Genomic DNA, 115343 nt, shown 5'->3' with positions numbered 1-115343 from the left:
CCAATCAACAGGGCGATCAGCGCAAGCCGGTTGGCCGATGACGAGGCCGGTTTCGATGGTGAGGGAAGTACGGTCTCTGACACGGGCGCTGTCCATAGGTCTGGCACGGCGCAATCCGCCGGCGCGATAACGCTCTGCAGGTATCAGAACGCCCCGCCGGGAAACAGCGACTTCTCCTGATGGGATGATGAGAGTTCGTGAACCAATGCCCGCAAGCACGTGCCTGCGGGCATATCACCCACCCGTCATCTTCGCCCTTCACACACCCCGTCATCCTCGCCCTTGAGGCGAGGATCCAGCCACCCGATGTCTGTCGGGTCAGAAAGTCTCTCAACCCAGAAACTTGGGGCCAGCTCGGTTTTCATGACAAGCACGGAGATGACTGACATCTGGGTCAGTTTTCTCTTGCTCGGTTCAGTGTCCGACTCTGGATCCTCGCCTCGAGGGCGAGGATGACGGTAAATGGGGTCGCAGCAAAAGTTAACTCAGCCAATCATCAGGCGGCGTCAGGCCGGTGAACAGTCTTCACTTCGAGGAAATCCTCGAGCCCGAAACGGCCGCCTTCGCGGCCATTGCCGGATTGCTTGTAGCCGCCAAACGGGCTGCCATAGCGATGCGGCCCGCCGTTGATATGGACCATGCCGGCGCGAAGCCGTGCGGCAACGCGTTCGGCGCGCTTGGGATCACCGGTCTGGACGTAGGCCGCAAGGCCATAATTGGTGTCGTTGGCGATCTCGATCGCTTCCTCTTCGGTATCGAACGGCATGATGGCAAGCACCGGACCGAACACCTCTTCGCGGGCAATGCGCATGGTATTGTTGACATCGGCAAAGATCGTCGGCTTGACGAAATAGCCGGTCTCAAAACCGTCCGGCTTGCCGGCACCGCCGACGAGAACACGCGCACCTTCGGCAATGCCAGCCTCGATCAGGGCCTGCACCCGGCCGAACTGGACATCGCTGACCAGCGGCCCGATATGGCTGCCTTCCTCGGCGGGATTGCCGACTTTCGCCTCGCGTCCCACCCGCGTGGCGATCTCGACGGCCTTGTCATAGACCGACTTCTGCACCAGGAGACGCGTTGGCGCATCGCAGGACTGGCCGGAATTGTTGAAGCATTCCAGCACGCTGCCGGAAACCCGGTCTTCAAGATCGGCATCTTCGAAGACGATGTTGGGCGACTTGCCGCCAAGCTCCAGCGTCACGCGCTTGACCGTTTCGGCAGCGTCCTTGCTGACGGCGATGCCTGCGCGGGTCGAGCCCGTGAACGACATCATATCGACGTCCTTGTGTTTGGAGAGTGCGGCCCCGACATTCGGGCCATCGCCGTTGACGAGGTTGAACGTGCCGGCCGGAAAGCCGGCCTCATGCACCATTTCGGCATAGAGCAACGCGTTCAGCGGCGTGAATTCCGATGGCTTCAGCACGCAGGTCGAGCCCGTCGCAAGGGCGGGCACCACCTTCAGCGCGATCTGGTTGATCGGCCAGTTCCAGGGCGTGATCAGACCGCACACGCCGATCGGCTCGCGCAGCATGACATCGCCATTGGGCAGCACTTCGCGGCTGTGCAGGCGCTTCAGCGCATCGATAAAGCCCTGGAGATGGCCAACGCCGACATCGGCCTGCTGTTCGCGGCTCATGGACAGCGGCGCGCCAAGCTCCAGCGTGATGGTCTGGGCCATCTCTTCGTAGCGGCGCTTGTAGATGGAAAGCAGCTTTTCCAGAAGGGCCAGCCGCTCTTCCGTCGTCGTGCGGCTGTAGGTCGCAAAAGCCGTCTTGGCAGCGGCGACGGCGCGGTCGATATCCGCAGCACTTCCCATGGAAATCACCGCAACCGGCTTTTCGGTCGCCGGGTTCAAAACCTCAAGATCGTTGGCCACAAGGGGAGCGACCCATTCGCCGTTGATGTAGAATTTGCGCTTGTCGAGCATGTTTCTTGTCCTTCCCGTCAGATCGTCTTCTGTTTTTCAGTGCGCCAACCGGGATCGATTGGCGATAGCGTTCGCCGCTGAAAACTCGCTTGAGCCGCCGCAGCGGTTGCTGCAGGCGCCGTAAAAACCCCCTCCCCTCCTGGGCAGGGTTGCGGAAGGACCCACCTTTGAAACAACAGGCATCCCTTCCCACCGCTTCGCTCTGACACTCCCCACACGAAGGAGGATCGGATCTCAGACGGCAAGGCTACGATATCCGCAAGACTGACGGCAAGGGGGATGATGTGGCCGTCCGCAACCGCCGTCGATTGCGGCATCTGCGCCACGGGGTCAAATCAGCTGGAACGGATGGGTTTTTAGAGGAAGAGCACGCATGATCGCAGTGCAGGAAATCTTCTCGTGTACCCCGAAAACGCAAGGCCCCTACATCCGGAGGGACGCAAGGGCCTGAAAATGTTAGTTTTTGACTGGACGGCTCAAATCGCGCCAAAAACCAGCGCTGTCACGAACAGGAAGGCGGCGGCAAGGGCTGTGGCCTGCGCGGCCATTGTCCAGGAAAACTGCGGTGCCGGGTGAACGCTGTAGCTCACCGGACTTTTCTGCATGACTGGTTTCGAACCTTGCATAATGTCCTCCACTTGAGTTGTTGCAGATTATCAGAAGCCTTAGGGCGACTGTTTCTGGTACTTTTCTCCGCTATTTTATACCAAGTTTATAGAGATTATTTTCTACCTTTTGCGCGGTTAAGGAAAAAACCAACCTGAAGCATGATTTTCACCGGGCGAAAAACCCGGTCACTCTCAATGCCCCCGCTCAAGTTCCCTTTGCTGCACGAGCTTGGACCAGCGTTCGCTGAACCACGGCGTCAAAAGCGACACATCCGCCCGGCTATGCCTCTTGGTCAGCGCACTGTCCGTTTCCTTTGAGGTCCACACTTTGAACGTCGTCAATTCATGCTTGCCGAATGTCTGGATCAGCGGAATGTCGGCAGCATCGCGGCCTCGCGCAACCGCAACCCGGCCGATGCGCGGGGCATTGTGGCGGGCATCGAACGTATACCAGCGATCATCGAGATAGACTTCGAACCAGGCGTTGAAATCCATGGGGGCTGGATTATCGGTTTCGCTGAAATCGCCCATATAGCCGTTGACGTAACGCGCCGGCATATTCATCGCACGGCAGAGCGTCACGGCAAGATGCGCATAATCGCGGCATACGCCAGACCGCTCATCATGCGCTTCCATCGCGGTGCGCAACGTTGCCGTGTAGCCATAGCTGAAGGTCAGGCGCTGATGCACATAATCGCAGATTGCCTGGACACGGGCCCAGCCCGGTTCGACTTCGCCGAACAGACGCCAAGCAAGTGCGCCGAAACGGTCGGTCTCGCAATAGCGGCTCGCGGAAAGATATGGAAGGCATTCGGCGGGCAGGTTTTCGACCGGCACCGCCTGTGCGGCGCGGTTGACCGGGTCCGGCCGGCCACTGTCCTTGATTACCGCATCATAGCTGAGACGCAGCCCGCCGGCTGGAACGACCATGCGCATGCAGACATTGCCGAAAGGATCGGTCACCTCACCCATCTTGACGACAGGATCGGAAATCGGTCCGCGCTCGCTGACGATATCGTGCCGCCTGGCGCGATCCACCGACAGAAACGTCATCATCGGGGTCGGCTGATCGCAGCTGATGCCTATTTCGTAACCCAACCGAATGAACATAAATGCTACCTCCACCACATCGCAGGAACGGACAAAAGGTGAATTTGTTCCGGTGTGATGCCTCGAAAAAGAGCCGGACGGGCAGCCAGAGAAGGACGCCGGCTGAACGTTCTGACCCGTCCGGACCGGGCGAATATTCGCTCCTCCTTGGTAAGTGCCGATGAAGAAAAACCGTGTGCAAAGGATGACTTCCGGCAAACCCTCTCTATATGCCGGGTTCTCGCTAAGGCCCGATGAGGGCTGCCCGTCAGAGCATTTGAGAGCGCATGGATAGTCAGTCGTCTTTGTTTTCCCGATCAGGGGGAAAGATCCCAGCCAAACTTGCCGCCAGCGAGATGCTGCGCCGGTTCAATGGCTTGAATTGGGCGACGACAAGTCTTGGGGCCCTCGACGGCTGGCCTGACGCACTGAAGGCTGCCTGCCGGATGCTGCTGGCATCGCCGATCCCCATGGCGCTGCTGGCCGGGCGCGACGGCATCATGCTCTACAATGACGGCTATATCGCCATCGCCGGCGGCCGCCACCCGGATTGTTTCGGCGCATCGGTCCTTTCCGCATGGCCGGAGGTGGCGGACTTCAACGCCGATATTATCGGTCGCGTGTTTGCCGGCGAGAGCCTGTCCTTTGAGGACCAGGAGTTTACGTTCCATCGCAACGGCATGGCGGAAAACGTCTGGCTCGATCTCGACTATAGCCCGATCCTGAATGATGACGGCACCACCGTTGCAGTCCTCGCCCTGGTCATCGAGACGACCAAGCGTGTGACTGCCGAACAGGAACTGGCCCACAGCCGCGAACAGCTTTCGCTGGCGCTTGGCAGCTCCGCCGTTGTCGGTACCTGGGACTGGCATGTTCCGGAAGATCGTGTCTATTCCGACGAAAAGTTCGCGCAACTCTACCGCGTCGATCCCAAGGTCGCGCGCCATGGCGCCCCGATTGCGGACTTCATCCGCACGATCCATCCCGACGATGTCCAACAGGTCGGCAGAGCCATGCAAAACGCCATGCAAACCGGCGGGCGCTTTTCAAAGGAATACCGCCTCGTTCAAGAGGACGGCAGCATCAAATGGGTGCTTGCCGAAGGCCAGCCGCTGATCGACGAACACGGTACATGCATCCGGTTTCCCGGCGTCTCCGTCGATATCACCGCCCAAAAGGAAGCGCTTGAGGCGCATGCCCGCTCTGAAATCGGCTTTCGCACCCTTGCCGATGCCATGCCGCAGATGGTCTGGTCGACGCTTCCGGATGGTTTTCACGACTATTACAATGCCCGCTGGTACGAATTCACCGGCGTTCCGGAGGGATCGACCGATGGCGAGGGCTGGAATGGCATGTTCCACGAGGAGGACCGCGAACGCGCCTGGGCCACCTGGCGCCAGTCGTTGCAGACGGGAGAGGCATATCAGGTGGAATACCGCCTGCGCCATCACAGCGGCGTCTACCGCTGGGTGCTCGGACGCGCATTGCCCATTCGCGATGACAGCGGCGAGATCATCCGCTGGTACGGCACCTGCACGGATATTCACGACACCAAGATGGTTCAGGCCGAACGCGAGATCGTCGCGCACGAACTCAGCCACCGCATCAAGAACATCTTTTCGGTTTTGAGCGGTATCATCAGCCTGTCCGCCCGCTCAGCGCCTGAATCGCGCGGCTTTGCCGACCTCCTGCGCAAGCGCATCGAGGCGATGGGCCGCGCCCATGATTTCGTCCGCCCGCACAGCCGGACGTCGAGACCGGTGGATCTGGAAACCAGCATCTTCGGCCTGACACAGCGGCTGCTTGAGCCCTATGGGCTGGAGGATATGGAGAGCCGGATCACCTTTGCAGGCGACGACACCGTCATCGGCGACAGCGCCGCCACGCCGCTGGCGCTGCTTCTGCATGAACTCGCGACCAATTCCGCCAAATATGGCGCCTTGTCCCATGCCGGCGGACGCCTGGCCATTGCGGGCCGCCACGACGGTGAAAACTACGTGCTGGAATGGAAGGAAAGCGGCAATGAAATTGCCGTGCGCCGGCCGGACCAGGAAGGGTTCGGGTCGCGCCTGATGCGGATCAGCGTCGAAGGGCAGCTCGGGGGACAATTTCATCGTCAATGGGACGCTGACGGCGTGCGCGTCCACGTGACGGTGCCGCTGGCCTCGATCGCGCGCAGCAGCAAGCTTGCGGCGCGGCCATGATGCCGCGCTGAATAAGATTTACTGGAAGACCCGCAAACGCGGCGGCACGTCGGCTGCAACCGAATTCCGCTTGGCGACCGCATAGCTGACCACCTGGCGCAGGTCGTCTTCACCAACCGGCTTGGAAATCACCCCAACCGTTCCCGGAACGCCATCGGCAAGCTGTGACGGATTGGCAGTCATGAACAACACCGTGACCCCGTGCTGTTCGGCCAGCATGCGGCCGATCTCGGTTCCTGTCGGCCCATCGCGCAGATTGAGATCGACCAGAGCGATCTCGGCGAACGGCGCAAGGTTGAAAGCCGATACCCGGTCCGCAGCGATGCCGATCGGGTTATGCCCAAGTTCTGCGACCAGATACTCAATTTCGGTGGCAACGAATATTTCGTCTTCGACCACCAGGATTTTGCAACTCATTTTCAAACTTCCGTACATACATCATGTGCGTTCTGCGGAGCGCGGCATAGGGGAACGATATTGGTTTGAGAAGCCCCCTTCATCGTTCACGTCCATTCATCGTCTCCGAAGGAACGAAGTTCACGACTGGCGGCAACTCCCGCAGTGCGGAATCTCGAACCTTCGATGGCGGGCAACGCATGCCTCCCGGAATTGTTCCAGCCCATATGCGCAATATCTACAATATCCACAGTTACCCGCTTTGCAGCGGCTGGATGGCCGCGCATGCCGGGTTTTGGCCGCTGTCTTAAGCAATCAGCATAGCCCTGAGGTCGTTGACATTGGTGCCGGTCGGGCCAGGCGAAAAGAGATCACCGCTCGCATGAAATGCGCTCCAGGCATCGTGGCGGGCGAGATGCTCGCGCGGATCGGCGCCCGCAGCGCGCATGCGGGCCGTGGTCGCGCCATCGGCAAAAGCCCCGGCATTGTCCTCGGACCCGTCAATGCCATCGGTATCGGCGGCCAGCGCATGCACGCCGTCAAGGCCGTCGATATCCAGCGCAAGCGACAGTAGGAATTCGCTGTTGCGGCCGCCCTTGCCATAGGCATCGCCCGAAATCGTCACCGTTGTTTCGCCGCCGGACAGGATCACCACCGGCTTTGAAAACGGCCGGTTGCGCAGCGCCGTCTCGCGCGCGATCGCCGCATGCATCCGGCCGATATCGCGGGCCTCGCCCTCGATCGCATCCGACAGGATGACGGCCTCGACGCCAAGCGCCCGCGCCTGCGATGCCGCAGCTTCGAGCGAGACGCTGGCAGAGGCAATAATATGATGCTCATGGCCGGCGAATGCGGGATGATCCGGCCCGTGCGCTGCCGCCTGCTCCGATTGCAGATGCCGCATCACACTGTCAGGCAGCGTCATTCCGTAACGGCTGATGACGGCAAGCGCATCGGCGGGCGTGGAGACATCGGGAATGGTCGGCCCGGAGGCGACGAAGGCGGGATTGTCGCCGGGCACATCCGATACGATCAGGCTGACCACCCGCGCCGGGGCGCAGGCAAAGGCCAGCCGTCCACCCTTGATGCGGGAGACATGCTTGCGCACCACGTTCATTGCCGAGATCGGCGCGCCGGAAGCAAGCAGCGCCCGGTTGACGGCGATTTCGTCGGTAAGGGTCAAGCCTTCCGGCGGCGCGGGCAAAAGCGAGGACCCGCCGCCCGAAATCAGAGCCACCACCAGATCGTCCGGCGTCAGCCCCTCAACCAGCGCCAGCAACGCCGCCGATCCTGCAAGTCCGGCCTCGTCCGGGACCGGATGGGCCGATTGCAGCACCCGGATGCGCTTGCAAGGGGCGACCGGGCCATGGCGGGCAACGACTGCGCCTTCCAGAGGTCCATCCCACAGGCTTTCGAACGCCGCCGCCATCTGGCTTGCCGCTTTTCCGGCACCGACAACGATCGTGCGCCCCTTGGGCTTTTCCGGCAGATGGGCGCGGATGGCCGCCAGGGGATCGGCGGCTTTGACGGCAGCCTCAAACAGGCTCGTCAGGAAGGCGCGGGGTTCAACGATCATCAAAACTCAGCCTGCAATCTCGAAATCATAGACGAAGACGCCATCGATACCGCCCTCCGCCGCCGCCACGATGCGGCCCCCGGCCTTTTCATGGGCGGGATGGACGAGATAGGCGTCACGCGCCGCAACATCGGCGAAATCGATGATGAAGCCGCTATTGTATCCCTTGCCCAGCCCCTCCGGGCTGGCATTCCCCCCCGCCGTAAATGCCAGATAGCCCGGAACCAGCCGCTGCAGCGCGGCAATATCGGCAAGGATCGACTGACGCTCGGCATCGGCGATGGTGGACTGGAAGCGGATGAAGACACAATGGCGGATCATTTCAGGTTCCTATCGAATATCGGCGCGCGCCCGCGGCCGCTGGTCGTTGCGCTCATGGCTGAAGATGGTGGCCGGCAAGGGTTGCCGCCCGCGGATGATGTCGGACCCCTTTTCACCCATCATGATCGTCGGCCCGTTGGTATTGCAAGAGGGAACGCGCGGCATAACCGAACTATCGCAGACGCGAAGGCCCTGCAGCCCATGCACCTTCAGGTCCAGCCCGACGACCGCATCGGCGCCGGTGCCCATCTTGCAGGTCCCCACCGGATGGTGATCGGTCTTGGCATTGGCGCAGCCGTAGTCGAACAGTTCGTCATCGGTCATCACCTTCGGCCCCGGCAGCCGCTCGGCCATGATGAAGGGTTTCAGCGCCTGCTGCTGGAAGATTTCACGGGCGATCTTCAGGCCTTCGAGCGACATCTTGCGATCATGCGGGTCGCTCCAGTAATTCGGATCGATCAGCGGGGCTGCGGCGGGATCGGCCGACGAGAGCCGCACGGTGCCGCGCGAGCGCGGATGCAGGTAAGCCGAGTTCAGCGTCACGCCGGCATTCTTCAGTTTCTCGACACCTGCCTCGATGCCCGACCCGAGCCCGAGATGAAACTGGATATCGGGCGAGCGCGCATTCGGATCGGCATACCAGAAGCCGCCTGTCTCAAACAGCGACGAGGCAACCGGCCCGGAGCGGAACAACACATATTGCAGCCCGGCCCAGACGGTGCGGTGCAGCTTTGCGACGCCGTCATAGGTGTGGTCGCCGGTGCATTCGGAAATCACGAACAGGTCGAGATGGTCCTGCAGATTGCTGCCGACACCCGGCAGGTCATGTTTCACCTCAACGCCGGCGGCACGCAGATGATCGGCCGGGCCGATGCCCGACTGCTGCAGAAGCTTCGGCGATCCGATGGCGCCGGAGGAGACCAGAACCTCGCGCTCCGCGCGGATGATTTCGAGCCCCTTTGCGGTCGCGACCTCGACGCCGACGGCGCGTGTCCCTTCCAGCACGATCCGCGTGACGCGGGCGCCGAGCCGCACCGTCAGGTTCTTGCGGGTCCGGATCGGATTGAGATAGGCGAGCGAGGCCGAGGAACGGCGTCGGTTGCGCTGGGTGAGCTGGTAGAAACCGACGCCCGCCTGCTGCCTGCCGTTGAAATCGTGATTGTAGGGAATGCCGAGCTCCTGGCCCGCGCGGATATAGGCATCGCAGATCGGCAGGCCGGAGACCGGCATGGAGACCCCGAGCGGCCCGCCATAGGAATGATAGTCGTCGGCGAAACGCTGGTTGTCCTCGGACCGTTTGAAATAGGGCAGCACGTTGCGGTAATCCCAGCCGGTGCAGCCGTCCTCGCTCGCCCAAAGATCATAATCGGCCGCATTGCCGCGCGTATAGAGCTGCGCGTTGATCGACGAGCCGCCACCGATCACCTTGGCCTGCGTATAGCGCAGCACCCGGTTCTTCATATGCTTCTGCGGCACTGTCTCCCAGCCCCAGCTGGCGACGCCCTTGGTCATCTTGGCAAATCCGGCCGGCATGTGAAACAGCGGATTCCAATCGCTCCCCCCGGCCTCCAAAAGCAGCACCTTGACATCGGCATCTTCAGTCAGCCGATTGGCAAGCACGCAACCGGCCGGTCCGGCACCTGTGATGATGTAATCGTAGCTCATGTCGTCGTCCTTAAAAAACAATCGCTGTTCAGCGATCTCAAACGGAGCAAGCCGCAGGCTCCCTCTTCTCCCCAGCGGGGAGAAGTGCTGAGCGCAGCGAAGCGATGAGGGGGTCTCGCCGCAAATTCGCGTGTGCTTGGCTCCCCCTCATCCGACCCTTCGGGCCACCTTCTCCCCGCTGGGGAGAAGAGGGTGCGCCCCGCCCCTTCCCAGTCAAAACTCACTACAACCGCCCGATCGACAGCCCACCATCCGCGTTCACAACCGTCCCGGTCGCAAACCCGAAACTGCCGTTTGCCAGCGCCGCCACCATGCGGCCGATATCGTCCGCCTCGCCCCAGCGCTTCATCGGCACCAGACCGCCATCGATCAGCGCGTCGTATTTCGCAGACACGCCCGCCGTCATGTCGGAGCGGATAATGCCGGGCCGCACCTCGAAAACGGATATACCGGTCTCTGCCAGACGCAGCGCCAAGCCTTGCGAAAAAACGGCAAGCCCGGCCTTGCTCATGCAGTAATCCAGCCGTTCCGGAGATGTCATCGCCGCAGAAACCGAGGTGATGTTGACCACAGAGCGCGGCCCGTTGGCACCGGCGGAAAGCATGGCTCTCACCACCGCCTGCGTGAAAAACACCGTGCCGCGCAGATTGGTGCCCATGATCACGTCGAAATTTTCCGGCACAAGATCGAGAAAATCCCCGCGCAGCACCGATGCCATGCCGGCATTGTTGACGAGGCAATCGATCCCGCCAAACTCAGCCAGAACCGCATCGACCGTCGCCTGATGGCCCGAAAGGTCGGATATATCCGCCTTCAGGAAGATTGCCCGGGCGCCCAGAGCCTCCAGGTTTTGCAGCACGCCGGACACCTGATCGGCATCGCCGATACCGGTGATGGCAATATCGAACCCGTCCTTGGCGAGCGCCGTAGCGATACCGAGACCAATGCCGCGGCGGCCGCCGGTGACGATGGCAACGGGGCGTTTGTGCTCGCTCATGCCGCCAGATCCTTCGCAACGATATGAGCGGCAACCCGCAACGCCTGTGCCGCGACCGTCAAGGCCGGGTTGACCGCAGCCGAGGTCGGCAGGCAGCTGGCATCGACGACAAAGAGGTTCTGGTGATCGAAGGCCCGGCAGAGCGGGTCGAGCGGTGCCGTGGCCGGGTCGTTGCCCATCCGCACCGTGCCGCACTGGTGCGAGGGCGTGCGCTTGTCAAACGGTTGGGACAGCACGATCGGATAGCCCGCCGCCTTGAAATGCGCGCGCATTTTCACTTCGAGCGCAGACAGCGCTTCCATGTTCGAGCGCCGCCACTGCATGATGATGCCCTTGCCATCGACCATGATGCGGCTTTCGGGATGCGGCAGATCCTCTGTCATCATGTACCAGTCGATGGCGTGGCCCGCCATGAAGTCGAGCGCAAAGCGCGGCGCGTAACGCGGCGCATTGGCCTTGAGAATGTCGCCGTTGATCTTGCCGAGCAGTTGCACATTGCCGAGCGGCAGGCCGTCGCGACCACCCGTCAGGTAATAATCATTCACCATAAGCGTCTTCTGGTAGACACTGTCGTTGCGCCGGAACGGGTTGATTGCCAGCATTGCGCTGCAATTGTGATTCATGAAATTGCGGCCGACCTGATCGGAGCGGTTGGCGAGCCCCTTCCCGTCACCGGACCGCAGCAGGATCGCGGCCGAATTGATCGCACCCGCCGACAGGATCACCAGCTTCGGGGAAAGCCGTTTCCTCTCGCCGTGATGGGTGTAATGCACGGCCTCGATCCGGCCGCCCGGCCCCGCTTCCAGCGTTTCGACATGGGCGGAGGTGATCAGCTCGATATTCGGGTCCTTCAGCGCGGCGGCGAGCGGCGCGGTTTCGGCATCCCTCTTGCCCTGGCCGGTATTGGGGAAACCATCCCAGGGCGTGCGGCCGCCGGCAAGCCAGGCGTCGATATCAACGCCGAGCGGCAATGTCGCCGGATGAAGCCCCTGCGCCGTCAGCTCGGCGCGGGCGCGTGCGATCGACGGCTCGTCGGGGACGGGACCGTGGGGATAGGGCGTCGAGTGAGAAGGCTCGGTCGGATCCTGTCCAAGCTCGCCGCGCACATCGAACAGCCGCTCCGCCTTGCCGTACCATGGCTCCAATTCTTCATAGGGAAAGGGCCAGGCCGGCGAGACGCCGCCAAGATGCTGCATCTCGGTAAAATCCTCGGCGCGATAGCGCAGTAGGACCGCGCCAAAGAGCTTGGAATTGCCGCCGACGAAGTAAAAGTTTCCCGGATTGAACGCTGTGCCGTCCGGTTCGCGCCACATCTCCTTTGGCCGGAAATGCCCATCAACGAAGATGGAGCGGTAGCTGCGCGTTTCCGGTGTGTCCGCAAGGCGCTCGCCGCGCTCGAGGATGGCGACGCGTGCGCCCGAGCCGGCCAGCGCGGAAGCGACGGTTGCTCCACCGATGCCAGAGCCGATGATGACGATGTCGGGCTGCGTGATCATGGTAAGGCTCAGCCGATGCGCTGCTGGCTTTGCGGATCGAAATACACCGCCTTGTCCAGGTTGAAGGCCAGTCTGGTATTCTGGCCGGGGGCGATGCGGGCGTCGGCGCGCAGACGCGCCACGACTTCCTTGCCGCCGAGCTTGGTGACCGCGAACGTATCCGACCCTGCCGGTTCCACCACCTCGATCAGGCAGTCGCCTTCCACCAGCAGGCGGGCATTGCGATCGGCGCCGTCGGGATCGGTGAGCGCTTCCGGCCTGATCCCGAAGACGACCTGCTTGCCGCTATAGGCGGCAAGGCCAGAGACCTGGGCGACCGGCAGATGCAGCGGTTCGGCATCCGGGCGCACCAGCGAAACGCGCAGATCGTTGCCACCGCCTTCGACCGTGGCGGTCAGGAGGTTCATCGCCGGCGAGCCCATGAAGTCGGCCACGAACAGATTGGCGGGATTGTTGTAGATTTCGGCCGGCGTGCCGAACTGCTGCAGGATGCCATCCTTCAGGACGGCGATCTTGGTCGCCAGCGTCATCGCCTCGATCTGGTCATGCGTCACGTAGACGATCGTCGTCTTCATGCGCTGGTGCAGGCGCTTGATCTCGGTGCGCATATCGACGCGCAGTTTCGCATCGAGATTGGACAGCGGCTCGTCGAACAGAAAGACCTGCGGATTGCGCACCAGCGCCCGGCCCATGGCCACACGCTGGCGCTGGCCGCCGGACAGCTGGCTCGGCTTGCGGTCGAGCAGATGGCCGATCTGCAGCATGTCGGCGACCTGTTTGATCGCCTTGTCGCGCTCGTCCTTCGGCACGCCGCGAATTTCCATGCCAAACGCGATATTTCCGGCCACCGTCATGTTCGGATAGAGCGCGTAGGACTGGAAGACCATGGCAATGTCGCGCTTGGACGGATGCAGGCCCGCCACCGACTTGCCGTTGATCGAGATTTCGCCAGAGGTGATCGGCTCGAGCCCGGCAATGGTGTTGAGCAAGGTCGACTTGCCGCAGCCGGACGGGCCGACCAGCACCAGGAAGCCGCCCTCGTCGATTTCCAGGTTGATGTTTTTCAGGATTTCCAGCGAGCCGTAGGACTTGCGCAGATCGGTAATTTTCAGAAAGGACATGGCTTTAACCCTTCACGGCGCCGGACATCAGGCCGCGGACGAAATAGCGGCCGGAAACGATGTAGACGACAAGCGTTGGCAGGGCGGCAAGGATCGCGCCTGCGAAATGGACATTGTATTCCTTCACCCCGGTGGAGGAGGAAACGAGATTGTTGAGCGCCACCGTCATCGGCGTCGAATTGGCGCCCGAGAACGAAGCCCCGAACAGGAAGTCGTTCCAGATATTGGTGAACTGCCAGATCACGGAAACGACGATGATCGGACCGGATGACGGCAACAGGATGCGCCGGAAGATCTGGAAGAAGCTGGCGCCATCGATCTGCGCGGCCCGCACCAGTTCGGTCGGAAACGCCTCATAGTAATTGCGGAAATACAGCGTGGTGAAGCCGAGGCCATAGACGATGTGTACGAAGACCAGCCCGGTTGTCGTTCCGGCAAGCCCGAAGATACCGAGCATGCGCGCCATCGGGATCAGCACGATCTGGAACGGGATGAAGCAGGACAAAAGCAGCATGCCGAAGAAGATGCCGGAGCCCGGAAAGCGCCATTTGGTGAGCACGTACCCGTTGAGCGCGCCGATGATCGTGGAGATCGCAACGGCGGGAACGACCATCAGGATCGAGTTGATAAAGAAGGGCTTGAGGCCTGTCGGCTGCACGCCGATCTGCGCTGTGGACCAGGCCGAGCGCCAGGGATCCAGCGTCCAGGTCTGCGGAATGTTCAGCATGCCGCCTTGGCGGATTTCATCCAACGGCTTGAAGGAATTGACCAGCATGACGTAGAGCGGCAGGAGCGAATAGGCCGCAAACAGGATCAGCACGGTATAGATGAGCGCGCGTGTCAGGCGGCCGGACGAAATGGCGTTGTCAGGGCTCTGGACGCTCATACGCGCTTCTCCCCTTTGATTTCGGAATAGAGGTAGGGGATGATGATCGAGAAGATCATCGCCAGCATGATGATCGCCGACGAGGCGCCGATGCCCATGGAGTTGCGGGTGAACGTGTAGGAATACATGAAGGTCGCCGGCAGCTCGGTCGCCTGCCCTGGCCCGCCGCCCGTCAGCGCAACGACCAGGTCATAGGCCTTGATGGCGAGATGGGCGAGCACGACGAAAGCCGACAGGAAGACCGGGCGCATCAGCGGAATGATGATCCGCCGGTAGATCATCGTGGAGGACGCCCCGTCGATCTGTGCCGCCTTGATGATCTCGTTATCGACGCCGCGAAGGCCAGCCAGAAACATCGCCATGATGAAGCCGGTGGATTGCCAGACGGCGGCGATGACGACGCAATAGATCGCGTAGTTGCGGTCCTTGATCCAGGCGAACTGAAAGCTCTCCCAGCCCCACAGATGCATGGTATTTTCAAGCCCGATGCCCGGATCGAGAAACCATTTCCAGGCCGTGCCCGTGACGATGAAGGACAGCGCCATCGGATAGAGATAGATCGGCCGCAGCAAACCTTCCGCGCGGATCTTCTGGTCGAGCAGAATGGCAAGACCAAGACCCAGCACCGAGCAGATGACGATGTAGAGGGTTGCAAAGATCGCCAGGTTGGAAATTGCCCGCCACCAGTGCGGCAGGGCCCAGAGCTTGGAATAGTTGCTCAAGCCCACGAAATTGTAGGAGGGCAGCATCTTGCTGTCGGTGACCGACAGATAGCCGGTATAGGCGATGAAGCCATACACGAAGACAATGACGATCAGAAAGCTGGGGGCGAGTACCAGTTTTGGCACAAGGTCCTGCAGCCGGCTTCGGCTATCCATAGCGAATACCACCGTTCTATATGAATTGAATAAAGCAAGATGCCCCTCACCCTAGCCCTCTCCCCGCAAGCGGGGAGAGGGGATTACAGAGGTTCCCGCCTGGTCCTTCTCCCCGTCATGACGGGGAAAAGGTGCCCGAAGGGCGGATGAGGGGCATTGTTCGCAGAATGATTACTGCGCGGCAGCCACAGCGGCCGGCAGCTCCTTGACGGCTTCTTCAGCGGTGAGTTCTCCGTTGAATTCGCGCGTCACCACGTCGTAGATCGCATTCTTGACAGCCGCCGGATTGGCATGGCCATGCGCCATGGAACCGAACAGCTTGCCGTTCTTGTCGGCATCGGCGAGATCGGCGATGGCCTTCTTGCCGCAGGCGTCAAACGCTTCGTTCGACACGTCGGTGCGGGCCGGAGCCGAGCCCTTGACCACGTTGAAGGCCGACTGGAAGGTCGGGCTTTCGATCGCGGCAGCCATTTCCATCTGCGCCGGCACCTTGTCGGCGGCAACCTTGAACATCGCGAACTGGTCGGAGTTGAAGGTTACGGCACCTTGGGTTTCCGGATAGCGCATGCAGACGAAGTCGGTGCCGGGCACCTTCTTGGCCTTGACGAATTCGCCCTTTGCCCAGTCGCCCATGAACTGCACGCCGGCCTTGCCTTCGATGACCATGGCGGAGGCCAGGTTCCAGTCGCGGCCGGAGAAGTTGTCGTCCACATAGGACCGCAGCTTGGTCATGCGCTCGAACGCCGTCTTCATCTTGTCGCCGCCGAGAGCCGCCGGATCGAGATCGATGAAAGCCTGCTTGTAGAAATCGGTGCCGAGCGAAAGAACGACGGCGTCGAACAGGGTCGCATCCTGCCATGGCTGGCCGCCGGCTGCGATCGGGGTGATGCCCTGCGCCTTGAAGTTATCGAGCAGAGCAACCAGCTCGTCCCAGTTCTGCGGCTCCTTGCCACCGGCCTTGTCAAGCGCTGCCTTGTTGATCCACATCCAGTTGGTGGAGTGGACATTGACCGGTGCGGCGATCCAGTGACCGTCATACTTGGAAAACTTCTGCAGGGCAGCCGGGATGACCTTGTCCCAGTTTTCCTTGGCAGCGATTTCGTCGAGATTGCCGAGCGAGCCTTCCTTGGCCCAATCGAGAATGTCGAAGCCGAGCATCTGAACCGCCGTCGGGGCATTGCCCGAGGTGACGCGGGCGCGCAGCACAGTCATGGCTTCCGTGCCGCCACCGCCGGCAACCGGCATGTCGGTCCATGAGATGTTCTTGGTTTCCAGATCCTTCTTCAGAACGTCCAGAGCAGCCGCTTCGCCGCCGGATGTCCACCAATGCAGAACCTCGACATTTTCAGCCGCATGCACGGCAGTGCCGCCCATGACCGCGCCGCCCGTCATCATCAATGCTGCAATGGCTGTCGTCGTCATAAACTTGCGCATCGTAATCCTCCCGTTTGCAAGTCGTAGAGCGGGAAACTCCTCCCCCGCCGTTGAATGCCATCCCCGCCAAACGGGGAAGCAATTGGTTTGCGGTCTTCGCCGCTGGCTCATTTAAAACGTTATAAATCCCAGCAAGTCAAGCGCTCCACATCCTGTGCCGCACAATAGGCTTAACCCGCTGAATTGTAGTATTTATAAGCTTGAATTTCGATACCGCACCGCAACAAATTCCCACGGTTTTGCAGCATTTAAAACGTTTGCATAAACATATTGCCTCTGCCCGCGTCTGACGCTACAAAAACGGCTTGTCATTGCTGCAAGGGAGTATTTCATTGGCTGACACTCCCAAATCCTCTGTCCCCGGCACGCGGCTGAAAAGCGCCAAGCCGACCCTGCGCACCATCGCGGATCTGACGGGCTTTGCCGTTACGACCGTGTCGCGCGCGCTGAGCAACGCTCCGCAGATATCGGTGGAAACCCGCAGGCGCGTCCACGAGGTTGCCGCCGATATCGGGTACCTGCCGGATCGCGCCGCCCAGCGGCTGAAGACCGGCCGCACCAATGTCATCTGCGTCCTGCTTGATCCGCACGAGGAAATCCTCGGCTATGGCATTTCGCTGATGCACGGGCTGGCCCAGGCGCTCCAGGACACACCCTATCATCTGATCGTCATGCCGAATTTCATCGACGGCGCCAATATCGATGCCATCAGCCATATCGTGCGCAACGGCATGGCCGACGGGCTGATCTTTTCGCGCACCGAACCGTTCGATCCGCGCGTGCGGCTGCTGCTCGAAAACGGCTTCCCGTTCGTTACCCACGGCCGCACCGAGTTCACCACACCGCACCCTTACGTCGATTACGACAATTTCGCCTTCGCCTACGAGGCCACCAAACGCTTGATCACCCGTGGCCGACGCAAGCCGATGATCATCCTGCCGCCCAAGCGCATGACCTTCTCGCAGCATCTGCTGCACGGTTTCATGACCGCGGTGCGCGAAGCCGGCGTCGCCTACGAAATTCCCGACGAGATCGACCTCGACTGTCCCGTCGAACAGATCCGCGACTATATGAGCCGGCGCGCCGGCGAGCCCGGCGCCCCCGACGGCTTTGCCTGCGGCGGCGAGGTCTCCGCACTCGCAACCATCACCGGCATGAGCGACCACGGCCTGACGCTGGGGCTCGAATACGACATCGTCGCCAAGCGAACCTCCAAGCTGCTCAGCCAGATCCAGCCGAAGGTCGAGACCATCTACGAAGACCTGACCGACACCGGCACACGGATGGGCCAGGTCCTCCTCGCCCGCATCGCCGGCGACGAGACCACGGACATGCAGGTTCTGCTGCAGCCGCAGATTGATTTTGCGGGGGTTTGAGGTGTAACGCACATCATCCATTGTCCCGATGAGGCTTACCCCCCTCTGTCGGCTACACCGACATCTCCCCCTCAAGGGGGGAGATTGGCCGCTGGCTTTTTCGGCGTAAGGGAAAAGGATGATCCCCCCCCTTGAGGGGGAGATGTCACGCAGTGACAGAGGGGGGTAAGTGTCCCCGATCTCCATGGAATTGACGGGGAAGCAAGACGCAACGCCCTGCTCCACAAACTTCAACATCCGCATCACGCCCTCCTTTCCCCTCATCGCCGCAATCCCCCTCAGCCGCGCGGCATCCACCAGCCGGTGCGGCCGCCGATATGCATGTTGAGCGTCTTGGTTTCGGTGTAATCCTCCACCGCATGACGGCCGAGTTCGCGGCCAAGGCCGGACTGCCGGTAGCCGCCGAAGGGCAATTCCGAAGCGCCGTCCATGAAGGTGTTCATCCAAACCGTTCCGGCCCTGACCTTGCGTCCAACCGTCAGGCAGGTATCGAAATCGCGGCTCCAGACGCCGGCCGACAGGCCGTAATCGATGGAATTGGCAATCCGGATCGCCTCGTCCGCCGTCTCGAACGTCAGGACGGACAGGACAGGACCAAAGACCTCTTCGCGGGCCACAGCCATGTCAGGAGTGACCGCAGACAGAATCGTCGGCGACATGAACTGGCCGGAGCCGAGATCGAGTGCCGAACCGCCATGCGACACGGTGGCGCCATTGCCGGACGCGGCCGTGACGTAGCCGACGATCTTTTCCAGATGCTGCGGCGTGATGATCGCGCCGACCTGCGTTTCGGGATCAAGCGGATCGCCGACCTTGACCTTTTGAGAAAGTGCAGCGACGCGGGCAATCACATCCTCAGCAATAGCCTTGTGGACGATCAGCCGCGAACCGGCATTGCAGCATTCGCCGGCATTGAAATAGGCGCCGAAAACAGCCGCATCGATGAAATCGTCGAGATTGGCATCCGGAAAGACAATCTGCGGGTTCTTGCCGCCGAGTTCCAGCGACACTTTCTTCAAAGTCTGCGCCGCATTGGTCATGGTCAGCTTGCCGATCCCGGTCGAACCTGTGAAGGAGACCATATCGACATCCGGGTGCGAGGTCATGATCGCGCCGACATCCGGGCCGGTACCGGTGATGATATTGACGACCCCCGCCGGAACGCCTGCAGCCTCGAGAATCTCGCCCAGCACGAGCGTCGAGCCGGAGGTGAGCTCAGACGGCTTGACCACCGTTGTGCAACCGGCCGCCAGCGCAAAAGGCAGCTTCTGGCTAACGATGAGAAACGGAAAATTCCAGGGCGTGATGATCGAGACGACGCCGATCGCTTCGCGCAGCACGACGCCGAGCGTGCCGTCACCCAGCGTATTGTAGCTTTCGCCATGCAGGTCGCGGGCGAGCGCTGCGGCATAGCGCCAGATATCGGCAGCGCCACTGAGTTCGGCCTTGGCCTGGCTGATCGGCTTGCCGCTCTCGATGCAATCGAGATAGGCCAGTTCATCGGCCCGCGCCGCGATCATATCGGCAGCCTTCAAGAGAACAAGCGAGCGCTCCGAGGCCGTCATGCGCGGCCATGAGCCATCGTCAAACGCCTTGCGTGCCGCCGCGATCGCCCGCTCGGCATCGGGTTTCGTCGCGGCCGGGTAACGGCTGACGGTGACACCATGGCCGGGCGCGACGCGCTCCAGCGTCCTGCCCTCGGCCGCGTGTTGCCATTTGCCGTCAATCAGCATCTGGAAATCGCGCACTGTCACATCGGCCAAAGCCTTGGGCTTCACCAGAACCGTCATTACCATTCTCCCTTGAATTGCGCGGGGCGCTTGCTGGCAAAAGCCGCAACGCCCTCTTTCATGTCGCCGGTCTTGGCCGCCAGGATCGATCCCAGCGCTTCGACGGCGGTACCGTTGTCTTCGCCATTGGCAGACGCAATCATCAGCTTGCAGATTTCCAGCGCCGCCGGACCGCGCTTGGCGATACGCCCGGCATAATCGCGGGCTGCGTCCAGCACCGTTCCGGTCGCCACAACGGCATCGACCAGTCCCAATGCGCTTGCCTCGTCAGCTGTAAACACCTCGCCGCCCAGAACCATCCGGCGCACCGTCTGCGCACCAAAACGCTTGACGAGACGCTGCGTACCCGACCAGCCGGGCACCATGCCAAGGCTGGTTTCCGGCAGGCCAATCTTCACCTGGGTTTCGGCGATGCGGATGTCCGCCGCCGCCGCCAGCTCCAGCCCGCCGCCGAGTGTGTGGCCGTTGATCGCGGCAATCACCGGCATGCGCAAAGTCGCCAGCCGCTCGAACACGCGGTGTCCGAAGCGCACCCATTGATGACCGAATTCGTTGGGGGTCATCGCCCCCCAGGCCTTGATGTCGCCGCCGGCGGAAAAGGCCTTGCCCTCCCCCGTCAGGATCACGACGCGGATATCGCCATCCGCTTCCACCGTATCGCAGGCAGAAGACAGTGCCTTCAGCATGTCGATATCGAAGGCATTCAGCTTGTCCGGCCGCGCAACCGTGAGCGTGGCGATCGCGCCAGCGACATCTATCTTGATCCGCTCATCAGCCATGCGACGCTCCCTTCAGCGTGCGGACCGGCTTTTGCGGCAGCGTCAGACCGATCGGGGCCTCATGGAACAGCGCTGCATCCATGACCTTGAGCGTATCGGAAACGATCAGCGGGAATTCCGACTGGTCGAGAATATGCGTCTGCAAATCGACGCCCGGCGCGATCTCCGTCAGCACGATGCCATCTGCGGTCAGCTTCATGACGCAGCGCTCGGTGACATAGGTGATGTCCTGCCCCTGTTCGACCGCGCGGCGGCCGGAGAAAGTGACGTGCTCGACCTCGTTGACCAGCTTCTTCAGCTTGCCTTCCTTTTCGATCACCAGCTTGCTATCCGCCATCGAGAGCTTGGCCCCGGCATTGAACATGCCGGAAAACACGATCTTCTTGGCCCGCGCGGTAATATCGACGAACCCGCCCGCCCCGGCCGTCACATGCGGCCGGAAGGAGAGTTTCGAGACGTTGACCGAACCGGACCTGTCGATCTCGAGGAAGGACAGGAGCGAAGCGTCGAAACCGGCGCCCTGGAAATAGGTGAACTGATAGGGCGACGGCATGAAGGCATCGGCATTCGAGGCGCAGCCGAAGGCGAAATCGAGCAGCGGTACGCCCCCGACAGCGCCCTGTTCGATCACCCAGGTGACCGAGCCATGCAGGCCTTCCTCCAACAGGATACGCGGCACATTGGCCGAGATGCCGAAGCCGAGATTGACGCAAGAACCACCCTGAAGCTCCTGCGCGACCCGCCGCGCGATGACCTTCTGGATATTGAACTCCGGCACGCGAAAGCTGTCGAGCGGCCGGAAGATTTCGCCTGAAATCGCAGGATCGTAATCCGTCAGCGTTGTCTGCTTCTGGTCGGGATCGACGATGACATAATCGACCAGCATACCGGGCACGCGCACCTCATGCGGCTTCATCGAGCCGGATTTGGTGATGCGCTTGACCTGCGCAATGACGATGCCGCCATTATTGCGGGCCGCCAGCGCCTGGTCGAGGCCGCCGAGAGTGGCGCCCTCATGCTCATAGGTCAGGTTGCCGCGCTCATCGGCCGTCGTCGCCCGGATGATTGCCACCTGCGGCACGATGGCCTTGAAATAGAGCCAGTCCTCGCCCTCGAATTCCATCCTCTTGACGACCGGCTCGGCCGCAGCCGACGCGTTCATGGCGCAGCCCTGGCGCGCGGGATCGACGAACGTGTCGAGGCCGATCTTGGTCAGCACGCCCGGACGCTTGGCCGCAGCTTCGCGATGCATGTCGAAGAGAACGCCGGAGGGAATATTGTAGGCGGCAACCTCATCATTGCCGATCATCTGCCAGATCAGCGGCGGCTCGGATGTGGACGGGCCCGACGGGTAGGACCCGCCGATGATCTTTTTCAAAAGACCCTTCTTGGCGATGTAATCCACGCCCTTGATGCCGCTCATGTCGCCGGCGGCAATCGGATGCAGCGTCGTCAGATCGCGCGGATGGCCGGTGGCATCGAAATGCTCGCCGATCGCCTTCAGCATCAGATCCGGGCATCCAAGCCCGCTTGACGACGACACGGAAACGATCGCCCCATCGGGGATCAGGGCCGCGGCCTCGGCCGGGGTGATATGCTTGCTCATGGGCGAAACTCTGTCGAATTCATCGTGGTTGTCAGGGGCAGCTCGCTGCCTCTTCTCCCCAGCGGGGAGAAGGTGGCCCGCAGGGCCGGATGAGGGGGACCGAAGGCAGTTTTTCTGGCTCCAGCTTCGCTGGAGGCCCCCTCATCGCCTCGCCTGCGCTCGGCACTTCTCCCCGCAGGGGAGAAGGGGAAAATCACCACCTCCGCCTCAGGATAGAAATGCGTTCGCTCGGCTGGGTCCCGTACCATCACAGTCAAAGTCCCGGTTCGATCGCGACGGCATTGCCGCTGGCCGCCGCCTGCATGACCGCAAGCCCTGTCGCCAGCGACCAGACGCCGTCTTCGCCGCCGCAAAGCGGCTGGCCTTTGCCGGTGATGGCCGCATCGAAGGCGATCAGCGTGTTCTCATAGAGATTGCGGTGGTCGAGCGTCAGCTCCGTCTCGCCCTCGGCATTGCGCAGGGTGACGGTACCGATCGGCTTCTGCGTCATGCAGTTGCGCGCGATCAACGATCCCTCGGAACCGTGAACCTCAAAGCCGGTCACCGCATATTTTGTGGTGAACCCATCATGGAACTGGGCAATCAAACCCGACTTGAAGCGCAGGACGCCCATGGCCGCATCTTCCAGACCGGCCTTGGCCATGCCGCCATACTGGCCGAGCGCCACGGCTTCGACCGGATCGTCGCCAAGTACGAAGCGCAGCGTGTCGGTGTCGTGCACGGTGATATCCAGAATGACGCCGCCGCCCGCTTCCGGCCTGTCGAGACGCCAGCCTTGCAGGTGCGCCGGAAGGTAACCGGCATGGCAGACGCGGGCCGCCAGCGGCTTGCCGATCCGGCCTTGCGCAATCGCCTCGCGCATCGCGCGGTGCGTGGCAGCCCCCCGCAGGTGATGGTTGGTCGCCATGACCACACCGGCATTACGCGCGGCCTTGACCATGACGCGGGCATCCTCAAGCGAGGTCGCCAGCGGCTTTTCGCACAGAATATGCTTTCCGGCCTTGGCCGCCGCGATCAGCTGGTCGCGGTGCAATTCATTGGTGGTAGAGATGTAGACGGCCTCGACATCGGGATCGCCGACAAGCTCGGCAAGGCTGGTCACCGATTTGGCAATGCCATGGTCTGCGGCATAGGTGGCGCCCCGTTCCGCACTGGTGCTCATCACCGAAACGATCTCGCCGCCAACGGCACGGATCGCATCGATCACCCATTCATGGGCAATCGTACTTGCCCCGATCAAACCCCAACGTGTCATAACAAGGATAGCCTTTCCCGCTTGTCGATGGCGGCGCCGCAACTCTGGCGCACCACCAGCCGCACAGAGCTGACGATCGCTTCCGCGTCCGCCCGTCCGGCATTGATCTGTTTCAAAAGAAGCTGCGCTGCCCGCCGCCCCATGCCCTGCGGATCGACCGAGATCGTCGTCAGCGCCGGCACCGCCGTCTGCGCCTCGATGACATCGTCGAACCCGATCACGGCAAAATCCTCGCCCGGGTCAAGCCGGTGCGCCCGCAGGCCATCGCAGACACCGAAGGCGACAGCATCGTTGAAGCACACGGCCGCCGTCGGCCGCTCGCGCAACAGCAGCGCCCGCTGAATGGCGGCAACGCCCCCTGCCCGTGACGGCGCCGAACTGACAACAAGCTCGTCATGCACGGCGAGATCCATATCCGACAGCGCATCGCGATAGCCCTGCATCCGCTCATTAAATACGGCCGTATCGGGAAAACCGCCAAGAAAGGCGATGCGGTGATGGCCAAGCCCGGCGAGATGACGGACCGCGTCGCGCATGCCGGCATGATTGTCCGATACCAGCGACGACACTTTGGCGCCGGCGACCTGCCGCACGACATTGACGACGGGGATACCGCTCGCCACCAGCGGCTTCAGATCCGAAGCATCGGTGCCGCGCGCCGGCGAGAGGATCAGGCCGGAAATGCCATGTTCGCGCATCGAGGCAATGACCTCGCGCTGGCGATCGACGCTTTCGGCGGTGTTGGCGAGGAACTGCACATAACCGGCCGACTGCACGACCATATCGACGCCGACGGCAAGCTCGGCAAAGAAGCTGTTGGTCAGATCGTTGACGACGATGCCAATGATCTTCGACTTGGAATTCGATTGGCGCAGGTTGGCCGCACCGCGATTATAGACATAGCCGAGATCGCGGATGACGGCATTGACCTTGGCGCGGGTCGCCTCGTTGACGAGCGGGCTTGCCTGCAGCACGAGCGACACGGTCGATTTCGACACGCCGGCGGCATGCGCAATATCGATGACTGTCACCCGTTCCTTACCCACATCGTCCTCCCGGCGAGGTCTTCTTGCCTCAGCACTTCCGGCAAAATAATTGGAACGTTCCAATTTTGTCAAGCGGATTTCGAAAAAGAAGTTTTGCCGCGCGCATCCTGACTGGAAATCAACGCATCAAGGCAACGCCAAACGGAAAAAAACCATTTATAAACAATATTTTTTACCAGAAAGCATCAATGAAAAGCGTTGTGAACTGGATCAAAACAACGCATGAGCGTGTCCAGTTATCGGCGTCCTCACCTCGTTTATCCACCAAATTATCTCTTGAAGTTTGGAACGATCTAAATTATTCGGCTTTCACTAGCCTTAGGAGGAGCCCCGCATGTCCGCCACCCTGCCGCTGCCGCGCGCCGACGGTTCGCTTGAGATCTACCGCTTGACGGGAACCCCGATCGCGCGGCCGCAGACGGTCCCCGTCTTCAACCGCATCGCCTATGCGGCCGCCCATGTCGTCTCCGATCCGCTGCGCGATCTCGACCCCTGGGGCCGGCCTGCGATCGACTGGGAGCGGACCATGGCGTTTCGCCATCACCTCTGGGCGCTCGGCTTCAAGATCGCAGAAGCGATGGACACTTCGCAACGCGGCATGGGTCTGAACTGGGCGGGTGCGCAGGAACTCATCCGCCGGTCGCTCACGGAGGCCCGCAGCGTGCCGGGCGCCGATCTCGCCTGCGGCGCGGGCACCGATCATCTTTCCCCCGCCGATACCCGCTCGCTCGACGACGTCATCCGCGCCTATGAAACCCAGGTCGGCTTTGTCGAATTGGAAGGCGGCCGGTCGATCATGATGGCAAGCCGTGCGCTTGCGCGCATCGCCGCATCGCCGGACGATTACCGCAAGGTCTACGGCCGCATCCTGTCGCAGACCAAGGACAAGGTGGTGCTGCACTGGCTCGGCGATATGTTCGATCCGCAGCTGAAAGGTTATTGGGGCTCGGAAAATTTTGAAACCGCGCTCGATACCGTGCTTTCGATCATCGAGGACAACAAGTCCAAGGTCGAAGGCATCAAGATCTCGCTGCTCGATAACGCCTGCGAAGTCGCCCTGCGCAACCGCCTGCCCGGCGATATCCTCTGCTTTACCGGCGACGATTTCAATTATGCCGAACTGATCGAAGGCGACGGGCAGAAATACAGCCATGCCCTGCTCGGCATCTTCGACGCCGTCGCGCCATCCGCCTCAAAGGCGCTGGCTGCACTGGCATCGGGCGATACCGGTACGTTCCGCGCGGTGATCGAGCCGACCGTGCCGCTGTCGCGGAAGATCTTCGAGGCGCCGACGCAATATTACAAGGCGGGCGTCGTCTTCCTCGCCTGGCTGAACGGCCATCAACGGCATTTCACCATGCCCGCCGGCATGCAATCCGCCCGTGGCGTCCTGCACTATGCCGACATTTTCCGCCTGGCCGACAAGGCCAATGTCCTGGATATGCCGGATATGGCGGCGGAGCGGATGAAGGCGTTTCTGGTTACGCAAGGGTTTTGAGCGCAGCGAACGGCAGTGCTAGCGCCCGGACCAGGTGAAAGCCGGCAGGATGAAGTCGGGCATGGCGCCATGCTCGGCAAACAGCGCCTGGCGCTGCGCGTCCGATGCGGTTTCCAGAATGCCCGTCGTCACCAGGATCGATTTCAGCCCGGCGCCTGCCGCACCGGCAATGTCATGCTCGATACTGTCGCCGATGCAGCAGATTTTCTGAGGTGGAAGGTCCCCGAGGAATTCGCGTGCCGTCGCATAGATGTCGGCAAACGGCTTGCCGATCCAGCGGACCTGCCCGCCCAGTTCCTCGTAAAGCTCGGCGATCCGCCCCGCTCCGAAGGCCGTGCCCTCCTTCGTCAGCATGATCTTGTCCGGATTGGTGCACAGGCACGGCACGCCACGCCTGGCCGCCGGCGCCAGCAGCGTCTCGTAAAACGACAGCGGATGGAGATCCCCTTCGCTGGCCGCAAGCATGATGAAATCCGCATCTTTGCCGCTTTCGGTCCGCTCAAGACCCAGCCCGTCAAGCGGCGAGGTATCGCCGTCGCGGCTGACCAGCAGGCATTTGCGCGCCACACCGCCTGCGCCCTGCCCGCTTTCCCTCTGCAGGATACGCCAGGCGACCTCGCCGGAGGTCAAGAACCAGTCCCAGCTCGTGCGATCGAAACCAAGGGCTGCAAGCCGCCGGTCATTCTCCGCCGAACGCTTGCCGGAATTGGACAGGATGATGATGGTCTTTCCGGCCTGTTTCAGCCGGATCAGCGTGTCCACCGCCCCCGGATATGGCCCCTTGCCATCCCGCAGCACGCCGAACTGATCGATCAGAAACGCGTCGAAACGCTCGGCGGCCTCATCAAGGCCGGCGATTTCCAGTGGTCCGCCGCTCATATCACACCCGCCAATTTGGCGCCCGTCAGCGCAAGCCGCGCCGTGCCGGCCGCTGCCTCTTCCGAGGCCACAGGCAGAAACGATACCGGTATTTTGCGGTTGCGTATCTCAGCCCAGACCGCATTCTTTGCCCCGCCGCCGACCGTTCGGATGGAGCGCAGCGGCGGACTGCCGAGCGAAACCAGCCGCTCATAGGCGAGAGCCTCGACACCGGCGATCCCCTCGAAGATCGCCTTCAGGAACAGGGCATCGCTATCCGGCCGCGGTGTCATGCGCGGCTTCATCGCCGGATCGTTGACCGGAAACCGCTCGCCATCCCTGACCAGCGGATAATAGTGAAGACCGGTATCGTCAGCCGGATCGATGTCCGCAGACAGGGCGGCAATCTGCGCATTGTCGAAATGCGCCGCTAGGACCACGCCGCCGGTATTGGAAGCCCCACCCGCCAGCCACATGTCGCCGATCCGGTGGCTGTAGAGACCGTATTCCGGCGCAAACAGCGGCTGCCCGGACAGCATCTTCACCGTCAGCGTCGTCCCGAGCGCCGAGACGGCATCGCCGGGCTGATCGGCGCCCGTTGCCAGAAACGATGCGCAGCCATCCGTGGTGCCCGCGACAATCACGACGTCATCACTAAGGCCGAATGCGTCCGCTGCCTCAGCGGAAATTCCGGCAACCGGCGATCCTGCCGGCAGAACGTTCGGCAGCAGATCGGGCCGCATGCCCGTTGCGGCAATCCAGTCCGGCCAAGTGCGCGATACCGGGTCATAGCCGGTCTTCAAGGCATTGTTCTCATCGGACACATCGTAGAGCCCGGTGAAATGCCCGGCAAGCCAATCGGCCTGATGGATGATCCGGAAGACCCCCGGCACGGCCTGAAATGCCAGAGCCTTCGCCAGACCGGACGTCGCCCCATGCGCCGCACTTTCTTTCGGCGCATGCGCCTTGATCAGCGCCAGGATATCCGCGTCTTCGACCGGATCATTGTACATCATCGGCACCGCCAGCGGCGCACCGTCGGCGCTGACCGGCAGCATCGTGCCGGAGGTGCCGTCGATCGCGATCGCCCGGACCTGCCTGCGGTTAATCGCATCCAGCACCTGCCCCAAGGCCGTCTGCACCGCCTGCCACCAGACGGCCGGATCCCGGTGATCAGCGGAAAAATCCGCAAGTTTCGACGAGCCGGCGGCGACGACGTTGAAGGCAGCATCCATCGCCACCGCGCGCGCACCGGATGTGCCGATATCGATGCCGATCACCAGCGGCTTTTTTGCGTCACCCGTCATTGCAGCGTCTTTCCGGCCCGGTTCAGTTCCTGCCGGTATTTTTCCGCATCCCAACCGAGAAGCTCGCCGTTTTCGGCATCCGTCAGATAGCGCAGCCGCGCACCCTCACTGACCCGGCCGAGCACATCCGAGAGGCAGCGCGCCATGGCCAGCGCACCGGCCGTGACGTCCTTGGCGACCAGCACGCCCTTGCCCGGAAACAGCAATGCCGGTGGAACGGCCTGCCCCTCGGCGCGATGCCGCTCCTCGATCGAGGCTGCCGTATCGCCGGGGGCTGCAACAAACGAGCCGCGCCCGAGAAAGATCACATGGTCCGGATAGAGGCTGCCCCCGGCCGCGATGCGGCAGCTTGCCAGATCGGTGGCGGCATCATGGATCAGGCTTTCCTGCGGCAAGGTGAACTGACTGCCCACCGCCAGCCGCGACAGGGCCGCGATATCCGCATCCGGCGCCGTGCGGCGCGGCAGGGCGAGCCTTTGGGAGACCTCGGCGAGAAGACGCTCCGCCTGCGCCACCGTTTCGCCGGCCACCGCAAGACCGTGATTGCCGAGGATGAGCACGCTGGTATCCGGCCGGATCCGCGCCGCAATTGCCTTGGCGAGCGGCAGGCCCGGCCGCGCATAGGGCACGAACACATGCGGGATATCCGGCAGTTTCGAGGCGGCGATGGTTTCGCCGTTGACCTGGACAGCAGTTGCGATGGTCTCGACGCAATGAACGTGGATCACCACCTTCTGCGGCATCAGCGCATGCACTGTCGTTTCGATCGAGGGCCGCAAGCCGGACGGATTGCGATCCCGGATGACGAAATCCTGCGCCTTCTCCGTGGAAGGATCATCGCGCTCCAGCGCATCGAGCAGAGCATCGAGCGCCACCGGCACCATCACGTCGCGCTCGCGGGCATGGGCAAGCCAAAGCCCCGATGCCTTGATCCACAGCGTGCCGCCTTCCTTGATCGAGGTATTGCCGCCGGCCGCCTGCACCAGCGACGGATCGGCACCGACCCGGGCCGACACGTCCAGAAGGGCTTCGAATTCAAAACTTTTCACCATTGTCTCCGATATGTCTCAAGCCGCCTGCGGCTGTTGCAGACACCAGGAAGCGAACGCCTCGCGCTCGGCCGGTGTCATGTGCAAACCGTGTTTCGTACGGCGTTCCAGAATGTCCTGCGGCGTTTGCGCCCATTCGGTCTTGATCAGGAACCGCGCCTCGCGCTCGCGCAGCAACGGGCCGAAAGCAGCACCGAGATCGTCGAGCGAGGCGGCGCCGGAAAGCAGATCATGCGCACGCGTGCCGTAAAGCCGGGCGTAATGCTTGGCAAGACCGGCGGGAAGCCACCGGTACCGGGCGCTGAGATCTGCGAGGAACTGCTCGAAATCTGCGTCTTGCATATCGCCGCCGGGCAGAATGCCGCCTGCGGTCCAGCCCGGCTTCATCGCCGGGAAGAACGGCCTGATCTTTTCCAGCGCATGTTCGGACAACTTGCGGAATGTGGTGATCTTGCCGCCGAAGACGGACAGCAGCGGCGCGTTGCCGCCGTCCGCATCGACCTCGAAAATATAATCGCGCGTCACGGCGGACGGGTTTTCGGCATTGTCGTCATAGAGCGGCCGCACGCCTGAGAAGCTGTGGACGATATCGCCGGGCGTCAGCTGCTGTTTGAAATAGCGGTTCACGGATTTGATCAAATAGTCGATCTCGTTTGCATCCGCCTTCACGTCTTCCGGGCGCCCCTCATAGGGAATATCGGTCGTCCCGATCAGCGCCAGGTCGTTTTCATAGGGGTTGATGAAGATCACCCGCTTGTCCGGGTTCTGCACGAGATAGGCCTGCCGCCCCTCCCAGAATTTCGGCACGATGATATGGCTGCCCTTGACCAGGCGGACATTGCGGCGGGAATTCAGCCCGGCAACCCGGCCGATGACATCGTTCACCCAGGGACCCGCCGTGTTCACCACGCAGCGTGCCTTGAGCGCTGTCTTTCGGCCCGTGCCGGTTCCGGTCATCTCGATATCCCAGAGATCGCCATTGCGGCGCACCGAGGTGCAGGCGGTCCGGGTGTGGATTTTCGCGCCGCGCTGCTGCGCATCGAGCGCGTTGAGCAGCACCAGGCGGGCATCATCCACCCAGCAGTCGGAGTATTCGAACGCCTTGCGATACTCCGTCTTGACCGGCGCGCCCTCCGGCGCTGTCCGCAGGTTGAGCGTGCGCGTGCCCGGCAGGCGTTTGCGGCCGCCGAGATGATCGTAGAGAAACAGCCCGAGCCGCACGAGCCAGGCCGGCCGGTCGGACGCGCTGTGCGGCAACACGAACCGCATCGGCCAGATGATATGCGGCGCGGATTGAAGCAGCACCTCGCGCTCGATCAGCGCCTCGCGCACCAGCCGGAATTCATAATATTCGAGATAACGCAGGCCGCCATGCACAAGCTTGCCGGAGCGCGAACTGGTCCCCTGAGCCAGATCGTCCTTTTCGCAGAGCACGACCGACATGCCGCGCCCGGCCGCATCGCGGGCAATGCCGGCGCCGTTGACGCCGCCGCCGATGATGAACAGGTCGATGATCCCTTCAGCACTCACGCTCGTCTCTCCTGTATAACGTGCATTGGACCAAGCATGACCCGCCGGCACCTTCGCTCGCCTGCGTCATCCATTCGCGGCCTTCTTTGCGCCATCCTGCAATCCGTAGCTGGCAAAGCCCTTGCGGACGCCGGCAATCTCTTCCGCTGGCAACACGACCGGGCCGCCGATCAGCAGCGCGTGGTAATATTGCTTGGCAATGGTCTCCAGTTCGACGGCTGCCCACATCGCCTTTTCGAGGCTGGCACCGGTGGCGAGCATGCCGTGATTGGCCATCAGGCAGGCGGTGCGGCCCTCCATTGCCTTGAGGATATTGTCCGACAGTTCCTTGGTGCCGTAGCGCGCATAGTCGCAGACCTTCACATCGTCACCACCGAAGGCGGCGATCATGTAGTGGCAGGCGGGGATCGGCCTATGCGCAATGGCGAGAATGGTCGAATAGATCGCATGCGTATGGATGACCGCGTTCACCTCGGGCCGGCTGCGCAGGATATCGAGATGGAAGCGCCATTCCGTCGACGGTTTGCGCGGCCCGTCCCAGGCGCCGTATTCGCCCTCCAGCGGCAGCGAGGCTATCATGTCCGGCGTCATCTCGTCATAGGGTGCCGCCGACGGCGTGATCAGCATGCGGTCTTCATAGCGGGCGCTGATATTGCCGGATGTGCCCTGGTTGATCCCGAGCGCATTCATCTTGCGGCAATGATCGATGATCGACTGGCGAACGTAATTCTCTGTCATTGCGGCGCCCTCAGCACGGATTGACCGGCGGCAGGCCGGCGATGTAGCGGCGCACCTCTTCGGCCGCCATCTCTGCGGCATAGGTGACCGTGCGCACGGATGCCCCGGCAATATGCGGCGTCAGCGTCACGTTCGGCAATTGCAACAGCGGCCAGTCGGCAGGCACCGGTTCGACGGCAAAGGTTTCCAGCATGGCGGACGAAAGCGGGCCGTTCACTAAGGCCTCATACAGCGCATCATAGTCGCAGAGCGGTCCGCGCGCCGTGTTTACGAAGATCGCACCCGGCTTCATTTTGGCAAAGCTTTCGGCGTTCATCATATTCCGCGTCTCGTCCGACACCCGCGCATGCAGCGTCACGAGATCCGAGCGCGACAGGAGATCATCGAAGCTCACATGCTCGACACCGGCATTGCGGTCATCGGCAGACAGCTGGACATAGGGATCGTAGACCAGCACCTTGGTTCCGAATGCCCGCAGCAGCCGCACCACCTTGGTGCCGATATTGCCATAGCCGACGATGCCGACGGTCATTTCCGAAAGCTCGCGGCCGGTCTTGTCGGCACGGTAGAGTTCGCCGCGCCATTCGCCCTTGCGCAGGGATTCGTGGCCGGACCGGATCAGCCGGGTTTCGGCAAGGATCGCGCCAAGGGTAAATTCGGCAACTGCACTCGCATTGCGGCCGGGCGTGTTGACCACCAGAACACCGGCATCGCGCGCGGCATTCATATCGATATTCACCGGCCCACCACGCGAAACCGCGACGAATTTCAGGTCCGGCAACTTGGAAAACATGCCGCGGGAAAACGGCGCCAGCTGTGTAATCACCATCTCCGCATCCGCAACGAACGCGATGATGTCGTCGGCCTTGCCCATATATTCCTTCAGGCCGTCCATGCCCTCCACCGCATAGCCATGCTCCATCGGCTCATCCGGCCAGGGCTGTTCGAGAAGACGGATATCATGCCCCTCGCCACAGGCTTCCACGACCTTGTCGCGAAAGACCGTCGGCAGCATGAACCGGTCTCCGATGATGGCAATTTTCTTCATTTCAGTCTTCCTATTCAGATGCCGGGGCGGCGCCGTGGGACAGGGCGTGCCAGACCGGACGAAGGGACAGGCGCGATTGCCTGTAGAGTGGAAACGCCGCGTCAAAACGCGCCGCCATGGCTTTGTCGGCCGGTTCCGCCGGCCGCTGGTAGGGGGTGACCCATTCCTTGACGCACTCTTCCATCGAGCCGTAGATGCCGAGCGAGACGGCGGCGATCATCGCCGTACCGGCAGCCCCCGCCTCCTCGCGCTCGCTGGTCTGCACCGATGAACCGAGCGCGCCGCCAAGAATGCGCCGCAAGGATGCGCTGCGCGCCGCACCGCCCGTCAGCCGCACCCGCGATGGCAGCGGCCCCATCTCGACGTAGCAATCGCGCGATGCCATGGCGAGACCGTTGAAGACGGCGCGGACCATGTCGGCAAAGCCGTGGTTGAGATCAAGCCCGATGAAGGATGCCCGCGCAGACGCATCGACGAACGGCCCGCGCTCGCCGGCCTCGGAAATATAGGGATGGAAGAGAAGCGAGGTTTCCTTGGCCTGCGACAGCCAGTCCTCGACATGGCCGAGCAGCTCGGTCTTGCTCTTCTCGATCCCCATGCCCTTCAGCACGCTGCCGGCCAGGGACAGGATCCAGTCTATATTGAGCGTTGCCGCCATGTTCGACTGCATCTGCGCATAATGGCCTGATATCGGCATGCACATGGTGTAGCCGGTGAGGTCCTTGTTGAGCTGCACGTCGTCAGGGCTTTTCGCCAGCCGCATATGCATGCCGGTCGAGCCGATGATCGAGCAGCCGGTATCGGTGCCCGGCTCGTAAAGCCCGGCGCCGAGCGAGGTGCAGACGACATCGACATAACCGAGCACAACAGGGGTTCCCGCCAGAAGCCCTGTCAGGGTGGCTGCCGCATCGCTCAACGCATGCCGGGTAACAGCGCCATCGACGATTTCAGGCAGGAGGTAGCGCTGCTGGCGCAGGTCGAGAAAGTCGATGACATCCTCGCAATATTGCCGGGTGCGAAAATCCCCGAAGGTGAAATTGGCCTCGGAGGGATCGGTCGCCCGCTGGCCGGTCAGCTTGAAATAGAGCCAATCCTTGCAGTGAAATCCGGTCGTAGCGCCTTCGATCATCTCGGGCGCATTTTCAAGGATCCACCTGAGCTGCGAGCCCATCTGGCAGGCGGCAAGGCCGGAGCCGGTATGGGAAAAGCGCGTGGCATCGCCACTGTCGCGGCGCAGGCGCTCGACGGTATCGCCGGCGCGGGCATCGAGCCAGAGCCAGCCCTTGCCCACGGGATCACCGTTTTTGTCGATCAGCCAGGTGCCGTCGCCCTGGCCGGTCACCGAGATCGCCGCAACCCGGCTGGCAAGGTTCTCCACCTTGCCGGCGAGATCGGCCAGCGTCTTTGCGGTATCGGCCCAGGTGCGGTCAAGATCCTGAACGACACCCCGGCCGCCCTCGCTTTCATAACTGTTAGGAATGGCTGAAAACGCGATCTGCTTGCCGCCCAGGTCAAAGGCGACCGACTTGATGACGGAGGTTCCCGCATCGATCCCGATCAGGATATCGCGCATCAGGCCAGCTCCTGCCCATGGCTGATGGCCCGGCCGCTCTCGCCGTCGAACACGTGCAGGCTCGAGGGATCAAGCCGGATACCGACATTCTCGCCGATGGCCAGATTGGTGCGGTCATGTTCGACCAGCACCATCGTGCCGCCGGCAAAATCGGTGGCGATATGGGTCTGGTCGCCCAGCCACTGGTTGACAGCCACTTTCGCACCAACGCCGCCTTCGCTGCGGCGCACGGCATAGGGCCGGATGCCAAGCACGACCTTGCTGCGCTTCATCAGTTCGGCACGCACTTCATGCGAAAAATCCGACGCCTTGTAGTCAAGCTTCACGCCCTCGTTCAGACCGAAAGAGACGGTATCGCCGGTGCCGGAAATCCCCGCCGAAAACACGTTCATTGGCGGCTCGCCGACAAAGGTGCCGGTAAACAGATTGGCCGGACGCTCCTTGATCATCTGCGGCGTATCGAACTGCTGCAGCACGCCGCCCTCCATGACGGCGATCCGGTCGGCCAGCGCATTGGCCTCCGTCTGGTCGTGGGTGACGAGAATGGCGGTCAGGCCGCGCTCCTTGATAAAATGCTTGATGCGGCCGCGCAAAAGCGCGCGCAACTGCGGCTCCAGCTGCCCCATCGGCTCGTCGAGCAGATGCAGGTCGGCATCGCGGATCAGCGCCCGGCCCAGCGACGCCCGCTGCTGCTGGCCGCCCGAGATCGAACTCGGATAGCGGCCCATGATATCTTCGATCTCGAGCAGCTTGGCGATATTGGCGACCTTTTCGTCCACCACGCTCTGGGAAAGCTTCGAGGCCTTCAGCGCAAAGGCGATGTTTTCGCGCACCGTCAAAGGCGGATAGAGCGAGTATCCCTCGAACGCCATGGCGACATTGCGCTTGACCGGCGCAAAGGTCTGGACCTCGCGCCCCTTCATCGCGATCGTACCGCGCGACACGGCCTCGAAGCCGGCGACCATGCGCAATGTCGAGGTCTTGCCGCAGCCGGAAGAGCCGAGAAGCGCGATGATCTCGCCCTTCTTCACGTCCATGTTCAGCTGCTTGACGGCGTGGACGCCATGATCGATCGGGCCATAGAACTTGTCGACGCCCTTGATGAACAGTGCGGTCTCGCTCATGCCGCTTCTCCATTGCGTGTCACCTGGGTTGCGGCAGACCGGATCAGCCCGCCACTCTCCTTGTCGAACAGGAAGGCCGCCTGACCATTGACGGCGATATGGGCAGGGCCAGATACGGGACCCGGCGTCCCCGCCGGCCGCGATACCAGAATTTCCCGGCCGCGTGCGGTCAGAACCAGCGTGACGGTCTTTTCGTTCAGCGGCGTTTCGGCTTCCACCGTCACCGGAATGGCGCCAGCCGCGTCCGCATCGGTAAAGGCGATTGTCTCCGGCCTCAGACCGATGACGCAGGTTTTTCCAACCACATCCGACGGCATGCCGGGCAAAGCCACCTTGACGTTCGAAAGCTCGACATAGACCCCGTCCGGTCCGGATTTCGGCGTGACATCGAGAAGATTGATGGTCGGATCGCCGAACAGACGGGCGATCTCGATATCGGCGGGGGCATTGTAGATATTCTCGGGCGTGCCGATCTGGCGGATGCGGCCCTGTGACATCACGGCGATCCGGTCTCCCAGCGCCATCGCTTCCTTGTAGTCTTGCGTCACATAGACGACTGTTGCCCCTTGCGCGGCGAGCAGGCGCGGCAATTCCAGCCGCATCTCGAAACGCAGCTTGGCGTCCACATTGCGCAAGGGATCGTCAAGCAAAAGCAGCGGCGGCGAGCCGGCAAGCGCCCGGGCGAGCGCGGTCCGCTGCTTCTGGCCGTTCGACAGCGCCTTTGGGTGGTGCGACAGGACATGATCAATCTTCAGGAGCTTGGCCACCTTGTGCACGCCCGCCGAGATCGCATCCTTCGTCGCATTGGTCGCCGTCAGCGGGCTGGCAATGTTGTCGAAGGCGCTCATATGCGGAAACAGCGCGAAGTTCTGGAAAGCCATGCCGATGCCGCGATGTTCGGCGTCGATATCGGCGACATCCTCGCCGCCGATCAGGATCTGCCCTTCCTCCGGATCGATCACACCGGCCACCAGCCGCAGCAGCACGGTCTTTCCCGCCCCAGAAGGACCGAACAGGACCAGCGTTTCGCCATCGGCCACATCCAGCGACAGATTGTCGAGAACCGTGTTGGTCTTGTAGCGCTTGACGATGTTTTTAAGCTGAAGTGTCGTCATGATTTATCCCTTCACCGCGCCGAGCGACAGGCCTTCGACGAGGTAGCGCTGGGCGTAGAGTGCAAGTGCAAGCGTCGGCGTGACCGACAGCACGATGGCCGAGGCGATCTGGCCGTACTGGATGCCCGACGAGGTGACGAAGGCAAGCGCGCCGACGGTCACCGGCTGCTTGTCGGCCGAGGCCAGCACCAGCGCGAACACGAAGTTGTTCCAGGCGAAGATGAAGGCCAGCAGGCCGGCTGCCGCAATCCCCGGACCTGCCAACGGCAGCGCGATCTTGCGGAAGGTGGCAAACCAGGAGTGACCGGCGATGCGATAGGCATATTCCACATCGGCCGAAATATCCTCGAAATAGCCGCGCACGATCCACAGGATGAGCGGCAGGCAGATCAGCTGGTAGACCCAGATCAGCCCGAAATAGGTGTCGGACAGTCCAAGCCACTGGAAATACTGGGTGAGCGGCAAGAGCACGAGCAAGGGCGGCGCAAAGCGGAAGGACAGGAGCGTGAACGCGATATCCTCCGAGCCCTTGAACTTGTGGCGGGCAAAGGCATAGGCCGCGGGAACGCCGAGAACCAGCGCGATGGCAACCGATGTCACAGACAGGAAGATCGAGTTCATCAGGTTGCGCATGAAGGCGATGTCGAGCGTGCCGGCCGCCGTCGTCAGCTTGCCGGTGATGAGTGCCGCATAGTTGGACAAGGTGGGCGTGAAGATGATCGATGGCGGGATCGCCAGAATTGTCTCGTTGGTCTGGAACGACATCAGGAAGATCCAGAAGATCGGGAACATGAAGAAGATGACGACGAGCGTCAGCGCGATCAGCCGCAGCGTTTTTTCAAGCGTGGATGTGGTTTCCATGGTTTTCCCCTCACGCTTCGCCACGGGCGCGTTCGCGCAGCCGCAGCCAGTTCTTGATGAAGATATTGGAGAGCAGGTACGTGATCGCCCACAGGATGACCATCAGCGCGGCGGAGCGTCCGACATTGGTCGACTGGAAGAAGTTGAGATAGGCTTCCACCTGGAAAACGGTCAGCGTGTTGCCCGGTCCGCCTTGCGTCATCGCATAGATGATGTCGAACTGCTGGATGCTGTCGAGCAGCCGGAACAGCGTTGCCGTCAGGATATAGGGCGTCAGCATCGGCAGGGTGATGCGGAAGAACACGAAGGTTCTCGGCACCCCATCGAGCGCCGCAGCCTCGAACGGCTGGGTCGGCAGCGAGCGCAGGCCGGCCAGCAAAAGGATCATGATGAATGGCGTATAGACCCAGATATCGACGAGAACGACGGTGAGCAGCGCCGTGCTCGGCGACGAGGCCCAGCGGAAATCATGCAGTCCGATGAGGCTGGCAAGATAGCTCAGAATACCGAAACTGGGATTGGTCATCAGCTTCCACATCAGCGCAGCGAGCGCCGGCGCGATCATCAGCGGCAAAAGCAGCATGATCGAAATGAAATTGTTGACCGTCGAACGGCGCTGCAACAGGAGCGCGATGCCGAGCCCGAGCAGGAGTTCCAGCGTCACGGTAATGCCGGCATAAAGCAGCGACACTTTCAGCGTGTTCCAGAAGGCCGGGTCGGTGAAGAAGTTGAGATAGTTTTCACCCCAGTTGAACTGCCGCGCCCAGGGCTGGCTCAGGCGGTAGCGCTGGAAGGAATAGATCACCGCGGTGAAAAAGGGGATCAGGATGCCGATGCACACAAGCAGCGCCGGCAGGCTCAGCACATAGGGCAGCATCTTCCGGCTGATGCGGAAACCTGAAGCGGGCTTGCGGAGGGTTGCTGTTGAAGCCATGTCGAGCTCCGTTCTTTGTCTGTGAAGAAAGCGCGCGGCACGCGGATCGTCCCCGCGTCAGTCCATCGGCATTTCAGGTTGTCTCAAGGTGGCGGTCAGCCGGTGTGCGGGTGCCCGGCGCTCTTTCAAGCGCCGGGCTTCTGCTTGGGAGGCAGATCAGCCGAGACCGGCTTCCTTCAGCTGGCGATCGATGCTCTCGACCAGCTGGTCGAGACCTTCGTCGACAGGCACTTCCTTGGCGACCATCTTCTGCAACGTCGCCGCCCATTCGGTGGTGACGTCGAAGAACAACGGCTGCGGCGTGAACTTGATCGATGCGCCGGCGGCAGACGCGTCGAACATATCGACATAGCCCGGATATTTGTCGAGCTTGGTGCGGAAGGCCTCATCCTTCCAGACCGACTGGCGGACCGGATCGACGAAGTCCATCTTGGTGGCGCCGAAGATCGCGTGTTCCGGACCGGTTGCCCATTGCAGGAAGTACCAGGTGGCGTCCTTGTCCTTGGAAAAGTTGGACATGGCGAGCGACCAGATCCAGATGTTCGGCGTCGAGGCCGTTGCATCCGGGTTGGCGGTGAAGGCGGCATAGGACAGCTGTCCGGCCATCTTGTTGTCGCCGCCATTCATGAAATAGCCCAGGCAATCGGCGTCGAAGATCATCGCCGACGCGCCGGCGCCCAGATCGGTACCGACCTGATACCAGGTATAGGTCGACCAATCCTTCGGGCCGCTTTCCTGGATCATCTGCACCCATTTGGCGTGGAACGCCTTGGAACCGGCCGTGCCCATCGCCGCCGACAGCTTGCCATCGGTGACGTTCAGGTCCTTTTCGTTGAAGTTCGAATAGGCCGACAGGAAGCCCGGATGGATCGTCGCCCAGGAACGCGAGCCGCGAACGCCGATACCGTAGATCCCGCCGACATCCTTCTGCAGCTTGGCGGCCACGGCGATCATGTCGTCGAGGTTCTTGGGAACCGAAACGCCGGCCTTGTCGAACATCGCCTTGTTATAGGTGATGTTGTTCTGCTCGAACGCCCACGGAATGCACCACTGCTTGGCATCGTCGGAACCGAGCGCGCCGCCGGGCTGGCCGTTCCAGGCGCAGGAATTTTTCACGCCGGGCAGGAAATCGTCCCAGGCATAGCTCGGATTGGTCTTTTCCGGATCGTTGATCCATTCCTTGAGGTCGGTGATCCAGCCGGCCGGACCGTAGGTCCAGGTCATGTAGGCACCGGTCATAAACGCATCATATTCGGTGGAACCGGACGACAAAGCCGCCGTCACCTTGTCGAAATAGACGTCTTCGGGAAACACGTCATACTTGACGTCCATGCCCGTCAGGTCCTTGAAGGCCTGCAGGTTGGCGATCATGGCGTCGGCATAGGGATGCTTGTTGAGCAAAAGCTTTACGGTCTTGCCGGAATGTTTCTTCCAGTCAAAATCGGCAGCCATTGCCCTGCTCGACATCATGTTGAGCAACGTGCCGCCGGCACCGGCCGTAACGCCCATGGCGCCCAGGCCCTTCAGCATTCCGCGGCGGTCCACCTCTCCCCGCAGGAATGCACTGATCAGGTCTTTCTCTTTCTCATGCATTGGTCTTCTCCTCCTTCACGGGCAAAAAATGCTCAATTGATTGAGCCCTACCGGCTTACCCGACCGGTATGTCCTCCTGATCGCAACGCAGGCCCCGCAGCCAGCGGCCGGACGGGATGCTTTGCATTGCGAAAGACTTGTACCGGACCACTCCCAGGACCGGTCTTCAGCCTTTATTCCCGATGCCTGGAAGGCGCCGTGTCAGGCAACCTCCTCCATCAATGTCTGCGCCGTTCTCTCGTCGGTGATCAGACCGCTCAGAAACCGGCTTTCCAGCACGGCGCGAATGGCGCGAGCCTTGACCTTGCCGCCGGCAACGGCGACCGTGCGGCGGTTTTTCAGCGCCTCGCGGCTCAGCGTAAACGTGCGGTTGGACAAAGAGGTCTCGATCGGCTGGCCCTTGTCATCGAAGAAATGGCCGAGCAATTCGCCCGCACCGCCGCCCTTCTTGATTTCCTCCAGTTCGCCCTTTTCGATCATCCCGGTTGCCACCAGCGATGCTTCCCGCTCGACCGTGCCGATGCCGACGAGGAGCAGATCGGCGCTGCTGGCGAGATCGAAGATTTCCCGCACGCCGCGCTGGTTGAACAGAACGTCCCGGTCTTCGACCGTGTTGGCGAAAAACGGCACCGGCATCACATAGGCTTCCGCGCCGGTCCGTTCGGCCAACCGGTGGATCACGTCATGCGGATTGGCAGAGAACCGCCGCGTCAGGCCCCCGAGCAGCGAGACGAAGCGGACGTCCCTGTTGGTGGTGCGCGGCAGATATTCGACGCAGGCCGCCAGTGTGCGCCCATGGCCCATGCCGATCAGCAGGGAGCCGTCCTTCTCAATCTCGCGCTTGAGAAACTGCGCGCCGGAAATGCCGAGCGCCTTCAGCGGCAGTTCCTCCGGATCGAAATCCGGCACCACTTCGCAATAGTCGAGGCCGTAGCGGGCGGAAAGCTTCTGTTCCAGCTCGACGCATTCGGAGACTTCGCCATCGATATAGACCTTCACCAGGCCTTCCTGATTGGCCCGGGTGATGAGGCGGTGCGCCTTGAGGGATGTCAGGCCCAGGCGCTTGGCAACTTCGGCCTGGGTCAGGCCGCCGGCATAGTGCAGCCAGGCCGCACGCGTCGCCATGCTCGACTCGTCATCCCGGATGGACCCTGCGCCCGCAACCATCTCCGCCCTCGCCTCTGCCATATTTTTCATGGCATGATATTTTTATCTCTTGCTGAAAGAATTTTCATGACCTGAAAAATTTGTCAAGCGGCTTCGATGCGGCGGCGCACCAATTCGATATGCGCTTGCAACAGGAGGGGCTCGCGTGTGGACAAGCGCAAAACGCGCCCGGTTACCCGGACGCGCTTGGAATTACGGCGGCGATTTTAGGAGGTCTAGGCCTCGGTCTTCTTCATCAACCGGGCCTGCAGCACCACGACGACCAGAAGGAAGGCGCCGCGGATGACGGATTGCCAATAGGCCGACAGCGAGATCCACCCGAGGCCGTTTTCGAAATTGAGGATGTTGAAGACCATCGCAAGCAGCAGCGCGCCCGCCAGCGTCGCACCGACCGAGCCAGAGCCGCCGGTCAAAAGCGTGCCGCCGACCACGACGGAGGCAATCGCAAACAGCTCCCAGCCCACGCCCTCGGTCGGCTGCCCCGCCCCGAACTGGGAAGCCAAGATGACGCCGGCCAGACCGGCAAGCAGCCCCGACAGCGCGTAGACAGCAAACAGCGTCTTTTCGACCTTCAACCCCATCAGGTTGGCCGTTGCCTCGCCGTCGCCGATTGCCAGAACATGGCGTCCGGCCGGATGCCGCTCCAGAAAGATCCAGCCGAGCACATAGGCCAGTGCCGCAATCCAGGCCGGGATCGGGAAGCCGAGAAAATCGTCCTGACCGATGGTGGTAAAGCCGGTATCATAGGACACCGAGACCGACTGGTTGTTGGCCAGAAGCAGCGCTGTTCCATAGGCTGCAAGCATCATAGCCAGCGTCGCGATAAACGGCTGTATGCGCATCCGCGTGATGATCAGTCCATTGATCGAACCGGCGATCAATCCGGCGGCCATGCCGCCGGCTAGTCCCGGAACCCAGCCATAGGGCGACAGATAAGCGGCCACCACGCTTGCCATCGCCGCCACGCCGCCGACAGAAAGATCAATGCCGCCGGTGATGATGACGAAGGCCATGCCGAGGGCAATCAGCGCGAACATGGAATTATAGCGCAGGAAGCTGAGAATATTGAACGGCGAGATGAAATTGTCGTAGCGCAGCGCGCCGAACAGGATCAGCCCGGCCAGCGCAAGCAGCACGCCGAGACGGGCGAAATCGCCGGAGGATTTGGCAATGAAGGGCCGCAGGAGGGTTTTGAGCATGATCCGTTACCCCTTGGCACGCTGCTGGATGAACACGGCGATGACGATCAGCCCGGCCTTGACGATCAGCGCCGCCGCATCGGGCACGCCATTGGCAAGAAGCGTATAGCGCACCAGCTGGATGACGAAGGCGCCAAGCACCGTGCCGATAATATTGGCCCGGCCGCCGGTGAGAAGCGAACCGCCGACCGCGACGGCTGCGATCGCGTCGAGCTCCATGCCGAGCCCGACCAGATTGGCGTCGCTTGCCGAATTGCGCGCAACGACAATCAGCCCGGCAATACCCGCGAGGGCACCGCTGACGATATAGACGAAGGTCTTGACGCGGCGCACGGGAATGCCGGTCAGCCGCGCCGCCTTCTCATTGCCGCCCACCGCGATAATCTGGCGGCCGATGACGGTGTAACGGATCAGGCAATGGGCCAGCACCGCAACGATGATCATGATGATCACCTGCGCCGGAATACCGGCAATGCGGCCCATGGCGATGAACTGGAAATCCGGGTTCTTGAACACCTGCAGATTGCCGTTGGTGGCTACTTGGGCAATGCCGCGGCCGGCAATGAACAGCACCAGCGTCGCGATGATCGGCTGGATCGAAAACCGCGTCACCAGCACGCCGTTGAACCAGCCGAACGCCATGACCAGAAGCACCGGCAGAATGAAGGAGAGGATGACGAGAACACCCATGTTCTCGATCGGCAGCAGCGTGCCCATGAAGATCATCGGCGCCGCAGTGCCGGCAATCGCCATCAGCGACCCGACAGACAGATCGATGCCCCCCGTTGCAATCACCAATGTCATGCCCACGGCAACGATGACGATGGTCGCCACCTGGGTCAGATTGACGTTGAGCGTCTGCCAGGAGAGGAAATTCGGCGTGACGATCAGGTTGAACAGCACGAGCAGAATGAAGGCCGCAAACGTGCCGTAGCGGCTGAGAAACTGCGCCATGTTGGGGCGGACGGGCCGCTCGCCCGGGGCGGATGTGTCGATCGTCGTCATGTCAATTCACCTGATGGGCCATGGCGGAAAGAAGCGCCGTCTCGCTGAGTTCGTCGCGCTTGAGGACGGCAACCGAACGCCCGTCGCTGAGCACCGTAACGCGGTCTGCAGCCGCCAGAAGTTCCTCCAGTTCCGACGAGATCATCAGGACGCTGAGGCCCTCGTCCGCCAGGCTGCGCAAAAGCTTGAGGATTTCCGCCTTGGCGCCGATATCGATGCCGCGCGTCGGTTCGTCGATGATCAGGATGCGCGGATCGGTGCAGAGCCAGCGGGCCAAAAGCACCTTCTGCTGGTTGCCGCCGGAAAGCTCCTTGATCGGCTGGTCCGGCGACGCGCATTTGACGCCGAGCGCCTTGATATAGCGCGTGACGATTTCCTGCTGGCGGGCGCGATCGACAATGCCGGCCTTCTTCAGCTTTGGCAAAAGCGCCAGCGTCATGTTCTCGCGGATGCTCATATCCGGAATGATGCCGTCGATCTTGCGGTCCTCGGAGACGAGCCCGATGCCATCGGCGATCGCATCGGCCGGTTCTGAATAGGTCCGCGCCTTGCCGTCGATGCGGATCGAGCCCTTTTGCAATTTATCGACCCCGAAGATGATCCGCGCGGTTTCCGTGCGGCCGGAGCCCAAAAGGCCGGCCAGGCCGGAAATCTCGCCTTCGCGCACGCTCATGCTGACATCGCGCACGCGCACACCAGACCCGGCATTGTCAACGGAAAGCCGCACCGGCTTTGCCTCGTCATCGCCGCGGTCGCGGGCAATCGCCTGGAAGGCAGCCAGTTCCTTGCCGAGCATGTGGCGGACAAGCTCCATCTTCGGCATGTCGGCCATGGTGCTCTGCGCCACCGTCTGGCCGTCGCGCATGATGGTGACGCGGTCGCAGATTTCGTAGAGTTCATCCAGCCTATGGCCGATGAAAAGCACGGCAACACCATTCTTCTTCAGCGTGCGGATCGTCTCGAACAGGATGGCGACCTCGCGCTCGTCCAGCGACGATGTCGGCTCGTCCATGATCACCAGCCGCGCCTTTTGCGTCACCGCACGGGCAATCGCGATCATCTGGCGGGTTGCGGCGCTGAAATGTCCGACGGGCATGTCCACGTCGATATCCAGATTGAAGGTCTTGAGGACGCCGGCTGCTCCTGCGCGCATCGCCCGCCGGTCCAGCAGCCCCAGCGCTGTTTTCGGCTCGCGCGACAAGTAGATGTTCTCGGCGACCGAGCGCTGCGGCGCCAGGTTGATTTCCTGATAGATCGTGGCGATGCCTTTGGCCTGGCTGGCACCGGGCGTTGCAAAGGCAACGTCCTCGTCCTCGAACCGGATCGTTCCGCTATCGCGCTGGTAAGCGCCGGTCAGGATCTTGATCAGCGTCGACTTTCCCGCACCGTTCTGGCCGACCAGCGCCATGACCTCGCCTGCGGCAATGTCGAGCGATGCTGATCGCAGCGCCGAAACCCCGGAAAACGCCTTGGAAATTTCCTGCATGGACAGCAGCATGTCCCATCCATCCTCAATAAGCACACATGAAAAGCCGGCCGGAATGGCAATGCCACCCCGGCCGGAAGCGACAGTCTTGGGAGATCAGTAGGCGCTGGACAGTTCGGCCGATGCATTGGATGCATCGTAGAACTTGTCTGTGTTGATGACCCATGCCTCGATCTTATCACCGGCGGCATAGCGCGTCATCGTCTCGAAAGCTTTCGGCCCGAAGCGCGGATTGCACTCGACGACGGCATTGATCTTGCCATCGACCACGGCCTGCACGGCTTCCTTGCCGCCATCGATCGACAGCACCAGGATATCCTTGCCCGGCACCTTGCCGGCCGCTTCGATGGCCGCAATGGCGCCGATCGCCATTTCGTCATTATGAGCGTAGATCACGTCCGCATCCGGATGCGCCTGCAACAGCGCCTCGGCAACCTGACGGCCCTTATCGCGGGCAAAATCGCCGGTCTGCGATGCGACGATCTCGAAACCGCCGGCAGCCTTGATCGCGTCGTCAAAACCCTTCTTGCGGTCATTGGCCGGCGACGAACCGGTCGTGCCTTCCAGCTCGATGATCTTCGACTTGCCATTGGCATTCTTGGCCAGCCATTCGGCGACGCGCTTGCCTTCCTCGATGAAATCGGAACCGATGAAGGTCAGATAGTCTTCACCGGCCTTGGCCAGCGACTGATCGACATTGCGGTCGAGCAGGATGACCGGAATGCCGGCCTTCTTGGCGGCCATGACGGCCGGGATCAGCGGCTTTTCTTCGCGCGGCGCAAGGAAGATGACATCGACACCCTGGGCGATCATCGAATTGACGTCGGCCACCTGCTTTGCAGCCGAACCGGCAGCATCCGTATAGACCAGCTGATAGCCGAGCTTCTGGGCTTCCGCCTTCATGCTTTCGGTCTGGGCGATGCGCCAGGGATTGTTGGATTCGGTCTGCGCGAAGCCGACCTTGTAGGTGTCTTTCTTGGCCAAAGCCGGCATTTCCGCAAAGGCAGCCGTGCCGGCCAGCGCGATGGCTCCCATGGCCGTTGCGGCGGCCAGGAACATGCGACGTGAAATCGTGGACATCGGTATTTTCTCCTCCGAAATTTACCGGTACTCCTCTACCGGGCAGTGAGCATTTTCCGCTTCACATCCGTAAATCTTGCGCTAATAATATTATCAGTCAAGCGCTAATTTATTAGCAAGCGCACAAAAAATAATTCTGCATCGCAGCAGAAACCGGGATGGAAGCGAGACGGGACGATGGCAAGAGGAAACGGGCGCAACGGCGCCTCCGAAAAACAGGGGGATTCGGGCCGGCCAACCATGACGGACGTGGCACGCATTGCCGGTGTCTCCCAATCCAGCGTCTCGCTCGTCCTCAATGAAATGTCCGGCGCCCGCATTTCCGCCGAGACCCAGATGCGGGTCCGCGAGGCTGCTCATAAAATCGGTTATCAATTACCAACCACCCGCAACGAGGTGGACACGACCCCGCATGTGGACAAGGACACGATCGCCTTCATCGTCGATGAGATCTCCACCAGCCCGCATCCCGTCGTCAGCCTCGACGGCATCCGCGACTATGCGTTCGAACAGGGGCTCTTGGTATCAGCGCACGCCACCCGCTCCAACCCGGACCTGCAGGACGCGGTGCTGCGCTCGATCCTGCGCGACCGCTCCATCGCCGGTGTGATCTATGCGACGATCTTCACCCGCAAGGTCACCGTACCGCCGCAGCTGAAGAACATCCCGACGGTGCTGCTCAACTGCTATTCCGAGCCGCGCCAGCACATGGCGATCGTCCCCGGCGAAGTGGCTGGTGGCTTCACCGCAACGGCGCATCTGACCAGTCTTGGCCACAAGCGCATCGGCTTCATCAACGGCGAACCCTGGATGGATGCGGCAATGGACCGCCTCAAGGGCTACAAGCAGGCGCTTGCCACCGCCGATATCGCCTTTGACGAAACGCTGGTGCGCGACGGCGACTGGCTGCCGCTGCGCGGTTACGAGGCCGGGCTTGATCTGCTCTCGATGGCCAATCCGCCATCGGCGATTCTCTGCGGCAACGACCTGATGGCGATCGGCGTCATGGAGGCGGCTGCCGAAAAGGGCCTGCGCGTTCCGCAAGACCTCTCCGTCATGGGCTATGACGACCAGGAACTGGCCCGCTACACCCACCCGCCCCTCTCCACCCTCGTCCTGCCCAATTACGAGATGGGCCAGAAAGCCGCCGAAATTCTCATCGACATGGCCATTCACGGCAAGCAGCCGCGCCCGATGACCATCAAGGTCGATGGCCCGCTGGTGCGGCGCGGCACCACCGGCAAACCGGCCTAAACGCGGCCTGATCGCAGAAACGACTTCATTTCCCGCTCAATCTCGTGTTGAAGAGACGAGGATACGATGGAGACGGGCAAGGCATGCAAGCGATGAAATCCTGGAAGCGCCGGCTGCGCAAATGGCGCAATCGAATGGCGAAGCGATTTCTCGCCACCCGCATGGGCCGCGACATGCTCGTCAGCGCCGTCAGCCCGAAAATCCTGTCAATGACCGCCGATTGCGGCGATCACCTGATGACCTTCTCCCCGCATGACTACATCGGCCGGAAAATCTACCGCAAGGGCCATTTCCAGCGCGAAAATGTCGAGCGCTTGCTTTCCGTTCTGCGCCAGCGGAATTTGCTGGCCAAGGACAAGGTCCTGCTCGAACTCGGCGGCAATATCGGCACGCAGACCATCTATTTCGCGCTGAGCAAGGCCTTCCGCCACATCGTCACGGTGGAGCCGGACCCGCGCAACTTCAAGCTGCTCAGAACCAATATCGACCAAAACAACCTCAACGAAGAGATCACCGCGATCAACATCGCCGCCGGCGAATGCGAAGGCACGCTCGATTTCTTCATGCACCGGGACAATCACGGCAAGAGCAGCGCGCTGCGCCAGAGCGACCGCGATATTCAGATCAAGGTTCCGGTTGAACGGGTGACCGCCATGCTGACCGAAGCGGGCGTACCGCCGCAGGATATCGGGCTGGTCTGGATGGATATCGAAGGCTATGAGCCGGTCGCAAGCCGCTCGATGCAGCCTTTGCTGGAGCGGCGGGTGCCGCTCTACATGGAATTTTCCCCGGTCTTCTACGGACCGGCGGGATCGCGCGACTTCGTCGCTTATCTCGCCGGCTTCTATGAGGATTGCATCCTCTTTTACGAAGACAGCCAGGCCGCCATGAAGGTCACCGCCCTGCCCATCGGGCAGGACCAGTTCGACGTGCTGCTCCTGCCGTAATACCTTTAGCGCTTGCGGTAGAAATAGGTGCGGCCCGGATCGGCGCCAGTGGGCAGCGGCAAAGGCTCGAGTTCGGGATGGTCGAGAGGCAGACCGCTGGCGGCAATCCCGCCGCTCTTCAGCGCCGCAACGATCGACTGCGGCAGCCAGGTCAGGGTCTTTGCATCCTTTTCCGGATAGGCCGTGCCGATATCGGCATGCGCAAATGCGATGTCCCTTCCGGCAAACTGAGCAATCGTTTCCATGATATCGCCGAGGATCAGGTCGGATTCCGGCGGCGTCGAATGCGGATGCGAACCGACGGCGCGGTCGAAAGCGATGATCCGGTTTTCAGGAAACAGCTCGCGCATATGATCGTAGGTCCGCCCGTTTCCAAGCCCGATTTCCAGGATCACGCCATCCGGCGCAACCATGGACGCCGCCTTGATATGGTTGAGAACAGCGCGCTGCGAATGCATGCGGGAGATAAAACCATCAAGGCGACTCATCAATATCTATCCATTCGTTCAAATCGTGCTGGCCGCGCTTACCACGAGAAACAGCGATGGGTCGACCGTGACGGCTGGAATTTTGCACCAGGCGCCGCTCTTTGACCGCAACGCGATCATCCGTCCTTTGTTTCAACCCGGCGTCAAACCAGTTCGCCTGCCCCGGCGAATATGTTAGCCTTGGCCGCATGAGCAAGCTTTCCAGCGAAACATTTTTCAGTGCGCTTCCCGTTTTCGTCGAGTTCGAAGGCGTTGCCGACAGTGGAAACTATCGGGCATTGCCGGCCGATTGGGCGCTGGCCACGGCCGATATCGTCGATTCCACCGGCGCGATCGAGGCAGGCCGCTACAAGGCCGTCAACATGGCCGGCGCCAGCGTCATCTCGGCCATCCTGAATGCGCTCGGCAATAACGACCTGCCCTTCGTCTTCGGCGGTGATGGCGCGATGGTTGCGGTTCCGCCCTCAGGCGTAGACAAGGCACGCGACGCGCTCTCGGCCGTGCAGGCCTGGGTCGGCGAGGAGTTGCAGCTGACGTTGCGCGCAGCATTGGTGCCCGTGGCCGATGTCATTGCGGCCGGCCTTTCGGTTGGCGTTGCTAGGTTTCAGGTCAATCCGGAGGTCTCCTACGCGATGTTTGCCGGCGGCGGCTCCAGCTGGGCCGAGGCCCGCATGAAGGAGGGCCAGTTTGCCGTTCCGCCCGCGCCATCGGGCACCCGGCCGGATCTGACCGGCCTGTCCTGCCGCTGGAACCCCATACAATCGCGCCATGGCGACATCGTCTCGATTATCGCCGTGCCCGTCGGCGCGGAAAATCTCGCCGCATTCCAGGCGCTGGTTACCGATATCGTGGCTCTCGTCGCAGGCGAGGACCGGGATGGGCATCCGGTGGCAGCCGAAGGTCCGCAGATCGGCCTGTCGATGGCAGGGCTTTCGGCAGAAACCCGGACGGCACCGAAGAGCAAGCAGTTCGGACACCGGCTTTTCATTCTGGCGCAATATCTGCTGACCGTCGGGCTTTTCCGCCTCGGGCTGACGCTTGGGCGTTTCGATCCCAAGGCATACCGGCAGGATGTCGCCAGCAACACCGATTTCCGCAAATTCGACGATGGCCTGAAAATGACCATCGACGTGGACAAGGACAGGTTCCGTCAGATCGAGGCCCGGCTGCAGCAGGCCGCAAGCGCCGGCATTTGCCGCTTTGGCCTGCACCGCCAGGATTCGGCGCTGATGACCTGCATCGTGCCGACCCCGCTCAGCCGCGATCACATGCATTTCATCGATGGCGCCGCCGGCGGCTACGCCATGGCCGCCAGCCGGATGAAGAGGCATAGCGCGCCTGCCCTGTCAGCAACGCCGTAAGACCTGTCAGGAAGACCGGTCAGGCCTTCAGGATCGTGCCGCTCTCGATGCCGCGCCGTGCAAAGGCATTGCGCGTATCGACGATCAGCGGCGCCCAGCGGGCGAGTGCTGCATAATCCACCGCATCATGGTCGGTTGCGATCAAAACCGCGTCGAAAGCCCCAACCGATTGCTCGTCCAGCTTCACGGAGGTGCGGCCTTTGAGCGCCATATATTCGCGCGTCCTTGGAATTTCAGCGACATGCGGATCGTGATAGGCAGCGCTGCCGCCCCGCTCCTCGATCAGCTCGATCAGCTTCAGCGACGGGCTTTCGCGGATATCCGGCACGTTCTTCTTGTAGGCAAGACCGATGACCAGCACTTTCGAGCGGCTGAGCGCCTTGCCTGAGCGGATATCCAAGGCTTCGGCAAGCCGTCCCACCACATGGCGCGGCATGGCCGAATTGATCTCGCCGGCAAGCTCGATGAAGCGGGTCGGCAATTCGTATTCGCGCGATTTCCAGGTGAGATAGAACGGATCGATCGGGATGCAGTGCCCGCCAAGACCCGGTCCGGGATAGAACGGCATATAGCCGAACGGCTTGGTCTTGGCGGCATCGATGACTTCCCAGATATCGATCCCCATCGCCTCGTAGACGACCTTCAGCTCGTTGACGAGGGCGATATTGACGGCGCGGAAAATATTCTCGGTCAGCTTCACCGCCTCGGCCGTCGCCGGTGACGATACCGGTACGACCGTGTGGACGACAGCGCCGTAAAAAGCCTTCATCAGGTCCGCAGCCGCCTCACCGTCACCGGCCACCACCTTCGGGATGCTCGACGTGTGGAAATCGAGATTGCCCGGATCCTCGCGCTCCGGCGAAAAACCGAGGAAGAAATCCTGCGCGGATTTGAGCCCGGTCTTTTCCAGGATCGGCCGGACGACCTCATCGGTCGTGCCGGGATAGGTGGTGGATTCCAGGACGATCAACTGGCCGGGCTTCAGCGTTTCGGCAATGCGGTCGCAGGTGCGGGTGATGAACGACAGATCCGGATCGCGATGTTTCGTCAAAGGTGTTGGAACACAGATGACGATGATATCGCACGCAGCAAGCTGGCTGAAATCGGTGGTGGCGCAAAAGCGGCCCTGCGCCGTCTCTGCGCTCAAAACAGCGTCCGGCACGGCCGCGATATAGGATTGCCCGGCATCGATGGCGACGATCTTTTGCGGATCGATATCGAAACCTGTGACGGAAAAGCCGTTGCGCGCTGCGGTGATCGCCAGCGGCAGGCCGACATAGCCGAGCCCGATCACACCGGCACGGGCACTGCGGTCTGCGATCTTTGCAAGGAGAGCCTGGCTCACGGAAGAATGGACGGTCAAATGCGTGTTCTCGACTGATCGTGACGCGCTGAAGCGCCTTTTGCGGATGCAGGTCAGTTGAGGATAAAATGTCGTGAAGTCAAGGACTGCACCCGCGACGCCTTCGACCACAGCCGGAACTCTGAAAAGACGCAGTTCCGGCCAAGACCGGACACCGGGGGAGATCACCGGATCAAGAATAGACCATCCCGCTTAAATGATTGATCTTTCCGCTTTCCGCCGGCTGGCCGCCACAGCAGGTATATCCCTGCGCACTTTACCAGCCCAAGGTCATGGACACAGGAATTTCCGTGGGATAGTCTCTTTTTCGAGCCACCGGCATTCAATCCGGAAACGCGTCCCGCATGCGCGCGGACCGTTATGAAACAAGGACACCTGCTGGCATGAAATCAGGCACGGACCTGCTGCGGATCGAGAATTTGAGTATCTCGTTCGCGATGCTCGGCGGTCAACTGGACGCTGTCCGCAATGCCAGCCTGCGCGTCCTGCCGGGCAAGGTGACGGCGCTGGTGGGAGAGTCCGGTTCGGGCAAATCCGTCATCAGCCAGTCGGTGATGGGCATCCTGCCGAAAACCGCGTCCTGCAGCGGCCGTATCCTCTTTTGCGATCCGGCCCATAACGAGCAGCCGGTCGATCTTCTGGCCATGCCGCGCGACGGCCGGGAAATCCGCAATCTGCGTGGCAACCGGATCGGCAAGATCTTTCAGGAGCCGATGACATCGCTGTCGCCGCTGCACACGATCGGCAACCAGATCAGCGAATCCCTGAAAATCCACACCCCCATGTCCACCCGCGAACGGCGCGAACGCACCGAGGAAATGCTCGGTCTCGTCGGCTTTCACAAACCGGCGCGCGCCTTCGACATGTACCCGTTCGAACTGTCCGGCGGCATGCGCCAGCGCGCCATGATCGCCATGGCGCTGATCTGCAATCCGTCGCTCCTGATTGCCGACGAGCCGACGACGGCCCTCGACGTGACCATCCAGGCGCAGATCCTGCAATTGCTGCGCGGGCTGCAGACCAAGCTGAACATGGCGATGCTCCTGATCACCCATGATCTTGGCGTCGTCGCCAATGTCGCAGACGAGGTCGTGGTCATCTATCACGGCGAGATCATGGAGGCCGGCCCGGTCGAAACGATCTTCCGCAATCCCTCGCATCCCTATCTCAAGGGGCTGATGGCCGCCGTTCCCCATTTCGACATGAAGCCCGGCGAACGCCTGAAGGCGCTGCGCGAGGTTCCGGTCGATACCAGCAGCCTGTTGGGAAAAAAGAAGATCATCGCACCGCACACAGCGCTGAAGCCGGAAGTCCTGTTGTCGGTGCGCGATATCAGCAAGACCTTCACCACCCGCAAATCGAGCTGGCTGAACAAGGACACCTCCCCCGCAACCAAGGCTGTCGATGGCGTCAGCTTCGATATCATGCGCGGCGAATGTCTTGGGCTGGTTGGCGAAAGCGGCTGCGGCAAAACCACGCTCAGCAAGATTTTGATGCGCGCGGTGACGCCGGACACGGGCGCGGTGATGCTCAACAGCAGCGATGGCCCGATCGACGTTTTGAATGCACAAGGGTCCGGATTGCAGGAGCTGCGTACCAAGGTCCAGATGGTGTTCCAGGACCCGGTCTCCTCGCTGTCGCCGCGCATGACGGTGCAGAATATTCTGAGCGAACCGCTGGAAATCCATGGCCGTGGCAGCGGCAAATCGCGCATCGAGACGGTGACCGCGCTGCTGAAAGCCATCGGCCTTAACGAACGCCACCTCAACCGCTATCCGCACAGTTTTTCCGGCGGCCAGCGCCAGCGTATCGGAATTGCCAGAGCACTGGCGCTCGGGCCGGACCTGTTGATCTGCGACGAACCCGTCTCAGCGCTCGATGTCTCGGTTCAGGCGCAGATCCTCAACCTGCTCAAGGATCTGCAAAAGGAGCTGGGGCTCACCTATCTCTTCATCTCGCACAATCTGGCCGTCGTCGATTACATGGCCGACCGGATCGCCGTCATGTGCGGCGGCCGGATCGTCGAGATCGCACCGCGCGAGGCGTTGATGGAAACGCCCGTTCATCCCTACACGAAATCGCTGCTCGCTGCCGTGCCCTTTCCCGATCTCGACCGGCCGCTCGATTTCTCGATGCTCAACCCGAGCGGCGCTGCCGACAAGCGCAGCTGGGGCAAGCATTTTTCCGATGATGGCGACGCAACCGTGCTGGGGACGGCGGACCTTGGCAACGGCCATCTTGTTTTGGCGCGAAAGACCGCCGATGTCGGGGAGCTCGTACCATGATCACACGGCGCACCACCCTTGGCCTGCTTGCCAGCGTTCTGATACCGGGCGTCGCCCGGGCCGTTCCGGAACCGCCCTTTCTGCGGCCCAATCTGCGGGCCCAATCCCTGCCCAATCTGCGGGACCGCCTTCCAAAGAACCCGAGGCGGATCAATCTTGCCGCCATGGGCCGGCAGCCGGGCCAATATGGCGGCACCGTGCGCATGCTGATCGGCAGCCAGAAAGACATCCGGATGATGACGATCAACGGCTATGCCCGTCTGGTCGGCTACACCGAGGACCTCGAATTCCAGGCCGATATCCTGGAAAGCTTCGACGTGCAGGAAGGCCGTATTTTCACCTTCAAGATCCGCGACGGCCACCGCTGGTCGAACGGCAGCTACCTGACATCAGAGGATTTCCGCTATACCTGGGAAGACGTCATCCTCAACAAGGACCTGCGCAAGGGCGGCATCCAGCGCGAGCTTCTGGCCAATGGCGAAGGACCGGTTTTCGAGGTCATCGACGACCTGACCGTGCGCTATACCTGGAAGGCACCCAATCCGGATTTCCTGCCCGGCCTTGCCGCCGCAAGCCCCGTCGTCATCCTTCTGCCATCCGCCTATATGCGGCACTTCCACGAGAAATATCAGGACGTTTTCCGCCTCTCGGCCCTGATGAAACAGTACCGGGTCAAGAAATGGGCCGATCTGCACATCAAGATGTCGCGGCAATACCGGCCGGAAAATCCAGACCTGCCGTCGCTGGATCCGTGGGTTGCACGCACTACCCCTCCGGCCGAACAATTCGTGTTCGAGCGCAATCCCTTCTTCCACCGGGTCGACGAAAACGGCCTGCAGCTGCCCTATATCGACCGCTGGCTGCTCAATATCAGCTCGTCGGAAATCATCGCGGCCAAGACCGGTGCGGGCGAAACCGACCTGCAGACCACCGGCGTCGATTTTGCCGATTACGCCTTCTTCAAGGATGCGGAGAAACGCTATCCGGTGAAGGTCAATCTCTGGAAGAGAACGCAAGGTTCCAAGCTTGCCCTTCTGCCGAACCTCAATTGCGGCGACACGGTCTGGCGCGATCTGTTCTGGGATGTGCGCGTCCGCCGCGCCCTGTCTCTGGCGATCGACCGGCACGAGATCAACATGGTGAGCTTCTACGGGCTCGCCACCGAGAGCGCCGATACAATTTTGCCCGATAGCCCGCTGTTCAAGCCGGAATATGCCGCCGCCTGGGCCAGCCACGATCCCGATCAGGCCAACCGGCTGCTCGACGAGGTCGGCCTCACGCAACGCAACAGCGACGGCATACGGCTCCTGCCCGACGGGCGCGAAGCCCGGATCGTCGTCGAGACCGCCGGCGAAAGCACGCTCGAGACCGACGTGCTGGAACTCGTCAAGGACCATTGGGCGAAGATCGGCTTCTCGCTGTTCATCAAGACCTCGCAGCGCGACGTCTTCCGCAGCCGCACCATGGGCGGCGAAATCATGATGTCCATGTGGTCGGGCATCGAAAATGGTGTGCCGACTGAGGAGATGAACCCCGGCGAGCTGGCCCCCACGCGCGACGACCAGATGCAATGGCCGGTCTGGGGCATGTACTACCTGTCGATCGAACAGAACGGCAAGCCCCCGGAATTGCCGGAAGCGACCCAGCTGGTCAATCTCGTGAAGGAGTGGAAGAGGAGCGTCGAGACCGACGACAAGACGCGTATCTGGCACGAAATGCTGGATATCTATACCCAGAATGTCTTCTCGATCGGCATCGTCAATGCCACGCTGCAGCCGGTGATGCATTCGGCCCATCTGCGCAACATTCCCGAAAAAGCCCTCTACGGCTTCGACCCGACCTGTTATCTCGGGGTCTATATGCCAGACACGTTCTGGTACAGCGAAGAGGTTAGCTGACCATGTTGCGTTATATTTTCTGGCGTATCCTGGCGATGATCCCGACGCTGGTGATTGTCTCGGCGCTGGTCTTCACCATCATTGAGCTGCCGCCGGGCGATTATTTCGAAAGCTATATTTCTGAGCTTCGAGCCCAAGGCGAGGCCGTGGACATGGCCGAAATCGAGGAATTGCGCGCGCAATACGGTTTCGACAAGCCGCCGGTGCTGCGTTATTTCTATTGGGTCGCGGGTCTCGTCCAGGGCGATTACGGCTATTCGTTCGAGTATCAGCTGCCGGTCAACGAAGTGGTTGGAGACCGGCTCTGGCTGACGGTGCTGGTGTCCTTCGTCACCATCATCTTCACCTGGCTGATCGCCTTCCCGATCGGCATCTATTCCGCCACCCATCAATATAGCTGGGGCGATTATGGCCTGACCTTCATGGGCCTGATCGGCATTGCCATTCCCAACTTCATGTTCGCGCTGATCCTGATGTATTTCGCCAATATCTGGTTCGGCACCTCGATCGGCCATCTGATGGACCAGAAATACCTGTCCGAGCCGATGAGCTGGGAAAAGGCGAAATCCATTCTCGAACATCTGTGGATACCGGTCCTGATCGTCGGCACGGCCGGCACGGCCGGCATGATCCGCCGTCTGCGCGCCAATCTTCTCGACGAACTGCAGAAACAATATGTCGTGACCGCGCGCGCCAAGGGCTTGCACCCCTTCCGCACCCTGATCAAATATCCGCTGCGCATGGCACTCAACTTCTTCATTTCCGATATCGGATCGATCCTGCCGGCCATCATTTCCGGCGCCGAAATCACCGCCATCGTGCTGTCGCTCGAGACGACGGGACCGATGCTGATAAAAGCGTTGCAAAGTCAGGATATGTATCTGGCCGGCTCGTTCCTGATGTTCCTGGCATTCCTGACCGTGATCGGTGTGCTGATCTCAGATATCGCGCTTGCCTTTCTCGACCCGCGTATCAGACTGCAAGGCGGTAGCACCAAGTGACGGTATCCCTTCCCAAATCCGGCGAACCGCTGTCGCATTACGTCTCGACGGCGCCGTTTGATCCGCATTCCGTCGATGTGATGAGCGCGGAACAGTCACAGATCCATCAGGCATCGCAACTGCGCCTGATGTGGTGGAAATTCAAGAAACACCGGCTTGCGCTGTTTTCGATGTATTTCCTCGTGATCCTCTACGCAGCGATTGCCATCGTCGAATTCCTGGCGCCCTATAACCTGCACACCCGCAACGTCGATTTCATCCATTCGCCGCCGCAAAGAGTGCATCTGTTCGACAACGGCAATTTCGTCGGCCCCTTCGTCTACGGGCGCACGATGACGCTCGACATGGACACGCTGCGGCGCAACTACACCGAAGATCGTTCAAAGGTGCAGCCGATCCGCTTCTTCTGCAGCGGCGACAATTATCGTTTCTGGGGATTGTTCGAGGCCAACACGCACTTCGTCTGCCCGGCTCAAGGCGGCGAACTCTTTCTGCTCGGAAGCGACCGGCTCGGCCGCGATGTGCTGTCGCGCATCCTTTATGGTGCGCCGATATCGCTGACCATCGGCCTGCTCGGGATCACCATGAGCTTCGTGCTCGGCATCACCATCGGCGGGCTTGCCGGCTATCACGGCGGCGTCTTCGACCTGATTACCCAGCGCATCATCGAGGTTTTGCAATCGATCCCGAGCATTCCACTCTGGATGGCTTTGGCGGCGATCATGCCGGTCACCTGGAGCCCGATCCTGATCTATCTCGGCATTACCGCCATTCTCGGCCTGCTCGACTGGACGGGGCTTGCGCGCGCCGTGCGATCGAAACTGCTTGCGTTGCGCGAAGAGGATTACGTGCTGGCCGCCCAACTGATGGGCGCAGGTTCCAGCCGCATTATCGGCCGCCATCTCGTTCCCGGCTTCATGTCGCACCTGATCGCAACCGCGACGCTGGCGATCCCCGGCATGATCCTTGGCGAAACGGCGCTCAGCTTCCTCGGCTTGGGGCTTCGTCCGCCGATCACCAGCTGGGGCATTCTCCTGACCGAGGCCCGCAGCGTCAGCGTCATTGCTTTTTATCCCTGGCTGTTGTTTCCAACCATTCCGGTCATTCTCGTGATTCTGGCGTTCAACTTTCTGGGCGACGGATTGCGCGATGCAGCCGATCCGTACAAGTGAAGTGGATACCGATATGCTAAGGACACTCCTTGCGGAGATGGGCAGCGCCATGGGAGATAAGAGGCTCCGCTCATGACGCGCCGGATCGAAGATGCACGCATCCTGATGTACAGCCACGATACGTTCGGGCTTGGTCACCTCAGACGGTGCCGCACGATTGCGCATTCGCTGGTTGAGGATTATCGCGGCGTCAATATCCTGATCATTTCAGGCGCGACCATCGCCGGCGCCTTCGACTACCGCGCCCGCGTCGATTTCGTGAAAATTCCCAGCGTCATCAAGCTTCGCAACGGCGAATATACCTCGATGGACAGGCATATCGACCTGCACGAGACGATGAAGATGCGCCGGTCGATCATCCTGCACACGGCGGAAACCTTCCAGCCGGATATCTTCATCGTCGATAAGGAACCGATGGGCCTGAAGGGCGAAGTCGAGGATACGCTGGCCTACCTGAAGAAACAGGGAACGACCCTGGTTCTGGGCCTGCGCGAGGTCATGGATGCTCCGCATCTCCTGGATGCGGAATGGAAGCGCAACGACGTGATGCGCAAGATCGGTCAGTTCTACGATAGCGTCTGGGTCTATGGCCCGCCGGATTTCTATGATCCGCTCGTCGGCCTCGACGTGCCGCAGGCGGTGCGCAACAAGATGGATTTCGTCGGCTTCCTGCAAAGAAGCGTGTCGCAGGATGTCGAATCCGAGCACAAGCCAAAGGGCGACTATATCCTGATCACCACCGGCGGCGGCGGCGATGGCTCCGACCTGATCCACGATGTGATCGATGCCTATCAGGAAGACCCGACGCTGACCCACAAGTCGCTGATCGTGCTGGGTCCCTATATGCCGGTCAAGCAGCGCCACAAGCTCCTGATGAAATGCGCCAAGATCCCCTCTCTCGAGGTGATCGAGTTCGACAATCGCATGGAGGAACTGATCGCCGGCGCCAAGGCCGTGGTGGCGATGGGCGGCTACAATACCTATTGCGAGATCCTGTCCTTCGACAAGCCGGCGCTGATCGTTCCAAGGGTGATGCCACGGGAAGAGCAACTCATCCGCGCCAGCCGCGCCGCAGAGCTTGGCCTGATCGACATGCTCTTGCCCGAGGAAGCGGCCGATCCCCTGCGCTTTGCCGCAGCACTCAAAGCCTTGCCGGATCGCGACCCCCCTTCCAAGAGCGCGAAGGGCATGACGCTCGAGGGCCTGGCGAACATATCGCAGATCGTCGGAGAATGGCTTGGCCGTCGCGACCACGAACATCTGACGGTCGTGAAAGGGTGACGTTGTTTTGACGGACCGCCGCAAGATCGTCGTGGTGCTGAAGGGATATCCGCGCCTGTCGGAAACCTTCATCGCCCAGGAACTGCTGGGACTGGAACGGGCAGGCTTCGCCCTTGAACTGGTGGCGTTGCGGCGGCCGACCGACAAGAAGCGCCATCCGATCCATGACGAAATCCGCGCACCCGTTCATTATCTGCCGGAATATCTGCACGAGGAGCCGGCACGGGTGGCCCGCGCGCTCATCCGCTGTCTTTCAAAGCCCGGCTTCTGGCGTGCCCTGCCCGCATTCATCAGCGACCTCCGGCGCGACCGGACACGCAACCGGGTGCGCCGCTTCGGCCAGGCCATGGTACTCTCAGCGGAATGGCCCGAAGGCGGCGAATGGCTGCACGCGCATTTCATCCACACCCCGGCCTCCGTCGCCCGCTATGCCAGCATGATCACCGGTATTGGCTGGACGTGTTCGGCGCATGCCAAGGACATCTGGACATCGCCGGAATGGGAACTGGCCGGCAAGCTTACAAGCACGCGGTGGACCGTGACCTGCACGCAGACCGGCTATGAGCACCTGCGCCACCTGGCCGGCGGCAAGCCGCATGTGCATCTGAGCTATCACGGCCTCGATCTCAGCCGCTTTGGCCCCTTCGAGGGTACGCGGCCTGGGTACGACGGCTCCGATTCTGCCCATCCGGTCACCATCGTCAGCGTCGGCCGCGCGGTCGAGAAAAAGGGCTTCGATATCCTGTTGCGGGCCCTGAGCCTTTTACCGGCCGGTCTGCATTGGCGCTTCGTGCATATCGGCGGCGGCGATCTCCTCAAAAATCTGCAGGCGCTGGCGTCGGAACTTGGCATTGCCGGGAAGATCGTCTGGCACGGCTCCCTGTCGCAGACCGAAGTGCTGCAGCACTATCGCACCTCCGATATCTTTGCGCTCGCCTGCCGCATCACCGCCGATGGCGACCGCGATGGCTTGCCGAACGTGATCGTCGAGGCGTCCAGCCAGGCCCTGGTCTGCATCTCGACGGATATTTCCGGCATCCCCGAGCTTTTGACCGATGGCGAAAACGGCTTGGTCGTGCCGCCGGAAAACCCGCAGGCGCTGGCCGCAGCGCTGGAAGAAGCGATCCGCGATCCCGCGTTGCGCCAGCAGCTCGGGCAAGCGGCGGAACGCAAGGTGCGCGGTCACTTCGATCATCAGACCAGCATTCACCAATTGAGCGGCCTGTTTGAGACGGAATGGCGGAATTTGCAATGACCGGTAGCGAGCCAAGAGCCCCCCGCGCCTTTTTCTACGTGCAGCATCTGCTTGGCATCGGCCATCTCGCCCGCGCCAGCCGCATCGCCCGCGCCCTCGCCGCCGATGGTTTCGAGGTCACGGTGGTAACAGGCGGCACGCCGGTCAGCGGCTTTCCAGGGCCGCAGGTCCATCATGTCGCCCTGCCGCCGATCACCGCCGGCGATGCCGGTTTTTCCGGGCTCGCCGATATCGAAGGCAATCCGGTCGATGACGCCTTCAAGGACAATCGCCGGGAGCGGCTGCTTGCGGCTTTTCACCAAAGCCAGCCCGATATCGTCATCATCGAAGCCTTCCCCTTCGGCCGCCGCCAGGTCCGTTTCGAACTCCTGCCGCTGCTGGAGGCGATCGCGGCGATGGATCAGAAGCCCCTCGCCGTCACATCGCTGCGCGATATCCTGCAGGAACGCTCCAAGCCCGGCCGCGACGAAGAAACCGTTGCGCTCGTCAAACTCTATTTCGACCGCGTGCTGGTGCATGGCGATCCAGCCTTTGCCCGGCTTGAAGATACTTTTCCGCTGGCGGCCGAGATCACCGGCAAGGTGATCTATACCGGACTGGTGGCAGCCCCGCCCCCGGCGCAGCCCACGGAAAAGTTCGATATTATCGTCTCGGCCGGCGGCGGCGCCGTCGGCAATGCGCTGATCCGCGCCGCACTGGACGCCGCAAAAGCGATCGGCACGAGCCTGTCCTTTGCTTTGATCACCGGCCCCAACCTGCCGCAATCCGATTTCGACGCAATTAAAGCGGATGCACCCGCCCATGTCAGCGTCTTCCGCTTCCGTCCGGATTTCGCGAGCCTTCTGGCCGGTGCAAAGTTGTCGGTATCGCAGGCGGGCTACAACACGGTCTGCGACATCCTGCGCGCCGGCTGCCATGCGCTGCTCATTCCCTTCACCGCCGGCGGCGAAACCGAGCAGACGGTCAGGGCTGAGCGTCTTCAAAAGCTTGGACTGGCGCATGTCCTGCGCGAAGACGATCTTTCGGCAGAGATGATGACGCAGGCTATCCAGGCCGCTTTGGCAGCGCCCGAACGCCCGCCCCATAGCCTCGATCTCGACGGCGCCCAGCGCACCGCCGGAATCCTGCGTGGACTGCTCTGATCGCTCGGACCGCCGGACCAGCGATCAGGGATCAGCGATCAGCGATCAGCGATCAGACCGTGCCGATCACCATGAAGCGGGTATAGTTCTTCATCTTCAGCGCGCCGGCAAAGGCCACATGGCTAAGCGCGACCTGGTCCTGGAAAGCCTCCAGCGACGGCACGCAGTTGATATGGGTCGGCTCGGCGAAATAGTCGTTCGACTGCAGCAGAACCTGCGTTTTACGCGGCAGCAGCGACAGCCAGCCCGGCAGATCGGCAATATGCTCGCAGCTGGTATTGATGACGAGGTCGGCACCGCACGTGACATAGTCGAGCGCATACATATCCTGCGTCATCGCCCGGAAACGCTCGCCCGCATGAGCATTCAGCGTCCGGGCGATCCCGGCCACCTCAGGGTCGATGTCGATGCTCTCCAGGAGACCGATGTCGAACCGGCCGTCATCGAAACACATGGCGGGAAGAACGCCGTACCAGCCGCCGAGCAGGACGATATGTTTAAATTTTCCGCCCAGGCTTTCAAACAGCTTCTCGCGTGCCCATATCTTGCTTCCAACCTGCTTGTGGTTGAAGGCCGTGCCGAGGTCCGCATCCGGATATTTGGCGATCACTTTCGCAAGGCCTTCGATCAGAGAGCTTCCCGTATAGGCGGATAGACCGCGGATGATATCGAAGGCACTTTCGTGCCAATCTGTTGTGTTTGCTTCGTTTGGTCGGGTAGTTTTCATCATGCGCGTGTTGTAGGCTGGACTTTTCTGGAGTGCAAGGAATGCAAGTCAACCGGAAGGATGCCACCTCCGTTCCGCCGCCGGTCGAGGCGGGAAAGGACATACCGCATCTGGCCGGTCTGGGCGCAACCATGCGGCAGGTCTTTGCCGCCCACTTCATGCGTGACTGCCCGCATATCCTGGAAATCGGCGGCCATATCCGGCCGGTTACCCCATACCTCACCCATCACCCGCTATCCGTCACATCCGTCGATCCGAAGACGCAGGCCTATGAGGCCAGCGAACTGAACGGCAGGCAATGCCATGTGCGGCATATTCCGGCCAAGTTTCAAGAGATCGATTATCATTACCAGCCCGGAAGCTACGGCCTCGTCCTGCTCGGCTATTCGCTGAAACCCTTCGGTCAAAAGGATCCGCTCGGTGACCTTCTGTTCTCGCTGGTCGACAATGCGGGAACCGTCGTCATCGAATATGCACCGGAGCTGGAACGCGCCGCCTCCCAGGTGCCGCACATCGTCAGCCGCCCGGCTGTGACGATCCGCGGCCAGTTCGATCTTCATCTGCACGACCCGGAGATCGCCGGCACGCCCTACGCGGCCCGGCGCTTCTACGTCCTTGACACCCGTTACACGGCCAGTTGAATCTCCCCATGGAAAAAAGCATAGCGCGCTACATCTGGACGCACACGAGAGGCCAGCAGCTCTGGATCCTCCTGGTCGTCGCCGTCTCGATGATCCCCTATTTCCTGTCGTTCGACCTGCCCAAGCAGATCGTCAACGGGCCAATCCAGGGCGAGGGCTTCGATCAGCCCGGCGCCACCCAGACCTTCATGGACCTCAGTTTCTCGCTGCCATGGATTGGAGAGATCTCGCTGTTTGGCGGGCTCGAGCTGACCCGCACGCAGACCCTGTTTGCGCTCAGCATGGTCTTCCTGCTGCTGGTCATCATCAACGGCCTCTTCAAGTTCTATATCAACACCTACAAGGGCCGTCTCGGCGAGCGGCTTTTGCGCCGCATCCGCTTCGAACTCGTCGACCGCATCCTGCGTTTCCCGCCCGGCCAGTTCAAGCGCATGAAGGGCGCCGAAGTGTCCAGCATGGTCAAGGATGAAGTCGAGCCTCTCGGCGGCTTCACCGGCGATGCCTTCGTCCAGCCGGCGCTGCTCGGCGGCCAGGCGCTGACCGCCCTGTTCTTCATTTTCATGCAGAATACCTGGCTCGGGCTGATCGCCGCCGTCATGGTCGGCGTGCAGGCAATTATCATTCCGCGCATGCGCCGCCGCCTTCTGGTGCTTGGCCGCGAGCGTCAGATCACCGCGCGCGAACTCGCCGGCCGGGTCAGCGAGATCGTCGATGGTATCGGCACCATCCATGCCTATGATACGTCCAATTACGAGCGCGCCGACATTGCATCTCGCCTCGGCCGCATCTTCAAGATCCGCTATGATCTCTACCAGTGGAAATTCCTGGTCAAGTTCATCAACAACTTCCTCGCCCAGCTGACGCCGTTCCTGTTTTATTGCATCGGCGGCTATCTGGCGCTGCAGGGCCGTCTCGACATCGGTCAGCTGATCGCCGTCATCAGCGCCTACAAGGACCTGCCAGGCCCGTTGAAAGACCTGATCGACTGGGACCAGACCCGCCAGGACGTCCAGGTGAAATATATCCAGGTCGTCGAGCAGTTCAGCGTCGACAAGACCATCGACCCGGCCATTCAGACAATGGCCATCACGAATGCCGGCGCGATGAAACATCCGCTGGCAGCCGTCAACCTGTCGGTCGCAGACGATAGCGGCGCCAAGCTGCTTGAGCGCGTGTCGGTGCAGATCCATCCCGGTGAAACCGTTGCCATCGTCGGCGGCGCTGCCGGCGGCGGCGATATGCTGGCGGAAGCGTTTGCGCGTCTCACCTGGCCGGAAAGCGGCAAGGTGACGGCAGGCGGCGACGATCTCCTGGAACTGCCGGAATCAGTGACCGGACGGGCGATCTCCTACGTCTCCTCCGATGCCTATTTCTTCTATGGCACCTTGCGCGACAACCTTCTCTACGGCCTCAAACATGCGCCGATGAAGGAAGCCACCTACGAGGGCACCGGCGCCACCCATCGCAAATGGCAGATCAACGAGGCGAAACTGGCCGGAAACCCGGACTATGACGTCAACAGCGACTGGATCGATTACGACGCCGCCAATGCGACCAACCGCGACGATCTCTTCGCGCCGGTTCTCTCGGTGCTCGATACGGTGCAGCTGTCGAAGGACATTCTTGATCTCGCCCTGCGCAGCACCGTGTCTCCCGGCGATCACCCCGGCCTTGCCGAGGGCATTGTCGAGATGCGCCACGCGCTTCGCTCGGAATTGGAAGAGGCGGGGCTGAGCAGCCTTGTCGTGTCTTTCGAGCCCGGCGCCTACAATACCGAGGCAACCGTCGGCGAAAACCTGTTGTTCGGCACGGCCACCGGCCCCGCTTTGATCGGCAAGGCCATCGGCAAGAACGCCTATTTCCGCTCCGTCGTCGGCCGCTCCGGTCTCGACCGCATCCTGTTCGACATGGGCTACAGCATCGCCGAAAACGCGGTCGAGCTGTTTGCCGATCTGCCGCCGGATCATCCGTTCTTCCAGCAGCTCACCTTCATGACGGCGGACGATATTCCCGACTATCAGCTGCTGCTGCAGAAGCTGAAGGGCAAGGGTTTCGACGCCGCATCCGAGGATGACCGCGGCCAGATCATCCGGCTGAGCTTCCGCTATGTCGAGCCCCGACATCGTTTCGGTCTCCTGACCGAGGAGCTGATGGCCAAGATCGTCGATGTGCGCCGCCAGTTCCATGACGGCCTGCCCGATACGATGCGCGGCGACATCGAGCGCTACGATCCGGAACATTACCTGGCATCGGCAAGCCTGATGGACAACATCCTGTTTGGCCGCATCAGCCATAAGCATACCGATGGCTCCAAGCGCATCCGCTCCATCGTCAGCTCGCTGTTGAATTCGCTCGGGCTTCTTGAGCGCGTCATCGCCATCGGCCTCGATTTCAATCTCGGCGCCGGCGGCAAGCGCCTGACGGCGGTGCAGCGGCAAAAGCTCAATCTGGCGCGGGCGCTGGTGCGCAAGTCGGAATATTACATCTTCAACCGGCCCCTGCCCGGCCTCGACCATCGCCTCCAGGACGAGATCGTCCGCGATGTGCTGAAGCTGGTGCGCCGCGACGGCCGCAATCCGGCCGTGATCTGGGTCCTGTCGAACACGGCTCTGTCCAGTCTGTTCGACCGCGTGCTCGTCTTCGACCGCGGTTTGCTGGTGGAAGAAGGAACGCATGCAGCGCTGGTTGAGAATAACGGTATCTTTAAGGAGCTTGTGTCATCATAATGTCAATGGTGGAGCCCATGCGTGCGACGGGGATGCAGGCATGGACAATCTTCCCCATGGCGAGACCGGTGGAGATGACCGGTTGATGACCGGGGAAGCAGAAAATTGGGAATGGGCACGATTATGCTGTTGAAGGATGAAGTTCAAATGCTGCGGCGGGTGCCGCTGTTTTCGAATGTCGAACCCGGCAAGCTGAAGCTTCTCGCGTTCACGTCCGACCGCGTGAGCTACGATCCCGGCGAAGCGCTCTTCCATCAGGGGGATACCGGTGATGCGGCCTATGTTGTCCTGGCCGGCAAGGCGGATATCCTCGTCGATTCCTCGACCGGCCCGGTCAAGATCGCCGAAGTCGAAACCAATTCGATCGTCGGCGAAATCGCCATCCTCTGCGATGTCTCGCGAACCGCAACCGTACAGACGACAACGGCCGTGGAAGCCCTGCGCATCCGCAAGGACCACTTCCTCAAGCTGCTGACGGATTTTCCCGAGATCACCATCGAGATCATGCGCGTGCTGGCCGATCGCCTTAGCCACACGACGAGCGAACTGTCGGAAGCCCGCAGCCGCGCCCGCAAGGCCGATTAGCGCTCGCATTTATCACAGCGTTAGAGCGCCGACCGATCCGCTTCGATCGCGCCGTTTGTCCGGCTGATGCTGAAATTGCCCGACGGCAGACCGGTCATGTAGTTCGTCAACATCCGGAAGATCAGCGCGAACTGCGCCTGCACTGCGCCCGGCTGATCGCCGCCGCGATCGGCAAACAGGTGCGCGACCGCCTGATAGGCTGCGATCTTGTCCGCGCCGATCCAGCCCAATGCCAGTTCGCTCCCCATCCGCAGCCGGTACCAGTCCGCCAGAAAATTCAGAGCGGAAATGCCGTGCAGCGCGCCGGTCTCTGCCTTGGTCAAACGCGCCACCAGCCTTTGCTGCAGGCCTTTGTCGTCACGCACAGCAGCGATGGCCGCCATCGCATCGCCGGCGGCAACCGGCTCTGCGATCAGCGCCAATATTGCCAGATCGGCAAGGTCGAGACTGCGGATCAGCGCCGCAATCTCTTTTGGCCATTCCCGCTTGAGATAACGCCGTCCAACCAGATGGCCGATATGTTCGAAGAGGAAACCCCCGTAGTCCCCGGCATCGAGCATGCCGCCGGCCTCCAGACGCGACGGCAGCACCTCGAGCCGGTAGGCCTGGCGCAGGTCATCGGCGAGCGGCATCGCCTCGATCCCCACCGTCTCGATGCGAAACGTCTCTTCGCCGATATCAAGCACTTTGTAGGCACCGGGAAAGGCGACGAGCGAGGGCATGGCGATATTGGTGAGGAACCGTTCGCCGCTGCGATATTGCGCGGTGTCGTTGACATGCAGATGGCCGCTGAAATGCATGTCGATCCCGGCATCGATCAGCGCGCGGGCAACATGGTCATGCGGAATGCGCTGCGCCATCCCAGTTAGCCCGAGCAGCGCCACCTCGTCCTCGACGGTCGCATCGAGCGGATCGAGAACGGGATAGTGCGAAAATGCCAGCAGGCACTTGCCCTTAAGCCGCGCTCGCCCCGCGACATCCGCCATCCAGTCTAGAACGAACCGCTTGTGAACCAGCATCGCGTTCCAGCCGGCGCTGGTGCTGTCGGCAAAGTCACCGTCCTCGCCCGGCGTTACACCATCGACAGGCACGAAGACATTGGCGTCGATCATCAGCAGCCAGACGCCGGGAGAAGGCTCGACCAGATAGGATGCATCCATCAGCCGGCGCGCCGTCTGTCCGTCCGGCGAACGAACCTCATAGATCCGCTCGGCCGGATCGCCCTTGGTCCCGAACGGCGTTTCCCAATGAAGATCGCCGGGCTGCGGGAAAAAGCCGAAATCCGCCATGTCGTTGAGGCCGTCGGGATAGCCCTTGCAATACATATCGCCGCTTGTGATCACCGCATGCGCGCCCCGGTCGCGCAGATGCGGGTCGCTGCTGAGAACGCTGTAGCTGCCATCCGCATTGAGAAACCGCTTGGCGCGGTGGCGGCCATCGGCGCCGAAAATATCGTGATTGCCGGTGGTTGCGTAAAAGCGCATGCCGAAGCGTGCCGCATAATCGTCAAGCACCCGCTTCACGCCGCGCACCGTCTCCACCTGCCCGTCATCGGAATAATCACCGAGCAGCACGACATGGCGAATTCCACGCCCGGCAATATCGGCAAGCGTATGGTGGAGCGCGAAATAGCTTTCGTTGAAAACACGGGTCGAGCGGGCGGTGTCGGCAAGCAGCCGGAAGGTCAGCCGCCGGCCATCCTGAACGATGCCGGGAAAGCCGTAATCTGCGTAGAGATCGTGAAAATGCGCGTCGGCGACAATGGCGATGCGCGGATGCGTTGCGGGCGGCATTCTGTCGGTATTTTCCGTCTGCACGTTCAAACCGGATTCGTTTCTCTTCGTCTCTGGCATATGTGGAAAGAAAAAGCGAATTGAAGTCTCGCTTAACCCAAGCAGTTTCGTTACCATGGCGAAAATGCGGCTTGGTTAATCAAGCCCGATAAAAAGACGGCCTTAAGGGTTATGTGGGACAGTTGCAAACGGAAGGGCAAAGTATTTTTCCGTGACTGAGGCGAGAGAGTGAACGAAAACGTGTTTCGGGTGCGGTTATGGGGAGTGCGGGGCAGCCTCCCGGTCTCAGGGACCGAATTCCAGACCTATGGCGGCAACACCATCTGCATCGAGATGCAATGCGGTCCTCACCGGCTATTGTTCGATGCCGGCTCCGGCCTGATGCCCGCCGGCCAGGCGTTGAAGTCCGAAGGCATTTCCGATTTCAACCTGTTTTTCACCCACTGCCATTACGACCATATCGTCGGCCTGCCCTATCTGCCGGCGCTGTTTGATCCACATGCCTCGGTCACGCTCTGGTCGGGGCATCTGGCCGGACGCATGTCCACCCGCCAGATGATCGGCGAGTTCATGCGGCCGCCATGGTTTCCGGTCGAGCCGGATATCTGCCGGGCCTCGATCAACTGCCGCGACTTCCGCTCCGGCGATACGCTGGTTCCCTATCCCGGCGTGACGATCCGCACCGGCAGCCTCAACCATCCCGGCGGCGCCATAGGCTACCGCGTCGAATGGAACGGCCGCGTCGCAGTGCTGGTCACCGATACCGAACACAAGCCCGGCACGCTCGACCCCGCCGTGCTGGACCTCATCGATGGCGCCGATCTCTTCCTCTACGACTGCATGTATACTGATGACGAGATGCAACGCCATGTCGGCTATGGCCACTCCTCCTGGCAGCAGGCCATCCGGCTCGCCAAGACGGCAAAAGCCAAACAGGTCGCCTTCATCCATCATTCGCCTTTGCGCACAGACAGCGAGCTCGATGAGATCCAACGGCTTGCCGGCCGCGAATTCAACGGCGCCATCACCGCCCGCGACGGCCAGGTGATCGATCTCTGATCCAAGGGATCCCTATCCCGTTGATGCGCGCTGTTCCCGCAGAATATCCGCAACCGGCGTCCAGCGGCAGGCGGGATGGTTCGCCGTCACCTGAAACAGCGCCGTCATGAAATCCCACACGGCCTCGTCATGAACCAGGTGGTGGGTCAAGAGCCCCATTGTCCCGCCGTGATCGAACATCACCCGCATGCGCGCGGCGATTTCCAGAGCCAGCGTCCGGGGATCGCGCCCGCCGCGCGTTCCGTGCCAGTCCATCACATCCACATGCGTGTTGATCAAAGGCAAGGCGGCCGGTTTTTCCGGGCCGAACACCGAGAGCGCCCGGTAGCCCAAGCCGGGCAGCTGCGCAATGAGGCCCGCGTCGATCCGGTTCCAAGGCGGGATGAGCATCGGCACGAACCGGCTGCCATGAAGGGCGGAGAGCCGGTCAAAGCCCTGGCTCAATTCCGCAAGCACCATTTCCGCCAGCCGATGGCGGCCAAGCTCCTGCTTCTTTTCCACCGGGGTCGCATGGTTGCGGTGCGACCAGCCGTGGACGGCAACGGAACAGGATGGCTCCCCCTGCAGCCGACCGGCAAGTGCCTCGCCCGGATGCGCGGGAATGACGGCGAGCGTCAGGGGCACGGAAAAGGTGCCGGAGACATGCAGCAACCGGTCGAGCGCCGCCGTCGGCTCGATCGCGTCGTCATCCCGCAGCCAGAACTGCGCGACTTTTCCCGCCTGCTGCCAGCGGTCGAGTTCGCCGGCAAGAACGGCTTCGAGTTCATTCATCATCGCACCTGCTGCACATAATCATCGAGAATAACGCCGAGCCGGGACGCCGCCGTGCCCAGCGAACGCTCTTCGCCAGCGAAGGTCCTGGCCGCCTCTGCAAGCGCGGTCCGCTCGGCACCGTCCGTCAACAGAAGTCCGATCGCCTGCGCATAGGCATCGATATCACCCGGCGGTGTCAGCAACCCTGTCCGCCCCTGCATCACCACCTCAGGCACACCGGCAATCTCTTGCGCGACAACGGGCAGACCGGCGGCCTGCGCTTCCAGATAGGCCAGACCATAGGCCTCGCCGCATCCCGGCCAGACATAGAGCGCGGCAGACGACAACAGGCTGGCAATCTCTGTCGCCGTCTGTTCGCCGTGCCAGATGATCCTGCCCTCATCAAACCCGGCAAACAGCGAATGCACGTCTGCGGCACGCGGTCCATCGCCGGCGACGGACAATTGCCAGGGCAAATGCGTCAGCCGTGACAGGGCTTGCGCCAGCATCGCGTAACTGTCCATCTTGTCACCGGACCGCATCATCGCCACGGTGATCAAACGGCCAGGTTGCGGCTGTGGCGATCGTTCGAGAAACAGCGCCGGGTCGAGAAACGGCGGCAGCATGGCCAGGCGCGCGACGGGTGCGGCAGCCGCAAGCCCGTCGCTGTCGCGGCGCGTCAGGCAGATATTCACCGATGCCTGCCCGACGGCATCCAGCACATGCTGCTGCATCTGCTGCCAAAGCCCTGTGTTGCGCCTGTTGGAATAGGACGCCTCGGCCGTCACATAGCCAAGCCCGAATTCCCGCGCCAGCGCCGGGCCGATCAGATCGGGCGCCTTGTAATAGGGATGGTAGCAGAACCAGAGATCGGGTGCGCCGTGTTCGCGCCAAAGCGCCGAAAGCCGTGCCCGCTCCGCCTGCGCGACCACTGAGCGGGCAGCAATCGCGTCCGCCGCAGTATCCGGCAGGAACGCCCGCACCTCAGAGGCGATCTCCACCGTGTGCCCGGCCTTCACCAAGGCCGCCATCAGCAAACGTGCCATCAGCCGGTCGCCGGAGGGAACGGGATGGTTGGGGGATTTGAGCGGACTGTAGAAAGCGATCTTCATCGCCTGCGGTTTTAGAGCGCTTCATCCTGAAACGGAAGCGATTCCGTCACCCGTTTTCAGCCGAGCGCCAGTTCCGTTTGCGCATCGAAGAGATGCAGCGCATCCTCGTCAAAACCGAAAGCCTGCTGCATTCCCACCGTCAGCCTGGTGCGGGGCGGAAGGCAGGCGGTCACCCGCTGCCCGCTGACCCGGCCGGTGACGACCAGCTCCGGTCCCGTCAGCTCGATGACTTCGATGGCGACCTCAAGGGCCTTACTGTCCGCTTCGTTGGTGGCCAGCCGCAGCGCTTCCGGGCGCACGCCGAGCTTGACCCGCCGTCCTGCGGGTACGGCATTCTTCAGCCGTGCCGGCAGCGCGATCGTGGCGCCCGATCCGTCCAACTGAACGCCCTCGCCCGTGATCACGCCATCCAGCACGTTCATCGGCGGCGAGCCGACGAAACCGGCGACATAGAGCGTGGCCGGACGGTCATAGACCTCTTCCGGGGTGCCGAGTTGCTCGATCCTGCCATTGCGCATGACGGCGATGCGTGTTGCCAGCGTCATCGCCTCGATCTGGTCATGGGTGACGTAAACGATGGTGGTCCCCAGCATCTGGTGCAGCCGCTTCAGCTCGGTGCGTGTCTCCATGCGCAGCTTGGCATCGAGATTGGAGAGCGGTTCGTCGAACAGGAAGACCTGCGGCTTGCGCACCAGCGCCCGGCCGATCGCCACGCGCTGCCGCTGGCCGCCGGAAAGCTGGCCGGGTTTGCGATCCAGCAAGTTCTCGATCTGCAGCAGTCTCGCCGTCTCCTGCACGGCCTTTTCCCGCTCCGCCACAGGCACCTTGCGCATTTCCAGACCGAAGCCGATGTTGCGATGCACCGACAGGTTCGGATAAAGCGCGTAGGACTGGAACACCATGGCAATGTCGCGGTCCTTCGGATGGACGCCGAGGATCGAGCGCCCGCCGATCCGGATATCGCCGCCCGATGCTTCGGCGAGACCCGCAATGATGTTGAGCAGGGTCGACTTGCCGCATCCCGATGATCCCAGCAGGACAAGGAACTCGCCGCTTTCCAGCGAGATGTCGATGCCTTTCAGGGTTTCGATCGCGCCATAGGTCTTGCGGATATTCTCGATTTCGAGCGCGCTCATGATGCGGTCTCTCCGGTAGCAGTCACAACAGGTCCGCCATAGCTGCGGGGAAGCGTGGAAATGGCGCGGGAGGCGACTGCCGTGCCCGCCTGCAGACAATCCTGAAGCGCCCGCCCCCCGGCCAGTGCCGCAAGGAAAGCCGCGTTGAAGACATCGCCGGCACCGATCGTATCGACGACCTCGACGCGCGGGGCGGCCGCAGACACCGGCGTGCCATCGGAACCGATGGCAAGCGCCCCGTCCGGGCCGCGCTTGATGACGACAATCGCATCCTTGCGCATATGGCGCTTGAGCTCGCAGGCGGCTTCCGTGGCGTCGGCGAGGCCCGAAAGCGTCGTTGATTCCACCTCGTTCAGCAGCGCGCAGCCACACCGGGAAAGCCAGCCCAGCGTCGCCTGCCGGTTTTTTTCCGTCCAGCCGTCGAGCGGCCAGCCAGTATCGAGCGCAAGCGTGATGCCATGCGTGTCGGCCCAGTCGAAAAGCGCCGCATAATCCGCCGTCAGATCGTCGGTGAGGAACGAGCCGCAGAGCAGCACGTAGCCGCCGGAGAGGCGGGCGCCGTCGAGGGCTGACAGAACGCAGTCCAGCGAAAGCCGGGGCAGATGTCCGCGTGTGGTGAAGAATGTCCGCTCGCCGTCCGGATGGGTGATGCCGACCGACAGCGTCGTTCCTTCCGGCCGCACCGGCCATTTTTCCGCCCGGCCTCCAAAGGCCTCGCGCAGCCAGCGGCCGAACTCGTCGGTGCCGGTATTGGCGGCAATATCGAAATCGATGCCGAGCGCCGCCCAGGCAAGGGCCGCATTTCCGGCCGAACCGCCCACCCGCAATTCATCATGATCGACGATGATCTCGGTCCCCGCCTTCGGCCAGGGCTCCGCCGGTCCAAGGATCAGGTCGACATTGACGTTTCCGATCACGGCAAGCGGACGCATGTCATTCACTCCGGGTGATCTTTGTGGACCGCACCGGCGTTCCGGCATTCTCGACGCGGGCCTCGGCAAAGGCAATCATCAGGCGCTGGGCCACCGGCAGCATCGCAAACACGGCGGCAAGCCCCGCCGACGGCTGAAAACGCAGCGTCTCCGCGCCGTCCACAGGCTCTTGACCCGACGCATCGAACAGGACGACGGGCGAGCCGGTCGCAACCGCCGACAAAGCCATTGCCGTCACCAGATCTGCGGTCGCATCATCGCCGCGAAACAGCACGACGCCCGTCTTTAACCCGAGCATTTCCATCGGGCCATGCCGAAGCTGCCCACCCTCCATCGAAAAACAGGGATAGCGCGACAGTTCGGTCAGGCCGAGCGCCAGCGCCTCCGCCAGCCCCTGCAGACGCCGCCCGGAAGTCACCACGGTTGCGACATCGCTGAGGGCGGCCAGCGCTGGGGTGATGTCATGCGTTGCAGGCGCCGCAAGGACCGCCAGCGCTGGCGCCGGGTCCTCGCCGAGCGCCGACAGGATTGCCAGATGCAACGCGAAACTGACGGTTAAACTGCGCGTCGCGGCAAAGGCAAGCTCGGTGCCGCCAGCGCCGACGAGGCAGGGCGCGGCCTTTCCGAGGAAGGAGGATGCTTCGAGCGTCAGGCCGAACGTGTGCTCCGATCCGCCGGTCTCGGAAAACCAGCGCAAAACCTCGGCGCTCTCGCCCGATTGCGAGGTTATCAAGACTGTCCGGCCCTCAATCGCCAGCGGCATGCCGAGCTGCTCGGACAGGGGGATGGCAATCGCTTCGATCCCCAGCGCGCGGTACAGCGGCTCGACGGTGCGGTTCACCGCATGCGAGCCGCCCATGCCGAGCAAGAGCAGGCCAGAGGTTTCCTGCAACGCGGCGGCGATCTCTTTGGCGCGCGCTGTTGCGCCTTCGAAGGAGGCGATGGCATCGGCGTTCTGGCGGGCCATTTCGCGGTCGATCGCCTGCAGCCCGGCCGGGCGGTTTTCCTGTAAAGTCATCATCATCCCTTGACGCCGCCGCTGGTCAGCCCGGAAATCAGGGCCCGTTGCATCACAAGACCGATCACCACGGGCGGCAGGGCGGCCAGCACGCCAGCGGTTGCGATCAGTCCATAATCGGAGACCCGGCCACCAGCGAGATCGGCGATGGCGACGGTCAGCGTCTTGGCGCGCAGGTCGGAGGTAAACAGCAGCGCGTAGAAGAATTCATCCCAGGCGAGCAAAAAGGCAAACAGCGCCGACGTCGCCATCACCGGGGCGGCCAGCGGCAGCGTGATGATGCGCAAGGTGGCAAACAGCCCTGCTCCGTCCATCATCGCCGCCGCCTCGATCTCCTTGGGGATCGCATCGAAGCCGGATTTCATCAGCCAGGTGGTGAAGGGTGCTAGAATGGTGAGATAGACGAGCGCCAGTCCAAAGACGCTGTTGAGCAGGCCAAAATGCGCAAGGCCGAAATAGAGCGGCACCGCCAGCGCCACCGGCGGCAGCATATAGGTGGCGATCACCATATAGAGCGACCAGCCAACCGACGGCGTGCGCGACACCGCCCATGCGGCGGGAATGGCCAGCACCAAAGCCGCGATCGTCGCCATCCCGGCAACCAGGATGCTGTTGATCAGCGATGCGACAAAGGCCGCGCCCGCGCTGTTTTCCACGCTGGATAGCAGCACGCCGTAGCGCGAGAAATCGACAGATTGCGGCCACCAGACAAGCGGCTTGGCCGTCAGATCGCCAGCCGGCGAAATGCTCATGATGAACAGCCAGACCACCGGCGCCAGAATGACGATCGCCAGAAGCAGCGCGCAGGCATGCAGAAAGAACGAGAACAGGAAACTCTTGCGTTCCATCAGGCAGTCACTCCCGCAGTGCGCCGCACCAGCATGGCATAGGCAGCCGCCAGAACCGCCACGAGAAGCGTGACGATCAACGCCAGCGACGCTCCCGATCCGGCGCGCTGGAAGGAAAATGCTTCCTGATAGACCAGGATCGACAGCGTGCGCGTGCTGTTGGCCGGCCCGCCCCGGGTCATCACCCAGATGATGTCGAACACCTTAAAGGCCTCGATGGTGCGCAGCACCAGCGCCACGATCAGCGGGCCGGCAAGATAGGGCAGGATGACGAAGCGGAAGCGGGCAAAGGGTCCGGCGCCATCCACCAGCGACGCAGCGGTAATATCGCGCGGCACGGCCTGCAGCGCCGCCAGCGCAATCAGCGCCACCAGCGGAAAATTCTTCCAGCAATCGGCGATGATCAGCGACGCCAGCGCCGTGCCCGGCTCGCCGAGCCAGGACCGGTAGGCATCCAGCATGCCGATCTGGGTGAGCGCGGCGTTCAGCGCGCCATATTCGGGATTATAGATCAGCCGCCAGAGCGTGGCATTGACGACGGTCGGCAGCGCCCAGGGCAGGATCATCAGCGCCCGCAGCACGGTGCGGCCGTAAAATTGCTGATTGAGCAGAAGGGCCGCCAGAACGCCCAGAACCATCTCGGCAAACACGGACACGACGGCAAAGATGGTGGTGGTGGTCAGCGTGCGCTGGAAATTGGCGCTGGTCAGCGTCTTCACGTAATTGTCGATGCCGACGAAATTGCCTGCAGTCCCGACCAGCTTGGCATCGGTGAAGGAGAGCCCGACCGTATCGGCAAGCGGCCAGCCGATCACGGCGATCATGACGGCGAGCAGCGGCAGCATCAGCAGCCATGCGCGTGTGGTCATCGATGTCCCGGACATGGGGCAACTCTTCCTGAAAAAATCATGGGATGCAAGGGCGATGAAAGAGCACGGGCGGCAAGCATATGCCGCCCGTGAAGTGGTGGATGCGTGAAGGGCGAACCCTTGGAGCCTTAGAGGCCGCTATTGTCGGCGGCGGTCTTCAAGGCATCTTCAGGGCTCGTCTGGCCAAGCAGCGCTTCCTGGATGGCCTGCTGCAGCGCGACCGAAAGCTCCTGGTATTTCGGTGTCGTCGGGCGCGGATACATGGCGGCCAGCGATTGCTTGGCAGCGCCGATCAGCTCTTCCTGACCCGCGCTGACGGCTGCATCCTCGTAGGACGACGCCCAGATCGGCAGGCTGAGCTTGGCATACTGGTTCTGCACGGCCTGCGAGGTCATGAAGGTGATGTAGTTCCAGGCCTCATCCGGATGCTTGCTGGTCGCGGTGATGCCAAGGCCCATCGAGCCGTTGACGGCCGAAACCTCACTCTTGCCGGAAACGCCCGGTGCCGGAACGACGCCGACCTTGCCGGCCACCTTGCTGTCCTTGCCCGTATTGGCGAGGTTGTACATATAGGTCCAGTTGAGCGCGAACGCGGCTTCGCCGTTTTCAAACACCTTGCGGACGTCCTCCTCGAGGAATTCCTTGGAATTCGGGTTGGAGATACCCGACGAATAGCTCGTCACCATGTATTTCAGGGCATCAAGGCCGCCACCGGTCTGGAAGTCCGGCTTGCCGTCCTTCAGGAAATCGCCGCCATAGGCGCTGACCAGCGTGGTGTAATCGCAGATCGCGGCTTCCGCCTGCGACCAGCTCCAGGCGATCGGGGTGGCCAGAAGGCCCTTGTCCTTGATGGTCTTGGCCTGTTCGGCAAGCTCGTCCCAGGTCTTCGGCGGTGTCTTGATGCCTGCCTTTTCCAGGATGTCCTTGTTGTAGAACAGGTATTTCGTATCGAGAATCCACGGCATGCCGTAATAGGCGCCGTCATACTGAACCGTCGTCCAGGCGCCGGGCAAAACGTTTTTCTTCATGTCGTCGGTGACGCGCGAGGACACATCGACCAGAACCTTGTTGCTGGCATATTCGGCCGGCCAGATCACGTCGAACAGAACGACGTCATAGCCGCCGCCGGACCCCTGCGCCAAAACCGTCTTGTCGTGCAGGCCTTCATAAGGAACGAATTCCAGATTGACCTTGACGTCCGGATTGGCCTTGGCAAAGGCGTCGGTCATGGCGCGAACATCGGCTTCGCTATAGGCGGCCTGCGCCATGAACAGCGCGTTGAGCGTCGTCTCGGCATAGGCGTTGCTTGCGAAGAATACGCCGGCCAGTGCAGCCCCCATAAGCGCATTGCGTTTGGATTTCAGCATGTCTTTTTCCTTCCCGTGAAAACAACAGTCGTCTCGTCAGCGCGCACACGCACGCGCCGTTCCGTCAAACCGCTCAAAAGCGGCATCCGGCATGTCTTGTCGAAGTGCTGCGCGGCATCTAGGACTGGTCCCGTAATGCCGTTCGTTCCCTTAAAAGCTCTGCGGCTCTTTTTATTAAGTCAATTGCTTTGACTTAATTCTTGTTCAATATTCTAATGGTGTCAAGGGGATTTCGCGGGATGAACGAGATGCGGCCAATCCGGGCCAAGAGCGGCACCAATCAGGAGGGCACCAGCGCCCATAACCGCCGCGTCATGATCGACGCGCTGCGGCTGAACGGGCAATTGTCGCGCGCCGATCTCGCCCGCGCCACTCGGCTCACGAAGCAGACGGTGTCCAACATCATCGAGGATCTGGAGCGCGACGGACTGGTGGTCTCGCTGACCGCGGTGCGCAACGGCCGTGGCCAGCCCTCCACCCCCTACCGTCTTGTGCCGGACGGCGCCTTTGCCATCGGCCTGCAAATCGACCGGCATGTGACGCGCGCGATCGCGGTCGATCTCGTCGGCACCGTCCTGGTGCGCGCCCAGGCGAACCTGCCGCCGGGCGGCCCGGCCAATGGTGCCAAGGTCATTCTCGACCTGATCGAACAGGTCCGCACGGACCTCGCCGCCAGTGCCGAGCAGGCCGAAAAACGACTGGTCGGCCTCGGTGTCGCCATGCCCGGCCCCTTTGGGCTCGCAACCGACAATGACGATCAATGGATGATGGCCGCCTGGCAGAATTTTCCGCTGCTGGAAACGCTGGCCGCCGGCACCGGACTGGAAGTGGCGCTGCAGAACGATGCCGCCGCCTGCGCCACCGCCGAGCGCATGGTGGGCGCCGCCCACGGCATCGATCACGCCGTCTGCCTCTATGTCGGCTACGGCATCGGCGCCGGCCTCATTCTGAACGGCGAACTCTATGCCGGCGGCAATGGCAATGCCGGTGAAATCGGCATGGTGCTTCTGCCGCCGACGTTGCAGCGCCCGGGCCAAACATCGCTCGAACACCGGGCCTCGCTTGCCTCGCTCTATCAGCACCTTGCCGCCGATCCCTCCGATCCGGGCCTGCCCGAGCGGTTGAACATGCTGGTCACGACCGGCGACCCCGCCATGGCGTCCTGGATCGATGCCGCCGCTGCAGAATTGCGCTGGGGGGTGCAGATCATCGAGACGATATTCGATCCGCAGACCGTCATCCTCTGCTCCACCGGGCCGGAGGCGCTGACGCGCAAGCTGCTGGAGGCCATCCATCCCCTGCTTCCCTCCAACGCGAACCGTCCGGGCCGCGCGATCCCGCGCCTGCAGCTGGGCATGACCGACCCGTGGTCGGTGGCGCTGGGCGCAGCCGCCGAACCGATCAGCCGCGCCTTCGACCCGCGCTTTTCAGCCATCCTCAAGACACGCGCCAACGCGCTCGACTGACCCTTACGCTGCGCGAAAAGCCATGACGAAGCAGCCGAATGCGCCGATCGACGACAGCGTGCGCACATGGTTCCAGCGGACCCAGTCTATCAGATAGGCCGACGACCAAAGACGCACCGCCTCGTCACTGCCCGGCTGCAGGGCTTCGAGCGTATTGTTCAAAGGCACATTGGCAGCCATCGTCACCGCGAGGACGCCGCCGAGAAAAAGCAGCCCGCCGGCGACGAGATAAAACCGCGCCGGGCCGCCATGGATGAACCCGCCGGCGACCAGCACGAGCGACAGCACCGCCGTTCCCATGAAGACGAGAAGAAACAGTGGATTGAGGATCACCACATTGATCGCCTGCATCGCGGCAATGCCCTGTTCGGCGGGCAAGCGCGCCAGCGCGCCCATGATGCAAACCGAGAAGATGAAGAACAGGCCCGCATTGAGCCCGGTCCCGATCACGGCTGAAAAGATCAGCCAGGGGAAAAATGCCGTCATCATTTCAGGTCCTCCCAGACACCGGTTGCTGCAGTTTCACGCACATAATCCGCAAAATCGCGCGGCGGACGGCCAATCGCCTGGACGACACCATCCGTCAGGCTTTCGTTGCGCCCATCAAGCACGTTCATGAACAGATACTCGATCAGCCAGATGTAGCCGGCCGGAATCTGCGCCTCCCTCAGCATGGCGACATAAGTCCTGATATCGACCGTGGTGAAGCGAATCTCGCGTCCGCTCTGCCGGGCGATCTCCGCCACCGCCTCGCCAAATGTCATCAACTGCGGACCCGTCACCTCGTAGGTCTTCTGCCCATGCCCCGGCTCTATCAAAGCAGCCACCGCGACATCGGCGATATCATCGGCATCGATGAACGGCTCGCGCACATCCGCAACCGGCAGCACCAGCTCGCCTGCCAGAATGCCGTCCAGCAGGAAGGCCTCACTGAAATTCTGGAAGAACCAGCTGGCGCGGATGATCGTGTAGCCGATACCGGATTGCTTCAGCGCCTCCTCCGCCGCCAGGGCCTCGTCCTCGCCGCGCCCGGAAAGCAGGACCAGATGCCGCACACCCTTTTTGAGCGCCAGCCTCGACAAAGTTCCGATCGCCTCGACAGCGCCCGGCACCGCCAGATCCGGCTGATAGCTGACATAGGCGGCATCGACACCGTCAAGCGCTGCTGCCCAGCCCGACGGATCGGTCCAGTCGAACACAGGAACCGTGGAGCGTGACGCCAGCCGGACGTCCCTGCCCTTTGCCAAAAGACGCTCCGCCACGCGGCGGCCGGTCTTGCCGCCGCCGCCAAGGATCAAAATCGTTTCGCTGCTCATCATCCCGCTCCCGTTGAAATCCTAAATGTGATTAATCCTCACATTTGCTAAATGTGATAAACCCTCGTATTTTGGTCGTCAAGTGGAATTTAGAAAGGACAGAGATTGGCCATCGACCAGACAGCCCCCGCGCCGTTACCCGAGGACGACGGCGCCATGCGCAAATCGCCGACGCAAAAGCGCAGCCGCGAGAGGGTCGAGCATATTCTGGCGAGCGCCTCGCGGCTGATTGCCGAGCGCGGCAGCGACACGATGCGGATGAGCGAAGTCGCCGAATTGAGCGGCATCTCGATCGGCTCGCTCTACCAGTACTTCCCCGACAAGGCGGCGATCATCCAGACGCTGGCCGAGCGCTACAACGCCGTCTCGCGCGCCTGCATCGCCGATGGCCTGGCGCATGTGAAGACGGTTGAAGACCTGCGGCAGGCCTTCTCGGCGCTGATCGACGAGTATTATAATATCTTCCTGGCCGAGCCGGTGATCCGCGACATTTGGTCGGCGATGCAGGCTGACAAGAGCCTGCGGGAGATCGAACTGGCCGAAAGCCGGCAAAATGCCGTCCTCCTTGCCGCAGCGCTGAAACGCGCCTTGCCGGACGAAGATCTTGACCGGCTCAAAGTGCCGGCCCTTCTCATCATGTATCTCGGCGAATGCGTCATGCGGCTGGCGATTTCGACCGGCGAGACCGAAGGCCGCGCGTTGATCGAAACATACAAGCGCATGGCCTATCGGAGCTTCGACGACACGTCCCCTTCCAGAGGCTCTTGACACTGGGAGAGCGATAGCCATATAACTGAGTACGTACTCACTCATTGGACGTCACCCTTGGCCCGCCCTTTAAGCGAAGACAAACGCAACGCGATCCTGAACGCCGCCACGCAGGCCGTGGCCGCCCTTGGCATCGGTGCGTCAACGGCCGGCATCGCCAAGGGGGCCGGTGTCGCCGAAGGCTCGCTGTTTACCTATTTCAGCACCAAGGACGAGCTGCTCAACCAGCTCTATTTGCACTTGAAATCCGAGTTCCGGACGATGCTGATCACCGGCTATCCCGGCCACGCTGATGTCAAGGAACGCTGCCGGCACCTCTGGGACCGCTCCATCGATTGGGGTGCGGCCAGCCCGGCAAAACGCAAGGCGATGCGGCAGCTCGCCGTATCCGGCAAGATCACCGGGCCCACCCGCAAGGCCGGCGCCGAAGGCTTCCGCGATATGGAAGCGATGCTGAACGAGGGCTTTGACAGCGGCGTCCTGCGCCCTCAGCCGATCGCCTTCATCGGCGGCATCATCGAATCGCTCGCCGAGATGGTGCTCGAATTCATCGCCGGCGATCCCGCAAAAACGGAAAGCTACAAGAGCGCCGGGTTCGACGCGTTCTGGGGGGCCATCGCCGCCCGGTAGCATGCTTATTTTTCACCCCAAAAATGAGTGAGTAATCATTCATTATTCCATCAATGAAGGAACATGATATGTCTAGAACATGGTTAATTACCGGCAGTGCCAACGGTCTTGGCCGCACCATTGCCGAAGCCGTGCTGCGCCACGGCGACCGCCTCGTCGCGACCGCACGCAATCCGCAACAACTGTCGGCCCTCAAAGAACAATATGGCGATCAGGTCGCCATCACGGCGCTCGATGTGACCGATGCTGCGGCCGCTGACGCTGCCGTGCAGTTCGCCGTCGATACGTTCGGCAGGCTCGACGTGCTCGTCAACAATGCCGGCTACGGCAATGTCGCACCGTTCGAGCAGACAACGCCCGAGGCCTTCAAGGCGCAGATCGACACCAATTTCTACGGCGTCGTCAATCTCGCCCGTGCGGTCATGCCGGTCATGCGCGGCCAGCGCTCCGGCCATATCATCAACATTTCCTCGGTCGGCGGCCGCATCGGCACACCCGGCCTCAGCGCCTACCAGTCGGCCAAATGGGCCGTCGGCGGCTTCACCGAAGTCTTGGCCATGGAAGCAGCAGCCTTCGGCGTCAAGGTCATCGCGGTCGAGCCGGGCGGCATGCGCACCAACTGGGGCCAGGTGGCGCGCGGCAGCGTCCCCGCCATCATGCCGGACTATGAGCCGAGCGTCGGGGCAATTACCAACCTGCTGAAAGCCTATGTCGGTAAGGAATTCGGCGATCCCGGCAAAGTCGCCCAGGTCATCCTCGACCTCGCCAGCCGCACCGATCTTCCACCCCACCTCCTCCTCGGCAGCGATGCCCTCCATATGTACAAGCAGACCGAAGCCGTGCGCAGCAAGGCCGCCGCAGACTGGGAAACCGTCAGCACCTCCACCGATTTCGAGGGCAGCGATTTCTCGGTTTTCGCTAACCGTATGGAAGGTTGAGCATTCGGACGGACTGTGGTGCGGAGTTAAGTCCGCACCATCAAGGTGCCGACAAGGGCCCTCCTCAATTGAGAGGTGATTTTTGATCCTCCGCACCTAAGGACTATCCACTGTGAAATGCGGCTGGCGAAGGATCTCCCCCCTTCTCCCCTGCGGGGAGAAGTGCCGAGCGCAGGCGAGGCGATGAGGGGGCGGTTCGGCACGTTCCGAGCGTGTGGCCCCCTCATCCGGCCCTGCGGGCCACCTTCTCCCCGCTGGGGAGAAGAGGGAGGACGCCGAGGGCTCCTGTGCTCATGGCGTTGCCTATCTTGCAGATGGCGCAGCGATCAGCTCGCGCCGTCAGATTGCCGGTAATCGACTGTGAAATGCGGGCGCCGCCACGATCTCCCCCTTCTCCCCCTGCAGCGGGGAGAAGTGCCGAGCGCATGCGAGGCGATGAGGGGGCGGTTCGGAAGGTTCGGAGCACTTCGCCCCCTCATCCGGCCCTGCGTGCCACCTTCTCCCCGCTGGGGAGAAGAGGGAGGATGCCGAGGGCTCCTGTGCTCATGGCGTTGCCTATCTTGCAGGCGGCGCGGCGATCAGTTCGAGCCGTCAGACTGCCGGTAATCGACTGTGGAATGCGGGCGCCGCCACGATCTCCCCCTTCTCCCCCGCAGGGAGAAGTGCCGAGCGCAGGCGAGGCGATGAGGGGGCGGTTCGGCACGTTCGGAGCGTGTAGGCCCCTCATCCGGCCCTTCGGGCTACCTTCTCCCCGCTGCGGAGAGGGAGGACGCCGAGGGCTCCTGTGCTCATGGCGTTGCCGATCTTGCAGATGGCGCGGCGATCAGCTCGCGCTGTCGGATTGCCGGTAATCGACTGTGGAATGCGGGCGCCGCCACGGTCTCCCCCTTCTCCCCCGCGGGGAGAAGTGCCGAGCGCATGCGAGGCGATGAGGGGGCGGTTCGGCACATCCGGAACGTGTGGCCCCCTCATCCGGCCCTTCGGGCCACCTTCTCCTCGCCGGGGAGAAGAGAAGAAAGACTGCCCCTACGCTCCCGACAAAATACTCTCCGCCGCCTTCTCCGCGATCATGATCACCGGCGAATTGGTATTGCCCGAGACGATCGCCGGCATGATCGAGGCGTCGGCGATCCGTAATTTCGAAAGCCCGTGCACCCGCAACCGCGCGTCGACCACGGCCATCGTGTCGCTGCCCATTTTGCAGGTGCCGACGGGATGGAAGATCGTCGTGGCGATGTCGCCGACGCGGCGGATCAGGTCCTCGTCGCTCTGAAACTGCGTGCCCGGCAGCATTTCCTGTGGGCGGTATTTCCGGATGGCACCGGCCTCCATCAGGCGGCGGGCGTGACGGATCGAATTGGTCGCAACGATCCGGTCGCCGGCGGTCGAAAGATAGTTTGGCCGGATCTCCGGGGCGGCGGCAAGCTCCGGTCCGGCAACATGCACCGTGCCCCGGCTTTCCGGCCGCAGGTTGCAGACGGAAACAGTCACGGCGGGATACCGGTGCAGCGGCTCGCCCAGCCGGTCGGTGCTCAAGGGCTGGACGTGATATTCGAGATCGGCGGTCGCGACTGCCGGATCGCTCTTGGCAAAGATACCGAGCTGGCTCGGCGCCATCGACAGCGGGCCCGACCGGCGAAGCATGTATTCGAGCCCCATGCCGGCACGGGTGAACAGGTTGTGATAGAGCTGGTTCAGGGTCTTGGCGCCCTCGATGCGAAAGACCGTGCGGATCTGCAGATGATCCTGCAGGTTCTCGCCGACGCCCGGAAGATCATGGGTTGGTTCGATTCCGGCACGCGACAGCACATCCGGACGGCCGACGCCTGACAGTTCCAGGATTTTCGGCGAATTGATTGCTCCAGCCGACAGCACGACCTCACGGCCGGCATGGGCGACATGGGCCTGCCCGTTCAGCCGGAACCGCACGCCGGTCACCGCCCTGCCGTCGAATTCGAGGCGCTCGGTCTCGGCCCCCGTCAGCACGCGCAGATTGGCCCGCTTCATCGCCGGGCGCAGGAACGCCTTGGTGGTATTCCAGCGCAAGCCGCCGCGCTGGTTGACCTCGAAATAGCCCGAGCCTTCATTGTCGCCATCGTTGAAATCGTCGGTCTTGCGGATGCCAAGCTCTTCGGCGGCATCGCGAAAGGCATCAAGGATCGGCCAGGACAGCCGCTGTTTTTCCACCCGCCACTCGCCGCCTGCCCCGTGCATTGAAGACTTGCCGCGATAATTGTCCTCGGACTTCAGGAAATAGGGCAGAACATCGTCCCAGCCCCAGCCGGCATTGCCCGCCTGCCGCCAGCCGTCATAATCCGCGGCCTGCCCGCGCATATAGATCATGCCGTTGATCGACGAGCAGCCGCCGAGCACCTTGCCGCGCGGATAGGGGAGCGACCGGCCGTTCAGCCCGGCTTCGGCCGCTGTCTTCATCATCCAGTCGGTGCGCGGATTGCCCATGCAGTAGAGATAGCCGATCGGCACATGCACCCAGTGATACCGGTCGGTGCCGCCGGCTTCGAGCAACAGCACGCGGTTCTTGGGATCGGCCGAGAGCCGGTTGGCGAGAACGCATCCCGCAGACCCGGCGCCGACGACGATGAAATCGTAGCGTCCCGCATCGATCGCTGCATCATTCACACGCATGGTCACGCCGCCACTCCAGCAACAATGGGCTGCACCGCTGTCAGACGCCGCCAGAGCGGCGCCATCGCTTCGGCAATATCATTATAGAGAGCGTAGCGCCTGGCATAATGCGCCTCAAGCGAGACGTTCGGACGGTAATGCCGCTCGGTCTGCACCATGGCGGCTGCACCGGTTTCAAAATCGGCGAAGATGCCGACGCCGGTCCCGGCCGCGATGGCGGCCCCGAGCGCCCCGGTCTCGCGCGAGCGGGCGACGGTGACGGGAACGCCAAGCACATCGGCAAAGATCTGCGGCCAGATCAGGCTGCGCGACCCGCCGCCCGACAGCACGGCTTCGTTGAACACGGCACCCGCCTTGCGGATCGTCTCGATATGCTGGCGGTGGCCGAAGGCGACACCCTCCAGCAGCGCCCGGACGAGATGCCCCTTGGTGTGCCAGCCGGCAATGCCGTAAAACCCGGCGCGCGCATGGCCGTCCTGCTGGGCGCCGTAGAGATAGGGATGGTAGAGCGGATCGTCTGCCGAGGGTTCGACTGCGCCTGCCAGTGCGCAAGCTGCATCAAACGGCGAGACCCCTTCCGTGTGCGCGCCTTCGAAGAATTCCTTGACCAGCCATTCGAGATTGGCAGCCGAGGTGGCGCTGTTTTCCATCGCCATATAGCGGCTGCGATCGAAGGTCGAGGACATGAACACCGGTCCGTCGAGGTCGGGACCGTCGATGATCACCTGGTTGATGCTCCAGGTTCCGGCGATGATCGAGGCGCTGCCGGTGCGCGTCACGCCCGAGCCGAGCGCGGAAGCGACGACATCGAACAGCCCGCCGATCACCGGCGTGCCGGCAGCAAGCCCGGTCTGCGTGGCAACCTCGTCCGTCACCGTGCCGGCAATATCGGCGCTTTCGATCAGCGGCGGCAAAAGGTCCATGCAGTCCCCAAGGCCATAGGCCTCCATCAGCGCCTGGTCGTAGCGGCGCGCGGCAAGATCGAGCAGCCCGGCGCCGGACATGTCCGACATTTCGCTGACGCGCTCGCCGGTCAGGCGGTTGACGATAAAATCCTTGGAAAAGAACACCGTGCCGATCCGGCTGAACTGCTCCGGCTTGTAGCGCTTCAGCCAGGCCAGCAATGTTGGTGTCTGCGATGGCCACGGACGCTGCCGCGCGATCGGCTGGGTACGATCGCCCACGCCCTCTCCCGCCCATTGCTCGACAAGACCGGTGGCCCGCGTGTCGATCGACTGGATGCCGAGCAGCGGCGCGCCATCGCGATCGAGCGCATAAAGGCCGTTGCCATGCCCGGCGCAACCGATCGCCGCGATTTCGTCCGGCTTTATCCCTGCCTTTTCGATGCAGGCGCGGATCACCTGCCGCGCATTGGTCCAGAGCTCGTCCAGGCCACGCTCGACATGGCCGGGGCTCGGCATGCGGCTGTGCCCCTCCTCGGAAGCCGCCGCGATTTCGTTGCCCGCCCGGTCGAAAATGACGGCCTTGATGACCGTGTTTCCGGCGTCGAGCCCCAAAAGATAGTGTTTCATTCTCAACCCCTCCCAAGGCTCTGACAGTTTTGCGCAATTTTGGCCGAAAACACAGGCCCCACTTCCCCTTCTCCCCAACGGGAAGAAGGTGGCCCGAAGGGCCGGATGAGAGGGCGGCAAGCTCTGAATTTTCCGCCCCCTCATCGCCTCGCTTCCACAAGGCAGTTCTCCCCTGTGGGGGAAGAAGATGCGACGCCCTACGCCTGCTGATAACGCGCAAATGCCTCTTCGCCGCTTGCATTCTCATGGATGATCGCCATCAGCCCGCGCACCACGGCGCTTGGATTGGCATGCTGGTAGATGTTGCGCCCATAGACCATGCCCATGGCGCCCTGGCGCATCAAGGCTGCGGATTTGTCGAAGACGGCGCTCAAATCTTCCTTGCCGCCACCGCGCACCAGAACCGGGCACCGGGCCGCTTCGACGACACGGTGGAAATCCTCCGCATTGTCGGTCGGGTCGGCCTTGATGATATCGGCGCCCATTTCGCGTGCCAGACGCGTCAGCGTGACGATCTTGTCGGCATCGCCATCGACCATGTAACCGCCCTTCTCCGTCACCGGCTGCATCACCAGCGGCTCGATCATCAGCGGCATGCCATATTTGTCGCAATCGGCCCTGACGCGCGAAATATTCTCAACGCATTGGCGAAACAGGTCCGGCTCGTCCGGCAGCATGAACAGGTTGACGACGACACAGGCCGCATCCATCTCGATCGCACCGATCAGCGGCTCGGCCTGGTTCTGCAGCACCGCCCACATGTCGCGGTGGCGGATGCGGTTATAGGGATTGCCCATGTCGATGCGCATCACCAGCGCCGGCTTGTCCTTGCCGGGAACGTCCTGCAACAGGTCGGCCTGGCCGTAGTTCATCTGGATCGCGTCCGGTGCTGCAGATACCAGCGCGGTCACGACGGCCTCAATATCCTCAAGTCCGTTGAGGAAGGACGGTTCGTTGCAGACGCCGTGATCGATCGCCACGTCGAGGCAGCGGCCGTTGCCGAACAGCCGGTTCATCCGGACTTTGCTGTTGTGTCGCATTGTGTACTCCTTGGTTCGTTCCTTGCGGAAAGCGTATCGAGATCGACGCCGTGGCGCCCGGTGAGAAGGGTGTGAAAACGGTCGCGCTCGCTGGCGCGCTGCCCCGATGTCCAGCGCTTTTCCTGCGCCAGGAGATCGAGCACGGCGTCCATCATGTCGAGCGAAACTTCGCCCGAGACGGCCAGCGTCGTCCGCCGCAAGAGGAGATCGTCGAGATGCTCGGCCGCTTCATCGCGGATGAGGAACTGTAATTCCCGCACCGAGTACCCGGCATGCGGCATCGCCTGGTCCGGTCCTGCGGCGATGAAAGCGGCGACCGCCTCGGCATCCGTGCCGTAGCGGGAAAACAGCTCCGCCATGCGCGCATAGGAAAGGCCACTCTTTGTGGCGATACCCGCAAGCCAGACCGGCGCATTGGCCGGAAACGCCCGCCCGCCGCCGATTGCCCGGTCGGTGGTTGCCACGTGACGGCGGCGGCCCAGCCGTTCCAGCGCCATGTCGGCTGCCATTTCGCCGAACGAGCGGAACGTCGTCCACTTGCCGCCGATCATGCACAGCACAGGTGGGCTACCATCCGTGGGTTCGACGACCGTGCAGAAATGGTCGCGCGGAATGCGGCCGGTAAAGCTGTCATTGCTGGCCGGAAGCGGCCGCACGCCGGCAAACTGGAAGACGATCTCGTCGGGCCTGATCTTGATATCCGGCAGCACGAAGGCGAGCGATTGCAGGATGTAATCGCGCTCATCCGCCTCGCAGCGCACCGTTTCCGGATCGTCGACGCGAATGTCGGTGGAGCCGACCAGCACCTTGCCGAGATAGGGAAAGAGGATACAGATGCGCCCGTCCTCGTTCTCGTAATAGATCATGTGATCGGCAAGCGCCTCGCGCAGCGCGTCGTTGTCGATGATCAGATGCGAGCCCTTGGTGCCGCCCATCAGGGGTGCGGGCCGTGCGTCCGGCGAAAACAGGCTTTGGTTGGCAATATCGATCCAGCCGCCGGTGGCATTGATGATCAATGCGGGCTCTACGGCCACGGACGCGCCGCCAATCTGGTCCTCGACACGGTATTGACCATCCTCCGTGCGGCGCAATTGCGCATAGTTCAGCGCCGCAGCCCCGAACTTGGCAGAAAGCCCATCTTGCAGCAGTTCGATGCCAAGCCGCTCGGGATGGCTGACCCAGGCGTCGAAATAGGTGGCCGAACTCTTGATACCGGGATGCAGCGCCGGCCATTTTTCAAGCGTCGTGCGCCGCCCGCGAAACTGGTGGCGCGGCATCATCGCCCGCTTGCGCGTCAGGAAATCGTAGATGCTGAGCCCTGCCTTGATGGCGATCGCGCCCCGGCGGCTCGGACGGCGGCTGAGGCCCAGAAACCGGACGATGCCATTGCCGAGGCCGGAAAAGATATCGAAGACCGGCACCGTTGTCGGCAGCGGCGCGACATAATGCGGCGCGTTGCGCAACAGCCGGTCGCGTTCGACCAGCGATTCCTGTACCAGCTTGAATTCGCCGTTTTCCAGGTAGCGCAGCCCGCCATGCACCATGCGCGACAGGGCCGAACTGGCGCCCGAGCAATAGTCGTGCTTTTCGACAAGCAGCACGTTCAGCCCCTGCAGCGCCAGCTCCCGAAAGACGCTGATGCCGTTGATGCCGCCGCCGATGACGCACACGTCCACCTTCGGGCTCTGGCGGAGCCCGTCCAATATCTCTTCACGTTTCATGATGGCGATCCGCTACCTGTCCATATCAGTCAGTTTCGCCGTTATGGCCGTATCGATGGCGGCCAGGTCGGCCGCCTCCAGCCGGATGGTCCCGGCCCGTGCATTGTCGATTGCCTGCGCCGGATTGCGCGCGCCGCACAGCGCAAAGGTCACGCCCGGCTGCGCCAGCGTCCAGGCAATCACCGTCTGGGCGATGCTGGCCTCATGCTTTTCCGCAACCGGCCGGATGGCATCGGCAAGCGCCGTTGCTTTCTCACGGTTGCCGACCGAAAAGCGCGGATTGTCCTTGCGCTGGTCGTCGCCGGAAAACACCCGGTCCGCACCGATGGTGCCCGACAGCAGGCCCAGCGCCAGCGACGAATAGCTGAGCGTTGCAATGCCGCTGGCCGTCGTCTGCGGCAGAAGGTCTTGCTCGATATCACGGTCGATCATGCTGAACCGTTCCTGGATCGCATCGAGACCACCAATTGCAATATAGGCATCCAGCTCCTCGCGGCTGACATTGCTGGCCCCGATCGCCCGGATCTTGCCGGATGTGCGCAGATCTTCCAGCGCCCGCATCGTCTCCTCGACCGGTGTCGTCGGGTCCTGCCAATGGGTGATGTAGAGATCGATATGGTCGGTGCCGAGCCGCTTCAGGCTGGCTTCGACCTCGTGCAGGATCGCATCGCGGCCGAGATAGCGGTGCACCGGCTTGCCGTCCTGATCGAAGAAATGCCGGCCCTTCTGCGTGTGCCAGACAAGCCCGCATTTCGTGGCGATCACCGCCTTGTCGCGCCGCCCGGCCAGAGCCTTGCCGACGATTTCCTCGGAGCGCCCGAGCCCGTAGGCCGGCGCGGTGTCGATCAGGGTCACGCCCGCATCGAGCGAGGCCTGGATTGCGGCGATGGATTCGTTTTCATCCGTCCCGCCCCACATCCAGCCGCCAATCGCCCAGGTGCCGAGCCCCACCGCCGAGGCGGAAACGCCGGATTTGCCGATCTCGCGTGTCAATTGTTGCCCGCTCATGCCCATTTTCCTTCGCCATTCGCCAGTGCCAATACCCGCGCACCCGTTGCCTCGTCGGTCACCAGCGTATCCAGATGATTGCCTCTGAGAACACTCAGGATCGGTCCCGCCTTGTTCGGCCCGCTCGCCACGCCGATTTTGGTGGGGATCGAGGCGAATTCGGGAAGCGTCAGCGAGACCAGCGACCGGTTGAGGCTGTAGTCGCAGACCTGGCCGTGATCGTCGAGCAGATGCGCCAGGAGTTCGCAGGAAGCGCCGGAACGTTCGATGGCTGCGCGGTCGGTGCTCGATGACGGATGCAGGTCGTAATAGCTCGAGTCGTCCGACAGGATCGACCCGATGCCGACCACGGCGATCTTCGCCTCACGCGCCCGTTTGAAGACGTCGGCGACCGAGCGCATGTTGATCAGCATGCCGCGCTCGGCCGCACTATCGGCAAACAGCGGCGCATGGATCTGGTAGGAGCGCCCGCCGAGCCGGTCCGCCATCATCGTCGAGACGTGGTTGACGTCGGTATAGTGCTTGCCCTGGACGCATCCCGTCGCAGGAATGACTTCGACATCGAAGCGGCGCTGCGCCTGCAATCCGGCCACGACGGCGCTGACGCCCTTGCCGCCGGTGATGCAAATCGTATCGCCATCCGTAATCTCTTCGAGCAGCAGCCGGGCTGCCGCCTCGCCAACGGCCTGAAGCGCCGTCTGCGGATTGTCCGATACCGTCGGCACCACCACGGCGCGGCCGATGCCGCCGAGCGCCCGAAGCTGCTCTTCCATGTCCAACAGCGGCTCGACCGGCGACTTGATCTTGATCTCGACCAAACCAAGCTGGCGGCCGCGCTTGATCAGCCGGTTGACGGTGGCGTGCGAGATGCCGAGCTGGTCGGCGATCTGCGCCTGGGTCAGGCCTTCGAGAAAGTGCAGGACGAGCGCCTGGTGCATCTGCCGGGCGATGACGATTTCCTCGCGCGGCGCATTGGCAGGCTTGAGCTTGACGATGGGCATATCAGGCAGCCTTCCGCTTGTGCAGCAAATGGTCGATTGAGACGGCGGCGAGCAGAATGCAGCCTTTGATCATGTCTTGCCAATAGACGGAGACATCGAGAAGGATCAGCGAACTGGTGACGACCGACAGCAGGGCAATACCGAGGATCGCACCGAGGATCGTGCCCGACCCGCCATTCAGCGAGGCCCCGCCGATCACCGCAGCCGCGATGATGTTCAGCTCCATGCCGACGCCGAAGGTCGGGGTCGCGGCGCCGAAGCGGGACATGTAGATGACGCCTGCAACACCCGACAGCGTGGCGCAGAGCACCGTCACCCAGAACTTCACCTGATTGGTCTTGATGCCGGAATAGAGCGCCGCCTTCTCGTTGCTGCCGGTATAGAACACCTTGCGGAAGGCCGTTGCCCGGCGCAGCAGGAAATCGAAGAGCACGACGATGGCGACGAAGATCAGGATCACATAGGGGACACCGGAGAACGTGCCCTGCCCGACCGCCTTGAACGAAGGCGGCAAGGTGAACAGCGACAGCGGCGTGCCCTTGGTGATGATCAGGCAGATGCCGCGCACGATCACCATTGCCGCCAGCGACGTGATGAAATGGTTCAAGCCCACCACCGTCACGAAGAAGCCCATGACGCAGCCGATCAGGCCGCTGGCAAGGATGCCGATCAACGATGCGCTCCAGGGATCGAGCCCCATCAGGAAGAGCGAACCCGACAGCACCATCGAGAAGCAGACGACCGAGCCGACCGACAGGTCGATACCGCCGACGATCAAAAGAATGGTCATGCCGACGACGACGATGCCTTCGACAGAGAAGGACATCAGCATGGCCCGGAAGTTGCCGAGCGTCAGGAAGTGCGGCGAGGCAAAGCTCATGGCGATGCAGAGCGCCAGGATGATCGCGATCAATCCGGCCTCCCGCATGGTCCCCAACCGTTTCCAGCCGGGCGCGCGTGCCTGATGTGCCGTTGTCAGTGTAGCGTCCGCCATGACCTTGTCTCCTGCCCCTGCTTGTTCTTTACGCGGCATGCTCTGATGCCTTTGAAGTGTTGTGAACGCCGATACCGGATGCAAGCCGCATGATCGCCTCTTCCGTCATCGTTTCGCCCTCGACTGCGCCGGCAACCGTGCCCTCGCGGATCACCAGAACGCGGTCGCACAGACCCAGCAATTCCGGCAGTTCCGACGAGATGACGACGATGCCGATGCCGGAGCGCGCGAGATCGCGCAACAGCCGGTGGATTTCCGATTTGGCGCCGACATCGATGCCGCGCGTCGGCTCGTCCATCAGGATGACCTTGGGATTGACCGCCAGCTGCTTGGCAATCGCCACCTTCTGCTGGTTGCCGCCCGAGAGAGACGAGACCGGCATGCCGATGCCGCCCATTCGCACGCCAAGCCGCCTGGTCAAATCGCGGGCACGATCGGCTTCCGCCTTGGCGTTCAACAGGCCAAGCGGCCCGGTCAGCGATTTCAGGTCGAGAACGGCAATGTTCTGGGCGATGGACAGTTCCAGAAAGACGCCGGATCCCTTGCGGTCCTCCGACAGATAGACGACACCCGCCTTGACGGCCTGCGCATAGGACCGCGTCCGCAGAGACTGTCCGTGCAGCTGCACCTCGCCCTCGCTCACCGGCCGCAATCCGCAGATGCCCTCGGCAATTTCCGTGCGCCCGGAGCCGATCAACCCGCCGACGCCAAGAATTTCGCCCTTTCGCAATTCGAAGCTGACATCCTGGAAACGGCTGCCGTCGCTAAGACCACGGACGCTGAGAATGGTCTCGTTCGTCTGCTCGGCTGGCGCCTGTTTTTCCGGGTAAAGCTGGGTGATCTCACGCCCGACCATGCGGCGCACGATGTCGTCCGGTGTCAGGTCCGCAACATTCTCCGTGGAGACATAGCGCCCGTCGCGAAACACGGTGACCCGGTCGCACAGGCTGAAAATCTCGGCCATGCGATGGCTGATATAGATGATCGAAATGCCCTGCGCCTTCAGATCGCGGATGATCCCGAACAGGACCTGGGTTTCCGATTCCGTCAGGGCCGCTGTCGGCTCGTCGAAGATCAGCACGCGGCAATCGAGCGTCAGCGCCTTGGCGATCTCGACCAGCTGCTGGCTGGAAATGGGCAGTTCGGCGACCTTGCGGCGCACGTCGATCGGCGCCAGCCGGTTCATCACGGCCTGCGCGTCGCGCTCCAGCCTGCCATAATTCATAAAAGGCGAGCGGCGGCGGTTGGTGGCTGCCATGAACATGTTCTCGGCCACCGTCGCATCCGGGCAGAGCGCGATTTCCTGGTGCACGAGCCCAAGCCCCAGCGATTGCGCCACGGCCGGCGACGTCACCTTGACCGGCGCGCCATCGACGAGCACCTCGCCCTGCGTCGGCTGCAGCACGCCTGCAATGATGTTCATCAGCGTCGATTTGCCCGCGCCGTTTTCGCCGCAGAGCGCATGGACCTCGCCCTTTTCCAGGCTGAAGCTCACATCCGTCAGCGCCTTGACGGCACCGAAGTGCTTGCTGACATTGCGGATTTCCAGAACCGGCACCGGCGCCATGATAGTCTCCTCCTCCAAGCTTGCGGTGGCTGTCCGGAACATCATGCCCCGGACAGCCGGCACCTACTGCGCCGCGCGTCTTCGCAGACGCGCAAAGGTCGCTGTACGCTTTGGCTCGCTGCATAATTTTTCCTGAAATCGATTCCGATTGAAGGAATTATGCACGGAGCTTACTCCTCGATGCCCTTCGTGCCACGCCGCTTCAGGTACTTGTCCCAGTAGAAGTCGTCGGCATTATCAGCGGTGACGATCGACAGGCCGTTATCGACGAAGGGAATGCTCATCGGGTTGAAGCCGACGCGCTTGGCGTCGTTCATCGGGTCGATCAATTCCGGATGCTTGGCGAGCCACAAAAGCATGAAGCCCATGTAACCCTGCATGCCCTGGTTCGGGTTGATCGAGCCGAACACTTCGCCCGCCTTGATCATGTCGAGAATGTTGGCGTTAACGTCGGCGCACATGACGAGGATCTTGCCGCCATTTTCCTTGTTGGCCTGCGAAGCGCCGATGGCCGAGTTGGCTTCCGGCATGAACACGGCGCCAAGGTTCGGATTGGCCTGCACGAGGCTCGAAAGCGCCTGATAGGCCTTGGTCGGATCCTGGTTGGAAGCCGCGCGGCCGACCAGCTTCATGTCCGGATATTTTTCCGTCATGCGGGCGATGAAGGCGGCGATGCGCTTGTCGTGGTTGTCCTGGCCCGGATTTTCCAGAACGGCATATTCACCCTTGCCACCCATCTTCTCGGCAATCGCGTCGGCGGCATAGGTGCCTTCGCGGGTATTGTCCGAGGTGATGAACGAGATACGCTTGGAGAGCGGCGCATCGGCTGCGAAGGTCACGACGGCCGTGCCCTGGTCGATGGCGCGGTTGATCGGCTCGATGAACGGATCGGAGTTCATCGGGTGGACGAGGATACCGGCCGGGTTCTGGGCCAGCGCCTGGTCGAACGTGGCGATCTGCTTGTTGACGTCATATTCCGGCGTGCCGGTATAGGCGGTCTCGCAGCCGAGCTGCTGGCCTGCCTGCTTGAACATCTCATAGACCGGGAACCAATATTCGACGCCCGAGACCATGACGTTCATGACGTATTTTTCACCCGGCTTGCAGCGGAATGGGTTGTCCGTTTCCGCACTGGCAACACCAGCCAAAAGCGTCGATGCAAGGACCGCCAATGCGGTCGTGCTTAAAAATTTGCGCAAGATTCCTCCTTGAGGCCGAAGCCCCTCCCAAATACCCGGCGGCGCCTGAGCGGCGGCCCGATGCTCCAATGAAGACCGGAGTTCCTCCTCGAAATCCGGTATGGGCAGATAATCGCAACAATGGGATTATGTCAATATAATTCATAGCATGAAATATATTTCACACATGTGCGTCGCGGTGCCGAGTTGAACGCAGAACCGCATTTGCCCTGAAGGAATACCTTCCGCGCTTCTTCATCCACTCCTCCATTGCGCCCGCAAATATCATCACACGGCGTTCAGGCTGCTGTCAGCCTGAATCGCCAAAACGAGCATCATCGAAACGGGCGCTGGTGGAATGATGCACAAGATCTTGAAGCTGGTTGGGCTGGCGGGCTGCGCGGCAGCGGTGGGGCTTGGGACCTATCTCTTTGCCATCCAGGCGCTTGGCAATTTTGCCGTTGTCGTTCCCGGTGCGCTCTATCGCTCAAACCAGCCAACGGCACTGCAGGTGGCCGATTATGCCGAGCGTTACGGCATCAAGACCATCGTCAACCTGCGTGGAAGCAACGAAAACGCCACCTGGTATAAAAACGAGGTCGCCACGGCCCGCGATCTCGGCATCGGGCATATCGACTTCAAGATGGTGGCGACCAAACAATTGTCGGTGGAGGAATCGCACCGGCTGGTCGCCCTGTTGCGCGATGCCCCCAAGCCCATTCTCATCCACTGCAAATCCGGCGCGGACCGCACCGGCCTTGCCTCCGTCATATATCTCAACCGCATCGCCGGTGTCGACGAGGACATTGCAGAGCGGCAATTGTCGATCCGCTATGGCCATTTCAGCATCCCGTTTTTCTCGCCCACCTATGCGATGGACGAGAATTGGGAAAAGCTCGAAAAAGTCTTCGGCCTCTCGGGCTGATCACCCAGCCGACCGGCTGCGGCTTGCCGTTTCAGGCCGAAACACTCTTCGGCCGGGCGATATCATTGACCCCTTCGGCATCCGGCGCATGGCCGTAGCTCATCTTGCGCATCTGTTCGATGACCCTTGCCATTTCATCATCCGGCAGCACCGGCGGCTCGCCCAGCGTCAGCGCCTGTACATACATGCGCGACAGGGTCTCGATCTCGATCGCCAGCCAGAGCGCCCCATCCAATGTCTTGCCGAGCGAAATCTGGCCGTGTTGGCCGAGCAGGCAGGCCAGCCGGTCCTTCAGCGCCACCAGCGCATGATCCGACAGGGCCTGCGTGCCGAACGTGGCATATTCTGCGCAACGCACCGTCGTTCCGCCAGCGACGCCCGTCATGTAGTGAAAGCTCGGGATCGTCTTGTGATGGCAGGCAAGGGTCGTCGCGTAGATCGAATGGCAATGCAGCACGACATTGATATCCGGCCGGTTCTTCAGGATATCGCGATGGAAGCGCCATTCCGATGACGGGCGGCGGCCCACATAGCTGCCGTCGAAATCCATCTCCACCAGATCGTCCGGCGTCATCGTGTCATAGGCGAGGGACGACGGCGTAACGAGGAAACCGTTTTGCGTGCGCACGGACAGGTTTCCCGCCGTTCCCTGGTTGATGCCGCTGGAATTCATCCGGCGGCAGGTTTCGACCATATCGCGGCGCAGTGTCGCGATATCGGTATGATGCGTGCTCATTGGAAGGACCTTTCGTAAAGCCTGTTGGATTGCGTGGCCTGTGCGGCGAGGACCCGCCAGCGGCGGGCATATGCCGCCAGATCGGCGGATGGATGATCGAAAACCGGCGGCTTTTCGAGCGCGATGGCCGCGCGCGCCGGGCGTGTTCCGTGGCTGGCAAGCAGCGCCGTGCCGGAAGCAACGCCATAGGTGTCGAGATTGGAAACCGTGTCGCCCTTTGGGCGCAGCGCTGCCACCAGCCCGGCATAGAGCGGATCGCGCAGGAAGCTGCCATCGAGGATCACCCGCCCGCTGCTTCCCAGCGCATCGAGGCATTCGACGGTCAACAGTGCCGTGTAGAGAACCGCCAAGGCCTTGCGCTCGGCCGCATCAGCAGGCTGCGGGCCGGCAATATGCCCCTTGCCCGCGCTGCCGGGAAACAGGCCATCGTCATCGCCAAAGGATGGCAGCGCCATCGTGCCCTGCGCGATCATCCGGCTGACAATAGCGGCATCGGCATTCAGATGATCGCCGTCACCGGCGACATGGCTGAATTCGCGTCCGCCCATGGTCAGGGCGCCACCGACGGGGTTGCCATCGACATCGCTGTTGCAGGTCATGCCGCGATGTTCGTCCAGCCGGGCAAGCGGCGTCTTGCCGCTCAGCGCGACGATCCAGGTGCCGGTGGAAACCACGGTCGCCTCGTTAAACCCGGCCGCCTGGTAGCGGTAGAAATTGGCGCTGCTGTCATGAATGCCCGCCAGAACCTTGATCCCGGGCGGCAGGCCATAGCGCCCGGCAAGCACCGGCCGGATCGTCCCGATCGCCTCCCATGCCCTGGCAAACGGCGGCAAGAGGTTGCGCCATCCCTGCGACTGAACGATCGGCGACCAGTGCCGTTCGGCCACATTCCAAAGATGCGACTGCGCGCCGAGCACGGTCGCCTCCGATACCGCCACGCCCGAAAGCCGCCAGGCCCAGTATTGCGGCACGCCGAGAAACCAGCGCGCCTGCGAAAAGCCATCAGGCTGCGCCTGCTGCATCCAGAACATCTGGCGGGCATGATGGGTGGCGCCGTGCATCATCGCGCTGCCCCGGTCGAAGAACGAGCCGGACAGAGGCGCGTACTGCCTACGGATATCGTCCGGCAGCCCCTGCTCGTAGTCGATCATCGGCAAGGCGGTGCCATCGCCCGCATCCGGATCCGGCCCAACGAGAACGCCGCCGGAGCCATGGCCCGACGAGACGAAGGTCGATACCGGATGGCGCCTGGCTAGACCTGCGAGAGTGTCGAACACCCAGCCGCCGAGCGTATGGAGATCATGATGCCGCCACGGCCCGTCGTTGAGCACCGGATTGGGAATGGACAGCGTTTCGAGGATGGCGCCGGATGCGGTGACGGCATTGAGCTTCACATTGGTCTTGCCGACATCGAGGACCGCGACAGTCGCCGCCTGCCCGTCATCCCTTCGATCGTTCCACTGTCCGTCCGCCATATCCGTATCCCGCGCCCGCATGTCCGTGCGGCTGTCCCCGCCAAGGCGGGAACAGCCTTGTCATATCGTCAGATCAAGCCGTATTGCCGCGCCTTGTTGCGCAGGAACGGCAGCCCGTTGCCCATCACCTCGGCTTCGTCCTTGGCGACCGGGCGCCAGACCGCAAGCCCGTAAGCCACCTGCGGCGGCATGTTGATGAAGCTTTCCATTGCCAGGCCACCCTTGAAGCCGATGGCGGCAAGGGCTGCATAAATCTCGTCCCACGGCACGTTGCCATAGCCCGGCGTGCCCCGGTCGCTTTCGGAGAGGTGGATATATTTGATGTGATCGCGGGCATCGAGAATGCCGTTGGCAGCGCCCTTTTCCTCGATGTTCATATGATAGGTATCAAGATGCACGAAGACATTGTCGGCGCCGACGCGCTCGATCATATTGACGGCCTGCCTGCCCGTGTTGATCAGATGGTTCTCGTAGCGATTGACCGCCTCGACGCCGAGTTCGATGCCACGGCTCTTGGCATGTTTGGCTGCCGCCTGCAGCGCCCGCGCGATATTGTCATATTCCTTTTCGGTCGGCGGAACGCCGGTGCGCTCGCCGATGCCGCCGAAGATGACGCCGGACAAGGCTTCGGCCCCCATATCCGCCGTCTTGTCGATCGCGACCTTCAGATGCGCGACCGCCTCCTCCGGATGCACCGAGGCCCAGGCATGTTCCGGCAGGCCGAGCGAGCAGACAGAGCGCAGCTTGTGTTTCTCAAGCAGCTTGCGGCTATGTCCGGCATCGACGGCCGGCGCGTCGAGAAGCGCGATCTCGATGAAATCCATCTCGTATTTGACGGCGGCGGCAATCGCTTTTTCCGCCCCTGCATGATCCCATTTCATGGTCCACATGCTGGTATGAACGCCAAAACCTTCCATGGTCTTATCCTTTTTTTCGCTTGAGAGATTTGAAGTGGCCTGCGGCAAACCGCAGGATCATCACCGTGATGAGCAGGATGCCCCAGACGGCCGTGGCCAGATGCTGGTTGGCGCCCATGATATTGAGGCCCGAGGACAGGAGCTGCAGCACCACCAGCGCCACGGCCACCGGGATGACCCGGCCAAAACCGCCGAATGGATTGACCCCGCCCAGGAAGCAGGCAAGCACCGTGATCAGGAGATAGGATTCACCGTGGCCGACGCGCACGGAGTTGAAGCGGGCCAGCATGATGATGCCTGCAATCGCGCACATCGCCCCCGAAAGCGCATAGACCAGCACCAGCACCTTGCGCGTATTGACGCCGGAATAGCGCGCCGCCTCGATATTCGAGCCGATCATGTAGGTGTTGAAGCCGAGCTTCATCCGCGTCAGGAGCAGATGCCAGATCAGCACACAGCCGATGAAGACGAGAAGCGGAATGGGAAATCCGAGGATGCTGCCATGGCCAAGCGGCTGCAGGAAAGCCGGAAACCCAGAGACATCGCCGCCGCGCGTCAGGAATTCGCCAAGTCCGCGCAGGAAGATCATCATCGATAGCGAAACCAGGATCGGATGGGCGCGGGTATAGGCAATCACCAGCCCCATCACCAGCCCGCTCAGCGCGCCGACACCGATCCCGAGCACGGAGCCGAGGAAGAACGCGAAGGGGCCGGCATCGGCACCGCCATTCTGCTGTAGCACCCAGGCAACCGTCAGCCCGGCAATATTGGCGGTGAAGGTGATCGCAAGGTTCAGCCCGCCGGTCAGAACCGGCAAAAGCATGGCAAGGGTCAAAAGCCCGAGTTCCGGCAGCTGGAAGGCGACGGAGCCGAAGGTCGCGCGGCTGAAGAATTGCGGCGAGGCAAGGCTGAAGACCACGATAACGGCGATCAGCGCAAAACCCGGCCCGGCCATATCCGGCCCCAGCGCCGTCCTGATGCGGTTGAGGATTGCGGTCATTTGCGGCCCTCCTCCTGGCGCATGAACGGCAGCAGTTTTTCGATGCTGGTATTGGACAGGGTGATGGCGACGAGAATGATGGCGCCGACGATCATCTTGAAGGCATAGGGCGAGACCCCCGCCAGGTTGAGCCCGTTCTGGGTGATCGAAATCAAAAGCACGCCGAGCACGCAGCCGAGAACCGATCCCTTGCCACCGCCAAGCCGCGCACCGCCGAGCACCACTGCGGCCAGCACATCCAGTTCGCGGCCGTAGAGGGCATTCGGAACCACTTCCTGCGCATAATGCGCCTGGATCAGCCCGCCAATCCCGGCCATCAGCCCAAGCCAGCCGAACGCGATGAACTGCATGGCGCCGATATTGATGCCGAACCTTCGGGCTCCTTCCGGATTGTCACCGAAGGCGTAGAGCTGCCGTCCGGTCGTGGTGCGGGTGATGAACACCCAGGTGGCCACCACGCAGATCAGCATGACCAGCACCGGCAGGGTGATCTCGATCCAGCTGCCATCGGCCATCTCATGCTCGAACAGCACGACGCGCGACGTCAGCCAGTCCGGCAGGTTGTAGATCGACACCCCGCGGGTGAAGAACATCAACAGCCCGAAATAGATATTGAAGGTGGCGATGGTGGCGACGATCGAGATGATCCGGAACCTGTGGATCAAAAAGGCGTTGATGGCGCCCAAAAGCACGCCAAGCGCCCCGGCGATCAAAAGTCCGCTGATCCAGCCGCCGCCGCCCATCCAGCCGAGCATGAGGGCCGCGACATACTGGACGACCGATGCCGCCACCGCAAAGGAGATGTCGATGCCGCCGGCAATCAGCACAACCAGCAGGCCGACGGCGAAGATGATGTTGACGGAACTGGTATTGATGAGATCGAACGCATTGCCGAGCGAAAAGAACCGGTCTGTCGCAAGCGACAGGAACAGGCTGATGATGGCGATGACGGCAAGCAGCGCAAATTCCGTCGCATGGGATTGAACGGTTTTACGCATAGACGGCCGCCTCGATTTCGGCGAGCGAGCACTGCGCCGGCATGAACTGGTTGACGATCCGCCCCTGCGCCATGTGCAGCACGCGGTCGGCATTGAAATAGACCTCCGGCACCTCGTCGGAGATCAGGATGATCGCAAGACCGGTCTCGGCGAGCTTCGCGACGATATCGAAGATGCCGGCCCGCGCGCCCACATCGACGCCGACGGTCGGCGCATCGAGGATCAGCAGTTTCGGATCCGTGGCCAGCCATTTGGCAATGGCGATGCGCTGCTGGTTGCCGCCGGACAAGGTGGAGATCGCATCGCCCTGCTGCCCGATCTTGACGCCGAGATCAGTGACCCATTGCGCCACGAGATCGCGCTTGCGGCTGTCGGACAACAGCCCGCCGGATGTGATCTTGCCGAGGGAAGAGATCACCAGATTGTCGGCGATCGATTGCGGCTGGATCAGCCCGAGGGACAGCCGGTCTTCTGAGAGATAGGCGATCCCCGCCGCAATCGCATCGCGGTTGGACGAAAAATGCACCGGCTTGCCTTCGAGCCTGACGGTGCCGGACCTCGGTTTCAGCATGCCGAACAGCGACAAGGCGAGTTCCGTGCGCCCGGCGCCCAGCAACCCGGTAATCCCCAGCGTTTCACCGCGCCGCACCGTGAAGGAAATGTCCTCGAACTGGCCGGGCCGCGACAGCCCCTCGACCTCCAGCACCACCGGATTGGCGGAAGCATTGCGGGCGCGCACCGTCTGGTCGAAGGTCTTGCCGGTCATCAGTTCCGTAATACGCGACTGGGTCATGCCCTCGGTCGAATAGGCGCCGACCAGCGCGCCATCGCGCAGCACCGTCAGCCGGCTGGAAATCTCCAACACTTCCGCCAGCCGGTGGCTGACGAAGACAACGGCGACGCCGGAAGCAGAGAGGGTGCGCACGATATCGAGGAGATGGTCGGTTTCCGACTGCGTCAAGGAGGCCGTCGGTTCGTCCATGAACACCAGCTTTGCCTCACCCACCAGGGCACGCGCAATCGCCACGATCTGGCGCTGGGCAATGGCATAGTCCTTCAGCGGCCGGTCGACATCCAGCGTCACGCCGAGCCGCGCCAGCGCCTTGACCGCTTTTTCGCGCATGCTGTTATAATTGACGAAACGCGGCCAGCGGCCGAGCAGAGTCTGGAAGGAAATGTTTTCCGCAACCGTCATTTCCGGAAAAAGTGCCAGATCCTGCCAGATCACCTGGATGCCGGAATTCTGCGCCGTCACCGGCGACATATGCGCATAGGTCTGTCCGTCGAACACGATCTCCGCGCCATCCTGCGGACGGTAGACGCCGGTGATGATCTTGATCAGCGTGCTCTTGCCCGAGCCGTTTTCCCCCGCCAGGCAATGCACCTCGCCCGGCAGGACGTCGAAGCTGACATCCTTGAGCGCCTTGACGCCGCCGAACGTCATGTTGATGTTGCGCAGGGACAGAAGCGGCTTTTGGCCACTCTCAGCGCTTTCGCGTCCACTCATCGGTTCAACCTGTGAAAATGCGGGATAGTTCGAAACTTCCGGGCACCGCCGGACCGGCCGAAGCCAGCCCAGCAGCCCGGGAGAACGTGTTTTGGGACGTTACAGGCCCATGCCTGCAAGCTCGTCCACGGTATCCTTGTTGATCGGCAGGAGCTGATCGACGATGATGTCGTTTCCGGCCGGCTTGATCACGCCGAGACCCGGAATGTCGTCGCCGTCCTTGACGCTTTCGCCCTTGATCAGGCGATCGGCCATGGTGACGAAGACTTCGCCGGCCTGTTTCGGATTCCACATGAAGCCGCCGGAAATCGCACCCGACTTGATCAGCTTCTGACCCTGGCCGGGCGAGAACGGCCCAAGCACGAAGATTTCACCGGTTTTGCGGCGCTCTTCGACGGCACGGCCGGCCCCGATCGGACCCTGGCTGCCAAAGGCAAGGAAGCCCTTGAGGCCGGGATGGGCTGAGATCAGGTCAAGCGCCGTCGAGCGGCTCTTGTCGACGTCCTCGGCGACGCCGTAGCGTTCGCCGACCAGTTTCATGTCGGGATAATTGGCTTTCAGATAGGCGACGGCCGCATCGGCCCAGGCATTGTGCAGGGGAACGGTGAGCGAACCGACGAACACGGCATATTCGCCCTTGCCGCCCATCTTCTCGGCGAGCAGTTTGGCATGCGCCTCGCCGAAGCCGGTGGACGAGGCCAGCTCGAAATTCCAGTCGGCACCCTTCTGGCTCGGCGATTCATGCGTGATGACGAAAATGCCGGCGGCCTTGGCCTTGGCAAGAACCGGCTCCAGCACCTTGGCATCGTTCGGCACGACGCCGATGACCTTGACCCCTTGCGCGATCAGATCCTCGATGGCGCGCACCTGCAAGGCAGGGTCAGCGCTGGTCGGGCCGACCATGAAGGCATCGAGACCAAGCTTGGCGCCCTGCTCCTTGATGCCGGCATCCATCGCGTTGAACCACGGGATACCGCCGATCTTGACGACGACGCCCACCTTGTCGGCTGCCATGGCCGCAAACGAGACGCCAAGCGACAGAGATGCAGCAAGCGCTGCAATCATAAACTTTTTCATGCTCTTCCTCCTCCAAAACGTTTCCGCGCAGGCAACAGGACCAGGCCATGACAATGGCGGTCGCAGTCATTTCACCTCAGGTTGGCGCTGGAAATCGCATCCTCCACGTGACCGCCTCCTCAAGCGGACCCCGACATGCACAATCGATATTTCTTTTTTGCACAATCGATGGTGCAAATAATATGTTTTGGATTTAAACTTTCGTCAAGAGGAAATTGCCACTAAGGAAAAGAAGGGAGGATGGAATGAAGCACCAGGGAAAAAAGAAGGCGACGATCTACGATCTCTCGGTCCTATCAGGTTGTTCCGCCTCCACAGTCAGCGCCGTGCTGAATGGCACTTGGCGCAAGCGCCGGATCAAGGAAAGCACGGCCGAGCTCATCCAGACCCTTGCCGAAAAGCACCAATATACCGCCAATCTCCAGGCGCGGGGTTTGCGCAATTCCCGCTCCGGCCTGGTCGGCCTGCTTTTGCCCGTGCATGACAACCGCTATTTCTCCTCCATGGCCCAGGCCTTCGAGGCGCAGGTGCGCAGCCACGGCAAATGCCCTGTCGTCGTCAGCGCCTCGCGCGATCCGCAGGAAGAGCTGGCGACCGTCGAAACGCTGATTTCCTATTCGATCGACGAGCTGTTCATCGCCGGCGCCACCGATCCCGATAGCGTCCATGGCCTGTGCGAAGCCGCGGGCATCCGCCATATCAATATCGACCTTCCCGGAACCAAGGCGCCATCCGTCATCAGCGACAACTACCAGGGCGCCCGCCTGCTGACGCAGGCGATCATCAAGCGTTTCGACGATGCCGCCGTGCCTTTGAAGCCGGAGGAGCTGTTCCTGTTCGGCGGGCGCAACGACCATGCCAGCCGCGAACGCATCAAGGGTTTTCGCGATATCAAGACGGAAATGCTCGACGGCGACAGCGATGCCTGCATCCAGCCGACCGGCTATTCGCCGGACATGACGCAAAAGGCCTTCGAGGCCTTCTATGAGCGCGAAGGAAAACTGCCACGCGGACTGTTCATCAATTCCTCGATCAATTTCGAAGGCCTTTTGCGCTTCATGGCGCAGCACCCGCACGAAACCTTCGCCGATCTCGTTGTCGGCTGCTACGACTACGACCCATTCGGCTCCTTCCTGCCCTTCCCGGTGATCATGATCCGCCAGGACACCGAAAGCATGCTGGCCAAAGCCTTCGAACTCATCGAAGAACCCCGCCCCGCCGTGAAGATCCACCTCATCCAGCCCGAACTCGTCCACCCCCGCACCGCCCTCAAGGGACCGCTTGATTCCATCCGCGACATCGACGCGTGATGGGTGCGGCAGGCAGATGCGGGGTTCTTATGCTCCCTTCATGCCGCCACCGGCCCGTCTTCCAGCCGCCGGTGCTGGCGCAGCGTATAGATGGCCGAGAACACCCAGGCAAAAGCGATGCCCGCCCCGGCGACCGCGCCCATCTGCGGGCTCAAAAGCATATCGGAAGCCGCCTTCATCCAGCCGCTGACGGCATCCGCGCCGCGATAGACCACCGTATCGATGAAGTTCTTGGCCTTGTACTTGTCGGCCGTCGGAACGCTGGTAAACAGCATCTCCCGGCCCGGCCGCACCAGCGCATATTCGCCGACGCGGCGGATCACCATGACAACGACGAACATGCCCATGACGGCGGACGTGCTGAGCATCAGAAAGCCGGCAGTCATGATGATCGGCACAGTCAAAAGCAGCGCGCGGATGCCGAAGGTGGCGGCAATGCGCCCCGTTAGAAAGACCTGGATCACCAAGGTCAGGAACTGCACGAGGGCATCGACACCGGAAAAGAAGCGGGTCTGCTCCGCGCGATCGGTAAAGTGCGCGGCGACGAACCGGGCCTGCTCGAAATAGAGAAAGGTGCTGACACTGGCAAGCAGGACCACGAAGCTCGCGATACCCAGAAGCAGAGGCGAGGTGAAAAGGTGAACCGCTCCCTCGAACGGATTTCCGCCCAACGTGTTTGCAGCTGATGCGTCTTTCGAACCCCGGACGGCCTCATCACCTGCCCGCACATGCTGCGTCTGCAGATAGTCTGCACAGACGATGGTGATCACGAGCATCGTTCCGGCAATCAAAAGCAGCCCGGCATTACCGATACTGGTGACGAACAACACGCCGATCAGCGGACCCGCAAGTCCGCCGCAGCTCGCACCCGCAGCCATGATGGCAAAAAGCCGTCTCGCCTGCTCGGAATTGAAGACATCGACCAGCACGCTCCAGGCGAGCGAGATCGCCGTCAGATTGAAGACAGACAGCCAGACGAAAAAGATCCGGGCGAGCCAGACGGTCTCGCCATAGAGATGAATCATCACGGCAAAGCCGAAAATATTCAGCCCGAAACATCCAAACATCCAGCGGGTGATATTGCGGCGTCTGACGCGGGAAACAAGCCAGCCAAACAGCGGCGCAACCGCCAGCGTGGCGACGAAGGTTGCCGTGAACAGCCACTGAAGATTGTTGACGCCGCCGACCACGCCCATGGTTTCGCGAATGGGCCGCATGGAGAAATAGCAGACGAACAAGGAAAACTGCATCAGAAAACCCGCAATGACCGGGGCTGCTTCTCTTGCTTCGATCTTCAGGAACCGCATCAGGACGGATTGAACCATCAGCATATCAAAACCCTTTTTTAAACAGCAGGAAGCGATGGCGCGCCCAGGCGGCATTGCCCGGGCGCGCAACGTCAGCATTCGGATGGTGCGTTGATCAGGAGTTGGTGATCCCGGCACTCAAAGCGCGAAGGCGGGCACGCGCCTCCTCGTCATAGGCCTGCGCATTGGCGCGCGATTCCCGCTGGCCGCTGAAATAGAGCCCCGTGCGGCCGTCCAGTTCCGGTGAATTGATAAGCCGAAGTACTGCATCGGCGCCTTCATCGACGGTGCTCCAGGGCGAAATGCCCGATTCCCGGACCATCGGCGTATCCATGTAATTGGCCGGGTGGATCGAGTTTGCGGTGACGCCGGAGCCCTGCAGCTCTGCCGCAAGATCGATGGTGAGCATGATCAATGCGAGCTTGCTCTGCCCATAGGCACGCTGCGCATTGTAGCCGCGCGACAGCATGACATCATCGAAGTCGATTTCGTTCTGCCCCGACGAGGTGACGTTGATGATCCGGGCGGGACGGCTCTCTTTCAACACGGGCAGCAGCCGGTAGGTCAAAGCATAGGGCGCAAGATAGTTCACGGCGAAGCGAAGTTCATGCCCGTCCTGGCTCACCTGCCGGCCCTCGCCGGGCTCGCCGTTGAAAATACCGGCATTGTTGACCAGAACGTCCAGGCGGACATTGTCGCGCAGGACCGCATCTGCAAGCCCCCGGACTTCCGCGACGGATGAAAAATCCGCCGAATAGAACCGGGCTTCCCCGCCAGCCTTTTGAACAGCCGCGACCACCTCCTCGCCGCGTCCGCGGTTGCGGCCGTGAATGAGGATCGTCGTTGCTGGACCGGCAAGACGCTCGGCAAGCCGCCGTCCAAGGCCGCTGGTCGATCCGGTAATCAGGATCGTCCGCTTTCCCGGCGCATCCGCAGCATTCACCGTCAAACCTGCCGGAACCAGCACCGGAGCCAGAACGGCCGTGCCCGCTGCAAGCGAGAGCATCTTCAAAAAGCGGCGGCGCTCACCGAACGCGGTGACGGGATCCGCTATCCTCCGTGGAGTGTCAAATATTGTTGGCATCGTCTCCATTCCTTTCCGTTGCTGGCTGATCCGTTTCGGCAAAAAGGTGGATGTTTCATCGGCACGAACGCCCTCGTCTCCATCACCCATCGTGCGGCACCCGGGGCGCCGGAACGTAGGCAAACCCTGTGCCGTCGCGGCGAATATGGCCATGGGCTGGAAACGGAAAATGATAACCGGCTACATGCAGCCGGTCGGCGGCGATCCGGTCGAGCAGCCGCTTGCGGGTTCCGGCCGCCATCTCGCGGTCCATGTCGAAGGCTGGCCGCCAATCCGGATAGCGCACGAAAAGGGCCGGATTGTTGGCCACGTCACCCAGCACCATCAGACCTTCGGAACCCGATGTGATCTGGAAGACCGTATGTCCCGGCGCATGACCATGGGCTGGAATGGCGGTGATCCCCGGAACAATCTCCCGCTCGCCCGAAAGCCGCACGATCGAAGCCGAGACCGGGCCAAGTACCCGCATCGCGTTCTGAAAGAACGGCTTGGCGGGCTCCGGCGCGCGGCCGGCCGTCGCCTCATCGAGCCAGTAATTCAGCTCACCTTCCGGCGCGTGGATGGTCGCATTGGCAAACAGCAATTGTCCGGACGCCGTTCGCAGGCCGGAAACGTGATCCGGATGGAGATGCGAAATGAGAACGGTATCGACCTTGGCCGGATCAATGCCGGCGGCGGCAAACCCCTGCGGCAACCGGCCGGCATTCGCACCGAAGAACCCGGCCGCCCCGGTATCGATCACAACCAGATGCCGTCCCGTATCGACCACAAGCGCCGTGAACGTGATCGGAAAACGATCTTCAGGCTGGAACGCCTCGGACAAGGCCATCTGCACGGCGTCCAGACCGGCATTGGTGACAAGCCCTTCGACTGGCCGGGAAATCCCACCGTCCTGGATCGCCGTCACGGTGAAATCCCCGACACGGTATCGATAGACGCCGGGATTGACCAAGCGTGTCTGCACGGGCGCCTGCGCAAACACGCCACCGGGTGGAAGAGTTACGGCGAGTGCGGCAAGTCCTGCTAGCTTCAGATGCTCGCGTCGGTTCATGACAATATCCCTCGAAAGATACGAACCGTCAGAAGGAACGGGCAAGACGCCCCGTCTCCGCCAGCCAGGAATCATGCAGCCATTGCTCGGTCTGACGGTGGCCTGGAAAAGTGACCCAGACGATGTCCCGCTCGAACACCATGACCTTCCTGTCCGTGCCAACGATCACCCAGAACCACCGCCCGTCGGCCGTATTGCGCATTTTCACCTTCATGCCCGTGAGCGTCAGCTTTTCGCTGCGGTCGCCGTGCCTGACGCGCAGCGGCTCATCATGCGGCGCGATCCAGCTGATCTGCAGAGTGCCGAGCAGATCCGGAGCGGCAGCTTTCAAGAACAGCATGGCGGTTGCCCTTGCCTCCTCGGGCGACGGCAGCACGCCGCCGGCCAGATCAGGATCCATGCGCGCAAAGCCCTTCAGACGGCCCTTTTCGTCGATGACGGTGCTGAAGTGCTCACCCCCAAGTCCGCCATTGCGGCCGTCGAGGCGTTCGTAGCGGGATAGTTCAGCCCGTTCCCCATCGACAAAAACCTCTTGCGACACGACGATGCGATATCCTGCCGGCCTGTAATCATCGGCGATGACCGCGGATGGCTGACCGGACAAAGCGGCTGTGATCATGGCATTTCCTTTCCCTGTTTCGGCAACAGACGGGGCGGCGCCAGCCAAAAGGCCAAGCCCGGTGACGATGGCGGTCAAGCAATGAAACTTCGGCATGATCAATCTCCTCAGGTGGCGGTGGATGGTTTACCGATCGCAGCGAGCCCGAACGCCGCAAGGACCAGTAAGCAAGCGGGAAAAAGCCAGAGCGGGATGCCGCCACTCACGGCCAAGGCTTGTACGGCGGGTGGTGCGAGGCTGGCGCCGAGAAACAGGCTGAAAGTGTAGATCGCCAGCGCAAGACCACGATTGGCGTCCGTTGCGCGTTGCGCGATCGTGGCAATCAGTCCGGGAATGGCAAAGGCGACACCAGCAGATAAAAGCGCACTTGCGGCGAGGAGCGCACTCGTCCCGCCTGACAGCGCAAGCCCAAACGCTGAGGCCGCCAAGAACAATCCGATCCGAGCAGTGACAAGGGCGCCGTAACGGCGCGTTACCGGCGCTGCCGCGAATGTCAAAAGCAGCGGCGGCAAACCCGCAAGGCGCAGCATCTGCAAATCCGCCCCGAGGCTTGCACTCAGCGCCTGCGCGCCGGCATGGAAGGACACGAAACCGAACAGGACGGTGGGGGCTGCACACCAGGCCGCCACGATCCCCGCATTATGAAACAGGCCTGCAAACCTGCCGTCTTCTTCCTGTGCCCTGACCCTTCCCTTGCCCGCTTTATTTTTCACCGCGAAAAGCAGGCCAAGCGCACCCAGGACATAGAATGGAGCCAGTTCCAGCATCATCACTGAAAGTCCGTCACCCGACTGGACAGCGAAAAACTGAGCAAGCGGCGCCGCCGCAAGGAAAGCAAAGCTCATCAGCGAAATGCCGAACGGCCGGTGTTGCGGCGGCAGGGCCTCGGCCGTCAGCGACAAAGCTGCCGGCGGAAAGCTCGATGCCGCAAACCCCTGAATGGCACGGGCCAAAAGCAGCAGGCCAAAACTTGTAGCAATGCTGACAAGCACGGTCGCGCCAGCCACCGCCAGCAAGCCAAGCACGAGGATCGGCTTTCGCCCATACCGATCGGACAAAGGCCCGAAAACAAGAAAACCGGCAGCATAAACAAACCCAAATGCCGACCCGACCAGGGCAGCCTGCGCAGGTTCAACGCCGAATTGACCCGCAATATCTGCCACCAGCGGGATCGTCACATAGAGCTGCCCGACAATGATGAAGCCGCAGAGCATCAGAAGAACAAGCAGAAACCCGTTGCGAAAGGTCATTGTCCGCCAACCCATTCTAAAGTTGACGTTACATAGAGATTCTTGGCTTCAAACCGCAGTGCGTGATGTGATCTTACGCCTTGCGGGCAGCAGCGATCAACCCAGTCATCCGCTCGATATTGGCCACGAGATCGCTCTTGAAACGCGTCAATTCGGACAGCTGTGCATCGGTTTTCATCAACTGCGCTTCCAGCAGGGCGAGGACTTTTTCCTTGCCCCTGATCCCGGTGCCATCGCTGAAATAAAGATCGATGACACCGGCGATCTCGTCGAGGGTCAATCCTAAGCTCTTGAGCACGGCGATCTTTTCCAGCCGCTTGAGCGAAGTTTCGTCGTAATAGCGATACCCCGCGCCCTCCCGTTCGGCAGGCGCAAACAACCCGATCCGCTCGTAATAATGGATCGTGCGATGGCTGACACCTGCTCGCGCAGCCAACTCTCCGATCTGCATCCGTGAGGACTGCATCATAGGTCTCATCATTCTCGATCTGACGTTGACTAGACATTTACGTTTCCTGTCTGCAGAGGTCAATCACAGATGGCGGCCGGCGCGGCCGGTGGAAATTCAGTCACTCCACGGTGCGGTTGGCAGGGCGTAGGAAATCAAACGGAGGCAACTGCCTGAACGCTCGTTTCATGCAGCGTCGATGACCGCGACAGTCATCGCTTCTGCTTCTCCATCCGGTTTAGCTAAAATTAAATCTAACGTTATGTAGAGATTGCGATGCGTTGGTAAGCTTCGTCGTGTTATGTGAAGACGGGTCCGCTCCGGACAAAATGCTTTGCAATCGCGAAAGATTGTCTCGCTCCTCATCACGTTGCAGTTGTAACTATGCAGACGTAATCCGGCTCAATCCAATTCAATGTTGATATGGGGCTCATGAAGCAAATTCATCTTCCCGGAATAGACCTCAATCTTCTCGTGATTTTCGATGCGCTTTTCACGGAAGGGCACGTGACCCGCGCCGCTAAGCGGCTTGGCCTCACCCAGCCGGCGGTCAGCCATGCGCTCGGCCGGCTGCGCCATCTGTTTGACGACCCTCTCTTCATCCGCAGCCCGAAAGGCATGATCCCCACCGCGGCGGCAACCGATATGGCTGCGGCCATCCGCACGGTCCTCGATCAAGTCGAAGTCGTCCTCGGCACGGAGCGATCCTTCGACCCGTCCGTCAGCACGCGCCGGTTTGCAATCGGACTATCCGATTATTCCGCATTCGTGCTGTTGCCGCAGCTGAGCGTTCGCATCACCAGCGAAGCACCCGGCGTCTCGCTTCTGGTACGCCACACCAATGTGACGATTGGTCATTCCATGCTCGATGACGGCGATGTCGAATTGATCGCCGGCGTCTTCCCGTCACCGCCATCGCATCTGCGGGAGGAAATGCTGTACGAGGACGATTTCGTGTGCGCCGGCCGTCTGGAAAACCCTGGCCTGGCTGATGCTCTCGATCTTGAACGCTACCTGTCCCTGCGCCACCTGCAGGTATCGATGCGGGGAGAGCCGCATGGACTGGTGGACCAGGTTCTGGAGAAAATCGGAAAACAGCGCTCGATCGCATTGACCGCAGGCCATTTCCTGACGGCCCCACTTCTCGTCCAGGATACCGATCTCATCGCCACGGAGCCGAGGCGTCTGTTCGAGCGCTGGCAAGACAAAATCCCACTTCGCCTTTTACGGCCCCCGCTGGACATCCCGAGCTTCCGCGTCGTGCAGGCCTGGCACGCGCGCCACGATGCCGATGAGGGCCACGCGTGGCTGCGTAGGGTGATAGGCAATATCAGTCAAACCGTTTGAATTTAGCATTGACTGCCCCCTCCCCGTTTTCACCTGCACCCCAAACGCAGAAAAGCCCGCGAACATTTCTGTCACGCGGGCTTTTTGTTGTGTTTGGTTGCGGGGGCAGGATTTGAACCTGCGGCCTTCAGGTTATGAGCCTGACGAGCTACCGGGCTGCTCCACCCCGCGTTATCAGCGTTTTGCGTTAGCAAAGTCGCCGGCGTTTTGCGTGAGCAAAATCGCGCTGGCGAAAGTCCGAAGGGCTTTTACCCTGCGCGGCGCACTTAGCGAAGTCAAATGCGCCTCTCGTGTCTGTATTCTTTTCCCGGCATTTTACCGAAGCAAAAAGGCCGCTTGAGGGCGGCCTGTTGTTCGGCTGGGCCGGGGGGTAGAAGAGAAGATTGTGTATTTGGTATTTACTCTTGCCTTTAATAGACCTGGCAGCGACCTACTCTCCCGCGTCTTAAGACGGAGTACCATTGGCGCAGGGGCGTTTCACGGCCGTGTTCGGAATGGGAACGGGTGCAGCCACCCCGCAATAACCACCAGGTCAACTAAGGGCAAGAATGTCACCGGCGACGGTGACAAACCAAATGAGAAGCTGGATTTGATGAGCGAATAGGGAGTAGCGAATAGCCAATAGGGGTTTCGCTTGTCTATCCGGTCTGTTTTGAACACGTTTTTTGGCGGCGATTGGGAGCGCTATTCGCTACTCCCTATTCGCCATTCGCTCATGAGCCGACAAACGCGATGCGTTTGCGGCGAGATGAGCAGTAGCAATGAGAACAATCAAGCCAATCGAACGATTAGTACCGGTAAGCTTCATGCATTGCTGCACTTCCACACCCGGCCTATCAACGTGGTAGTCTTCCACGGTTCTCAAGGGAATACTCGTTTTCAGGTTGGTTTCCCGCTTAGATGCCTTCAGCGGTTATCCATTCCATATATAGCTACCCTGCTATGCGGCTGGCGCCACAACAGGTCCACCAGAGATATGTCCATCCCGGTCCTCTCGTACTAGGGACAGATCCTGTCAATATTCCTACACCCACGGCAGATAGGGACCGAACTGTCTCACGACGTTCTGAACCCAGCTCACGTACCGCTTTAATTGGCGAACAGCCAAACCCTTGGGACCTGCTCCAGCCCCAGGATGCGATGAGCCGACATCGAGGTGCCAAACAACCCCGTCGATATGGACTCTTGGGGGTCATCAGCCTGTTATCCCCGGCGTACCTTTTATCCGTTGAGCGATGGCCCTTCCACACGGGACCACCGGATCACTATGACCGACTTTCGTCTCTGCTCGACTTGTCAGTCTCGCAGTCAGGCGGGCTTATGCCATTGCACTCGACGAACGATTTCCGACCGTTCTGAGCCCACCATCGCGCGCCTCCGTTACTCTTTCGGAGGCGACCGCCCCAGTCAAACTACCCACCATACACTGTCCCGGATCCGGATAACGGACCGCGGTTAGACATCCATGACGATAAGGGTGGTATTTCAAGGATGGCTCCACGAGAACTGGCGTCCCCGCTTCAAAGCCTACCACCTATCCTACACATGCCGACACGAATGCCAGTGTAAAGCTATAGTAAAGGTGCACGGGGTCTTTCCGTCTGACCGCAGGAACCCCGCATCTTCACGGGGAATTCAATTTCACTGAGTCTATGCTGGAGACAGCGGGGAAGTCGTTACGCCATTCGTGCAGGTCGGAACTTACCCGACAAGGAATTTCGCTACCTTAGGACCGTTATAGTTACGGCCGCCGTTTACTGGGGCTTCAGTTCAAAGCTTGCACCTCTCCCTTTAACCTTCCAGCACCGGGCAGGCGTCAGGCCCTATACGTCGTTTTGCAACTTCGCAGAGCCCTGTGTTTTTGATAAACAGTCGCTACCCCCTGGTCTGTGCCACCCCTCCATACTTGCGTACGAAGAGGTCACGCTTCTTCCGAAGTTACGCGTGCAATTTGCCGAGTTCCTTCAGCATAGTTCTCTCAAGCGCCTTGGTATACTCTACCTGACCACCTGTGTCGGTTTCGGGTACGGTCTATACGGTGGAGCTATTTCCTGGAACCGCTTCCCCGCCTGCTCAATCCAATAAGAGCAAACAAGTTACGCAATCCGTCACTACCACCAGGCCCACGAATATTAACGTGGTTCCCATCGACTACGCATTTCTGCCTCATCTTAGGGGCCGGCTAACCCTGCTCAGATTAACTTTAAGCAGGAACCCTTGGTCTTTCGGCGAGGGGGTCTCTCACCCCCTTTATCGTTACTCATGTCAACATTCGCACTTCCGATACCTCCAGGACCCCTCACAGGTATCCCTTCACAGGCTTACGGAACGCTCCGCTACCACTGCGGCAATCGTTAGATTGCTACAATCCTCAGCTTCGGTGCATGGCTTTAGCCCCGTTACATTTTCGGCGCAAAGACCCTTATTTAGACCAGTGAGCTGTTACGCTTTCTTTAAATGATGGCTGCTTCTAAGCCAACATCCTGGTTGTTTTGGGATCCTCACATCCTTTCCCACTTAGCCATGACTTGGGGACCTTAGCTGGAGGTCAGGGTTGTTGCCCTCTTCACGACGGACGTTAGCACCCGCCGTGTGTCTGCCGACTAGTACTCCTCGGTATTCGGAGTTTGGTTAGGATCAGTAAGACGGTGAGTCCCCATAGCCCATCCAGTGCTCTACCCCCGAGGGTATTCGGTCGACGCACTACCTAAATAGTTTTCGCGGAGAACCAGCTATTTCCGAGTTTGATTGGCCTTTCACCCCTAGCCACAAGTCATCCCAATCTATTGCAACAGATGCGGGTTCGGTCCTCCAGTTGGTGTTACCCAACCTTCAACCTGCTCATGGCTAGATCACTCGGTTTCGGGTCTAATGCGACGAACTGAACGCCCTATTCAGACTCGCTTTCGCTGCGCCTTCACCTATCGGCTTAAGCTTGCTCGTCACACTAAGTCGTTGACCCATTATACAAAAGGTACGCCGTCACCCTTGCGGGCTCCGACTGTTTGTAGGCAACCGGTTTCAGGTTCTATTTCACTCCCCTTGTCGGGGTGCTTTTCACCTTTCCCTCACGGTACTTGTTCGCTATCGGTCATGCACGAGTACTTAGGCTTAGAGGGTGGTCCCCCTAATTTCAAACAGGATTTCACGTGTCCCGCCTTACTCAAGGACCTTGGGTGTTCTACATGTACGGGGCTATCACCCGCTACGGCCGGACTTTCCATTCCGTTCCACTTTATTCCCCAAGGCCACTGGCCTGGTCCGCGTTCGCTCGCCACTACTTGCGGAGTCTCGGTTGATGTCCTTTCCTCCAGGTACTTAGATGTTTCAGTTCCCTGGGTTCGCTTCTTACACCCTATGTATTCAGGTGTAGATACCTTATCACAATGCTTGGAACCTGGCGTCGCCTAAGCGACGCAGCGAATAGGTGTTAGCGAATAGCGAATAGAATTTTCAAACTATTCGCTAATCACTATTGGCTATTCGCGGCGCCAACGGCGCCAGATTCCCAAGCATTTAAGGTGGGTTTCCCCATTCGGAAATCCATGGATCAAAGCTTATTCGCAGCTCCCCACGGCTTATCGCAGCGTATCACGTCCTTCATCGCCTGTGCATGCCAAGGCATCCACCAATTGCCCTTATTTCACTTGATCGTTCTCATTGCCAATGCTCATCAATAGGAAGCGAATAGGTGCTAGCGAATAGCGAATAGAATTTTCAAACTATTCGCTACTCCCTATTCGCTATTCGCAAATCCAAACCCGGTTACCTTTTACAACCAGGCCATCTCATGATGCCATCAACGTGTTCGATCCGTTCCCCATCTGAAGGCACGCCGGTGCACTTCGGGGCCGGA

Annotated in this window: 97 protein-coding genes, 1 tRNA gene and 2 rRNA genes (1 of these 100 only partly in view); 25 read left to right on the top strand and 75 right to left on the bottom strand. The window is 61.6% G+C overall.

Going from position 1 to position 115343, the window contains the following annotated elements:
- The 4 genes from PYR65_RS07730 to PYR65_RS07715 form a co-directional block, all read right to left on the bottom strand.
- Nucleotides 1-83, bottom strand: partial view of a DMT family transporter gene (locus tag PYR65_RS07730; RefSeq protein WP_276120544.1) — the start only. The gene continues 826 nt to the left of window position 1, outside the view; the window shows 83 of its 909 coding nt (coding positions 1-83); it begins with the start codon at nt 81-83; the stop codon falls past the left edge of the window.
- Nucleotides 84-496: 413 nt separating this feature from the next.
- On the bottom strand, nt 497-1930 hold the full coding sequence (locus PYR65_RS07725) for an aldehyde dehydrogenase family protein (protein ID WP_276120543.1): 1434 nt from the start codon (nt 1928-1930) through the stop codon (nt 497-499).
- Between the two features lie 476 nt (nt 1931-2406).
- On the bottom strand, nt 2407-2556 hold the full coding sequence (locus tag PYR65_RS07720) for a hypothetical protein (protein WP_276120542.1): 150 nt from the start codon (nt 2554-2556) through the stop codon (nt 2407-2409).
- Between the two features lie 174 nt (nt 2557-2730).
- The gene (locus PYR65_RS07715; RefSeq protein ID WP_276120541.1) at nt 2731-3648 is read right to left on the bottom strand and encodes a transglutaminase-like domain-containing protein; all 918 of its coding nucleotides are present in this window, start codon (nt 3646-3648) and stop codon (nt 2731-2733) included.
- A 266-nt stretch (nt 3649-3914) separates the two neighbouring features.
- Here PYR65_RS07715 and PYR65_RS07710 point away from each other — a divergent pair, with 266 nt between their 5' ends.
- On the top strand, nt 3915-5831 hold the full coding sequence (locus PYR65_RS07710) for a PAS domain-containing sensor histidine kinase (protein ID WP_276120540.1): 1917 nt from the start codon (nt 3915-3917) through the stop codon (nt 5829-5831).
- 18 nt (nt 5832-5849) lie between these two features.
- Here the strand turns inward: PYR65_RS07710 and PYR65_RS07705 are convergent, their stop codons facing one another.
- The 10 genes from PYR65_RS07705 to PYR65_RS07660 form a co-directional block, all read right to left on the bottom strand.
- Nucleotides 5850-6248, bottom strand: coding sequence for a response regulator (locus PYR65_RS07705; RefSeq protein ID WP_060639676.1), 399 nt, complete (start codon nt 6246-6248; stop codon nt 5850-5852).
- Nucleotides 6249-6534: 286 nt separating this feature from the next.
- Nucleotides 6535-7806, bottom strand: a complete 1272-nt coding sequence (locus PYR65_RS07700) for a glycerate kinase type-2 family protein (RefSeq protein WP_276120539.1) — start codon at nt 7804-7806, stop codon at nt 6535-6537.
- A gap of 3 nt (nt 7807-7809) precedes the next feature.
- On the bottom strand, nt 7810-8124 hold the full coding sequence (locus tag PYR65_RS07695; protein WP_276120538.1) for a Dabb family protein: 315 nt from the start codon (nt 8122-8124) through the stop codon (nt 7810-7812).
- Nucleotides 8125-8133: 9 nt separating this feature from the next.
- On the bottom strand, nt 8134-9789 hold the full coding sequence (locus PYR65_RS07690; protein WP_276120537.1) for a GMC family oxidoreductase: 1656 nt from the start codon (nt 9787-9789) through the stop codon (nt 8134-8136).
- A 223-nt stretch (nt 9790-10012) separates the two neighbouring features.
- On the bottom strand, nt 10013-10786 hold the full coding sequence (locus PYR65_RS07685; RefSeq protein WP_276120536.1) for a 3-ketoacyl-ACP reductase: 774 nt from the start codon (nt 10784-10786) through the stop codon (nt 10013-10015).
- Nucleotides 10783-12279: an FAD-dependent oxidoreductase gene (locus PYR65_RS07680; protein WP_276120998.1), complete on the bottom strand. Its 1497-nt coding sequence runs from the start codon at nt 12277-12279 to the stop codon at nt 10783-10785. Before PYR65_RS07680 ends, PYR65_RS07685 begins: the two co-directional genes overlap by 4 nt.
- 11 nt (nt 12280-12290) lie before the next feature.
- A complete protein-coding gene (locus PYR65_RS07675; RefSeq protein WP_276120535.1) occupies nt 12291-13403 on the bottom strand; it encodes an ABC transporter ATP-binding protein in 1113 nt (370 codons plus the stop codon).
- A 4-nt stretch (nt 13404-13407) separates the two neighbouring features.
- A complete protein-coding gene (locus PYR65_RS07670) occupies nt 13408-14289 on the bottom strand; it encodes a carbohydrate ABC transporter permease (RefSeq protein ID WP_060639669.1) in 882 nt (293 codons plus the stop codon).
- A complete protein-coding gene (locus PYR65_RS07665) occupies nt 14286-15167 on the bottom strand; it encodes a carbohydrate ABC transporter permease (protein WP_276120534.1) in 882 nt (293 codons plus the stop codon). Before PYR65_RS07665 ends, PYR65_RS07670 begins: the two co-directional genes overlap by 4 nt.
- Nucleotides 15168-15338: 171 nt before the next feature.
- Entirely contained in the window at nt 15339-16562 is a 1224-nt protein-coding gene (locus PYR65_RS07660) for an ABC transporter substrate-binding protein (protein WP_244490207.1), read from the bottom strand.
- A gap of 371 nt (nt 16563-16933) precedes the next feature.
- On the opposite strand from PYR65_RS07660, the gene PYR65_RS07655 reads away from it, so the two are divergent.
- Entirely contained in the window at nt 16934-17977 is a 1044-nt protein-coding gene (locus PYR65_RS07655) for a LacI family transcriptional regulator (protein WP_328518500.1), read from the top strand.
- Between the two features lie 278 nt (nt 17978-18255).
- Here the strand turns inward: PYR65_RS07655 and PYR65_RS07650 are convergent, their stop codons facing one another.
- The 5 genes from PYR65_RS07650 to PYR65_RS07630 form a co-directional block, all read right to left on the bottom strand.
- Nucleotides 18256-19767 (bottom strand): aldehyde dehydrogenase family protein, encoded by a 1512-nt coding sequence (locus tag PYR65_RS07650; RefSeq protein ID WP_276120533.1) that lies wholly within the window; start codon nt 19765-19767, stop codon nt 18256-18258.
- Nucleotides 19767-20546, bottom strand: a complete 780-nt coding sequence (locus PYR65_RS07645) for an enoyl-CoA hydratase/isomerase family protein (RefSeq protein ID WP_276120532.1) — start codon at nt 20544-20546, stop codon at nt 19767-19769. Before PYR65_RS07645 ends, PYR65_RS07650 begins: the two co-directional genes overlap by 1 nt.
- Entirely contained in the window at nt 20539-22152 is a 1614-nt protein-coding gene (locus PYR65_RS07640) for an acyl CoA:acetate/3-ketoacid CoA transferase (protein ID WP_276120531.1), read from the bottom strand. Before PYR65_RS07640 ends, PYR65_RS07645 begins: the two co-directional genes overlap by 8 nt.
- Before the next feature lie 253 nt (nt 22153-22405).
- Nucleotides 22406-23407: a Gfo/Idh/MocA family protein gene (locus PYR65_RS07635; RefSeq protein ID WP_276120530.1), complete on the bottom strand. Its 1002-nt coding sequence runs from the start codon at nt 23405-23407 to the stop codon at nt 22406-22408.
- The gene (locus PYR65_RS07630; protein ID WP_276120529.1) at nt 23404-24453 is read right to left on the bottom strand and encodes a LacI family DNA-binding transcriptional regulator; all 1050 of its coding nucleotides are present in this window, start codon (nt 24451-24453) and stop codon (nt 23404-23406) included. Before PYR65_RS07630 ends, PYR65_RS07635 begins: the two co-directional genes overlap by 4 nt.
- 49 nt (nt 24454-24502) lie before the next feature.
- On the opposite strand from PYR65_RS07630, the gene PYR65_RS07625 reads away from it, so the two are divergent.
- Together PYR65_RS07625 and PYR65_RS07620 are read left to right on the top strand one after the other, a co-directional pair.
- The gene (locus PYR65_RS07625; RefSeq protein WP_276120528.1) at nt 24503-24679 is read left to right on the top strand and encodes a hypothetical protein; all 177 of its coding nucleotides are present in this window, start codon (nt 24503-24505) and stop codon (nt 24677-24679) included.
- A gap of 108 nt (nt 24680-24787) precedes the next feature.
- Nucleotides 24788-25951, top strand: coding sequence for a dihydrodipicolinate synthase family protein (locus PYR65_RS07620; protein ID WP_276120527.1), 1164 nt, complete (start codon nt 24788-24790; stop codon nt 25949-25951).
- A gap of 18 nt (nt 25952-25969) precedes the next feature.
- Here the strand turns inward: PYR65_RS07620 and PYR65_RS07615 are convergent, their stop codons facing one another.
- The 17 genes from PYR65_RS07615 to PYR65_RS07535 form a co-directional block, all read right to left on the bottom strand.
- Nucleotides 25970-26830 carry a TIGR01459 family HAD-type hydrolase gene (locus PYR65_RS07615; RefSeq protein WP_276120526.1) on the bottom strand — a complete coding sequence of 287 codons (861 nt, stop codon included), beginning with the start codon at nt 26828-26830 and terminating at the stop codon, nt 25970-25972.
- Nucleotides 26827-28116, bottom strand: a complete 1290-nt coding sequence (locus tag PYR65_RS07610; protein ID WP_276120525.1) for an FGGY-family carbohydrate kinase — start codon at nt 28114-28116, stop codon at nt 26827-26829. Before PYR65_RS07610 ends, PYR65_RS07615 begins: the two co-directional genes overlap by 4 nt.
- A complete protein-coding gene (locus PYR65_RS07605) occupies nt 28113-29168 on the bottom strand; it encodes a class II aldolase/adducin family protein (protein ID WP_276120524.1) in 1056 nt (351 codons plus the stop codon). Before PYR65_RS07605 ends, PYR65_RS07610 begins: the two co-directional genes overlap by 4 nt.
- 15 nt (nt 29169-29183) lie before the next feature.
- Entirely contained in the window at nt 29184-30695 is a 1512-nt protein-coding gene (locus PYR65_RS07600) for a glycerol-3-phosphate dehydrogenase (protein WP_276120522.1), read from the bottom strand.
- A gap of 66 nt (nt 30696-30761) precedes the next feature.
- Nucleotides 30762-31433 (bottom strand): class II aldolase/adducin family protein, encoded by a 672-nt coding sequence (locus tag PYR65_RS07595; RefSeq protein ID WP_276120521.1) that lies wholly within the window; start codon nt 31431-31433, stop codon nt 30762-30764.
- A gap of 10 nt (nt 31434-31443) precedes the next feature.
- On the bottom strand, nt 31444-32481 hold the full coding sequence (locus PYR65_RS07590) for a 2-hydroxyacid dehydrogenase (RefSeq protein ID WP_276120520.1): 1038 nt from the start codon (nt 32479-32481) through the stop codon (nt 31444-31446).
- A 10-nt stretch (nt 32482-32491) separates the two neighbouring features.
- Complete coding sequence (locus PYR65_RS07585) at nt 32492-34054, bottom strand: FGGY-family carbohydrate kinase (RefSeq protein WP_276120519.1); 1563 nt, start codon at nt 34052-34054, stop codon at nt 32492-32494.
- The gene (locus tag PYR65_RS07580) at nt 34054-35178 is read right to left on the bottom strand and encodes an ABC transporter ATP-binding protein (protein WP_060639653.1); all 1125 of its coding nucleotides are present in this window, start codon (nt 35176-35178) and stop codon (nt 34054-34056) included. Before PYR65_RS07580 ends, PYR65_RS07585 begins: the two co-directional genes overlap by 1 nt.
- The gene (locus tag PYR65_RS07575; RefSeq protein WP_276120518.1) at nt 35175-36293 is read right to left on the bottom strand and encodes an ABC transporter ATP-binding protein; all 1119 of its coding nucleotides are present in this window, start codon (nt 36291-36293) and stop codon (nt 35175-35177) included. The genes PYR65_RS07580 and PYR65_RS07575 overlap by 4 nt, the downstream gene beginning before the upstream one ends.
- A gap of 3 nt (nt 36294-36296) precedes the next feature.
- The gene (locus tag PYR65_RS07570) at nt 36297-37154 is read right to left on the bottom strand and encodes a carbohydrate ABC transporter permease (RefSeq protein WP_060639651.1); all 858 of its coding nucleotides are present in this window, start codon (nt 37152-37154) and stop codon (nt 36297-36299) included.
- A 10-nt stretch (nt 37155-37164) separates the two neighbouring features.
- On the bottom strand, nt 37165-38088 hold the full coding sequence (locus PYR65_RS07565) for a carbohydrate ABC transporter permease (protein ID WP_060639650.1): 924 nt from the start codon (nt 38086-38088) through the stop codon (nt 37165-37167).
- Nucleotides 38089-38244: 156 nt separating this feature from the next.
- Nucleotides 38245-39681 carry an extracellular solute-binding protein gene (locus tag PYR65_RS07560; RefSeq protein WP_060639649.1) on the bottom strand — a complete coding sequence of 479 codons (1437 nt, stop codon included), beginning with the start codon at nt 39679-39681 and terminating at the stop codon, nt 38245-38247.
- 201 nt (nt 39682-39882) lie between these two features.
- On the bottom strand, nt 39883-40848 hold the full coding sequence (locus tag PYR65_RS07555; RefSeq protein WP_060639758.1) for a sugar-binding transcriptional regulator: 966 nt from the start codon (nt 40846-40848) through the stop codon (nt 39883-39885).
- A gap of 215 nt (nt 40849-41063) precedes the next feature.
- Entirely contained in the window at nt 41064-42047 is a 984-nt protein-coding gene (locus PYR65_RS07550) for an ABC transporter permease (RefSeq protein ID WP_276120517.1), read from the bottom strand.
- A 6-nt stretch (nt 42048-42053) separates the two neighbouring features.
- On the bottom strand, nt 42054-43052 hold the full coding sequence (locus PYR65_RS07545) for an ABC transporter permease (RefSeq protein ID WP_060639647.1): 999 nt from the start codon (nt 43050-43052) through the stop codon (nt 42054-42056).
- 1 nt (nt 43053) lies between these two features.
- On the bottom strand, nt 43054-44550 hold the full coding sequence (locus PYR65_RS07540; protein ID WP_276120516.1) for a sugar ABC transporter ATP-binding protein: 1497 nt from the start codon (nt 44548-44550) through the stop codon (nt 43054-43056).
- Between the two features lie 84 nt (nt 44551-44634).
- Nucleotides 44635-45618, bottom strand: a complete 984-nt coding sequence (locus PYR65_RS07535) for an ABC transporter substrate-binding protein (protein ID WP_060639645.1) — start codon at nt 45616-45618, stop codon at nt 44635-44637.
- A gap of 177 nt (nt 45619-45795) precedes the next feature.
- On the opposite strand from PYR65_RS07535, the gene PYR65_RS07530 reads away from it, so the two are divergent.
- On the top strand, nt 45796-46872 hold the full coding sequence (locus PYR65_RS07530) for a LacI family DNA-binding transcriptional regulator (RefSeq protein ID WP_060639644.1): 1077 nt from the start codon (nt 45796-45798) through the stop codon (nt 46870-46872).
- A gap of 83 nt (nt 46873-46955) precedes the next feature.
- Nucleotides 46956-47819: an FkbM family methyltransferase gene (locus tag PYR65_RS07525; RefSeq protein WP_276120515.1), complete on the top strand. Its 864-nt coding sequence runs from the start codon at nt 46956-46958 to the stop codon at nt 47817-47819.
- 5 nt (nt 47820-47824) lie between these two features.
- Here PYR65_RS07525 and PYR65_RS07520 read toward each other — a convergent pair whose 3' ends face one another.
- Nucleotides 47825-48307, bottom strand: coding sequence for a class I SAM-dependent methyltransferase (locus PYR65_RS07520; protein WP_276120514.1), 483 nt, complete (start codon nt 48305-48307; stop codon nt 47825-47827).
- Between the two features lie 188 nt (nt 48308-48495).
- On the opposite strand from PYR65_RS07520, the gene PYR65_RS07515 reads away from it, so the two are divergent.
- The gene (locus PYR65_RS07515) at nt 48496-49668 is read left to right on the top strand and encodes a DUF3095 domain-containing protein (protein WP_276120513.1); all 1173 of its coding nucleotides are present in this window, start codon (nt 48496-48498) and stop codon (nt 49666-49668) included.
- Between the two features lie 19 nt (nt 49669-49687).
- Here PYR65_RS07515 and PYR65_RS07510 read toward each other — a convergent pair whose 3' ends face one another.
- Nucleotides 49688-51031, bottom strand: coding sequence for a nucleotide sugar dehydrogenase (locus PYR65_RS07510; RefSeq protein ID WP_276120512.1), 1344 nt, complete (start codon nt 51029-51031; stop codon nt 49688-49690).
- Nucleotides 51032-51414: 383 nt separating this feature from the next.
- Between PYR65_RS07510 and PYR65_RS07505 the strand changes: the two genes are divergently transcribed.
- From PYR65_RS07505 to PYR65_RS07475, 7 genes are all read left to right on the top strand, one after another.
- Entirely contained in the window at nt 51415-53316 is a 1902-nt protein-coding gene (locus PYR65_RS07505; protein ID WP_276120511.1) for an ABC transporter ATP-binding protein, read from the top strand.
- Nucleotides 53313-55214, top strand: a complete 1902-nt coding sequence (locus PYR65_RS07500) for an ABC transporter substrate-binding protein (RefSeq protein ID WP_276120510.1) — start codon at nt 53313-53315, stop codon at nt 55212-55214. Before PYR65_RS07505 ends, PYR65_RS07500 begins: the two co-directional genes overlap by 4 nt.
- 2 nt (nt 55215-55216) lie before the next feature.
- Nucleotides 55217-56215: an ABC transporter permease gene (locus PYR65_RS07495; protein WP_060639637.1), complete on the top strand. Its 999-nt coding sequence runs from the start codon at nt 55217-55219 to the stop codon at nt 56213-56215.
- Nucleotides 56212-57387 (top strand): ABC transporter permease, encoded by a 1176-nt coding sequence (locus PYR65_RS07490; protein WP_276120509.1) that lies wholly within the window; start codon nt 56212-56214, stop codon nt 57385-57387. The genes PYR65_RS07495 and PYR65_RS07490 overlap by 4 nt, the downstream gene beginning before the upstream one ends.
- A gap of 72 nt (nt 57388-57459) precedes the next feature.
- On the top strand, nt 57460-58668 hold the full coding sequence (locus PYR65_RS07485; RefSeq protein WP_060639635.1) for a glycosyltransferase family protein: 1209 nt from the start codon (nt 57460-57462) through the stop codon (nt 58666-58668).
- Between the two features lie 7 nt (nt 58669-58675).
- Nucleotides 58676-59923 carry a glycosyltransferase gene (locus PYR65_RS07480; protein WP_276120508.1) on the top strand — a complete coding sequence of 416 codons (1248 nt, stop codon included), beginning with the start codon at nt 58676-58678 and terminating at the stop codon, nt 59921-59923.
- On the top strand, nt 59920-61065 hold the full coding sequence (locus PYR65_RS07475) for a glycosyltransferase family protein (protein ID WP_276120996.1): 1146 nt from the start codon (nt 59920-59922) through the stop codon (nt 61063-61065). The genes PYR65_RS07480 and PYR65_RS07475 overlap by 4 nt, the downstream gene beginning before the upstream one ends.
- A gap of 52 nt (nt 61066-61117) precedes the next feature.
- Here the strand turns inward: PYR65_RS07475 and PYR65_RS07470 are convergent, their stop codons facing one another.
- A complete protein-coding gene (locus PYR65_RS07470) occupies nt 61118-61795 on the bottom strand; it encodes a methyltransferase domain-containing protein (protein WP_276120507.1) in 678 nt (225 codons plus the stop codon).
- 38 nt (nt 61796-61833) lie between these two features.
- Here PYR65_RS07470 and PYR65_RS07465 point away from each other — a divergent pair, with 38 nt between their 5' ends.
- The 3 genes from PYR65_RS07465 (at nt 61834) to PYR65_RS07455 (ending at nt 65744) form a co-directional block, all read left to right on the top strand.
- A complete protein-coding gene (locus PYR65_RS07465) occupies nt 61834-62433 on the top strand; it encodes a hypothetical protein (RefSeq protein ID WP_276120506.1) in 600 nt (199 codons plus the stop codon).
- 8 nt (nt 62434-62441) lie between these two features.
- Nucleotides 62442-65159 (top strand): ABC transporter transmembrane domain-containing protein, encoded by a 2718-nt coding sequence (locus PYR65_RS07460; RefSeq protein WP_276120505.1) that lies wholly within the window; start codon nt 62442-62444, stop codon nt 65157-65159.
- Between the two features lie 123 nt (nt 65160-65282).
- The gene (locus PYR65_RS07455) at nt 65283-65744 is read left to right on the top strand and encodes a cyclic nucleotide-binding domain-containing protein (RefSeq protein WP_060639757.1); all 462 of its coding nucleotides are present in this window, start codon (nt 65283-65285) and stop codon (nt 65742-65744) included.
- A 20-nt stretch (nt 65745-65764) separates the two neighbouring features.
- Here the strand turns inward: PYR65_RS07455 and PYR65_RS07450 are convergent, their stop codons facing one another.
- Complete coding sequence (locus tag PYR65_RS07450) at nt 65765-67537, bottom strand: metallophosphoesterase family protein (RefSeq protein ID WP_276120504.1); 1773 nt, start codon at nt 67535-67537, stop codon at nt 65765-65767.
- A 228-nt stretch (nt 67538-67765) separates the two neighbouring features.
- Between PYR65_RS07450 and PYR65_RS07445 the strand changes: the two genes are divergently transcribed.
- Complete coding sequence (locus PYR65_RS07445; protein WP_060639628.1) at nt 67766-68596, top strand: MBL fold metallo-hydrolase; 831 nt, start codon at nt 67766-67768, stop codon at nt 68594-68596.
- A 12-nt stretch (nt 68597-68608) separates the two neighbouring features.
- On the opposite strand, the gene PYR65_RS07440 is transcribed toward PYR65_RS07445, so the two are convergent.
- From PYR65_RS07440 to PYR65_RS07405, 8 genes are all read right to left on the bottom strand, one after another.
- Nucleotides 68609-69370 (bottom strand): polysaccharide deacetylase family protein, encoded by a 762-nt coding sequence (locus PYR65_RS07440; protein WP_407951282.1) that lies wholly within the window; start codon nt 69368-69370, stop codon nt 68609-68611.
- Nucleotides 69367-70461 carry a glycosyltransferase family 4 protein gene (locus PYR65_RS07435; RefSeq protein ID WP_276120503.1) on the bottom strand — a complete coding sequence of 365 codons (1095 nt, stop codon included), beginning with the start codon at nt 70459-70461 and terminating at the stop codon, nt 69367-69369. The genes PYR65_RS07440 and PYR65_RS07435 overlap by 4 nt, the downstream gene beginning before the upstream one ends.
- A 56-nt stretch (nt 70462-70517) precedes the next feature.
- Nucleotides 70518-71597: an ABC transporter ATP-binding protein gene (locus PYR65_RS07430; protein WP_276120502.1), complete on the bottom strand. Its 1080-nt coding sequence runs from the start codon at nt 71595-71597 to the stop codon at nt 70518-70520.
- Entirely contained in the window at nt 71594-72529 is a 936-nt protein-coding gene (locus PYR65_RS07425) for a carbohydrate kinase family protein (RefSeq protein ID WP_276120501.1), read from the bottom strand. The genes PYR65_RS07430 and PYR65_RS07425 overlap by 4 nt, the downstream gene beginning before the upstream one ends.
- 1 nt (nt 72530) lies before the next feature.
- A complete protein-coding gene (locus tag PYR65_RS07420; protein WP_407951314.1) occupies nt 72531-73547 on the bottom strand; it encodes an SIS domain-containing protein in 1017 nt (338 codons plus the stop codon).
- A 2-nt stretch (nt 73548-73549) separates the two neighbouring features.
- A complete protein-coding gene (locus PYR65_RS07415; protein ID WP_276120499.1) occupies nt 73550-74395 on the bottom strand; it encodes a carbohydrate ABC transporter permease in 846 nt (281 codons plus the stop codon).
- A complete protein-coding gene (locus PYR65_RS07410) occupies nt 74395-75279 on the bottom strand; it encodes a carbohydrate ABC transporter permease (protein ID WP_060639622.1) in 885 nt (294 codons plus the stop codon). Before PYR65_RS07410 ends, PYR65_RS07415 begins: the two co-directional genes overlap by 1 nt.
- Before the next feature lie 113 nt (nt 75280-75392).
- A complete protein-coding gene (locus tag PYR65_RS07405) occupies nt 75393-76631 on the bottom strand; it encodes an extracellular solute-binding protein (RefSeq protein ID WP_276120498.1) in 1239 nt (412 codons plus the stop codon).
- 239 nt (nt 76632-76870) lie between these two features.
- Here PYR65_RS07405 and PYR65_RS07400 point away from each other — a divergent pair, with 239 nt between their 5' ends.
- Nucleotides 76871-78097, top strand: coding sequence for an ROK family transcriptional regulator (locus PYR65_RS07400; RefSeq protein ID WP_060639620.1), 1227 nt, complete (start codon nt 76871-76873; stop codon nt 78095-78097).
- A 3-nt stretch (nt 78098-78100) separates the two neighbouring features.
- Here the strand turns inward: PYR65_RS07400 and PYR65_RS07395 are convergent, their stop codons facing one another.
- Both PYR65_RS07395 and PYR65_RS07390 read right to left on the bottom strand, forming a co-directional pair.
- Nucleotides 78101-78583 (bottom strand): anthrone oxygenase family protein, encoded by a 483-nt coding sequence (locus PYR65_RS07395; protein WP_276120994.1) that lies wholly within the window; start codon nt 78581-78583, stop codon nt 78101-78103.
- Entirely contained in the window at nt 78583-79413 is an 831-nt protein-coding gene (locus PYR65_RS07390; RefSeq protein ID WP_276120497.1) for an NAD(P)H-binding protein, read from the bottom strand. The genes PYR65_RS07395 and PYR65_RS07390 overlap by 1 nt, the downstream gene beginning before the upstream one ends.
- A gap of 156 nt (nt 79414-79569) precedes the next feature.
- On the opposite strand from PYR65_RS07390, the gene PYR65_RS07385 reads away from it, so the two are divergent.
- From PYR65_RS07385 to PYR65_RS07375, 3 genes are all read left to right on the top strand, one after another.
- The gene (locus PYR65_RS07385) at nt 79570-80181 is read left to right on the top strand and encodes a TetR/AcrR family transcriptional regulator (protein ID WP_276120993.1); all 612 of its coding nucleotides are present in this window, start codon (nt 79570-79572) and stop codon (nt 80179-80181) included.
- Between the two features lie 57 nt (nt 80182-80238).
- Nucleotides 80239-80811, top strand: a complete 573-nt coding sequence (locus PYR65_RS07380; RefSeq protein ID WP_276120496.1) for a TetR/AcrR family transcriptional regulator — start codon at nt 80239-80241, stop codon at nt 80809-80811.
- A gap of 68 nt (nt 80812-80879) precedes the next feature.
- Complete coding sequence (locus PYR65_RS07375; RefSeq protein WP_276120495.1) at nt 80880-81749, top strand: SDR family NAD(P)-dependent oxidoreductase; 870 nt, start codon at nt 80880-80882, stop codon at nt 81747-81749.
- Nucleotides 81750-82775: 1026 nt separating this feature from the next.
- Here the strand turns inward: PYR65_RS07375 and PYR65_RS07370 are convergent.
- The 9 genes from PYR65_RS07370 to PYR65_RS07330 form a co-directional block, all read right to left on the bottom strand.
- Complete coding sequence (locus tag PYR65_RS07370) at nt 82776-84395, bottom strand: GMC family oxidoreductase (RefSeq protein WP_456238695.1); 1620 nt, start codon at nt 84393-84395, stop codon at nt 82776-82778.
- A 2-nt stretch (nt 84396-84397) separates the two neighbouring features.
- Nucleotides 84398-85927 carry an FGGY-family carbohydrate kinase gene (locus tag PYR65_RS07365; RefSeq protein ID WP_276120493.1) on the bottom strand — a complete coding sequence of 510 codons (1530 nt, stop codon included), beginning with the start codon at nt 85925-85927 and terminating at the stop codon, nt 84398-84400.
- A 197-nt stretch (nt 85928-86124) separates the two neighbouring features.
- Nucleotides 86125-86967 carry a class I fructose-bisphosphate aldolase gene (locus tag PYR65_RS07360; RefSeq protein WP_276120492.1) on the bottom strand — a complete coding sequence of 281 codons (843 nt, stop codon included), beginning with the start codon at nt 86965-86967 and terminating at the stop codon, nt 86125-86127.
- Nucleotides 86940-88688, bottom strand: coding sequence for a glycerol-3-phosphate dehydrogenase/oxidase (locus tag PYR65_RS07355; protein WP_276120491.1), 1749 nt, complete (start codon nt 88686-88688; stop codon nt 86940-86942). Before PYR65_RS07355 ends, PYR65_RS07360 begins: the two co-directional genes overlap by 28 nt.
- 12 nt (nt 88689-88700) lie before the next feature.
- Nucleotides 88701-89696: an aldo/keto reductase gene (locus PYR65_RS07350; protein ID WP_276120490.1), complete on the bottom strand. Its 996-nt coding sequence runs from the start codon at nt 89694-89696 to the stop codon at nt 88701-88703.
- Nucleotides 89693-90697, bottom strand: a complete 1005-nt coding sequence (locus PYR65_RS07345; RefSeq protein ID WP_276120489.1) for a sugar-binding transcriptional regulator — start codon at nt 90695-90697, stop codon at nt 89693-89695. Before PYR65_RS07345 ends, PYR65_RS07350 begins: the two co-directional genes overlap by 4 nt.
- 1 nt (nt 90698) lies before the next feature.
- Nucleotides 90699-91691 carry an ABC transporter permease gene (locus tag PYR65_RS07340; RefSeq protein WP_276120488.1) on the bottom strand — a complete coding sequence of 331 codons (993 nt, stop codon included), beginning with the start codon at nt 91689-91691 and terminating at the stop codon, nt 90699-90701.
- A 28-nt stretch (nt 91692-91719) separates the two neighbouring features.
- Nucleotides 91720-93258, bottom strand: a complete 1539-nt coding sequence (locus PYR65_RS07335; RefSeq protein WP_276120487.1) for a sugar ABC transporter ATP-binding protein — start codon at nt 93256-93258, stop codon at nt 91720-91722.
- A 170-nt stretch (nt 93259-93428) separates the two neighbouring features.
- Nucleotides 93429-94457, bottom strand: coding sequence for a substrate-binding domain-containing protein (locus PYR65_RS07330; protein WP_276120486.1), 1029 nt, complete (start codon nt 94455-94457; stop codon nt 93429-93431).
- Between the two features lie 340 nt (nt 94458-94797).
- Here PYR65_RS07330 and PYR65_RS07325 point away from each other — a divergent pair, with 340 nt between their 5' ends.
- Nucleotides 94798-95361, top strand: a complete 564-nt coding sequence (locus PYR65_RS07325; protein WP_276120992.1) for a dual specificity protein phosphatase family protein — start codon at nt 94798-94800, stop codon at nt 95359-95361.
- A gap of 31 nt (nt 95362-95392) precedes the next feature.
- On the opposite strand, the gene PYR65_RS07320 is transcribed toward PYR65_RS07325, so the two are convergent.
- The 7 genes from PYR65_RS07320 to PYR65_RS07290 form a co-directional block, all read right to left on the bottom strand.
- Nucleotides 95393-96097 (bottom strand): class II aldolase/adducin family protein, encoded by a 705-nt coding sequence (locus tag PYR65_RS07320; protein ID WP_060639607.1) that lies wholly within the window; start codon nt 96095-96097, stop codon nt 95393-95395.
- On the bottom strand, nt 96094-97572 hold the full coding sequence (locus PYR65_RS07315) for an FGGY-family carbohydrate kinase (RefSeq protein WP_276120485.1): 1479 nt from the start codon (nt 97570-97572) through the stop codon (nt 96094-96096). The genes PYR65_RS07320 and PYR65_RS07315 overlap by 4 nt, the downstream gene beginning before the upstream one ends.
- 68 nt (nt 97573-97640) lie before the next feature.
- Entirely contained in the window at nt 97641-98489 is an 849-nt protein-coding gene (locus PYR65_RS07310; RefSeq protein ID WP_276120484.1) for a sugar phosphate isomerase/epimerase family protein, read from the bottom strand.
- A gap of 4 nt (nt 98490-98493) precedes the next feature.
- Complete coding sequence (locus PYR65_RS07305) at nt 98494-99489, bottom strand: ABC transporter permease (protein ID WP_060639605.1); 996 nt, start codon at nt 99487-99489, stop codon at nt 98494-98496.
- Nucleotides 99486-100487, bottom strand: coding sequence for an ABC transporter permease (locus PYR65_RS07300; RefSeq protein WP_276120483.1), 1002 nt, complete (start codon nt 100485-100487; stop codon nt 99486-99488). The genes PYR65_RS07305 and PYR65_RS07300 overlap by 4 nt, the downstream gene beginning before the upstream one ends.
- The gene (locus tag PYR65_RS07295) at nt 100480-101994 is read right to left on the bottom strand and encodes a sugar ABC transporter ATP-binding protein (protein WP_276120482.1); all 1515 of its coding nucleotides are present in this window, start codon (nt 101992-101994) and stop codon (nt 100480-100482) included. The genes PYR65_RS07300 and PYR65_RS07295 overlap by 8 nt, the downstream gene beginning before the upstream one ends.
- 99 nt (nt 101995-102093) lie before the next feature.
- Entirely contained in the window at nt 102094-103071 is a 978-nt protein-coding gene (locus tag PYR65_RS07290) for an autoinducer 2 ABC transporter substrate-binding protein (RefSeq protein WP_276120481.1), read from the bottom strand.
- 245 nt (nt 103072-103316) lie between these two features.
- Here PYR65_RS07290 and PYR65_RS07285 point away from each other — a divergent pair, with 245 nt between their 5' ends.
- Complete coding sequence (locus tag PYR65_RS07285; protein WP_060639602.1) at nt 103317-104381, top strand: LacI family DNA-binding transcriptional regulator; 1065 nt, start codon at nt 103317-103319, stop codon at nt 104379-104381.
- Nucleotides 104382-104419: 38 nt separating this feature from the next.
- On the opposite strand, the gene PYR65_RS07280 is transcribed toward PYR65_RS07285, so the two are convergent.
- From PYR65_RS07280 to PYR65_RS07255, 6 genes are all read right to left on the bottom strand, one after another.
- The gene (locus PYR65_RS07280) at nt 104420-105706 is read right to left on the bottom strand and encodes an NTP/NDP exchange transporter (protein WP_276120480.1); all 1287 of its coding nucleotides are present in this window, start codon (nt 105704-105706) and stop codon (nt 104420-104422) included.
- Between the two features lie 97 nt (nt 105707-105803).
- Nucleotides 105804-106772 carry an SDR family NAD(P)-dependent oxidoreductase gene (locus PYR65_RS07275; RefSeq protein WP_276120479.1) on the bottom strand — a complete coding sequence of 323 codons (969 nt, stop codon included), beginning with the start codon at nt 106770-106772 and terminating at the stop codon, nt 105804-105806.
- Nucleotides 106773-106854: 82 nt separating this feature from the next.
- The gene (locus PYR65_RS07270) at nt 106855-107823 is read right to left on the bottom strand and encodes an MBL fold metallo-hydrolase (protein WP_276120478.1); all 969 of its coding nucleotides are present in this window, start codon (nt 107821-107823) and stop codon (nt 106855-106857) included.
- Nucleotides 107824-107851: 28 nt separating this feature from the next.
- Nucleotides 107852-108538, bottom strand: coding sequence for a hypothetical protein (locus PYR65_RS07265; RefSeq protein ID WP_276120477.1), 687 nt, complete (start codon nt 108536-108538; stop codon nt 107852-107854).
- Between the two features lie 11 nt (nt 108539-108549).
- Complete coding sequence (locus PYR65_RS07260; RefSeq protein WP_276120476.1) at nt 108550-109692, bottom strand: MFS transporter; 1143 nt, start codon at nt 109690-109692, stop codon at nt 108550-108552.
- A gap of 73 nt (nt 109693-109765) precedes the next feature.
- Nucleotides 109766-110161, bottom strand: coding sequence for a MerR family transcriptional regulator (locus PYR65_RS07255; protein ID WP_276120475.1), 396 nt, complete (start codon nt 110159-110161; stop codon nt 109766-109768).
- Between the two features lie 411 nt (nt 110162-110572).
- Between PYR65_RS07255 and PYR65_RS07250 the strand changes: the two genes are divergently transcribed.
- Nucleotides 110573-111487, top strand: a complete 915-nt coding sequence (locus PYR65_RS07250; protein ID WP_276120474.1) for a LysR family transcriptional regulator — start codon at nt 110573-110575, stop codon at nt 111485-111487.
- Nucleotides 111488-111581: 94 nt separating this feature from the next.
- Here the strand turns inward: PYR65_RS07250 and PYR65_RS07245 are convergent.
- The 3 genes from PYR65_RS07245 to PYR65_RS07235 form a co-directional block, all read right to left on the bottom strand.
- Nucleotides 111582-111658: transfer RNA gene (locus PYR65_RS07245), tRNA-Met, on the bottom strand.
- Nucleotides 111659-111904: 246 nt separating this feature from the next.
- Nucleotides 111905-112019 (bottom strand): 5S ribosomal RNA (rrf, locus tag PYR65_RS07240).
- A 235-nt stretch (nt 112020-112254) separates the two neighbouring features.
- A 23S ribosomal RNA gene (locus PYR65_RS07235) occupies nt 112255-115140 on the bottom strand.
- Nucleotides 115141-115343 lie beyond the last annotated feature (203 nt).

The sequence above is a fragment of the Pararhizobium qamdonense genome, assembly GCF_029277445.1.
Lineage (GTDB): Bacteria > Pseudomonadota > Alphaproteobacteria > Rhizobiales > Rhizobiaceae > Pararhizobium > Pararhizobium qamdonense.
The sequence above is the reverse complement of the archived record's forward strand: the minus strand, read 5'-3'. Positions and strand labels throughout refer to the sequence as shown.

Excerpts from the sequence above, each read along its gene's own strand:
- PYR65_RS07460 (WP_276120505.1), top strand. The coding sequence starts at position 62,442 with ATGGAAAAAAGCATAGCGCGCTACATCTGGACGCACACGAGAGGCCAG.
- PYR65_RS07515 (WP_276120513.1), top strand. The coding sequence starts at position 48,496 with ATGAGCAAGCTTTCCAGCGAAACATTTTTCAGTGCGCTTCCCGTTTTC.
- PYR65_RS07690 (WP_276120537.1), bottom strand. The coding sequence starts at position 9,789 with ATGAGCTACGATTACATCATCACAGGTGCCGGACCGGCCGGTTGCGTG.
- PYR65_RS07635 (WP_276120530.1), bottom strand. The coding sequence starts at position 23,407 with ATGACACGTTGGGGTTTGATCGGGGCAAGTACGATTGCCCATGAATGG.
- PYR65_RS07425 (WP_276120501.1), bottom strand. The coding sequence starts at position 72,529 with ATGCGTCCGCTTGCCGTGATCGGAAACGTCAATGTCGACCTGATCCTT.
- PYR65_RS07260 (WP_276120476.1), bottom strand. The coding sequence starts at position 109,692 with ATGACCTTTCGCAACGGGTTTCTGCTTGTTCTTCTGATGCTCTGCGGC.
- PYR65_RS07420 (WP_407951314.1), bottom strand. The coding sequence starts at position 73,547 with ATGACTTTACAGGAAAACCGCCCGGCCGGGCTGCAGGCGATCGACCGC.
- PYR65_RS07605 (WP_276120524.1), bottom strand. The coding sequence starts at position 29,168 with ATGGTGAAAAGTTTTGAATTCGAAGCCCTTCTGGACGTGTCGGCCCGG.
- PYR65_RS07385 (WP_276120993.1), top strand. The coding sequence starts at position 79,570 with ATGCGCAAATCGCCGACGCAAAAGCGCAGCCGCGAGAGGGTCGAGCAT.
- PYR65_RS07560 (WP_060639649.1), bottom strand. The coding sequence starts at position 39,681 with ATGCATGAGAAAGAGAAAGACCTGATCAGTGCATTCCTGCGGGGAGAG.
- PYR65_RS07405 (WP_276120498.1), bottom strand. The coding sequence starts at position 76,631 with ATGCTGAAATCCAAACGCAATGCGCTTATGGGGGCTGCACTGGCCGGC.
- PYR65_RS07400 (WP_060639620.1), top strand. The coding sequence starts at position 76,871 with ATGAACGAGATGCGGCCAATCCGGGCCAAGAGCGGCACCAATCAGGAG.
- PYR65_RS07720 (WP_276120542.1), bottom strand. The coding sequence starts at position 2,556 with ATGCAAGGTTCGAAACCAGTCATGCAGAAAAGTCCGGTGAGCTACAGC.
- PYR65_RS07370 (WP_456238695.1), bottom strand. The coding sequence starts at position 84,395 with ATGCGTGTGAATGATGCAGCGATCGATGCGGGACGCTACGATTTCATC.
- PYR65_RS07280 (WP_276120480.1), bottom strand. The coding sequence starts at position 105,706 with ATGGTTCAATCCGTCCTGATGCGGTTCCTGAAGATCGAAGCAAGAGAA.
- PYR65_RS07660 (WP_244490207.1), bottom strand. The coding sequence starts at position 16,562 with ATGATGACGGGCGGCGCGGTCATGGGCGGCACTGCCGTGCATGCGGCT.
- PYR65_RS07345 (WP_276120489.1), bottom strand. The coding sequence starts at position 90,697 with ATGCCCATCGTCAAGCTCAAGCCTGCCAATGCGCCGCGCGAGGAAATC.
- PYR65_RS07360 (WP_276120492.1), bottom strand. The coding sequence starts at position 86,967 with ATGCGACACAACAGCAAAGTCCGGATGAACCGGCTGTTCGGCAACGGC.
- PYR65_RS07685 (WP_276120536.1), bottom strand. The coding sequence starts at position 10,786 with ATGAGCGAGCACAAACGCCCCGTTGCCATCGTCACCGGCGGCCGCCGC.
- PYR65_RS07610 (WP_276120525.1), bottom strand. The coding sequence starts at position 28,116 with ATGACGGGTGACGCAAAAAAGCCGCTGGTGATCGGCATCGATATCGGC.
- PYR65_RS07285 (WP_060639602.1), top strand. The coding sequence starts at position 103,317 with ATGAAGCACCAGGGAAAAAAGAAGGCGACGATCTACGATCTCTCGGTC.
- PYR65_RS07650 (WP_276120533.1), bottom strand. The coding sequence starts at position 19,767 with ATGACGGTTCTGGTGAAGCCCAAGGCTTTGGCCGATGTGACAGTGCGC.
- PYR65_RS07575 (WP_276120518.1), bottom strand. The coding sequence starts at position 36,293 with ATGACGACACTTCAGCTTAAAAACATCGTCAAGCGCTACAAGACCAAC.
- PYR65_RS07695 (WP_276120538.1), bottom strand. The coding sequence starts at position 8,124 with ATGATCCGCCATTGTGTCTTCATCCGCTTCCAGTCCACCATCGCCGAT.
- PYR65_RS07705 (WP_060639676.1), bottom strand. The coding sequence starts at position 6,248 with ATGAGTTGCAAAATCCTGGTGGTCGAAGACGAAATATTCGTTGCCACC.
- PYR65_RS07275 (WP_276120479.1), bottom strand. The coding sequence starts at position 106,772 with ATGCCAACAATATTTGACACTCCACGGAGGATAGCGGATCCCGTCACC.
- PYR65_RS07665 (WP_276120534.1), bottom strand. The coding sequence starts at position 15,167 with ATGGATAGCCGAAGCCGGCTGCAGGACCTTGTGCCAAAACTGGTACTC.
- PYR65_RS07290 (WP_276120481.1), bottom strand. The coding sequence starts at position 103,071 with ATGAAAAAGTTTATGATTGCAGCGCTTGCTGCATCTCTGTCGCTTGGC.
- PYR65_RS07580 (WP_060639653.1), bottom strand. The coding sequence starts at position 35,178 with ATGAGCGAGACCGCACTGTTCATCAAGGGCGTCGACAAGTTCTATGGC.
- PYR65_RS07615 (WP_276120526.1), bottom strand. The coding sequence starts at position 26,830 with ATGAGCGGCGGACCACTGGAAATCGCCGGCCTTGATGAGGCCGCCGAG.
- PYR65_RS07395 (WP_276120994.1), bottom strand. The coding sequence starts at position 78,583 with ATGACGGCATTTTTCCCCTGGCTGATCTTTTCAGCCGTGATCGGGACC.
- PYR65_RS07450 (WP_276120504.1), bottom strand. The coding sequence starts at position 67,537 with ATGCCGCCCGCAACGCATCCGCGCATCGCCATTGTCGCCGACGCGCAT.
- PYR65_RS07595 (WP_276120521.1), bottom strand. The coding sequence starts at position 31,433 with ATGACAGAGAATTACGTTCGCCAGTCGATCATCGATCATTGCCGCAAG.
- PYR65_RS07640 (WP_276120531.1), bottom strand. The coding sequence starts at position 22,152 with ATGAGCAAGCATATCACCCCGGCCGAGGCCGCGGCCCTGATCCCCGAT.
- PYR65_RS07645 (WP_276120532.1), bottom strand. The coding sequence starts at position 20,546 with ATGGCTGATGAGCGGATCAAGATAGATGTCGCTGGCGCGATCGCCACG.
- PYR65_RS07315 (WP_276120485.1), bottom strand. The coding sequence starts at position 97,572 with ATGGCGGACGGACAGTGGAACGATCGAAGGGATGACGGGCAGGCGGCG.
- PYR65_RS07270 (WP_276120478.1), bottom strand. The coding sequence starts at position 107,823 with ATGAACCGACGCGAGCATCTGAAGCTAGCAGGACTTGCCGCACTCGCC.
- PYR65_RS07340 (WP_276120488.1), bottom strand. The coding sequence starts at position 91,691 with ATGGCGGACGCTACACTGACAACGGCACATCAGGCACGCGCGCCCGGC.
- PYR65_RS07410 (WP_060639622.1), bottom strand. The coding sequence starts at position 75,279 with ATGTCCGGGACATCGATGACCACACGCGCATGGCTGCTGATGCTGCCG.
- PYR65_RS07475 (WP_276120996.1), top strand. The coding sequence starts at position 59,920 with ATGACCGGTAGCGAGCCAAGAGCCCCCCGCGCCTTTTTCTACGTGCAG.
- PYR65_RS07675 (WP_276120535.1), bottom strand. The coding sequence starts at position 13,403 with ATGTCCTTTCTGAAAATTACCGATCTGCGCAAGTCCTACGGCTCGCTG.
- PYR65_RS07715 (WP_276120541.1), bottom strand. The coding sequence starts at position 3,648 with ATGTTCATTCGGTTGGGTTACGAAATAGGCATCAGCTGCGATCAGCCG.
- PYR65_RS07310 (WP_276120484.1), bottom strand. The coding sequence starts at position 98,489 with ATGGAAGGTTTTGGCGTTCATACCAGCATGTGGACCATGAAATGGGAT.
- PYR65_RS07620 (WP_276120527.1), top strand. The coding sequence starts at position 24,788 with ATGTCCGCCACCCTGCCGCTGCCGCGCGCCGACGGTTCGCTTGAGATC.
- PYR65_RS07525 (WP_276120515.1), top strand. The coding sequence starts at position 46,956 with ATGCAAGCGATGAAATCCTGGAAGCGCCGGCTGCGCAAATGGCGCAAT.
- PYR65_RS07320 (WP_060639607.1), bottom strand. The coding sequence starts at position 96,097 with ATGAGCACGCATCATACCGATATCGCGACACTGCGCCGCGATATGGTC.
- PYR65_RS07415 (WP_276120499.1), bottom strand. The coding sequence starts at position 74,395 with ATGGAACGCAAGAGTTTCCTGTTCTCGTTCTTTCTGCATGCCTGCGCG.
- PYR65_RS07550 (WP_276120517.1), bottom strand. The coding sequence starts at position 42,047 with ATGCTCAAAACCCTCCTGCGGCCCTTCATTGCCAAATCCTCCGGCGAT.
- PYR65_RS07365 (WP_276120493.1), bottom strand. The coding sequence starts at position 85,927 with ATGAAACACTATCTTTTGGGGCTCGACGCCGGAAACACGGTCATCAAG.
- PYR65_RS07530 (WP_060639644.1), top strand. The coding sequence starts at position 45,796 with ATGGCAAGAGGAAACGGGCGCAACGGCGCCTCCGAAAAACAGGGGGAT.
- PYR65_RS07520 (WP_276120514.1), bottom strand. The coding sequence starts at position 48,307 with ATGAGTCGCCTTGATGGTTTTATCTCCCGCATGCATTCGCAGCGCGCT.
- PYR65_RS07455 (WP_060639757.1), top strand. The coding sequence starts at position 65,283 with ATGCTGTTGAAGGATGAAGTTCAAATGCTGCGGCGGGTGCCGCTGTTT.
- PYR65_RS07500 (WP_276120510.1), top strand. The coding sequence starts at position 53,313 with ATGATCACACGGCGCACCACCCTTGGCCTGCTTGCCAGCGTTCTGATA.
- PYR65_RS07555 (WP_060639758.1), bottom strand. The coding sequence starts at position 40,848 with ATGGTTGCGGGCGCAGGGTCCATCCGGGATGACGAGTCGAGCATGGCG.
- PYR65_RS07440 (WP_407951282.1), bottom strand. The coding sequence starts at position 69,370 with ATGATGAATGAACTCGAAGCCGTTCTTGCCGGCGAACTCGACCGCTGG.
- PYR65_RS07335 (WP_276120487.1), bottom strand. The coding sequence starts at position 93,258 with ATGGCGCCGGTGCCGGTTCTGGAAATCCGCAATGTCAGCAAGCACTTC.
- PYR65_RS07590 (WP_276120520.1), bottom strand. The coding sequence starts at position 32,481 with ATGAAGAAAATTGCCATCATCGGAGACCGGTTCATGCTGCCGACGGTC.
- PYR65_RS07585 (WP_276120519.1), bottom strand. The coding sequence starts at position 34,054 with ATGCGCGATATCCTGATCGGGATCGATGCGGGAACCTCCGTCATCAAG.
- PYR65_RS07535 (WP_060639645.1), bottom strand. The coding sequence starts at position 45,618 with ATGTCCACGATTTCACGTCGCATGTTCCTGGCCGCCGCAACGGCCATG.
- PYR65_RS07495 (WP_060639637.1), top strand. The coding sequence starts at position 55,217 with ATGTTGCGTTATATTTTCTGGCGTATCCTGGCGATGATCCCGACGCTG.
- PYR65_RS07725 (WP_276120543.1), bottom strand. The coding sequence starts at position 1,930 with ATGCTCGACAAGCGCAAATTCTACATCAACGGCGAATGGGTCGCTCCC.
- PYR65_RS07570 (WP_060639651.1), bottom strand. The coding sequence starts at position 37,154 with ATGGAAACCACATCCACGCTTGAAAAAACGCTGCGGCTGATCGCGCTG.
- PYR65_RS07305 (WP_060639605.1), bottom strand. The coding sequence starts at position 99,489 with ATGACCGCAATCCTCAACCGCATCAGGACGGCGCTGGGGCCGGATATG.
- PYR65_RS07250 (WP_276120474.1), top strand. The coding sequence starts at position 110,573 with ATGAAGCAAATTCATCTTCCCGGAATAGACCTCAATCTTCTCGTGATT.
- PYR65_RS07670 (WP_060639669.1), bottom strand. The coding sequence starts at position 14,289 with ATGAGCGTCCAGAGCCCTGACAACGCCATTTCGTCCGGCCGCCTGACA.
- PYR65_RS07350 (WP_276120490.1), bottom strand. The coding sequence starts at position 89,696 with ATGAGCGGGCAACAATTGACACGCGAGATCGGCAAATCCGGCGTTTCC.
- PYR65_RS07300 (WP_276120483.1), bottom strand. The coding sequence starts at position 100,487 with ATGCGTAAAACCGTTCAATCCCATGCGACGGAATTTGCGCTGCTTGCC.
- PYR65_RS07435 (WP_276120503.1), bottom strand. The coding sequence starts at position 70,461 with ATGAAGATCGCTTTCTACAGTCCGCTCAAATCCCCCAACCATCCCGTT.
- PYR65_RS07265 (WP_276120477.1), bottom strand. The coding sequence starts at position 108,538 with ATGCCGAAGTTTCATTGCTTGACCGCCATCGTCACCGGGCTTGGCCTT.
- PYR65_RS07465 (WP_276120506.1), top strand. The coding sequence starts at position 61,834 with ATGCAAGTCAACCGGAAGGATGCCACCTCCGTTCCGCCGCCGGTCGAG.
- PYR65_RS07355 (WP_276120491.1), bottom strand. The coding sequence starts at position 88,688 with ATGAAACGTGAAGAGATATTGGACGGGCTCCGCCAGAGCCCGAAGGTG.
- PYR65_RS07710 (WP_276120540.1), top strand. The coding sequence starts at position 3,915 with ATGGATAGTCAGTCGTCTTTGTTTTCCCGATCAGGGGGAAAGATCCCA.
- PYR65_RS07295 (WP_276120482.1), bottom strand. The coding sequence starts at position 101,994 with ATGAGTGGACGCGAAAGCGCTGAGAGTGGCCAAAAGCCGCTTCTGTCC.
- PYR65_RS07430 (WP_276120502.1), bottom strand. The coding sequence starts at position 71,597 with ATGAGCGCGCTCGAAATCGAGAATATCCGCAAGACCTATGGCGCGATC.
- PYR65_RS07540 (WP_276120516.1), bottom strand. The coding sequence starts at position 44,550 with ATGCTGCTGTCCATGCAGGAAATTTCCAAGGCGTTTTCCGGGGTTTCG.
- PYR65_RS07470 (WP_276120507.1), bottom strand. The coding sequence starts at position 61,795 with ATGATGAAAACTACCCGACCAAACGAAGCAAACACAACAGATTGGCAC.
- PYR65_RS07325 (WP_276120992.1), top strand. The coding sequence starts at position 94,798 with ATGCACAAGATCTTGAAGCTGGTTGGGCTGGCGGGCTGCGCGGCAGCG.
- PYR65_RS07390 (WP_276120497.1), bottom strand. The coding sequence starts at position 79,413 with ATGAGCAGCGAAACGATTTTGATCCTTGGCGGCGGCGGCAAGACCGGC.
- PYR65_RS07255 (WP_276120475.1), bottom strand. The coding sequence starts at position 110,161 with ATGATGCAGTCCTCACGGATGCAGATCGGAGAGTTGGCTGCGCGAGCA.
- PYR65_RS07375 (WP_276120495.1), top strand. The coding sequence starts at position 80,880 with ATGTCTAGAACATGGTTAATTACCGGCAGTGCCAACGGTCTTGGCCGC.
- PYR65_RS07485 (WP_060639635.1), top strand. The coding sequence starts at position 57,460 with ATGACGCGCCGGATCGAAGATGCACGCATCCTGATGTACAGCCACGAT.
- PYR65_RS07505 (WP_276120511.1), top strand. The coding sequence starts at position 51,415 with ATGAAATCAGGCACGGACCTGCTGCGGATCGAGAATTTGAGTATCTCG.
- PYR65_RS07565 (WP_060639650.1), bottom strand. The coding sequence starts at position 38,088 with ATGGCTTCAACAGCAACCCTCCGCAAGCCCGCTTCAGGTTTCCGCATC.
- PYR65_RS07545 (WP_060639647.1), bottom strand. The coding sequence starts at position 43,052 with ATGACGACGATCGACACATCCGCCCCGGGCGAGCGGCCCGTCCGCCCC.